Source organism: Paenibacillus vietnamensis, assembly GCF_020169515.1.
Lineage (GTDB): Bacteria > Bacillota > Bacilli > Paenibacillales > Paenibacillaceae > Pristimantibacillus > Pristimantibacillus vietnamensis.
On record NZ_JAHMHW010000006.1, the window covers coordinates 1 to 115,343 of the forward strand.

Annotated in this window: 110 protein-coding genes, 1 tRNA gene and 1 pseudogene (1 of these 112 running past the window's edge); 43 read left to right on the plus strand and 69 right to left on the minus strand. The window is 54.7% G+C overall.

The window, feature by feature from the left end:
- Positions 1–283 precede the first annotated feature (283 nt).
- Positions 284–493: a hypothetical protein gene (locus KP806_RS13890; protein WP_224724302.1), complete on the plus strand. Its 210-nt coding sequence runs from the start codon at positions 284–286 to the stop codon at positions 491–493.
- An 80-nt stretch (positions 494–573) separates the two neighbouring features.
- Here the strand turns inward: KP806_RS13890 and KP806_RS13895 are convergent, their stop codons facing one another.
- The 15 genes from KP806_RS13895 to KP806_RS13965 form a co-directional block, all read right to left on the minus strand.
- On the minus strand, positions 574–1,257 hold the full coding sequence (locus KP806_RS13895) for a serine/threonine-protein kinase (protein ID WP_224724303.1): 684 nt from the start codon (positions 1,255–1,257) through the stop codon (positions 574–576).
- A gap of 88 nt (positions 1,258–1,345) precedes the next feature.
- Entirely contained in the window at positions 1,346–1,669 is a 324-nt protein-coding gene (locus tag KP806_RS13900) for a DMT family transporter (RefSeq protein WP_224724304.1), read from the minus strand.
- Positions 1,670–1,671: 2 nt separating this feature from the next.
- Positions 1,672–2,046 carry a DMT family transporter gene (locus KP806_RS13905; protein ID WP_224724305.1) on the minus strand — a complete coding sequence of 125 codons (375 nt, stop codon included), beginning with the start codon at positions 2,044–2,046 and terminating at the stop codon, positions 1,672–1,674.
- Between the two features lie 6 nt (positions 2,047–2,052).
- Complete coding sequence (locus KP806_RS13910; protein ID WP_224724306.1) at positions 2,053–2,658, minus strand: TetR/AcrR family transcriptional regulator; 606 nt, start codon at positions 2,656–2,658, stop codon at positions 2,053–2,055.
- 149 nt (positions 2,659–2,807) lie between these two features.
- On the minus strand, positions 2,808–3,239 hold the full coding sequence (locus KP806_RS13915) for a hypothetical protein (protein WP_224724307.1): 432 nt from the start codon (positions 3,237–3,239) through the stop codon (positions 2,808–2,810).
- Positions 3,240–4,301, minus strand: a complete 1,062-nt coding sequence (gene hisC / locus KP806_RS13920; RefSeq protein WP_224724308.1) for a histidinol-phosphate transaminase — start codon at positions 4,299–4,301, stop codon at positions 3,240–3,242.
- Positions 4,302–4,328: 27 nt separating this feature from the next.
- Positions 4,329–4,766 carry a VanZ family protein gene (locus KP806_RS13925; protein ID WP_224724309.1) on the minus strand — a complete coding sequence of 146 codons (438 nt, stop codon included), beginning with the start codon at positions 4,764–4,766 and terminating at the stop codon, positions 4,329–4,331.
- Between the two features lie 4 nt (positions 4,767–4,770).
- Entirely contained in the window at positions 4,771–5,484 is a 714-nt protein-coding gene (locus KP806_RS13930) for a metallophosphoesterase (RefSeq protein ID WP_224724310.1), read from the minus strand.
- Complete coding sequence (locus KP806_RS13935; RefSeq protein WP_224724311.1) at positions 5,481–5,993, minus strand: GNAT family N-acetyltransferase; 513 nt, start codon at positions 5,991–5,993, stop codon at positions 5,481–5,483. Before KP806_RS13935 ends, KP806_RS13930 begins: the two co-directional genes overlap by 4 nt.
- Positions 5,994–6,465: 472 nt before the next feature.
- Positions 6,466–7,071 (minus strand): molybdenum cofactor guanylyltransferase, encoded by a 606-nt coding sequence (gene mobA / locus KP806_RS13940; RefSeq protein ID WP_224724312.1) that lies wholly within the window; start codon positions 7,069–7,071, stop codon positions 6,466–6,468.
- Between the two features lie 218 nt (positions 7,072–7,289).
- Positions 7,290–8,963 carry a glutamine--tRNA ligase/YqeY domain fusion protein gene (locus KP806_RS13945; protein WP_224724313.1) on the minus strand — a complete coding sequence of 558 codons (1,674 nt, stop codon included), beginning with the start codon at positions 8,961–8,963 and terminating at the stop codon, positions 7,290–7,292.
- Positions 8,964–9,204: 241 nt separating this feature from the next.
- On the minus strand, positions 9,205–9,855 hold the full coding sequence (locus tag KP806_RS13950) for a hypothetical protein (RefSeq protein ID WP_224724314.1): 651 nt from the start codon (positions 9,853–9,855) through the stop codon (positions 9,205–9,207).
- Positions 9,840–10,706, minus strand: coding sequence for an ATP-binding cassette domain-containing protein (locus KP806_RS13955; RefSeq protein WP_224724315.1), 867 nt, complete (start codon positions 10,704–10,706; stop codon positions 9,840–9,842). Before KP806_RS13955 ends, KP806_RS13950 begins: the two co-directional genes overlap by 16 nt.
- 20 nt (positions 10,707–10,726) lie before the next feature.
- Positions 10,727–12,295, minus strand: coding sequence for a hypothetical protein (locus KP806_RS13960; protein WP_224724316.1), 1,569 nt, complete (start codon positions 12,293–12,295; stop codon positions 10,727–10,729).
- A 103-nt stretch (positions 12,296–12,398) separates the two neighbouring features.
- On the minus strand, positions 12,399–12,785 hold the full coding sequence (locus tag KP806_RS13965; RefSeq protein ID WP_224724317.1) for a hypothetical protein: 387 nt from the start codon (positions 12,783–12,785) through the stop codon (positions 12,399–12,401).
- 301 nt (positions 12,786–13,086) lie between these two features.
- Here KP806_RS13965 and KP806_RS13970 point away from each other — a divergent pair, with 301 nt between their 5' ends.
- The 4 genes from KP806_RS13970 (at position 13,087) to KP806_RS13985 (ending at position 17,064) form a co-directional block, all read left to right on the plus strand.
- The gene (locus KP806_RS13970) at positions 13,087–13,929 is read left to right on the plus strand and encodes a polyprenyl synthetase family protein (RefSeq protein ID WP_397376405.1); all 843 of its coding nucleotides are present in this window, start codon (positions 13,087–13,089) and stop codon (positions 13,927–13,929) included.
- Positions 13,930–14,015: 86 nt separating this feature from the next.
- Positions 14,016–14,195 carry a hypothetical protein gene (locus tag KP806_RS13975; protein WP_224724319.1) on the plus strand — a complete coding sequence of 60 codons (180 nt, stop codon included), beginning with the start codon at positions 14,016–14,018 and terminating at the stop codon, positions 14,193–14,195.
- A 68-nt stretch (positions 14,196–14,263) separates the two neighbouring features.
- A complete protein-coding gene (locus tag KP806_RS13980; protein WP_224724320.1) occupies positions 14,264–16,405 on the plus strand; it encodes a sensor histidine kinase in 2,142 nt (713 codons plus the stop codon).
- On the plus strand, positions 16,402–17,064 hold the full coding sequence (locus KP806_RS13985; RefSeq protein WP_224724321.1) for a response regulator: 663 nt from the start codon (positions 16,402–16,404) through the stop codon (positions 17,062–17,064). The genes KP806_RS13980 and KP806_RS13985 overlap by 4 nt, the downstream gene beginning before the upstream one ends.
- Positions 17,065–17,091: 27 nt before the next feature.
- Here the strand turns inward: KP806_RS13985 and KP806_RS13990 are convergent, their stop codons facing one another.
- The 6 genes from KP806_RS13990 to KP806_RS14015 form a co-directional block, all read right to left on the minus strand.
- Complete coding sequence (locus tag KP806_RS13990; RefSeq protein WP_224724322.1) at positions 17,092–18,456, minus strand: sodium-dependent transporter; 1,365 nt, start codon at positions 18,454–18,456, stop codon at positions 17,092–17,094.
- A 1,192-nt stretch (positions 18,457–19,648) separates the two neighbouring features.
- Positions 19,649–20,194 (minus strand): glutathione peroxidase, encoded by a 546-nt coding sequence (locus KP806_RS13995; protein ID WP_224724323.1) that lies wholly within the window; start codon positions 20,192–20,194, stop codon positions 19,649–19,651.
- 274 nt (positions 20,195–20,468) lie between these two features.
- Positions 20,469–21,824 carry a DUF2252 domain-containing protein gene (locus KP806_RS14000; protein WP_224724324.1) on the minus strand — a complete coding sequence of 452 codons (1,356 nt, stop codon included), beginning with the start codon at positions 21,822–21,824 and terminating at the stop codon, positions 20,469–20,471.
- A 266-nt stretch (positions 21,825–22,090) separates the two neighbouring features.
- A complete protein-coding gene (locus KP806_RS14005) occupies positions 22,091–22,579 on the minus strand; it encodes a CcdC family protein (RefSeq protein ID WP_224724325.1) in 489 nt (162 codons plus the stop codon).
- Between the two features lie 137 nt (positions 22,580–22,716).
- The gene (locus tag KP806_RS14010; RefSeq protein WP_224724326.1) at positions 22,717–23,436 is read right to left on the minus strand and encodes a helix-turn-helix transcriptional regulator; all 720 of its coding nucleotides are present in this window, start codon (positions 23,434–23,436) and stop codon (positions 22,717–22,719) included.
- Positions 23,433–23,618 (minus strand): hypothetical protein, encoded by a 186-nt coding sequence (locus KP806_RS14015; protein ID WP_224724327.1) that lies wholly within the window; start codon positions 23,616–23,618, stop codon positions 23,433–23,435. Before KP806_RS14015 ends, KP806_RS14010 begins: the two co-directional genes overlap by 4 nt.
- Before the next feature lie 9 nt (positions 23,619–23,627).
- On the opposite strand from KP806_RS14015, the pseudogene KP806_RS14020 reads away from it, so the two are divergent.
- Positions 23,628–24,349 (plus strand): annotated as a pseudogene (locus KP806_RS14020) (extracellular solute-binding protein); the annotation flags it as partial.
- Between the two features lie 438 nt (positions 24,350–24,787).
- On the opposite strand, the gene KP806_RS14025 reads toward KP806_RS14020, so the two are convergent.
- The 5 genes from KP806_RS14025 to cls form a co-directional block, all read right to left on the minus strand.
- A complete protein-coding gene (locus KP806_RS14025; RefSeq protein ID WP_224724328.1) occupies positions 24,788–26,242 on the minus strand; it encodes a catalase in 1,455 nt (484 codons plus the stop codon).
- A gap of 487 nt (positions 26,243–26,729) precedes the next feature.
- Entirely contained in the window at positions 26,730–26,885 is a 156-nt protein-coding gene (locus tag KP806_RS14030; RefSeq protein WP_224724329.1) for a hypothetical protein, read from the minus strand.
- A 446-nt stretch (positions 26,886–27,331) separates the two neighbouring features.
- Complete coding sequence (locus KP806_RS14035) at positions 27,332–28,144, minus strand: winged helix-turn-helix transcriptional regulator (RefSeq protein ID WP_224724330.1); 813 nt, start codon at positions 28,142–28,144, stop codon at positions 27,332–27,334.
- Entirely contained in the window at positions 28,129–28,515 is a 387-nt protein-coding gene (locus tag KP806_RS14040; RefSeq protein WP_224724331.1) for a Fur family transcriptional regulator, read from the minus strand. The genes KP806_RS14035 and KP806_RS14040 overlap by 16 nt, the downstream gene beginning before the upstream one ends.
- A gap of 705 nt (positions 28,516–29,220) precedes the next feature.
- Positions 29,221–30,669 carry a cardiolipin synthase gene (cls, locus tag KP806_RS14045; RefSeq protein ID WP_224724332.1) on the minus strand — a complete coding sequence of 483 codons (1,449 nt, stop codon included), beginning with the start codon at positions 30,667–30,669 and terminating at the stop codon, positions 29,221–29,223.
- Between the two features lie 131 nt (positions 30,670–30,800).
- On the opposite strand from cls, the gene KP806_RS14050 reads away from it, so the two are divergent.
- Positions 30,801–32,117, plus strand: a complete 1,317-nt coding sequence (locus KP806_RS14050; protein WP_224724333.1) for a deoxyguanosinetriphosphate triphosphohydrolase family protein — start codon at positions 30,801–30,803, stop codon at positions 32,115–32,117.
- Positions 32,118–32,238: 121 nt separating this feature from the next.
- Complete coding sequence (locus tag KP806_RS14055) at positions 32,239–32,394, plus strand: DUF1540 domain-containing protein (protein ID WP_224724334.1); 156 nt, start codon at positions 32,239–32,241, stop codon at positions 32,392–32,394.
- An 86-nt stretch (positions 32,395–32,480) separates the two neighbouring features.
- On the opposite strand, the gene KP806_RS14060 is transcribed toward KP806_RS14055, so the two are convergent.
- Positions 32,481–33,398, minus strand: coding sequence for a M15 family metallopeptidase (locus tag KP806_RS14060; protein ID WP_224724335.1), 918 nt, complete (start codon positions 33,396–33,398; stop codon positions 32,481–32,483).
- A 342-nt stretch (positions 33,399–33,740) separates the two neighbouring features.
- Between KP806_RS14060 and KP806_RS14065 the strand changes: the two genes are divergently transcribed.
- Positions 33,741–35,612, plus strand: a complete 1,872-nt coding sequence (locus tag KP806_RS14065; protein ID WP_224724336.1) for an LTA synthase family protein — start codon at positions 33,741–33,743, stop codon at positions 35,610–35,612.
- Positions 35,613–35,781: 169 nt separating this feature from the next.
- Here the strand turns inward: KP806_RS14065 and bcp are convergent, their stop codons facing one another.
- The 6 genes from bcp to KP806_RS14095 form a co-directional block, all read right to left on the minus strand.
- A complete protein-coding gene (gene bcp, locus KP806_RS14070; protein WP_224724337.1) occupies positions 35,782–36,273 on the minus strand; it encodes a thioredoxin-dependent thiol peroxidase in 492 nt (163 codons plus the stop codon).
- A gap of 13 nt (positions 36,274–36,286) precedes the next feature.
- On the minus strand, positions 36,287–36,967 hold the full coding sequence (locus tag KP806_RS14075; RefSeq protein ID WP_224724338.1) for a VOC family protein: 681 nt from the start codon (positions 36,965–36,967) through the stop codon (positions 36,287–36,289).
- Positions 36,957–38,027, minus strand: coding sequence for an asparaginase (locus KP806_RS14080; protein ID WP_224724339.1), 1,071 nt, complete (start codon positions 38,025–38,027; stop codon positions 36,957–36,959). Before KP806_RS14080 ends, KP806_RS14075 begins: the two co-directional genes overlap by 11 nt.
- A 126-nt stretch (positions 38,028–38,153) precedes the next feature.
- Entirely contained in the window at positions 38,154–38,738 is a 585-nt protein-coding gene (locus KP806_RS14085) for a ferric reductase (protein ID WP_224724340.1), read from the minus strand.
- A gap of 2 nt (positions 38,739–38,740) precedes the next feature.
- Positions 38,741–39,685, minus strand: coding sequence for an FAD:protein FMN transferase (locus KP806_RS14090; RefSeq protein WP_224724341.1), 945 nt, complete (start codon positions 39,683–39,685; stop codon positions 38,741–38,743).
- A gap of 1 nt (position 39,686) precedes the next feature.
- Entirely contained in the window at positions 39,687–40,019 is a 333-nt protein-coding gene (locus tag KP806_RS14095) for a hypothetical protein (RefSeq protein WP_224724342.1), read from the minus strand.
- A 199-nt stretch (positions 40,020–40,218) separates the two neighbouring features.
- On the opposite strand from KP806_RS14095, the gene KP806_RS14100 reads away from it, so the two are divergent.
- From KP806_RS14100 to KP806_RS14125, 6 genes are read left to right on the plus strand one after another with little or no spacing between them, the layout of a single operon-like run.
- Entirely contained in the window at positions 40,219–40,806 is a 588-nt protein-coding gene (locus KP806_RS14100; RefSeq protein ID WP_224724343.1) for a PadR family transcriptional regulator, read from the plus strand.
- Positions 40,807–40,862: 56 nt separating this feature from the next.
- Entirely contained in the window at positions 40,863–41,135 is a 273-nt protein-coding gene (locus tag KP806_RS14105) for a spore gernimation protein GerQ (RefSeq protein WP_224724344.1), read from the plus strand.
- Positions 41,125–41,535, plus strand: coding sequence for a spore coat protein (locus KP806_RS14110; RefSeq protein WP_224724345.1), 411 nt, complete (start codon positions 41,125–41,127; stop codon positions 41,533–41,535). Before KP806_RS14105 ends, KP806_RS14110 begins: the two co-directional genes overlap by 11 nt.
- Complete coding sequence (locus KP806_RS14115) at positions 41,532–42,668, plus strand: zinc-dependent alcohol dehydrogenase (protein ID WP_224724346.1); 1,137 nt, start codon at positions 41,532–41,534, stop codon at positions 42,666–42,668. The genes KP806_RS14110 and KP806_RS14115 overlap by 4 nt, the downstream gene beginning before the upstream one ends.
- A gap of 33 nt (positions 42,669–42,701) precedes the next feature.
- Positions 42,702–42,911, plus strand: coding sequence for a hypothetical protein (locus tag KP806_RS14120; protein WP_224724347.1), 210 nt, complete (start codon positions 42,702–42,704; stop codon positions 42,909–42,911).
- Positions 42,908–43,207 carry a spore coat protein gene (locus KP806_RS14125; protein WP_224724348.1) on the plus strand — a complete coding sequence of 100 codons (300 nt, stop codon included), beginning with the start codon at positions 42,908–42,910 and terminating at the stop codon, positions 43,205–43,207. Before KP806_RS14120 ends, KP806_RS14125 begins: the two co-directional genes overlap by 4 nt.
- Before the next feature lie 91 nt (positions 43,208–43,298).
- On the opposite strand, the gene KP806_RS14130 is transcribed toward KP806_RS14125, so the two are convergent.
- Together KP806_RS14130 and KP806_RS14135 are read right to left on the minus strand one after the other, a co-directional pair.
- The gene (locus tag KP806_RS14130; protein ID WP_224724349.1) at positions 43,299–46,511 is read right to left on the minus strand and encodes an MMPL family transporter; all 3,213 of its coding nucleotides are present in this window, start codon (positions 46,509–46,511) and stop codon (positions 43,299–43,301) included.
- Positions 46,489–46,962, minus strand: a complete 474-nt coding sequence (locus KP806_RS14135) for a MarR family winged helix-turn-helix transcriptional regulator (RefSeq protein WP_224724350.1) — start codon at positions 46,960–46,962, stop codon at positions 46,489–46,491. Before KP806_RS14135 ends, KP806_RS14130 begins: the two co-directional genes overlap by 23 nt.
- 232 nt (positions 46,963–47,194) lie before the next feature.
- Here KP806_RS14135 and KP806_RS14140 point away from each other — a divergent pair, with 232 nt between their 5' ends.
- The gene (locus tag KP806_RS14140; protein WP_224724351.1) at positions 47,195–47,758 is read left to right on the plus strand and encodes an FAD-dependent oxidoreductase; all 564 of its coding nucleotides are present in this window, start codon (positions 47,195–47,197) and stop codon (positions 47,756–47,758) included.
- A gap of 291 nt (positions 47,759–48,049) precedes the next feature.
- On the opposite strand, the gene KP806_RS14145 is transcribed toward KP806_RS14140, so the two are convergent.
- The 3 genes from KP806_RS14145 to KP806_RS14155 form a co-directional block, all read right to left on the minus strand.
- Positions 48,050–48,931: a hypothetical protein gene (locus tag KP806_RS14145; RefSeq protein WP_224724352.1), complete on the minus strand. Its 882-nt coding sequence runs from the start codon at positions 48,929–48,931 to the stop codon at positions 48,050–48,052.
- A gap of 570 nt (positions 48,932–49,501) precedes the next feature.
- Entirely contained in the window at positions 49,502–51,523 is a 2,022-nt protein-coding gene (locus tag KP806_RS14150) for an ABC transporter ATP-binding protein (protein ID WP_224724353.1), read from the minus strand.
- Between the two features lie 18 nt (positions 51,524–51,541).
- Positions 51,542–53,287 carry an ABC transporter ATP-binding protein gene (locus KP806_RS14155; RefSeq protein WP_224724354.1) on the minus strand — a complete coding sequence of 582 codons (1,746 nt, stop codon included), beginning with the start codon at positions 53,285–53,287 and terminating at the stop codon, positions 51,542–51,544.
- Between the two features lie 538 nt (positions 53,288–53,825).
- On the opposite strand from KP806_RS14155, the gene hmpA reads away from it, so the two are divergent.
- Positions 53,826–55,061 carry an NO-inducible flavohemoprotein gene (hmpA, locus tag KP806_RS14160; protein ID WP_224724355.1) on the plus strand — a complete coding sequence of 412 codons (1,236 nt, stop codon included), beginning with the start codon at positions 53,826–53,828 and terminating at the stop codon, positions 55,059–55,061.
- 58 nt (positions 55,062–55,119) lie between these two features.
- Here hmpA and KP806_RS14165 read toward each other — a convergent pair whose 3' ends face one another.
- Entirely contained in the window at positions 55,120–56,094 is a 975-nt protein-coding gene (locus tag KP806_RS14165) for a formylglycine-generating enzyme family protein (RefSeq protein WP_224724356.1), read from the minus strand.
- 256 nt (positions 56,095–56,350) lie between these two features.
- On the opposite strand from KP806_RS14165, the gene KP806_RS14170 reads away from it, so the two are divergent.
- The 3 genes from KP806_RS14170 to KP806_RS14180 all read left to right on the plus strand — a co-directional run bounded on the left by KP806_RS14170 (position 56,351) and on the right by KP806_RS14180 (position 58,846).
- Positions 56,351–56,980 (plus strand): chromate transporter, encoded by a 630-nt coding sequence (locus tag KP806_RS14170; protein WP_224724357.1) that lies wholly within the window; start codon positions 56,351–56,353, stop codon positions 56,978–56,980.
- A gap of 14 nt (positions 56,981–56,994) precedes the next feature.
- Positions 56,995–57,528, plus strand: a complete 534-nt coding sequence (locus KP806_RS14175; RefSeq protein ID WP_224724358.1) for a chromate transporter — start codon at positions 56,995–56,997, stop codon at positions 57,526–57,528.
- Between the two features lie 109 nt (positions 57,529–57,637).
- Positions 57,638–58,846: an ROK family protein gene (locus tag KP806_RS14180; RefSeq protein WP_224724359.1), complete on the plus strand. Its 1,209-nt coding sequence runs from the start codon at positions 57,638–57,640 to the stop codon at positions 58,844–58,846.
- A gap of 15 nt (positions 58,847–58,861) precedes the next feature.
- Here the strand turns inward: KP806_RS14180 and KP806_RS14185 are convergent, their stop codons facing one another.
- Complete coding sequence (locus tag KP806_RS14185) at positions 58,862–59,377, minus strand: Crp/Fnr family transcriptional regulator (RefSeq protein WP_224724360.1); 516 nt, start codon at positions 59,375–59,377, stop codon at positions 58,862–58,864.
- A 194-nt stretch (positions 59,378–59,571) separates the two neighbouring features.
- Between KP806_RS14185 and KP806_RS14190 the strand changes: the two genes are divergently transcribed.
- Complete coding sequence (locus tag KP806_RS14190; protein WP_224724361.1) at positions 59,572–60,054, plus strand: HPP family protein; 483 nt, start codon at positions 59,572–59,574, stop codon at positions 60,052–60,054.
- Here the strand turns inward: KP806_RS14190 and KP806_RS14195 are convergent, their stop codons facing one another.
- The 4 genes from KP806_RS14195 to KP806_RS14210 all read right to left on the minus strand — a co-directional run bounded on the left by KP806_RS14195 (position 60,055) and on the right by KP806_RS14210 (position 66,343).
- Positions 60,055–62,361 (minus strand): ATP-dependent DNA helicase, encoded by a 2,307-nt coding sequence (locus KP806_RS14195; protein ID WP_263575716.1) that lies wholly within the window; start codon positions 62,359–62,361, stop codon positions 60,055–60,057.
- 394 nt (positions 62,362–62,755) lie between these two features.
- Positions 62,756–63,100 carry a hypothetical protein gene (locus KP806_RS14200; protein ID WP_224724362.1) on the minus strand — a complete coding sequence of 115 codons (345 nt, stop codon included), beginning with the start codon at positions 63,098–63,100 and terminating at the stop codon, positions 62,756–62,758.
- A 212-nt stretch (positions 63,101–63,312) separates the two neighbouring features.
- Positions 63,313–64,191: a PP2C family protein-serine/threonine phosphatase gene (locus KP806_RS14205; protein ID WP_224724363.1), complete on the minus strand. Its 879-nt coding sequence runs from the start codon at positions 64,189–64,191 to the stop codon at positions 63,313–63,315.
- Between the two features lie 847 nt (positions 64,192–65,038).
- The gene (locus KP806_RS14210) at positions 65,039–66,343 is read right to left on the minus strand and encodes an ABC transporter substrate-binding protein (protein WP_224724364.1); all 1,305 of its coding nucleotides are present in this window, start codon (positions 66,341–66,343) and stop codon (positions 65,039–65,041) included.
- Between the two features lie 221 nt (positions 66,344–66,564).
- On the opposite strand from KP806_RS14210, the gene KP806_RS14215 reads away from it, so the two are divergent.
- A complete protein-coding gene (locus tag KP806_RS14215; protein ID WP_224724365.1) occupies positions 66,565–68,442 on the plus strand; it encodes a cache domain-containing sensor histidine kinase in 1,878 nt (625 codons plus the stop codon).
- Positions 68,443–68,688: 246 nt separating this feature from the next.
- On the opposite strand, the gene KP806_RS14220 is transcribed toward KP806_RS14215, so the two are convergent.
- Together KP806_RS14220 and KP806_RS14225 are read right to left on the minus strand one after the other, a co-directional pair.
- On the minus strand, positions 68,689–68,916 hold the full coding sequence (locus KP806_RS14220) for a cold-shock protein (protein ID WP_224724366.1): 228 nt from the start codon (positions 68,914–68,916) through the stop codon (positions 68,689–68,691).
- A 222-nt stretch (positions 68,917–69,138) separates the two neighbouring features.
- Complete coding sequence (locus KP806_RS14225; protein ID WP_224724367.1) at positions 69,139–69,792, minus strand: hypothetical protein; 654 nt, start codon at positions 69,790–69,792, stop codon at positions 69,139–69,141.
- A 143-nt stretch (positions 69,793–69,935) separates the two neighbouring features.
- On the opposite strand from KP806_RS14225, the gene KP806_RS14230 reads away from it, so the two are divergent.
- The gene (locus tag KP806_RS14230) at positions 69,936–70,067 is read left to right on the plus strand and encodes a DUF4023 family protein (protein ID WP_224724560.1); all 132 of its coding nucleotides are present in this window, start codon (positions 69,936–69,938) and stop codon (positions 70,065–70,067) included.
- 170 nt (positions 70,068–70,237) lie between these two features.
- On the opposite strand, the gene KP806_RS14235 is transcribed toward KP806_RS14230, so the two are convergent.
- Positions 70,238–70,564: a hypothetical protein gene (locus KP806_RS14235; RefSeq protein ID WP_224724368.1), complete on the minus strand. Its 327-nt coding sequence runs from the start codon at positions 70,562–70,564 to the stop codon at positions 70,238–70,240.
- A 24-nt stretch (positions 70,565–70,588) separates the two neighbouring features.
- Positions 70,589–71,287: a pirin family protein gene (locus KP806_RS14240; protein ID WP_224724369.1), complete on the minus strand. Its 699-nt coding sequence runs from the start codon at positions 71,285–71,287 to the stop codon at positions 70,589–70,591.
- 390 nt (positions 71,288–71,677) lie between these two features.
- Here KP806_RS14240 and KP806_RS14245 point away from each other — a divergent pair, with 390 nt between their 5' ends.
- Together KP806_RS14245 and KP806_RS14250 are read left to right on the plus strand one after the other, a co-directional pair.
- Positions 71,678–72,991 carry a phytoene desaturase family protein gene (locus KP806_RS14245; protein ID WP_224724370.1) on the plus strand — a complete coding sequence of 438 codons (1,314 nt, stop codon included), beginning with the start codon at positions 71,678–71,680 and terminating at the stop codon, positions 72,989–72,991.
- Positions 72,981–73,934, plus strand: a complete 954-nt coding sequence (locus tag KP806_RS14250) for an RNA polymerase sigma-70 factor (protein WP_224724371.1) — start codon at positions 72,981–72,983, stop codon at positions 73,932–73,934. Before KP806_RS14245 ends, KP806_RS14250 begins: the two co-directional genes overlap by 11 nt.
- Here KP806_RS14250 and KP806_RS14255 read toward each other — a convergent pair.
- The 3 genes from KP806_RS14255 to ggt form a co-directional block, all read right to left on the minus strand.
- Positions 73,915–74,775 (minus strand): fumarylacetoacetate hydrolase family protein, encoded by an 861-nt coding sequence (locus KP806_RS14255; protein WP_224724372.1) that lies wholly within the window; start codon positions 74,773–74,775, stop codon positions 73,915–73,917. The genes KP806_RS14250 and KP806_RS14255 overlap by 20 nt on opposite strands.
- Positions 74,772–75,986, minus strand: a complete 1,215-nt coding sequence (locus KP806_RS14260; protein WP_224724373.1) for an amidase — start codon at positions 75,984–75,986, stop codon at positions 74,772–74,774. The genes KP806_RS14255 and KP806_RS14260 overlap by 4 nt, the downstream gene beginning before the upstream one ends.
- Positions 75,987–76,083: 97 nt before the next feature.
- Positions 76,084–77,664 (minus strand): gamma-glutamyltransferase, encoded by a 1,581-nt coding sequence (ggt, locus tag KP806_RS14265; protein WP_224724374.1) that lies wholly within the window; start codon positions 77,662–77,664, stop codon positions 76,084–76,086.
- Between the two features lie 219 nt (positions 77,665–77,883).
- On the opposite strand from ggt, the gene KP806_RS14270 reads away from it, so the two are divergent.
- From KP806_RS14270 to KP806_RS14280, 3 genes are read left to right on the plus strand one after another with little or no spacing between them, the layout of a single operon-like run.
- Complete coding sequence (locus KP806_RS14270; protein WP_224724375.1) at positions 77,884–78,366, plus strand: Lrp/AsnC family transcriptional regulator; 483 nt, start codon at positions 77,884–77,886, stop codon at positions 78,364–78,366.
- 3 nt (positions 78,367–78,369) lie between these two features.
- On the plus strand, positions 78,370–79,017 hold the full coding sequence (locus tag KP806_RS14275; RefSeq protein WP_318153631.1) for a chromate transporter: 648 nt from the start codon (positions 78,370–78,372) through the stop codon (positions 79,015–79,017).
- Complete coding sequence (locus tag KP806_RS14280) at positions 79,013–79,558, plus strand: chromate transporter (RefSeq protein ID WP_318153644.1); 546 nt, start codon at positions 79,013–79,015, stop codon at positions 79,556–79,558. The genes KP806_RS14275 and KP806_RS14280 overlap by 5 nt, the downstream gene beginning before the upstream one ends.
- A gap of 29 nt (positions 79,559–79,587) precedes the next feature.
- Here KP806_RS14280 and KP806_RS28005 read toward each other — a convergent pair whose 3' ends face one another.
- The 6 genes from KP806_RS28005 to yidC form a co-directional block, all read right to left on the minus strand.
- Positions 79,588–79,785, minus strand: a complete 198-nt coding sequence (locus tag KP806_RS28005; RefSeq protein ID WP_224724377.1) for a GNAT family N-acetyltransferase — start codon at positions 79,783–79,785, stop codon at positions 79,588–79,590.
- A 5-nt stretch (positions 79,786–79,790) separates the two neighbouring features.
- Complete coding sequence (locus tag KP806_RS14290; RefSeq protein WP_224724378.1) at positions 79,791–80,279, minus strand: NUDIX domain-containing protein; 489 nt, start codon at positions 80,277–80,279, stop codon at positions 79,791–79,793.
- Between the two features lie 37 nt (positions 80,280–80,316).
- Positions 80,317–80,817, minus strand: a complete 501-nt coding sequence (locus tag KP806_RS14295) for a DUF6933 domain-containing protein (protein WP_224724379.1) — start codon at positions 80,815–80,817, stop codon at positions 80,317–80,319.
- 273 nt (positions 80,818–81,090) lie between these two features.
- The gene (gene comI / locus KP806_RS14300; RefSeq protein WP_224724380.1) at positions 81,091–81,186 is read right to left on the minus strand and encodes a competence inhibitor ComI; all 96 of its coding nucleotides are present in this window, start codon (positions 81,184–81,186) and stop codon (positions 81,091–81,093) included.
- Between the two features lie 155 nt (positions 81,187–81,341).
- Complete coding sequence (locus KP806_RS14305; protein ID WP_224724381.1) at positions 81,342–82,163, minus strand: sugar phosphate isomerase/epimerase family protein; 822 nt, start codon at positions 82,161–82,163, stop codon at positions 81,342–81,344.
- Positions 82,164–82,279: 116 nt separating this feature from the next.
- Entirely contained in the window at positions 82,280–83,104 is an 825-nt protein-coding gene (gene yidC, locus KP806_RS14310; protein WP_224724382.1) for a membrane protein insertase YidC, read from the minus strand.
- A gap of 473 nt (positions 83,105–83,577) precedes the next feature.
- Between yidC and KP806_RS14315 the strand changes: the two genes are divergently transcribed.
- Together KP806_RS14315 and KP806_RS14320 are read left to right on the plus strand one after the other, a co-directional pair.
- Positions 83,578–85,041: an ABC transporter substrate-binding protein/permease gene (locus KP806_RS14315; RefSeq protein ID WP_224724383.1), complete on the plus strand. Its 1,464-nt coding sequence runs from the start codon at positions 83,578–83,580 to the stop codon at positions 85,039–85,041.
- Positions 85,034–85,756 carry an amino acid ABC transporter ATP-binding protein gene (locus tag KP806_RS14320; RefSeq protein ID WP_224724384.1) on the plus strand — a complete coding sequence of 241 codons (723 nt, stop codon included), beginning with the start codon at positions 85,034–85,036 and terminating at the stop codon, positions 85,754–85,756. The genes KP806_RS14315 and KP806_RS14320 overlap by 8 nt, the downstream gene beginning before the upstream one ends.
- Before the next feature lie 627 nt (positions 85,757–86,383).
- Here KP806_RS14320 and KP806_RS14325 read toward each other — a convergent pair.
- A tRNA-Pro gene (locus KP806_RS14325) sits at positions 86,384–86,457 on the minus strand.
- Between the two features lie 182 nt (positions 86,458–86,639).
- On the opposite strand from KP806_RS14325, the gene KP806_RS14330 reads away from it, so the two are divergent.
- The 4 genes from KP806_RS14330 (at position 86,640) to KP806_RS14345 (ending at position 89,693) form a co-directional block, all read left to right on the plus strand.
- Positions 86,640–87,947 carry an MFS transporter gene (locus tag KP806_RS14330; protein WP_224724385.1) on the plus strand — a complete coding sequence of 436 codons (1,308 nt, stop codon included), beginning with the start codon at positions 86,640–86,642 and terminating at the stop codon, positions 87,945–87,947.
- An 86-nt stretch (positions 87,948–88,033) separates the two neighbouring features.
- Positions 88,034–88,549, plus strand: a complete 516-nt coding sequence (locus KP806_RS14335; RefSeq protein ID WP_224724386.1) for a DinB family protein — start codon at positions 88,034–88,036, stop codon at positions 88,547–88,549.
- Complete coding sequence (locus KP806_RS14340; protein ID WP_224724387.1) at positions 88,546–88,968, plus strand: DUF1284 domain-containing protein; 423 nt, start codon at positions 88,546–88,548, stop codon at positions 88,966–88,968. Before KP806_RS14335 ends, KP806_RS14340 begins: the two co-directional genes overlap by 4 nt.
- 173 nt (positions 88,969–89,141) lie before the next feature.
- Positions 89,142–89,693: an NADPH-dependent FMN reductase gene (locus KP806_RS14345; protein ID WP_224724388.1), complete on the plus strand. Its 552-nt coding sequence runs from the start codon at positions 89,142–89,144 to the stop codon at positions 89,691–89,693.
- A gap of 17 nt (positions 89,694–89,710) precedes the next feature.
- Here the strand turns inward: KP806_RS14345 and KP806_RS14350 are convergent, their stop codons facing one another.
- The 3 genes from KP806_RS14350 to KP806_RS14360 form a co-directional block, all read right to left on the minus strand.
- Positions 89,711–91,753 carry an elongation factor G gene (locus tag KP806_RS14350; RefSeq protein ID WP_224724389.1) on the minus strand — a complete coding sequence of 681 codons (2,043 nt, stop codon included), beginning with the start codon at positions 91,751–91,753 and terminating at the stop codon, positions 89,711–89,713.
- 230 nt (positions 91,754–91,983) lie between these two features.
- Positions 91,984–93,381, minus strand: coding sequence for an MATE family efflux transporter (locus tag KP806_RS14355; RefSeq protein WP_224724390.1), 1,398 nt, complete (start codon positions 93,379–93,381; stop codon positions 91,984–91,986).
- Positions 93,382–93,588: 207 nt separating this feature from the next.
- Positions 93,589–93,810, minus strand: a complete 222-nt coding sequence (locus KP806_RS14360; RefSeq protein WP_224724391.1) for a hypothetical protein — start codon at positions 93,808–93,810, stop codon at positions 93,589–93,591.
- 292 nt (positions 93,811–94,102) lie between these two features.
- Here KP806_RS14360 and KP806_RS14365 point away from each other — a divergent pair, with 292 nt between their 5' ends.
- The 9 genes from KP806_RS14365 to KP806_RS14405 all read left to right on the plus strand — a co-directional run bounded on the left by KP806_RS14365 (position 94,103) and on the right by KP806_RS14405 (position 106,323).
- On the plus strand, positions 94,103–96,229 hold the full coding sequence (locus KP806_RS14365; RefSeq protein WP_224724392.1) for a multicopper oxidase family protein: 2,127 nt from the start codon (positions 94,103–94,105) through the stop codon (positions 96,227–96,229).
- 132 nt (positions 96,230–96,361) lie between these two features.
- Positions 96,362–96,865, plus strand: coding sequence for a hypothetical protein (locus tag KP806_RS14370; protein ID WP_224724393.1), 504 nt, complete (start codon positions 96,362–96,364; stop codon positions 96,863–96,865).
- A gap of 13 nt (positions 96,866–96,878) precedes the next feature.
- Entirely contained in the window at positions 96,879–97,361 is a 483-nt protein-coding gene (locus KP806_RS14375; RefSeq protein ID WP_224724394.1) for a hypothetical protein, read from the plus strand.
- 134 nt (positions 97,362–97,495) lie between these two features.
- Complete coding sequence (locus tag KP806_RS14380) at positions 97,496–99,781, plus strand: PAS domain S-box protein (RefSeq protein WP_224724395.1); 2,286 nt, start codon at positions 97,496–97,498, stop codon at positions 99,779–99,781.
- A 143-nt stretch (positions 99,782–99,924) separates the two neighbouring features.
- The gene (locus KP806_RS14385; protein ID WP_224724396.1) at positions 99,925–101,526 is read left to right on the plus strand and encodes a histidine kinase N-terminal 7TM domain-containing diguanylate cyclase; all 1,602 of its coding nucleotides are present in this window, start codon (positions 99,925–99,927) and stop codon (positions 101,524–101,526) included.
- A gap of 131 nt (positions 101,527–101,657) precedes the next feature.
- On the plus strand, positions 101,658–103,025 hold the full coding sequence (locus KP806_RS14390; RefSeq protein ID WP_318153632.1) for a TrkH family potassium uptake protein: 1,368 nt from the start codon (positions 101,658–101,660) through the stop codon (positions 103,023–103,025).
- Between the two features lie 78 nt (positions 103,026–103,103).
- Positions 103,104–103,811, plus strand: coding sequence for a futalosine hydrolase (locus tag KP806_RS14395; protein ID WP_224724563.1), 708 nt, complete (start codon positions 103,104–103,106; stop codon positions 103,809–103,811).
- A complete protein-coding gene (locus KP806_RS14400) occupies positions 103,808–104,656 on the plus strand; it encodes a 1,4-dihydroxy-6-naphthoate synthase (RefSeq protein ID WP_224724397.1) in 849 nt (282 codons plus the stop codon). The genes KP806_RS14395 and KP806_RS14400 overlap by 4 nt, the downstream gene beginning before the upstream one ends.
- A gap of 737 nt (positions 104,657–105,393) precedes the next feature.
- Positions 105,394–106,323, plus strand: a complete 930-nt coding sequence (locus tag KP806_RS14405; protein ID WP_224724398.1) for a transposase — start codon at positions 105,394–105,396, stop codon at positions 106,321–106,323.
- Positions 106,324–107,378: 1,055 nt separating this feature from the next.
- Here KP806_RS14405 and KP806_RS14410 read toward each other — a convergent pair.
- From KP806_RS14410 to KP806_RS14445, 8 genes are all read right to left on the minus strand, one after another.
- Positions 107,379–107,765, minus strand: coding sequence for an ArsR/SmtB family transcription factor (locus tag KP806_RS14410; protein WP_224724399.1), 387 nt, complete (start codon positions 107,763–107,765; stop codon positions 107,379–107,381).
- Positions 107,766–107,769: 4 nt separating this feature from the next.
- Positions 107,770–108,198 carry an SRPBCC family protein gene (locus tag KP806_RS14415; protein WP_224724400.1) on the minus strand — a complete coding sequence of 143 codons (429 nt, stop codon included), beginning with the start codon at positions 108,196–108,198 and terminating at the stop codon, positions 107,770–107,772.
- 261 nt (positions 108,199–108,459) lie between these two features.
- Entirely contained in the window at positions 108,460–109,743 is a 1,284-nt protein-coding gene (locus KP806_RS14420; protein ID WP_224724401.1) for an amidohydrolase family protein, read from the minus strand.
- 29 nt (positions 109,744–109,772) lie between these two features.
- On the minus strand, positions 109,773–110,489 hold the full coding sequence (locus tag KP806_RS14425; protein WP_224724402.1) for an ABC transporter ATP-binding protein: 717 nt from the start codon (positions 110,487–110,489) through the stop codon (positions 109,773–109,775).
- A complete protein-coding gene (locus KP806_RS14430) occupies positions 110,476–112,635 on the minus strand; it encodes a branched-chain amino acid ABC transporter ATP-binding protein/permease (protein ID WP_224724403.1) in 2,160 nt (719 codons plus the stop codon). Before KP806_RS14430 ends, KP806_RS14425 begins: the two co-directional genes overlap by 14 nt.
- Before the next feature lie 25 nt (positions 112,636–112,660).
- Complete coding sequence (locus KP806_RS14435; protein WP_224724404.1) at positions 112,661–113,542, minus strand: branched-chain amino acid ABC transporter permease; 882 nt, start codon at positions 113,540–113,542, stop codon at positions 112,661–112,663.
- A gap of 28 nt (positions 113,543–113,570) precedes the next feature.
- The gene (locus KP806_RS14440; protein WP_224724405.1) at positions 113,571–114,812 is read right to left on the minus strand and encodes an ABC transporter substrate-binding protein; all 1,242 of its coding nucleotides are present in this window, start codon (positions 114,810–114,812) and stop codon (positions 113,571–113,573) included.
- A 15-nt stretch (positions 114,813–114,827) separates the two neighbouring features.
- Positions 114,828–115,343, minus strand: the 3' portion of a protein-coding gene (locus tag KP806_RS14445) for an amidohydrolase family protein (protein WP_224724406.1). It continues 750 nt past the right edge of the window; only the last 516 of its 1,266 coding nucleotides appear in the window; its start codon lies off the right edge, out of view — the gene reads right to left on this strand; its stop codon occupies positions 114,828–114,830.

Genomic DNA, 115,343 nt, shown 5'->3' on the forward strand with positions numbered 1-115,343 from the left:
AAATAGTCTAATTTATTGTAGGGGAAGACTCCAGTTTAATTAGGGGGCTGTGGAGAAAGTGCATGCCGGCGCGTCAAGATGTACTTCATGTCAAGTTTCTGATGCAGTTTGTACAGCAGAGCAAAGTCCTTGATACGCTTACAAGTCGAAATGCAACCGTTGTCAAGCGGGACAACCGCCTTTTCTTGCACAAGCGGCGATTCAGTTGTCATCAGAATGCCCGTCTGCTGAATACATATATAGCGTACTTCTCGAATCCTGTTGTTTAAGGAGGTGAGTGAAAATGGCGCTATTTTGGAATCGTTGGGTTGCCGTTCGCACCGAGGGCGGCTCAAGGGCTGAGCTGATCGACCAACTACAGGCGCACTTTAAAGCTAGCGGCTTGAAAACCAAAATTACCATTGAGGGCAATTCCTTGAAACGGATTCATGTGCTGAAGAAGGACGCCGACCAGGCGAAGACTTTGCTGGAGGCATTTGACGAGGAGTACTAAGCACGTCAACCTGCGGATTGCCCAAGCAACGCGCAAAAAAAGCAGCGGTCCCTTGCGGGAGCCGCTGCTTTCTTGCTCATCTACGATGAAGACGATCTGCCGAGCACCGAGGAATGCCGCATCCACCGGTAACCCTTGCGGACGCCGTTCATGACCCACTCGGGCACCGGCACCGGCTTCTTCGACATGAACGGCATATAGATCCGGTTATACGCCTTCTTTAAATCGTCCCACATCGTACATGAATCGCCTTTCAAAAAATCCGATATATCCACGACAAGGCCGCGTCCGTCTTTGACCATTACGTTTTTGCCGTGCACGTCATGCGGATTCAAGCCTTGAGAACGGGCATAATCAAGGGCCTCGTCGATGTCGTCGATCACCTGCTTCGGGATCACATCTCCGTCAAGCACGCATTGATACAGCGTCTTGCCTTTGAGGCGTTTTAAGATCAAATAAGAATGACCGTTATACATTCCTGCAGAGTAGCAGGCCGAATAAGCGGAATGATGGCCAATTCGCCGGTAAACCTCGCATTCGTTTTCCCAGCCCTCGCGGCCTTCGGCATACACCTTCACCGCAACGTCCGGATAGTCGCCGTGGACGAATACGCCAGCGTAATTGCCCGCTCCAAGCAGCCTCCACCCTTCCGGCGTCGCCTCGACACGGACCGGGTCGCCATGGTTAATGCTTTCGATCGAAAGATCGTCCAGCAGCGATTGCTCCGTAAGCGATATAAGCTTGGATAGCTGTTTCTCGTCCATGCGCGCTTTGCGCTCCCCTCTTCCTGTCGACTAGTCTATTATCTTACATTTTAAGACCAGCCGGACCAAAAAGAAAGACCCTTCGCCGTCAGTGTCCGCCGCTGACGACCTTAAGTCCGATAACTCCCGCAATGATCATCGATAAAAACAGCATTTTCCGCCAGTCCCGCGACTCCCCGAACAACACCATGCCGAGTATGACGCTGCCGATGGAGCCGATGCCGGTCCATATGCCGTATGCCGTGCTGATCGGAATGTCCTGCAGAGACTTGGATAAAAAATAAAAGCTGACGAAGCCCGACGCAATCGCGCCAACCGTCCCCTTCCAGCGTTTAAAGCCGTCGGACAGCTTCATAAACGTGACGCCGCCGACCTCGCCCAGTCCCGAGATGATCAGGAATAACCAAGCCATGCTTATGCACCTGCCTTTTCTGCGGCTTTCGCGTCCTGCTCCGCTTCATCGGCCGGCTTCTCCTTGGATACCAGCTTCAAGCCGACGATGCCGCCTACCAATAATGTAATGAAGAACAGCCGCCAGAAATCCGCCGGTTCGTCCAAAATCAATATCCCGGCAATTACGGTGCCGACCGTCCCGATCCCCGTAAACATCGCATAAGCGACGCCGATTTCGATCGTACGCATCGCGCGGGCGAACAGCATGAAGCTGGCCGCCAGCAGAACGACCGTGACGATGCTCGGCACCAGCTGCGTGAAGCCCTCCGAATATTTAAGGCCAAACGTCCAGCCTACCTCCAAAAATCCGGCTAACAGCAAAAAAATCCACTGCATCTCTTCTCATTCCTCTCCCGCTGCCAATGTCCAAAGCTGCCATAACGACGCCCAGACCAATTGTTTTCTGTGATGAAACAGCCTTTCCTCATAAAGTTGATTTTCGACGAGCAAACCATCTACAAATGCGTAAAAAGCGGACAGCATCCGCTCTTCCTCCTGAGGGGAGAACAGCCCTTCCGCGGCACCCTGCTCCCATACCTTTCGAAGGCCATCCGTAAGCTCAAGCTCATACCGCAAAAAATCCTGCCGCAGCTGATCGCGCAAATGGCGCGGCGGCATCAGAATCGTCCGCTTCAGAAATGCCTGCCCCGTCGTCAAATGGCTGAGATCCGTGAAAAAATCAAACAACCGGCAAACCTGGTTCTTAACCGGCTCCTTCCGGATCGCATCCAGCAGGGCAAAATACTGCCCCCTCTCCTCGGCGATCACTTCTTCGATCAGCTGCAGAAACAGCTGCTCCTTCGATTTATAGTGAGCATAGATCGAGGGCGTCTTAATGCCCACCGCCTTGGCAATCTCGGATAGCGATACACCTTCGTAGCCCGATTCGGCGAACATCGTTACCGCTGCCTGCCGAATCCGCTCTGCCGTCGTAGGCTCTGCGCTCATGTCTGGGACCTCCGTTACCGTCCGCGGAACTATTGCCTAACGAACGTTAGTTAGTTAATTTACAGCTATTTTAGGACGAATACGCTGAAAAGTCAATACAAAAGGACCGTTCCCAGTGGCATCTGCCGATGAGAACGGTCCCTGAACGGTTATTCGATTTTAGCTTTTACCCGGCTCCAAACGGCCAGACATGCATTGACGAGCATGCCGAGGGCGATGCCCAGCAGCACGACCGTGATATGAATGACGAGGCAGTAGACCAGCAGCATTCCAAAATAGTCGTCTTCCCTAAGCGGCAGCAGCCGGTAAAGAGCGAATGCCAGCAGAACGCTGAACGGGATCCAGAACAGGAAAATAAACGCCGGAAAATACCAATGCCGGTTGCGGAACAGCGCGACGACCGGAGCCGCAAAAGCAATGATCATCAGGCCGCCGATCAGGCTGCTCCGTTCAACGATGCCGTTATAGAAGTAAGCCGAATACAGGAAGGCGTTGCCCGCCGCCGCATAGAGCAGGCTGAGCGTCACTACCCAGCGCATGGAGCGGCGGATTTGCTGCTGCTCCTTCGTATGCTCCGCCATTTAAGCCCCTGCGATTTCGCGCAGCGCCGCGGTGAATGCCTCCATTTCCTCGTCGGTGCCGATGCTGACGCGCAAATATTCGTCGATCCGCGGCTGGTCGAAGTAACGGACGAGCACCCCTTTGTCGCGAAGCTGCTGGAAGATGCTTTTGGCCGGAAGCTCAGGATGCGTAATAAACACAAAGTTGGCTTTCGAATCCGTCGCCCGGAAGCCAAGCTCCTGCACCTGCTTCGTCACGCGTTCGCGGGTCGCGATCACCTTGGCCGTCGTGTCCCGGAAGTAGGCGTCGTCCTCGAACGACGCGATGGCGCCGGCAAGCGCGAGGCGGTCCAGCGTGTACGAGTTAAACGAGTTTTTGATGCGGTTCAGTCCTTCGATCAGCTCCTCGCTGCCGAAGGCAAAGCCTACGCGCAGGCCTGCAAGAGAGCGGGATTTCGAAAGGGTCTGCACGACCAGCAGATTCGGATACTCCCGGATCAGTGAGATCGCCGATTCTCCCCCGAAATCGATATACGCTTCATCGATCACGACCGCCTGATCCGGATTGTTCTCCAGCAGCTGTCGAATGTCGGCAAGCGGAAGCAGCTGTGCCGTCGGCGCATTCGGATTCGGAATAATGACGCCGCCGTTATCCGGCCGGTACGCGTCCGCCTGTACGCGGAACTTCTCATCCAGCGGAATCAGCTCTGTCTGCAGGCCGTACAGCTTCGCATACACCTTATAGAAGCTGTAGGTAATGTCAGGGAACAGCAGCTTTTTTGCCGGATCGAAAAACGCCGCAAACGCGAAAGCGAGTATTTCGTCCGAGCCGTTGCCTACGAATACTTGTCCTGACGGAAGGCCGTAATAATCGGCCGCGGCCCGAACGAGCGCTTCGCAGGTCGGATCGGGATACAGGCGCAAATCGGCGTTCGCCGCGGCCTGAATCGCTTCGATCACCTTCGGGGAAGGCGGATACGGATTTTCGTTCGTATTCAGCTTAATGTACGTTTTGTCCTTCGGCTGCTCGCCGGGCACATACGGCACCAGTGAAGCCGTAAGCGGACTCCAAAATTTACTCAAGGATCATCTTCCTCTCCTGAACGGCAATTATTTGAGCAGAAACCTGAGAATCGCCAAGCCGAGCATGGCGCCTAATGTATTAAGTATAATGTCGTCGATGTCGAAGCTGCCGACCTTCGTCAGCATTTGGACAAGCTCCGCCGCCGCAATGATCAGAACCGTCGCTCCTGCAAGCGGGAGCAGCCTGGCGTATTTTTTGTCGAGCAGCGGCAGAAACAGGCCGATCGGGATAAATAATACGATATTGCCGAATAAATTGTTGAACCAGATATCGAAGTTAAAATGGTCATAATGCACGATATAACGTTTGATCGTGTCGAAAGGAACGAGGTTATAAGCGTAGCCCGTGCCGAAATAACGGTCGCGGTAAAACAGCAGCCAGCTCATAACCAGCGTATAGCCCAGCGCCATGAGCGCTAAAAGCAAATTGAACGGCAGGCTTTTGAAATAGGCCCTCTTGAACATGCAGCTATACTCTCCAAGGAACGGAGTACGTTTTAAAGCGGTCAGGACCCGTAATTTCCAGCCCGTTAAGCTGAAGGCCGGACGCGCAGCCGCCGTCGATGCCGATTTTCCCGTCGCCGAACCAGATGTCGGGTTTGCCGTGGATGTCGACCGTCTTCGTATGGCCGAAGACGACGGTCTTGTTCACCGATGTCGGCCTGCCGAGAAACGGGCCTTTAATATAAAGAAAATCGCGGCTCGGCTGCTCCCGCCAGTTCAAATAATTCGGGTTGATGCCGGCGTGCACATAGATGAAATGCTCATCCTCGTGATAATAAGGCAGCCTGTCCAAAAACGTTATATGGTGCGGATACCGCTCCGGAATGATTTCTTTGACCCGTTCGACCAGATGCTCGACCGTCCCTTGCTTGATGCCCGTATAGCTTTCCGCCGTCTGGCGCCCGCCGTGGCCGGTAAACTTCATCAGCGATTGCTCGCTTCGCTCCAGCACCACGTCGACCAGCCGCTCGTCGTGATTGCCCTGAATCGCGATAGCGCCGTCCCGCTCCACCAGGCCGATGACCTGCTCCACCACTTCCATGCTTCTCGGTCCGCGATCGACGAAATCGCCCAGCAGCAGCAGCTTGTCCTCGCCGGGCTTGTAGTCCATCAGCTCCAGCAAATCGTTAAATGGCGTATAACAGCCGTGAATATCGCTTATGACTAAGGTTCGCTTCATATACGCCTCCCCAAGATGATCAAATCTCTCTCTACACCGTCCAGCACCGCGACTTTCGGCAGATGCCCCCACTGCCCGAAACCGAACTTGCGCAGCAGCGCCAGGCTAGGCTCGTTATGGCCGAACACGAAGCCAAGCAGCGTATGGAGCCCGAGACGCGGCGCTTTCTCGATCGCCCTCTGCAGCAGGACCGAGCCGATCCCTTGCCCGCGGTATTCCTCGGCGATATAAATGCTGATTTCCGCGGTCGCATTATAGGCCGGCCTTCCGTAAAACGATTGAAAGCTGAACCAGGCGGCAATGTCGCCTCCCGCTTCCGTCCGCAGCACCCAAAGCGGCCGGAAATCCGCAGAGTGATCGTCGAACCAGGCTTGCTTGCTCTCCGTCGAAGCAGGCTCCAGATCGGCCGTCACCATCCTGCTTGCGACGGTAGAATTGTAGATCTCGACAATGCGAGCCAAGTCGTCCGGCACGGCATCCGTAATCAAGTAGTTTCTTCCGCTGTCCATGCCTGCCAGCACATCCTTTCCTGCAGCACTTGCTCTTGCTCTCTTTCAAGCTAATATTGCAATCATATCAAAAGTTCAGACGGAACGAAACACGGCATGGGCTTTTGCGGGCGGGCGTTAACTGGATTTCATGTATATAAATTGGCTAACTTGTCCGATTGGCATTAAATTACTATATTACATGTATCTATTTCGCTGCGTATCGGCGAATACTGGGCACAATTGGTCGAATTAGATACATGAAACGAAGTTATTTCACCGGAAAAACCGTATCTGTAATAAATATATACATCTAACACCTTCTCGGCATGCAACCGGTTATTCTCACAGTCCAGGGCTGCAGCATCGCAGTTGGGGTCGCACGGCGGGGCGGTTCACCTAAAAAGCCACTTTTAACCGTGATTAGCTTCTGCTGCAGACTCCGCCCGGACTGTCGTTCATCCGGCTTCGTGAGCGAAGCGGCCTGCAGCCCTTACGGCTCTTCCTTTTGTTTCGAAAAAGCCCGGTAATCATCCGGCGTATTCAGATTCGTGAAGGCGGTCGTGCGCCCGGCTTCATCCCTCGGCTCGACCGTTACGGTGCTGAGCCTGCCTAGCAGTCCCATGACACGGTAGTCCTGCGACTCGAGCGCACCGCGGACCGCTTCCGCAACTCGGGTATGGTAGAGAGCATGGAACGGCTGTCCCTCGCAGTGAATGACATCCGCTCCGCTGCCGATATGGGCGGCCAGCTGATCGAACAGAGCCGGCGACATGGCCGGCATATCGCAGGCGATGACGAAGACGTAGCCGGGCGGCGCCGCGGCAAGGCCCGCATGCAGCCCCGCGAGCGGTCCGCAGTCCGGATACCCGTCCGCGACAAAGGCCGCCCGCCCGGCCAGCTCGCCCATCGCTTTGCGGTATACGGACTCACGCTCCGGCGGGCCTACTGACACTGCCACCGCCGGCAGCCGCTCCAGCAGCTGGCCTGCGAGCCGGTAAACTAACGGCTTTCCTTCGATCGTCAACAACGCTTTGTCGGTACCCATGCGCGAGCTTTTCCCGCCCGCCAGAACGAGCCCCTGTACAATCGTCTCCATCGTCATTCCCCCTATTATTCGCAGAAAAGCCTGCCGCGTCCGAATGGCGCGGCAGGCTTTCTTCAAAATATAAGAATGTATAAATTTGAACTTATACATGACTTATATTTCATCGCGATGGCGAGCTATTACCATAAGCAGGCACAGAACCGAGCTGCGCAAAAGATGCAGCTAACGGTTCGTGCGTAGCGCCAGCCGTTTACGCTTGTGTTCGTCGTTTAAGCTTTCGACGGATCAAACGAGCTTTTCAGCGATACGATGCGGTTGAACGCAAGCTTGCCGGCCGTCGAATCCTTCGGATCGACATTGAAGTAGCCATGACGGAAAAACTGGAATTTGTCCCCGCCCGCCGCATCCTTCATGTTAGGCTCGACGAAGCCGCTCAGCACCTCGCGCGATTTCGGGTTGATGCACTCGAGGAACGGTTTGCCTTCCTCTTCTGCTTCGCTCGTAATCAAAGGCTCGAACAAACGGAAGTCCGCAGCCACAGCTTGCGACGCTTCCACCCAATGGATCGTGCCCTTCACCTTGCGCTCGTTAAAGCCGGAGCCGCTCTTCGTCTTCGGATCATAGGTGCAGTGCAACTCAATTACATTGCCGTCCGCATCCTTGATGACTTCTTGACAGGTAATAAAGTAAGCATGCTTGAGGCGAACTTCATTTCCCGGGAAAAGCCGGAAGTACTTATTGGGGGGATTTTCCATAAAATCGTCCTGCTCGATATAAATTTCGCGCGAAAACGGAATTTGGCGGGTGCCCATTTCTTCGTTCTCCGCATTGTTCTCGGCATCAAGCAGCTCCGTTTGCCCTTCCGGATAATTCGTGATCACGACCTTGAGCGGACGGAGCACCGCCATCGTGCGGAGCGCCTTCAGCTTCAAATCCTCACGAATAAAATGCTCCAAATTCCGCTCATCAACGAGGCTGTTGCTCTTCGCCACACCGATTTCGCGGCAGAACGCGCGCATCGCTTCCGGCGTATAGCCCTTGCGGCGAAGGCCGCTGATCGTCGGCATGCGCGGATCGTCCCAGCCGTCGACAACGCCTTCGTCCACCAGCTGCTTCAGCTTGCGCTTGCTCATGACCGTATTCGTCACGTTGAGGCGCGCGAATTCGTATTGACGCGGAGTCGCTTCCATCTCGCATTCTGCGACCGTCCAGTCGTACAGAGGACGATGATCCTCAAATTCCAGCGTACAGATCGAATGCGTGATACCTTCGATCGCATCGCTTAGCGGATGCGCGTAGTCATACATCGGATAGATGCACCAAGCGTCGCCTGTCCGGTGATGATGCGCATGCGAAATCCGGTACAGCACCGGGTCGCGAAGCGTAATGTTCGGCGATGCCATGTCGATCTTCGCGCGCAGCACGCGCTCGCCGTCCTTAAACTCGCCCGCGCGCATTCGCGCGAACAGGTCGAGGTTCTCCTCCACGCTGCGGTTCCGGTAAGGGCTCTCCTTGCCCGGCTCGGTCAAGGTGCCGCGGTATTCGCGCATTTGCTCGGCCGTCAAATCGCACACGTACGCTTTGCCCTTCTTAATCAGCAGCACCGCCCGGTTATACAGCTCCTCGAAGTAATCCGACGCGAACCGGAGCTCGTCCCAATCGAAGCCAAGCCAGCGAACGTCCTCCTTGATCGATTCTACGTACTCCGTATCTTCCTTCAGCGGATTCGTATCGTCAAACCGCAGGTTCGTTCTTCCCTTGAACTCGTCGGCCAGCTCGAAATTCAGACAGATCGACTTCGCGTGGCCGATATGCAAGTAGCCGTTCGGCTCCGGCGGAAATCGCGTGACAACCTCCTGCACATGGCCGCTCTTCAAATCTTCGACAACGATGTTTTTGATGAAATTCGAGGATGAGGACTTATTTTCGACTGTGTTCTCCACCTGCGACCACCCTTTCCCACGGAAATATTTATCCTATTATAATACACAAAATTCCTTGAAAATATAATACTTAGTATTCATTCGCAGGCGGAGAACGGGGTCGTGATCAAGCGGGGAAGAGGAGATCATGCTCATAGAATGCAAAACATGCAGCAGAGCGCTGCAATCGATGGCCGATGTCAGGTTTCTGCTGCATATTCTGCATGTCGGCTGGAACGCGTGTATAGAAGGAATCCGCGCGTTAATACGGAAGAAATTGAAGCTTCGTCCGGTATTTAATAACCGCAAAATTGACCGCAAGAAGGACGGCAGTTCCCGCCAGTTGCACCGCAATATATTCGTCAGGTCCTGTCAACGGACGGGGTCTGAACCACTGGAACAAGTAAAACGGACCTTGTCCCGTTCCGGTTGTGAACATGCCGAAAATCATGTAAATGAGCGCCAGCACCATTCCTATCGCCGCATTTTTCAGCAAATTAATCAACAGACAGGTCAAAGCAAATAAGGCGATAGCCGATACGAATAACGCACCGGCAGCAGAAAGCGAAGAGTCATTGGTCCAGGAATTTGGCACACAAGCAAGATAGGCAGCCGACAATAGGACCCCATAGAACGTAAACGACAGGACAGGCTGAACGACACCGAAGGAAAGCGGCGAGACGGGCAGCGAAACAAAAAGCTCCTTCTGATGCAAAGATCCCATCGGTCCATTAATAGCCGCTGCCGGAAAAACGACCGTCAAGGGGCCTAACATCGCAAGAAATTGAACGGAAGCAGCCGTATCATGGCTTCGCAGTCCGACGCTTATCAGACAAACCGCAATCGGCAATACCAGAAATAACGTTTGTGTTTTCATCAAGTACACGCCTAATGTCGTTAAGCCTTTAACCACGTCATGTACCCCTCTTCCAAAGTAGGCTCTGCCGGGACCGCTTCCGGGTAAGGCTTCTCGTCCGCCAGCATTCTCAGGCTGATCATCCCATCCGCTTCGGAAGAATGGACGATTTGAACATGTTTATGTTCTTTTAATTGATAGAACTGTTCGTTCGGTATTTTCATGGTCCAGACCTTGCTTGACGCCAGCTTGACCACCTCGGAAAGCGAGGGGAAATACTCAAGGAATCCTTGTTTGATCATGCATACCCGATCGCATGTCATCGAAACGTCTTCTGTAATATGAGTGGATAAAATAACGGTTCTCTGTTCGGCCAACCGGCGGAGCAGCCCCCGAAAACGAAACCGTTCTTCGGGATCCAGGCCTGCCGTCGGTTCGTCGACAAGCAGCAAATCAGGGTTGTGAATAATAGCTTGGGCGATACCAAGCCTTTGTTTCATGCCGCCCGAGAGACGGCGAATTCGCGTTGCAGCCCGATCCCCCAAATTCACTTCCCTTAATACTTGTTCTATTAGCTGCTTGCGGTCTTTTTTAGAGGATATACTTCTTAATACGGCGATATAATCCAAATACTCGTATGAAGTCAGTGCCGGAAATAACCCCACATGCTGAGGCAAATAGCCGATACGCTTTCGAGCTTCTTCCGCTTGCTTCGACCATGATATACCGTTCAAACGAATGCTTCCGGCAGTCGGTTCATATACGGTAGCCAATATGCGCAAAAATGTCGTTTTTCCCGCTCCGTTCGGACCGAGTAACCCAATGATTCCTTTGTCGATTGACAAATTGATCTCGTGCAGCACTTCGCGTTTGCCGAACTTTTTCGTAACGCCGGTTAATTCAAGCATAGCCGATTGCTCCTCCTACTCTACCTGTTGTTATTAAATAAATATTTCCGGATTTTATCCTCCAAAGATACCTTAATTGGCGTAATGAAGATTTGTTCCGGATTGGCGGAAAAGGCCGAGGCCGAGGAAACCACGTATACTTGCTCGGGTATTTTTACATCTGCGTTCAATTCCTTATTCAACCGGTTGATGACGCTCGTGACCGATTGCAGAGACTGATCCGCGGTTTCATCCGAATAATGAATGAGATGGACAATTGAATCGTGTTTTTCATAGATTGCATTAAGCAGCATAGGACCGTACGCTTCCCCGCTTAGAGTCCCGGCAAATGATGGATCTAAATTTGTAATCAGCCTGTCTGAGCCCGCGGAGCTAAGCTTGATTTCATAATGCTCCCTAGCAGCGGATCCCATCGGGTTCATCGCTTCATCCGGGTGCATCGGATACCACGGAAGCGTCGGCAGCAGCTCGAATGAGGAAGGATTCATGTCGCTATATGCGCTGGACCTTGTTTCCAGATGCAGAATGCCCTCACCCGACTCTTCTTGCGGCAGGGTGATGTTCACCCAATTTCCCGATCTCTCGTACGCAACTTGTTTCCCATTCCAGCGAAGGCTGTCGATTTGAATCACATTCCATAATGCGATCGAAAATTGATCAGCTTCCGTTTTCAAGGACACATCCGCACGATAAGAAAAGTCATGATCCTCGCCTGCATGGCGAATATCCATCTTGTACGACTCTATGACGTATTTGCCCGGCTCATACGGATCAGCCTCAAGCTCCATTGCTCTGCTAATATCCGATATCTCCTGATTCGGGAACAGGAAAGGAATTGCCCCGATACTCACAACAAGCAGAACTGCCAATACCTTCATCACTTTTATTTTTCGGATAACCCGAATGGCCAAAATATAGATTAAAGCGGCTGCCAGAACGGACATGATACGCTGCCATACGGCCCCGGAATTGACAATCATATGTTCCGTTGCAAAGAGATACCGCGTAAATTCAAAGTTTGTGTCGCTAATGGCCAGCCATGGCAATAGCTTTGCCGGGAGGATTTGTACAAAATGATTATAGGGACTTAACACGATCCATAATGCAGCCAGCACCACATAAGTCACTATAGACGGCCAAAGCGTAAATAACGAATAACCTATTATTAACGAAAGGAGGAACGGAACGAACCAGTTGCTAAAAGTATACAAAAAAATAATCGTCACCAGAGATTTCGACAATTCCGTATGATGATGGAATCTAAGTAATACTAGTAAACTGGCTAGAAATACGAGATACCATAAACCTGAATGCGAAACCCAATACAAAAACTTTAACCCATAATATCGAGCTCCATAGGGCAAGGAGGACAACAGCTCGGCCGTGTGATTCCTTGCTTCCAATCTTGCCTGCTCCGCGCCGTACATTAAAAACATAAGATTAAATGCCATAATAAAAAAGATCATGCCGGAAATATCCTGCCAGCTTTCAAGCAGGCGGAATGTCACAGCTATAAATAACATTTCCGCAGCTAAAAACATGACCCAGTATTGAGGCTGCATCCAAAACTGCTTCCACTCTTTTCTCATTTCATGACTCCTTGAGACGAAAAATTAGGGAGGAAGCCGTAACTTCCCTCCCCGCAATTACTTGAGAATGTGATATTCAATAAAAAAGGATCTATGTTCTAAATCAAGGCTTATAGTTCCACAGGTTTCCGCTTACTTTATCATCGTTGTCCCCTGTTGCTTTAATATAAAACAATGTTCCGGCGCCTTCAAGCCAGTAGTCTAGAGCTTTATATTTTACAGATTCAGACAAATCAATAGAATACTCCAGCGAGTCAGGCCATACAGAAATCACTTTATAAAGCGCAATTCGGCCGTTCTGTCCCTGATTAAGTGCGGCATCAATACGTCCGTACTGCCCCTGTCCATTAATGTTACCGCTGGTTGCGCTTGTCGTATTTACTTCTTTAATGACATACGTATGTTGATTCGCAGCATATGCACTGTAGCCAAATGAAAACAGTACTACCGCCGATAAAGATACAATTCCTGCTTTTAGTTTCGAATACACAGATCTTACCTCCAGTTTAATATCATCATAAATGTATTGGCGGCCGCCCTAAATTAATTTATCCTAATAAAAAATCTTTTTCACCGGACATTTTAGTATGGGGTCCTTAACCCTTTTTGGGGATTCCCTATAGAAAACTGATCTACAGTTACTTTCGTACTAGGTAAAAGGCTCTTCTATTATTTACATGGAGGTTAAAATATTGATAATTCAAACGAACCGATCAGGAAACACTTCAACCATTTTTAAAGAACTGGCAAGTATACTTAACTATCATTTCGGTAATTGTTCATATAACGTAATGATTCGAGATTTTTTGAGATACAAAAATGACTTTTCTAATATATGGTCTCAGCTCAGCCAGCTTACCCACCACATGCTGGGAGGGAAATCGCCGAACATTGCTTACGCAGCCGCCCAGACCGAGTTGATCATATTAAGTCTGGACATTATGGACGACCTGCAGGACCAGGACAACCTCGAGCCTCCATGGATGCAATGCGACACAGCCGTCGCCATGAATTGTGCGTCCAATCTGTTGGTAGCAGGACTGTCAGGCATCGGAGAAATGGCTATTCACCCAAAAATATTAAAATTGCTGTCCTCCGCTCATAATGGCCAGCATCAAGACTTGTCGAATCAGGTCACGAACGAAGAACAATATCTCTCCATGGTCTCAAGGAAATCGTCATCGCTCATCAATCTCGCAATGCAGATGGGATATCAGCTGCTCGATCATAAAGATCCTGTTACGGAAGAAAAGCTCGATAAGCTTGCCGACTGCATCGGGATAGCGGCGCAGCTTCAAAACGACTTAAAAGAGATCGCTACGCTGCACAGCCGAAATGATCTGGTCAATCGGAAGAAAACGCTCACCACCTTGTATTTGCTGGACTTATGCGAAAGCAAATTTCCCATTCTTAAGAGCTATTATGAAGGACTATGCAGTCTGGATGAGCTTGCCGGACAAGAATCGCAGCTCGCCGACTTTATTAGTCAATCAGGCGTTTTCGAATATACATACGCGCTTCAACGGCTTTACATGGTTCGGGCCAAGCAAATCTTTGAGTCACTACCGGCTGTTCAGCCTTGGTCGGACCGCTTCCTTGACTTCATCATCCATCCTTACCTTAACAAAATTTAGGGATTCCCCATTAAATATTAGGGCGTACTAAAACTGTAGTTTGATATAATGGAAATATTGTCTTTTACATATAGGGGGAACAGGAAATGTGGAGTAAACAGTTGAAGGAAGCAGCTATTCAATTGGCGAACTGTAAGGAAGCAGAGAAAAAAACTTCCATTCTACAGCAGCTCTTACCAGACCAACGCGCTGCTTTTCAGGTTGCTTACGCAGCTCCTGCTGCAGCCAATCGTATCACCAATGCGCCGCATGAATACTGGAGTTAGCACAACACAAAGAGCCTGACTTCACGGTCAGGTTCTTTTTATTCCTGCTTCGAAAGGACAATTATCCCATGAAGAAGTCAACATTTAGAAAGGTCATACCCTTCACTGTCTGTTTAATCCTTCTGCTCCTCCACTCTTGGGTCAGCTATATCACGTTTAACAACCCATACATAGGCGTCGGACTGTCGCAAAGCAAACCCGACACATGGTACATATCCGAGTTTTATAACGACGGTCTGGCCCGATCCGCAGGGTTAGCTTTAAATGATATATTGATTCAAGTTAATGGGGAACCGGCTCATAACCATCCGACCGTCTACAAATTCCATGAGCTTGAGCAAGCGCGAAACGTAGAAATTATGCGCGAAGGCATCTTGCACTGGGTTGAGTTTCAAAATCCGACAAGCGGGTCCTCCTCTCGGTATGTAACGGGTCTGATTGCTGAACTTTTGTTTTTTGGAATAGCCGCTGTTCTCGCGGTGAAAACAACGCAAACGCCGGCCGGCCGTTATTTAACAGCTGCCTTTACAACGATGGGAGTTGCTTTTATGTGTGCGGAAGCTTCCGCGCGCAGCGACATTCTTTCTATGATTATTATTCACGCGGCTATGTCGTTCGTTCCTTATTTATTCGCCCAGTTTCTCTATCATTTTCTCACGCAAAAAGGCTATAAGCTTTTCGCTTATCGCAAGCTGCGGAGCGGTATGATGATTCTGGCCGGATTAGCTTTGACAAGGCTTGTTTATTATACGAACTTCCCATTATATACGTACGGCGTTATTGACCGAACGATCGCTTTGCTTTGTTTTGCCGCGGGCAGCTGCATCGTATTTGTTTTATTATTTGCCGTTTACAGAAAGAACCGCCTGGAGTACTCTTTCTCGGCCTTAGTCGTAAAAATCGTCTTTCAGTCGTTTGCCGTATCTTTTATTCCATATTTGCTGTTAACCGTCATTCCTGATCTGCTAGGTGATTCGATCGTTCATTATTCGGAAGCGGATTGGTTTATTCTGTTATTTCCAATCTGTTGCATTTATTTTTCTGTAAAATATAAGCTGATGAAGCACCATTCCTTTTCTCTATCCTTTTTCAACCGAAACCACAGACAAGTCGTATCCTTTAATCGGCTTTTGGCGGAACACGGCCAGACGAGCACCATCAGCGAGTGGGAAAAGCATTTATTTCCCCGGTTCTGTACCTTATTCAATTGGGATGCTATCGCCATTCGCATAGCGGATCACGGAAAAATTAATTTTAACGCTTACGGTACGTTTGAAGAAGGAGAAGTTGAACAAGCCTTAGCGAATGGGCGGCGCGCAGAGTCACCTGTTCATGTGTATGTCATTCAGTCAAAGCTTGATTTTACAAGCCATTTGGTGATCAAAAAGTCCATTTCCCAAAAGCCTGTCGCCAAGGAGCTCCAGCTTTGCATCGATGTGCTGCTCGCATGGCTTGGCGTTACCTCGGAAAATATTTATTTATCGGAAAAGCTGTCTCAGCGGGTTGAAAGGCTCATATCAGAAACCGCAGCCGCTTCCGAGCATAAAGGCGATCATGCTTTATGGTTCAAGAAGACGCTCTACCAAATGCAGGAGAAGGAGCGCCGACGTATCGCCTCCGAGCTCCATGATACGGTTATGCAGGACATTTATTTTGCCAAGCAGCGAATTTCCGCCATTCGCAAAGACGCACCTGCGCCTTCCAATCTTGATTACAAGCTTGAGGAGCTCTCTGATTATATGGAAATCATCAATACAAATCTTAGAGACGCCAATTTCCAGCTCTATCCGCATTTGCTGAAGGAAGTCGGATTTACAGCCACCATTTCCAGCTTGATCGAAGATGAGCGGGCCCATGTCGAATTTCATTTATTTTTGCGAATCGAACATAAAGCAGATTGGGATCAACTCGATTCCGATACTCAGCATCATCTGTTCCGTATCCTGCAAGAGCTGCTGTCGAATGCCAGAAAACATGCCGGCGCCAATCAAGTGGAATTTCATTTTTACCGGAAAGATCGGCAATTCGTTATTGCTTACCGTGACGATGGGGCAGGCTTCGACATGCATATGGAGCATGAAGGAGCCGGTTTGCGCAATATTCATCATCGCATTTCCTGCTTGGAAGGATCGCTTTTCCTTGATACGGCTGTCCTGAAAGGGCTCGCGGTAACCATTCTATTTCCCGGGAAAGGCAGGTTATCTGCTTGAATAAAGAAATTAAAGTGGTGATTATCGACGATCATCCTACCATGGCGCTTGGCATCTCGCATATACTGGGAAACGAAGCCGGCATTTCCGTGCTTGGTATAGCATCCACCGGCATTGAGGGAATTGAGCTGGTTCAGAACACACATCCGACAGTCGTCATTCTGGATTTAAACTTACCGGATCTTAATGGCGTTCGGATCGCCGCCGCTATCAAAGAAAAGCACCCTGCCATTCACGTCATCATTCATACCGGCTTCGATTACACTCCTTATTTCAATCAATTAGTCGAAAGCGGCGTCAGCGGCATTTTGAATAAAAGCGCGGCTCCGGAAGACATTCTGGAAATGATCCGTGCCGCGGTACGAGGTTATACGATCCTGCCCCTGCCTGTATTCAGGCAAATTCAGCTTCAACGACCGGAGCATGCCAAGCATTATTGGGAAGCGGATCTTACACCGACAGAGCAAAAAATTTTGTCGATGGTCGCCGACAAACAAACGAACAGCAGAATTGCCGGCGTTATTCACATGAGCGAGAGCTCGGTTGAAAACTACTTAAAGAGGATTTACAGTAAGCTCGGGGTACGCTCCAAATCCGAAGCGATCGCCAAAATCGAGAACGACGACCGCTTTCAGAAGGTGGATGAGGATGCGGAGTGAAGAGGATTAGTCTAGGCTTGATTTTGGCTAAAAGCTGATCAGCCCCGCGGAATACAGGAAAACGAGCAGCACCAGCACCGGCGCAACGAACCGGATCATGAACATCCAGACGCGGAACCACCAGACGGTAAGGCCCGCCTCCTCCGCCGCTCCCTTCCAGGCATATCCGACGAACAGGGTGATGATGAGGCCGCTCAGCGGCAGCACGATGTTCGAGCAGATGAAATCGACCCAATCGAACAGCGATTTGCCGCCGAAGTTCAATCCTGATCCATCTCCGCCAAGCGACAGCGCCGAAGGGACGCCGATCAGGAAGCATGCCGCTGAGACGAGCACGACCGCAAACGGACGGCTCCAGCCGAGCACCTCCCTCACGAAAGCGACAGGTACCTCCAGCAGGGACACCGCCGAGGTCAGCGCCGCAAAGGCGAGCAGGACGAAGAACAGGCCGCCGAAGAAGGCGCCTAGCGGCATCGCGGAGAAAGCGGCCGGCAGAGCAACGAAGACAAGTCCCGGTCCCTGCGAAGCCTCCAGATCAAAGACAAATGTCGTAGGGAAAATAATAAGCCCCGCCAAAAAAGCGTAGAGCAAATCCCCGAGCCCGATCGCCAAGGTCGCGCCGCCGAGCGATTGCCGTTTATCCACGTAAGCGCCGTAGGTAATCATCGCCCCCATCCCAAGCGATAACGAGAAGAAGGCATGACCAAGCGCAACAAGAGCCGACTCCGCCGTCAGCTTGGAAAAGTCGGGCCTTAGGAAAAAGGCGACGCCCTCCCCGGCCCCTTCAAGCGTCAAAGCGCGGACAACCAGCACCAGCAGCAAAATGACGAGTCCCGGAATCAGAATTTTGTTAAACCGCTCGATACCTGCAGATACGCCAAGCATGATAATAAAGCCCGTCAGGAGCATCACGATAAACTGCCAGAAGACGGGCAGCCAGCTTCCGATAAAGTTCGTGAAGAGGCCCGTATAATCCCCGCTCTCGAACAGCTTCCCCGTAAAGGAAAGCACCGCATAATGCATCGTCCAGCCGGCCACCACCGCATAGAAAGACAGGATAACAAACGGCCCGAGGATCGTGATGAAACCAAGCCTTCCCCACAGCTTGCTCCCGCTCAGCCTGATCAGCGACGTAGACGGATTTCCCCGGCCGCCCCGGCCGACCGCAAGCTCAGCCAGCAGCACCGGAAGGCCGACCAGCAGCAGGCAGATGGTAAACAGCAGAAAAAAAGCCGCACCGCCATATAGTCCGGTAATGTAAGGGAATTTCCACATATTGCCGAGACCGACCGCACTTCCGATCGCCGCCAAAATAAAGCCGTATGATGAAAACCGCTCCTTCGATTGCTCTCCTCCGCCCTCCGATAAACCGGAAGGATGTTGTTCTTTCATCTAAGTCACCCTTTGCCCTGTGCTGTTAACGGTAAAATATACTTATCGGCGGATAGTATTTCCAGACGACTCTCCATCTATCCGCAATACCGCTCTTTTCGGATTATTGCATATTTCACCTATACCCATCGTACCGGAAGCCGAATCAAACGAAGTTCCAATTAGCTTCCAGACGGGAATCGGCATCTTATTGTTTTTGCATATATCAAACCAGTTTTATTATTTGTCCTATGGATTAATATAATAAATCTATATATAAAAATGCATATTTACACACAATATAAACCTCCACCAAAATCCGCTCCCTTTACATCTCACACTATAGCTGAAAACACAAAAAGACAGAACCGCCTTAGCGATTCTATCTTTTTTCAACCATGACATCTGTTCGAACATCGCTTTATCTTACAGCGAAAAAGGGGGAGAGCGGGACAGGAACCGATCCGAGGCGGCTTACAAACAAGAGCGGAGAGTTGTGTATGGCGCCTAACTATCCAGAGTCAGTGAATGCTGAGTGCAAATCGATGAAGACCAAACCGCATGGGATGGAGCTTACGCAACAAACGCCCCTGTTCGAAGCTCCATAACTGAGCAGACTTCATACAACTCTACAACTGCATAGTTGTCCGAGCAGCACAAAATCCCTCCCCCAGCGGCGCGGTTTTTCGGCTAGCGACATGAAATTCCGCCATCAGACGCCAGACTTCTCCTCAAATTGACGGAAAAAGCCATAAAATGGGCCGTTTTTCGCCGCGAAGCCCCATCTATTTCATTTTTAGGTGAGGGAGGATGGGATCATGCGTTCCCATTCCGTCATCCATTTCGGAGTTCAAATGCTACCCCGGAACAAACGTTCGCGATCTCATATCAATATTGAGGGCTCAGCCGCGGTGCAAAGAGCATTACGCCCCTTCTTCTACGGTCTAACTTTCAGTCCCCCATCCTAAACCTGCTTCGGCTTGTGCCTGATCTCCCTCCCCTATATTGGCTCCTTGATCCCCCGCCGGTGCAATTTTACAGCCAACGACATGACATCCCGCCACCAGCCGCCATTTTCACCCTCAAATTGACGGGAAAAGCCATAAAATGGGCCGTTTTTCGCCGCGAAGCCCCATCTATTTCATTTTTGGGTGAGGGAGTATGGGATCATGCGTTCCCATCGCGTCAACCGTTTCAGAGCTCTAATGCTCCATCAGAACAAACGTTCGAGGTCGGATTTGATCGACATAGGCTCGTCCGTTGATTCATAACGTTTTACGACCCTTCCGTCCCGGTCAATCAGAAACTTCGTGAAATTCCATTTGACTGAGTTGCCTTCGAGGAAATGCGGCAGCTTTTCCGAAAGGAAAGCATTTAGCATTTTCCCGCTCGGCTCGCTCGTGTCGAAGCCCTCGAACGGAGCTTCCTCCGTCAAATATTGAAACAGCGGATGGGCCGTCTCCCCGCGCACATCAGTTTTGGCGAATAACGGGAACGTGACTCCGTGATTCAATTGACAGAAGCTTTGCACATCCGAATTCGCGCCAGGCTCCTGCTCGCCGAACTGGTTGCTTGGGAAACCGAGAATTTCGAACCCTTGATCCTTATATTCCTCATACAGCTTCTGCAAATCCGCGTACTGCGGCGTGAAGCCGCATTTGCTCGCGGTATTCACCACAAGAAGCACCTTCCCCTTATATTGCTCCATCCCGGCGGCTTCCCCACGGATGGTTTCCAGCTCATACGAATAAATGCTCATTCCGATTTCCTCCCTATAGAAGTTCACAAAATTAAATTGTATACAATTTAAATCTATACATAAAGTAACATGCCCCCATCCGCTTGTCAACAAAAGGAGCCGCCGGACCAAGCGTAAACGGCTATTGCCGTCCTTTGGCGGCTATAGCTTACGTTTCGCGGTGAAATACAGGCCGTCAGTAGAGTGAAAATTATACTTTCGTATCTAAAAAAAGCCGGCCCTGCATCATCTCCAATGACAAAGGCTGGCCCACCGTCCATAAAAGATATAAAAGCTAAGAGTCCTGATGCTTCTTCCTGCCGGTCAGCCAATCCGTGAACAGCGCGTAATCGTTCTCCACCTGGTCTGCGTAAGAAATGGCCCACCCCGCAATCGAGGCACAGAACGCCTCCTCGTTGCTGCCCATCGCCTTCACAATTTCCTGCTCGCTGTGGTAAGCGAGAATGCCCTGCGCTACGTCGGCATCGGCCCGCGCGTGCATTTTGGCCGTCAGTTGGCCCATGCTCTCGGTAACGGACAGCAAATCGCCGGCCGTCTCCAGCTGCTCGAGCTTCAGCCGCTTCTTGTACGGCGAACGCTCCCGCACATAAAAATGCCGCTCGCCGATTGACAGCCAGCCGAGGTAAGGGTCTGCCTCGTGGTGCATCGCCCGCTGCGTCATCGTCACTCGCTTGCCCTGATGCTCGAATTGCCCCCAGAACGTTTCGTCGTAAGGCATGAAATAAGCCGGAACCGGCACCCGAACCTCCTTCACCTCGAGCACGATATCGTCTTCGCTCTGCACTTCTTCACCGGTCGCCCCCGCTTCAATCAGCACATAGTAGCGGTCGAGACCGATTGAAGCCGTGCCCGACCCGCGCTTCACCGCCACATCCTTAATCTCGAAATGGCTTAGCGCGTACGAATGCCCCTCCGGCAGACTTGCCAAATACTCCGGCCAAGCCGCCAGCAGCGCGGCCCGCTCCTCCTCCGTCGGCTCCACGATCTCGTCCGTATGCGCGAATGTCCGGTGCTCCTGCACAAGTGCGGTCACCTTCTCGAGAAAATGCTGCTCCTTCCGCTTATGCAGCTTTTTCAGCAGCTTTTTCACGGGCCCGCCAGCCTGCTCAACGTCCATGACATAAGTGCCCGGATCGTCCTTCCTCTTCGCGAAACGCTGGATTTGCTTGGAATAAGCCCGCAAAAAGGACTCGATCGCTTCCATCTGCTTGTACAAAGGCTGCTCCTTCAAGCGGCCTACAAGCGCAATGCTGACCGACATCCGCAGCAAATCGTACAAGTACGAGCCGAGATAACCCTCATCGAAATCGTTGACGTCGTAGACGAGCGTCCCCCGCTCATTGCGGAATGCCCCAAAATTTTCGAAGTGCAAATCCCCCTGGATCCAGGTCGGGCGGCCTGCAGGCGTATGGTACGCGAACCATTCGCGGGTTACGTCGAAATAAAACAAATAAGCGCTGCCGCGAAAAAAGGAAAACGGCGTCTCCGCCATTTTCAAATACTTTTCTTCCCGCCTGCCGCGCTCCAGCTGCATCATTTTTTGATCGAACTCTTGAAAAATCGCGGACAGCGTCCGCTTTCTAAGCTTGCTCCGGGTCAGCTTCACCCGCTCCGTCAGCTTCGATTCCATAAACGTCCCCCTCGTACATAGAAATAGCCGCTCGTGCTCCAATTAACTGGAATTGATGTCTATAAATCCGCCGTGGTATCGCTTATCCATAAATTAACTGGAAATCCCGCATATAAATCCTCGAAAATGGATGCTTACCGGAAAAACAACCGATTTAGATGGGTCCAATCCAGTTATTTCTACAAAATGATGCCTAGTCAAATAAATAAATGTATGAAATCCATCTAAACGCCATCTTAGCTCATAATCGAACGCATCCCGTCTCACTATTGCTGCGTTTCCGCCTTGCGCAGCCTAACGAAATCGCTCACCATCGCCAGCCTCCAGGGAAGAATCATGCCGAAGGCGACCAGGTAAAACACCGCGCCCGTCTGAGGGATCGACATATACTGCTCGACCACTTCATGCAGCGACAGCCTTATCGCGAACAAAACGACCATAATCAGGATGAACGCTTTCGAGCGCCTGACGTAAATGTCCGACTTTACCCTCTCAAGCCGGGTTGTGACCACAAGCGGGAAAGCAAAGAGCAGCAGGCCCGTCCCGAAGGCGCTGAACCCCCATCCCCATGGAATATGCGCAGCCGGGAACGCGAACATAATGAAGCCCGTTGCCATCCCGAGCGGGGGAATAATGATTTTGCGAAGGCTGGTCGGTTGTTTGCCCGCCCTCAGGCGCAGTATGATGAGCGCTGTAAAGGCAAGCAGCGATACGATAATCGAACCTGCCTGTATCGTTTCCGTAGAGAGCGGCAACTCGTCCTACCTCCGTTTCTCTGGTCTTAAGGCCTATAATTGTTATCATCGTACTGCAAAATAGCGCTTACTGCAAATCGAAAATTGCAGGTGCACCGCATCGCCTTGCGGCCGGACGGGCAGCAAGCTGCCGGGGTTTACTCCGTCATCTGCGTCCGGTAAACCTTCGGCGAAACGCCCTCCTGCTTCTTGAACACCTTGCTGAAATATTTCTCATCGTGAAAGCCGACCATTTCCGCGATTTTGGCGATGCGCAGATGAGGGTTCGCCATGAGCAGCTTCGCCTTCTCGATCCGAATGGAGGAAATATAGTCGGAAAAATTGACCCCGAGCTCCTGCTTGAATTTGCGGGACACATATTCGCGGCTGACAAAAAACCGTTTGGCGACGTCCTGCAGCGAAAGCTCCGATTGGTAATTTTGCTCGATAAAGCCGGCAATATCGCCCATCTTTGCCTTCTCCTGCGATTGCCTTGCCGGAACGGCGCGGGATAGCCGGAGCAGAAGCCGGTGCGTCCACTCCCTCCAGCTCTGCAGCGACAGTGTTCCCGCTTGAGAATATGGCGCTTCCTCCATCAGGTCGCCGTCGGACGGACCGCCGACCTCTTCTTCTGGCTGCGTAGGCGCTTCGTCTCGAAGCTTCTCCGCAAGCTGCAAAGCCGCATGACGGTAATCCTCCAGCATTTGCGGAGTGAGGCAGCCCGACTGCCGCGCAGCCTCCAGCCAGCGGCCCGACGCCGCCTCAAGCCGTTCCTCGTCCCCGCTCAGCACCGCTACCCGGCACTCCTCCTCCCATTCGGAGAACGAACCCCGTTTCCCCTGCTTCGTGTCCTGCAAGGAAAGGATCCAGCGGGTCATACCGTCAGCTGCGCCTGGCTGCCGTATACCATCCGCATTCTGGCCAGCACATTGCGCAGGCCGATCCGGGTTTCCGCTCCATACTGCGCCTGCTTCATAAATTCGTTCCCGCCGGCAGCCATGCCTGCTTCGGCTTCGGCTTCTGTCGCCGCCCGCGCCGCTCTGCGCGGTTTCTCCGGCAACGACCGGATCCTCCTGCAAACGCCTACCAGGAATGGTGGCTGCTCGGCAACCAAGGCATCAACCCGGCTTCGCGCAGCAGCCTGACGTTAATGCGTTTATCGCAGGCCTGAACGACGGCTCCGCCAAAATTACCGGCAACGAAAAGTTCGCCGAGTGGGCGAAGCTTTTGAAGCTGACCGTAGACTACGGCAACAAAAATCCGCTGACGACCGACTACAACACGCAGGTTGCGATGTTCGCGAACGGCGAAGCGGCGATGATGCAGGAAGGCAACTGGTCGCAGGTGCAAATCGACGGCAATAATCAGGACCTGAACCTTGGCGTGCTGCCGATGCCGCTCGGCGAGGATGCTGCCGCCAATGACAAGCTGAACGTAGGCATCCCTGCCAACCTGGTCATCAACAAGGAATCCGACGTGAAGGAAGAAGCAAAAACGTTCCTGAACTGGCTCGTAACATCCGATATCGGCAAAGAATACATCGTGAAAAAATTCAAATTCATCCCGGCCCTGTCGACCATCAAAGCGACTCTGGAGGATATGGGCGACATCGGTACGGAAATTTTCAACTACGTGCAGGAAGGCAAAGTGCTGGGCCTGCAATCGTCGAAATATCCGGACGGCGTAACGCAGGAATTCGCCAGCGTCATCCAGCAATATATCGCGGGCAAAACCGACGCCGACGCTTGGCAAACAGGCATGCAGGCGGCTTGGGATAAGCTGAAAAAATAAGTGTTGCAACAAGAAGAAGCGTCCTCCCCTCCTCTTTAGGAAGGGCGGACGCTTCTTTTGTTTGTGTGCTGCTGGAAACGTGACAGGCACGAAGAAGGCGTTGGGCTACGATAGCCATAGCGAGCAGCGATGAAATTGAGCTCTGCCGCTCTGCTCCATAACTGGATTTTGTGTATCTAATCCCGGCATTTTCGAAGGTTACGGCAGTATAACTGGAAAACTTACATTAAAAATCACCAGAACTTCAATATTTCTTAGACAAATGCCAATTTATATACGATCAATCCAGCTAATTTTGTCCCCCACAGTCCATCCGACAAAAATATCAACATAAACTCCAGCTACTTATATGACATTGTAGGAGGCCGCCAGTTGGCAGTGTGCAGTTACTGTGCCATAGCGCCTCCGACCTGCTCCGCTTACGACATACCGCTTCCGTTACCCATGCGCCATATATTGCCGGATATCGACACCGAGCGCATCCGACAGCTTCATTCCGAATTCCCGGTCGGCACGGAAGAAGTTGCAGATCGCCCGCAGTCTGATGCCGTCATTCGTTTGTTTCAGCTCGCTTACGATATTCGACACCAGGTTGTCGCGCTGCCGCTCCGGCAGCGAACGGTAGCGCTCGCCCGCCTGCGTAAAATCGTCGGTTTTATCGATGAGCTGCCGGCCTGCAGAACCCTGCAGAGGGACGAAGGAATCCGCATATTTCGGCGCTTCCTTCGGGCTTTCGGACGAGCTGTTCGGCTCGTAATTGACCGGCGACGGATCGGCCTGCATCGTCATCGCTCCGTCGCGCTGATGGTTTCGAACCGGCGCATACGGGCAGTTGACCGGGATGCTCAGGTAGTTCGCCCCGAGCCGGTAGCGCTGCGTATCCGGATAGGAGAAGAGGCGCCCTTGCAGCAGCTTGTCTTCCGATGGCTCGATGCCCGGCACCAAAGCGCTTGGCGAAAATGCCGCCTGCTCGACCTCCGCGAAATAGTTGACGGGATTGCGGTTCAGCGTCATCGTGCCGACCTTCTCGAGCGGATACATATCCTCCGGCCATACCTTGGTCGGATCGAGCGGGTCAAACGAGTAGCGGTCGACATGGCCGGCCGGCATGAGCTGAACGTACAGCTCCCATTCCGGGAAGCGGCCAAGCTCTATCGAATCGTACAAATCGCGTGTCGCATGATTGGCATCGCGTCCCTGCAGCTCCTGCGCTTCGGCTGCCGTTAAGCTGCGGACGCCCTGCTTCGACTTCCAGTGGTATTTGACGTAGGTTTGCTTACCGTCTGCATTGATCCATTTGAACGCATGCACGCCGAAGCCGTCCATTTCGCGGTATGTCGCCGGAATGCCGTCATCCGAGAACAGCCAGGTCAGCATATGCGTCGATTCCGGCGACAGCGTCATGAAATCCCAGTACCGTGCCGGGTCCTGAATATTTGTATGAGGAGCAGGCTTAAGGGAATGGACCATATCCGGAAATTTCATCGCATCTCGGATGAAGAAGACCGGCAGATGGTTGCCGACGATATCGTAGTTACCCTCCTGCGTATAGAACTTGACCGCGAAGCCGCGCGGGTCGCGCGCTGTCTCGGGCGAGCCTGTGCCGCCGATGACGGTCGAGAAACGGACGAGCACCGGAGTTTCCGTGTCAGCCTTCTGCAAAAAATGAGCTTTCGTATGCTCCGCCATGCCTCGCTCCGTCCGGAACACGCCGTGCGCTCCGGCCCCTCGCGCATGCACGACACGCTCGGGAATACGCTCCCGGTCGAAATGAGCCAGCTTCTCCAGCAGGTGGTAATCCTCAAGCAGCACGGGACCCCGCTGTCCCGCCGTCCTCGAGCTTTGATTATGGCCAACCGGCGCGCCTTGATTCGTCGTTAAAAAGGGATTCATGATCGTATGCACTCCTTTAAGAGGTGATTTAAGATTAAATATTTAGACTTGATCTAAATCCTTAGTTAATCTTATCGGAATGCGGCAGGCTTGTCATGAATGCATCGTGAACGGGTCGTGAATGTTTCATGAAGGGGGAGTGCATGTGAGGGGCATGCGCATGGTTCGGCAGCGAACCTGAGCTGACTATGTACTCCTACGCTTATGATCGTAGCTTGTCTGTACTCCATTTTCGGATGAAGTTTGGCAGCTAACGACACACTATCAGAGTTGTTTATGCCTTGCTGCACTTTCTGCAGCAGAACAGCCGGCATCTAAGTTACTCCTTCGCTCCACTGCAGTTTCTACAGCGGAATCGAGCTCTTTGGGGGTTTTGGGGTTACTTGTCGCCGATCTTCTGCAAAGGTGCTGGCTGGTCACTCAACACACTTCTCATGTTAGGCTTCTGCTGAATTAATGCAGCTGAACGGCCAACTATCCAAGTTACTCATTCGCTCCGCTGCAGTTTCAGCAGCAGGAATGAGCTCATTTGGGGATTTTGGGCGGCTTGTCGCCGATTCTGCTGCAAATGTACAGGCTGGGCATTCAACACACTTCTCATGGCAGGTTTCTGCTGCAATTTAGGCAGCAGAACAGCCAGCATCTAAGTTACTCCTTTTCTCCACTGCAGTTTCTACAGCGGAATCGAGCTCTTTTGGGGATTTGGGGTTACTTGTCGCCGATTCTGCTGCAAAGGTGCAGGCTGGTCACTCAACACACTATTCATGTTAGGCTTCTGCTGCAATTTATGCAGCAGAACAGCCAGCTATCTAAGTTACCCTTCGCTCCACTGTAGTTTCTACAGCGGAATCGAGCTCATTTCGGGGTTTTAGGCGACTTGTCGCCAATTCTGCTGCAAATGTGCAGGCTGGCACCTCAGCACACTTCTCATGGCAGGTTTCTGCTGCAGTTTCTGCAGCAGAACGTCCCACTCTCCAAGTTTCTACTGCAGTTTCTGCAGCAGAACGTCCCACTCTCCAAGTTTCTGCTGCCATTTATGCAGCAGAAACACAGGCCCCCGGTAATGCGAGCAGTTACGGCGCCGGCCGCTTACTCATCCCGGTCATCCGCGAGCCGGTAGCCGACGCCGCGCACGGTAACGATATATTTAGGCGCCACGGCGCTGTCCTTGAGCTTTTTGCGCAAACTTTTGATATGGGCATCCACCAGGTTGCTGCCTCCATAGAACTGCAGCCCCCATACCGTGTCGAGCAGCGATTCACGGGTAAGCACCGAGCCGTCCGACGTGATGAAATGCAGCAGCAGATCGTATTCGGTTTTTGTCAGGTCGATTCGCTTTCCGTCGCGGTCAACGGTCATTTTCCTCAGGTCGATCCGAATGTCCTTGAAAGACCGGACATCGCCGCCGGTTGTGCCCGAGGCTGAAGCAGGACGATTCGACAGCATGCGGTTAATGCGCTCCAGCGCCTCCTCGGGCTTCGCCGGCCAGACGAGCAGCTCGGCCGCGCCGAGCTCGGCGGCATTCCGGCTTTCGCCGGTGTCCGAATCCAGCAAAATCAGCACCGGAACGCCCTGACGCTCTGCCGACTTCAGCAGCTCCGCACCCGCCTGCAGCGTATTGCCGGCCTGGGCATGGACAACCGGTATCGCATCGTAGACCAGCAGCTCCGGCTGCAGACTTTGCAGCATGCCCTCGTTGTAATCGTGCAGCGAGAACACATCGAAGCATTCCGCCGATAAGGCGACCAGCAAGCTCTTCACCCGCTCGGGAAGCGGGCTGATAATCATAACGCGCTGAGTCAGCGAGCACAGCATGCCTTCCTTGCTCACGCTCTCTGCCGCCATCAAATCGCCATGGCCCGGCGCTCCCGCGTTCTCCATTGCCGTCATTTCGTCGCGCATGCTTCGCACACCCCCTCCAGCACTACTTGTACATGCTCAACCTTATATTTGGTCTCGGACGCGACGCTTTGCAGCCACTCTGCGGGAAGCTCGGTCAGCACCTCGTCCACCCGTCCGCATTTCGTGCACACGATATGCTGATGCTCCTCCGTGCGCGCATCGTAACGGCTGACCGCTTCTCCCAGCTTAAGCTCATGAATCAAGCCGGCGTCCGTTAAATACCGAAGCGAGTTATAGACCGTCCCGTAAGCGAAATTGAAGCCTTTTCCGCGAAGCCGCTCAATGACGTCCGCCGCCGTAGGGTGGTCATGCGATTGCTGCACAACCTCCAGAATCGCTTTACGCTGTATCGTTAAATTGATTTTATTCACGGCTCATCAATCCTTTAATTTATGACTTTAGACTAAGTATAAATATATACCGAAAATAGGTCAACTCCCGCTTTATCCGCGGAATGGAATGTCTTCCATCACGTTGCACAAGCGTAAACGGCTGAAGCTGCCACGAACCGTCAGCAGCGGCTTTGCTCAGCTCGGTTCTGTGCCTTCCTTTGGACGCTCAAGTCATTTTTACAGAAACTCAACATATAAATTCTTATCATATGAAAGGAATCATAAACCCGAATCATTCGACCTTATCGGCAGCAAAAAAGCTAAAACTATTAATTTATTTTAATATTCAGAATATTTACAAAATTTAAATAAAGGTGTATACTTAGCCTATACCAAACGAAAGGGGATAGCCCATTGGACCATGTTAGCGAAGCATGTCCGAGGAACTCGGAAAGGAGTGCCATTTAGATCATACGGGCGTGCGGGGACCACAAATCGATGACAGGCGAGGACAGTCGGATAACAGGTACTTATGGAAGGAAGGGATTTGGAGCAAATCTAATCAAGTATGTGATCGAGGTCAATTAGCTTGGTCGGTATCGAAACGGTTTGTAACAAATCGAAAGGATCGTAGAGAAGTGCAAGTAGCGGAATGGAGCGTTTGAATAAATTGAATAGCTGTGAATCTGGAACGTGAAAGGCTTCTGGTTATCGTGGATAAGCAGAAGCCTTTCTTACGTCTGTCTACAGGATCGGACTCAGCAGCCTCGAGATCGACTCCTTGATCCGGTTTGACAGCGGCCGGCCCGCATACATAGAAGCGGTCAGCTGCATGCTGTATTCGGAATCCTTCTCGAATATCCGTTGCAGCTTCTGCGCCGTCTGCGTATCATAAATAAACGCATTCATCTCGAAGTTTAATTTAAAACTGCGAATATCGAGATTGGCCGTCCCGACCGAAGCGATTTTGCCGTCGATGACAAGCGCTTTGGCATGAAGGAAGCCCTTCTTGTACAAATAGATGGTGACGCCGCCGGACAGCAGCTCGCCCAGGTAGGAATGAGTCGCCCAATATACGAAAAAATGATCCGGCTTGCTCGGCAGCATGATGCGAACGTCTACGCCGGACAGAGAAGCGATCTTAAGCGCCGTCATCAGGCTTTCGTCCGGGACGAAATACGGCGTTTGCAGACAGATCGTTTCTTTGGCGGCATAGATCATTTTGATATACGCGTCTTTGATTTGCTGGTATTCCGTATCCGGCCCGCTCGCGACTAGCTGCATGCCGATCGAGCCGATATCGTCGCCGAGGACCGGGAAATAATACTCGTTCAGCACGATTTGACCCGAGGCCGCCAAATTCCAATCCATAAGAAACTGCGCCTGCATTTGCAGCACGGCATTGCCCCTGACCTTCAGATGCGTATCCCGCCATTCTCCGAAATGCTCGTTCAGCCCCAAATACTCGTCTCCGATATTAAAGCCGCCGATATAGCCGATCTGACCGTCGATGATCACGAGCTTGCGGTGATTGCGGTAATTAATCTTTAAATTAAGATATGGAATTCGCGACGGAAAAAAAGCCGCTTCCTTGCCGCCGGCAGCCCTCAGCTCCTCGAAATAACGCCGGGGGAGGCTTGAGCTTCCGATATGATCGTACAAAAACTTGACCTCGACCCCTTCGGCGGCTTTGGCCGCAAGCGCCTTAACCAGCCTTCTGCCCAGCTCATCGTCGCGGACGATATAGTAAACAAGATGAATATGATGCGTAGCCCGCGCAATATCCGCCAGCAGAGAGTCGAACTTCTCGTTACCCTCGGTAAAAATCTGAACGGCGTTATTGCTCGTATACACCGCATAGCTGGACTTCAAATTCATATAGATCATATCCTGGTATTGCTCGACGGCAGGATCCTTGAACGTTAACTCGCGCTCCCTCAGCTGCCGTTTCTGCCGCTCGACGGTATGCTCGATAATGCGCTGGCTGTCGCCAAGCAGCTTATACAGCTTTCTCTTGCGCATCTTCTGGCCCAGGATCAGGTAAAGCACGAAGCCGATAATGGGAATGAAGAACAGGACCATCACCCAAGCCCATGTCGTGCTCGCGTTCCGCCGCTCGAGAAAGATGACGGTAATCGCCAAAAAAATGTTAAGAAGCGTAATCAGTGCGTAGGCATTTTGCATTATGACCATTCGAATATAGCACCTCATGTCAGATGTCAAGCTAATGCGATCATACTCCATGGGCGAAGTATGTTCAAGCCTGAAAATATGCTACAATTTCTAAAAACAGAAACCGCTGGAGTGGCAATGGAGGAACCAAGATGGACATACGAAAATTGCGGCTGGATGAGAAGACGCTCGGCACGTTCAGCGAGGAACGCGACGAATACGAGCGCGATTACGCCAGGCTTATCCAATCCCCCGCCTTCCGGCGCCTGCAGGGCAAGTCTCAAGTATTCGGCGCCGGCTCGGGCGATTATTATAGAACGAGATTGACGCATTCGCTCGAGGTTTCCCAAATTGCCCGCGAGGTGGCCCGCAGGCTCGGGAAGCAATATCCTTTTCTCGAGCGGAAGGAGCATCCCGGCCTGATCCTGGATCCGGCCGTCGTGGAAATTGCAGCGCTCGCCCATGACCTCGGGCATCCACCGTTCGGCCACAAAGGCGAAGAGGTGCTTAACCGCGTGCTGATGGAGGAATACGGCATTCCTTATGAGGGCAACGCGCAAAACTTCCGTATTCTAATGTTTTTGGAGAAACGCGCCGGCAGCGGCAGCGGCCTCGATCTGACGGCGGCCGTGCTGCTTGCCGTTAACAAATACCCGTTCGGCTTGAACGAACCGGGCCGCCTCAAGGGATTGTACACGAGCGAATGGAGCGAAATCGAGCAGCTGCGCCGCTCCTGGGGCATTCCGATCGGCTGCTCCACACTGGAAGCGCAGCTGATGGACCTGTGCGATGACATCGCCTACTCCACCCACGATATCGAAGACGGCATTCGCGCCGGCAAAATCCAGATGAACCGCACCTTCTTCGAGGATGCGAGGCTGGTCAACCATCTCGTACAGGAAATTGTCGACGACAAGGGAAACACCGGCATCGGCTGGGGCGAGGTAAATATCCCGGCGATGGTAAGGCGTGTGCTCGCTTCTTATTTGGAGCAGTGGGAGGCGCTGTACGTCAGCTGCGACCGCGAGCCTTCGCGCACGAGGCGGGAGATGAAGGCGCGGTGGGTAAGCATCTTCGCGGGCAAGGTGGGCATTATCGACGACCCGCAAAGAGGCTGGAAAAAGGTCACGTTCGTCAACGGCGGCAAGCAGGATATCGACATGCTGCGGACGATGGAAATATTGAAGAAGCTCGCGTGGGTGACCCTGATCAAAGACTTCCGCGTGCAGCGCCTGCAGATGCGCAGCGAGATTATGATCCGCCGGCTGTGGGACAGCTTTAAGGTGCCCGAGTACGGACGCCTTATTATCCCTCCGGACTGGATCGAGAACTACGAGCAGCACAAGGTCAAATGGAGCTGGCCGCGGTTCGTGGCCGACTACATTTCCGGCATGACCGACGCTTACGCGGAGAAAGTTTACGCCGAGCTGTACGCCAGCAAGTCGGGCTCGATTTACGAGATGGATTGAACATACAGAAGGACGGCTGCCGTATTCCGGCTGACGTCCTTTTTTTTGATTCGGACGGCCGCACTTACGGGTATAAATCGATATATCGTTTGTCCATCCTATAGGGGAGGAGGTGACCACCATGGCCAAAGATGTATTGTGTGAAGTTAATTCGTGCAAGTATTGGGCGGCAGGCAACCACTGCGCGGCCTCTTCCATTTATGTAGTCAACAACCGCAGCAAACAAGCAAGCAACTCCGAAGAAACGGATTGCAAAACGTTCGAACCAAAGGTTTAAAGAACGGCTTCAGCAATAGAAAACGGCGCAAGCGCATGGAACGGTCTACCGCAGTCCCCCTATCCGCTTGCGCCGCTTCTGTTGCCTTAGTTGGTCACCGGAACGGCATTATAATACTCTTCCAGCGATTCTCCGCTCGCCGCCATCTCTGCTGCCACATCGCCGCCCACGTACCTCAGATGCCAGGGCTCGTATTGGTAGCCCGTAATTTCTTCTTTTCCTTTCAAATACCGGATAATAAATCCGTACTCATGCGCATGCCCGGCCAGCCACAGCGCCTCCGGCGTACCCGCAAAACAATCGTCGGCCGCACATTTCCCGTCTCCTCCGGTAACGTCGATCGCCAGCCCCGTCTCGTGTTCGCTCGTTCCGGGATAAGCGCTGTATGTTCTTGCCTTCTCCAGGCCGTCCCGCTTCACGTAACGCTCAAACAGCGTCTTTTGCGTGCTGTGCGACCGGTAGGCGGATACCCCCGCGAGGGCAACGCCGTCTTTCTCCGCACCCGCGAACATCCGCTCCAGCGCCTCAGCCGCCTCTTTCCTCATCATGCGCTTCTCCGCCTTTTCCGAGAAAATAAATGGCACCTCGGGATAAACGAGGTCGGACGGATTATAGTCCTCAGGCAGCTTATTTTGCTTGTTCACCAGCACCGAAATGCTCTCCGGCTGCGCGACGACCGCCATGCCGTCCTCGGCTTGTCCGGCCTGTCCGCCTCCGGCGCTGCCCGGCGATTCGCCTTTACTGTCCCCCGTATCCGGGCTTGGAGACGCTGAAGCCCCTGCCTCTCCCTGCCCGCTACCCACGGTCTCGTCGCCATCAGAGGAATCCGCTTCTCCGCTTGCGGTACCGCCCTGCGCCTCTCCGCCGCCTGCTGCTTCCAGCCCGGCGCCGCTCTGCTTCGGCGGCAGCCACGCGAATTCCTTCGCCTGCAGCAGATTGTAACCAAGTACAAGCGCCGCGCATACGATAACAAACAACAGCAGCCTTGTTTTTCTTTTTGTCATGAGAAGCCTCCGTTATCTTATTCCTACATAATCACATGTGAATATAGTGAATGACATGTAATGTTTCTTCACAGCTACCTAATAGACTACTAAATCCCCCGCAATGTTTCAATGCCGCCGCCCGGGGTTTATGTAATTTACAAAAAGTCTGATTATTCTTTGTATTTCTACGCTTTTTCCCGGCTTTCCGCTGGACATGGAGGTGCCTTTTGCCTTTTGACACGGCCCTGCATTTAGGAGCATAATGGATATGACTTTACAGTACGTATATAATATATTACTCGAGGCGGGCTGGCTGGCTCTATGAGACAGCCTGTTTTTGCTTGAAAGGTAGGCGGTTATATGACATCACTAATTCCAAAACGACTGCTTAGCACTCGTCCCATCTTATTTTTCTCGTTTATCATGCTGCTGAAAAGCTACCTGGCCTGGATGGTCATTTTCGAGGATGGGTTTTCCTGGACCACGATCTTGAAAGAAATTCCGTTTGTTCTTATCGTTTATTGTTTAATAGAATGGTTCGCATCGAAGCGCAAGCTGCTTTACTATTTAATCGCGAATCTGGTGATGACGCTCATCCTGTTCGCGGTCATCATGTATTACAAGTATTACGGCGTTATCGTCACTTACCTCGCGCTCGAGCAGGTGAATCAGGTAACGGCGGTCAAGAACAGCGTTTTCTCGCTGATGGATCCGTATTACCTGGCTATTTTCACCGATATTATCGTCATGGCCGTCATTCTGTTCCGTCCGAAGAAAGCTCTGAATTGGAAAAAGGAAAGCTCGAAGAAAGAGAACAGAAGGCTTGTCGTCTCGCTGCTGACCGTATCGATCGCGATTTGCCTGTTTAACATTTTGCCTAACCGCGCAAGCATGAACGAAATCGTCAAAGCCGAGCAAATGGGCATTCTTAATTACGAAGCTTACATGATTTTCTCGAAGAAGGAAGTCGAGTACGTCGATCAGAACCAGATTACGCAAGACAAAATCGATTCCGTCAAAAAGCTCGAGCAGCCGGCTGCCCCTGAGCTGAAAGGCGCTGCCGAAGGCAAAAATCTCATCATCCTGCAAATGGAGTCGTTCCAGAACTTCCTCGTCAATCTGAAGATTGACGGGCAGGAGATTACGCCAAACCTGAATAAGCTTGTGAACGAAAACTATTATTTCAAGCATTTTTACCAGCAGGTCGGCCAAGGCAACACGTCGGACGCCGAATTCGTTGTCAATACGTCGTTCTACATCCCGCCGCGCGGCGCGGCTACGATGACCTACGCCGACAAAGAGCTGCCGAGCCTTCCGAAGCTGATGCAGTCGCACGGCTACGATACGGCTACCTTCCACACGAACGTGGTGGAGTTCTGGAACCGCGGCGAGCTGTACAAGGCGCTTGGCTTTGACCGTTATTACGACCAGAAGTTTTTCGGAACCGAGGATACGGTATTTTTCGGCTCCTCCGACGAGCATCTCTACGCCAAAACGGCGGAAGAGCTTGAGCGGATGAACAAGGCCGGCAAGCCGTTTTATTCCCATATCATTTCGATGACGGCGCATCATCCGTTCACGATCCCAGCGGAGAAGTACAAAATGAAGCTTCCCGAGCGTTATGAGAACACGTTCGTCGGAGATTATATCCGCGCCCAAAATTATGCCGACTACGCTCTTGGATTGTTCATCGACGATTTGAAAAAGCGCGGCATTTGGGATGACACCCTGCTCGTCCTGTACGGCGATCACCTCGGCCTGCCGATCTACTCGCTGGACCGCGACGACAAAGAGCTTATGGCCGAAATTTACGGCCGCGAATACGGCTACACGGATATGATCAACATTCCGCTGGTAGTTGCATCGCCCGGCATCACCGAACCGAAGGTATTCGATCAAATCGGCGGTCAGGTAGACGTCCTGCCGACGATCGCGAACCTGTTCGGCTTCTCCCTGGACGATCATATTCACTTCGGCCAGGATTTGTTCAACCAGCATTACAACGTGCTGCCGCAGCGTTATTATTTGCCGACCGGCTCGTTCTTAAGCAGCAAAGAGCTGTTCATGTCGGGCAGCGGCTTCGAGGACGGCAAACACTACTCCCTGGCGGGAGACGGAGTGACGGAGCAGGAAGCGACAGAGGACGAATACCAGCGCGCGCTGGAGCTGCTCAATCTGTCCGACAGCTACGTCAGCCAGCTGCCAAGCTGGAAGGAAGAGAAAGCCGAATAACAGCAGCTATCCGCAAGCGTAATCGTCTGACGCCGTCCTTTGGAGGCTCAGCATACGTTTCGCGGTGAATGATAAGTCAATTTACAATCGTGAAACTTATTAATTCTTATCATTCAAAAAAAGAGCCCCGGCCGTTCGATTCGACAACGGCCGGGGCTCTTCTATTATTTTATTCGCTTCGGCCGCCTTTGACCGCTTCCAGCACTTCCTTCACATGACCGTCCACGTTCACGCTCCGCCATTCCTTCACAAGCGTTCCGGACTCGTCGATCAGAAACGTAGAGCGCTCGATGCCCATGAACGACTCTCCGTCGCGGCTTCTCAGCTTCCACACGCCGAATAGTTCCGATACCGTATGCTCCGTATCCGACAAGAGCAGAAACGGCAGCTCATGCGCATTCACGAACTGCTCGTGCGAAGCCAGATCGTCCGGGCTTACGCCGAGCACCTCCGTGTTATGAAGGCCGAACTCGCCGCTAAAATCGCGGAAATCGCAGGACTCCGCCGTGCAGCCCGGCGTCATGTCCCGGGGGTAAAAGTACAAAACAACTTTTTTCCCCGCGTAGTCCGCCAGCTCGACCTGCTGCCCGTTCGAGGCCAGCAGCTTGAAATTGGGCACCTTGTCTCCTGCTTGCAATTGCTCCAGCTCCCTCTGTTCCATCGTCCATTCTCCTCTACTTGTTAATTTCGACTACTAAGCCGCGGCTGTCTTCATAAACACGCATTTCCCCAATGCCCCTAACGGCCGCCTCGAACGGAAAGCTTTCCGCCGTTTTGTCCGTGAAATGCCACCGCCGGCCGGGGGAGACGAGAATGAACAGCCCTTCGTCGTCGCCGACGGGATTAAAGCTGTCGCTGCGCGATTTGTAGGTCATGACTCCCAGCTCCTCGAGACGGTCGGTTGCCTCCGGCACATCCTTCGTAGGCACGCCGATTTCGCTGACACCTAATAAATCCAGCTGAGGATCAAAGGGGCGATCGACGGCGTTCCCCATCGTATGGCGGGCAATCAGCTCCAATATATTACCCGCCGGATCCTCGAAGTAAACAGAATGCGAGTTCCAGGACTCGCTGAAGGAAATGTCCTTGCCCGCCTCTACACCGATCGAAGTTTTCGCTTCGATCCAGGCTTTTGCCTCCGGCAGCTTATTCTCGGGGACGGTGAAGGCAAAATGGTAATAATGGCCTTCGCGCGCCGCGCTTTCCGTCTCATTGAAAGTAATCTCGCTCCAGCCTACCTTGACCGTAAAACTTTCTTCCTCCGAGCGCACGACCGGCAAACCGAGCAGCTCCTCGTAGAAAGAACGGATCGTCTTCAGGCTGGCTGTCTGAAATTTCGCTTTTTCAATCCGCATGCCGCACCTCGTTACGCTCGAAGTAGACCGACGTCCCGGTCATGAAGGCTTCGGCCTCCGCACGATCGGAATAAAAGCCGTACGCCAGCATCAGCTTGGTGACGGCCGCCTCCATCGACATGTTCTCGAGGATGACGGCCCCGGCCTCGATCAGGCGGAGCGAAGAGGCATACAGAGCGGCGGACCGGTCCTTGATCGGGCAGATATAGACGTCAATATCCAACGCCCGGCAGTCCGCTATGAACTGCGGCAAGGAATAGGGCCCCTTCCGGATTGCGCTTGCCGTTCCCGAATGGTGAAGATCGTGCAGCACCGCCTTCGGGCGCCGTTCGGAGAAATCGTAATACGAATAGTTGAGTCCCGGATACGGCTTGATATAGACGATGCCGTCCTCGAGCTTGAGGGTGCCCGGCTCCCACTCCAGTCCCGCCTTCGATGCGCTACGCAGCGACTCGGGCATCGGATTATGCGGGTGGTCATGCCACTGGAAGCGGCCCTGCTCCATTCTGCCGTACGTGATGCCGTACGGACTTCCGAACTGGTCGGTGAACGATACGGCCTGCGTGATCCTGGTCCCTATGTAAACGTGCGGACTACCTTTGTCGTCCTCATAAACGGCAAATACGCCGGGCAGACAGGCATCCGCTATAAAATCGATGGAGCAGGAAAAATTGCGCAGGCCGTTGCTCCGCTCATCCTCCAGCGGATAGTTGCTTGCCGTCAGCACGACCGGAAGCTTGGCGTCCGCAAACAAATAGCCGAGCAGCGCGGCGCTGTAGGCCAGCGTATCGGAGCCGTGCGTCACGACGATGCCGTCGTACGCGCTGTGATCGGCTTCCCGGATCGCCGTCGCAAGCGCAATCCAGTCGTCCGGCGTCAAATTTTCGCTTAGCAAATTGAGCGGCTGAACGGCTGTCAGCGTAACGTCACTCCTATGTAATCCGCTGTTGTTGTAGGCATCGATCAGTGCATAGGAGCCCGACGCATGGACATCGATCCCTTCCCCCGACCTGCGGCTCCCGATCGTGCCTCCGGTAAAGATGACAAGCAGCTGCAACACTTCCCGCCGCCTCCCTTCTGACTGCTTTTATATACAGGATTCCCCGCCTTGCCGGGTTGATACCGCGCAGCGGCTATTCCAATTGTACGCCTGCATACCGCAGTGTGTATAGGGGGTGGCTGGCCGTTACAAGGACCTTGCCCGTTTTGACGTCTGCAATCTTCCTCCATGGGGTCCTGCCTTGCGCACCAGCCCTCTCCCGCAGGCAAGCAGCAGCGTAACCGCAAGCGTTGCGCCATACATATATTTGATAGCAGGAAGCCCGGAATCCGTTCCGCCAAAAAAGCCGTGGACAAGCGCCAACAAAAAAATCGGATAAGACAGCAAATGAATGGACAGCCACAGCTTCCTCGAAAGCAGCTGCCGGAAATCCGACGTGAACAGCAGCAGAAGCATGCCATACAGGGACAACGTGCCTATTCCGAATAAAAACGGATGATTTTCTGAGGTGAACGGAATGAGCACCTCCTGCCATGTAAACGGGGTATACGTATCGATCAGCAAAATTGCCGCATGTGCCAAAGCCAGCACCGTTCCTCCGTTCGTCAGCCGCAAATGAAATTTATATACCGTCGCTTTCATAGCCCCCTTTACAAACGGATATCCGTAAAGCATGCCGAGAGCCATCCCGCCGAAGAGCAGCAGGTAGGACGCAATACCGAATATTCTGGCGAGCTGCCAGGTCGGCAGTCCGATCAGCCAATCTGTCATCGCTATCCCTCCTTGTCTTTCCCGAGGGTCCGGGGCTCGTGCACATGCAGCCGGCGGTCCTCCGTATAAATGAATGCTTTATACTCCGGAGCCTGCCCGGTCAGCAGCTTGCGCCCCTCATCCAGTCCGGCTATGCTGACTGCCTTGGCCCATACCTCGCAAGCCGTCACCTCCGGCCCGGACACGGTGCACTGCACGACGCCGCTCTCGCTCGAACGGCCCGACCTCGGATCGATAATATGGTGGAAGGCGCCAGCCGGGCCGCTCCAGCGTCTTCCCAGCGTGCTCGAGGTGGCCGCGCCTCCTTGGCGAAGGTATATTGCCGCGTCGCTGGAAGCCGGCTCCCACGGGTTCTGGATGGCAAGCTCGGCTTCGCCGCCGTCAGGACGGTCATCCCATACGGCGGCGTCTCCTCCGGCGTTGATCAGCCCGGTCTGGATGCCCTGCTTGCGCAGCCAGCCGGAGAGCAGCTTCACCGACCAGCCTTTGGCGATGCCGCCAAGGTCAAGCTGCGCCCCGCTTCTCAGCTTGACCGCTTTCATCCCCGCAGCCAGCTCCAGAAGCGGCTCGTCCGTGTCCGTTCCGGCCGCTGGCAGCTCTTTTGCCGCAAATGACCCGGCATGCTCAAAGGAACGGTCATAGCCAGCCGCATGCATCGCGCGAAGCACATTCATATCGAACAATCCGCCTGTCAGGCGCCTGTATCGTTCCGCTTCCTCCAGCAGCGCGTACAGCAGGCCGGAGACGAGCAGCCAGCTTCCCGCCGAGCGGTTCAGCAGGCTGAGCTCGCTGTCCTCGCGGAACCTGCTGAACTTCCGCTCCATGTCCTCGAACCAGCTTTTGACGAGCTGAGCATATTTGCCGCCATCCGTCCCTGTTTCATGCAGCAAAACGGCTTCAATCCGCGTATTCATCGCTTGAAAGCGAACGGTCGTCCGATCAGCCATGCTACGATCTCCCCGTCTGCGAGCTCATGCCGTTCCGGCCGCTGCCTGAGCTGCGGTTCTGCTCCGGAGCCGTCGACCAGCCGCCCCCGCCTTGACCGCCGCCGGTACCCTCCATAGTCACCGGCCGGCGCTGCTGCCTGGACCATTCCTCCACCAGAGCGTCTTCGTCCTCCGTTTGCTGCAGAACCGTCCCTTCCAGGTCGCCGTCGCCGCCTGTTTTAAGCAAATGAGCCTGCTGGAACGCTTCGGTCGACTGCACCGTGCTGAGCACGAGGAACACGGCGGCAGCGCCGCATGCGCCAAGCTGCCATTTGAACGCTTTTGATTGCTTCAATTTACCCTTCACCCGCCTCGTCCAAATAATCGTTTCCTCTTTAAAACGAAGTATAAACAACAAAGCTGAATCCATCGTTAAGTGAAACTGAAAGAAAACTGATAGTCGCTGCGCCGGACAGAACGGTAACATACGAATGATAATCTGCCAACATGTGAATAGTAATAATAATCATTTTCAATAAGGGAAGTGAGCATCGATGAGAGCTGTCCAAAACGAAGCGCCGGCAAACGGGAGATTAAGCGAAGAACGAAACGGCGGCAAGCATAATAAAAGGAACGTCGGCAGAGGAGGCGTCAAGACCGCCTTACTGAAGCTGCTGGCGGACGGGCCGATGCACGGCTATCAAATGATGAAAGCGATCGAGGAGCAGTCCGGCGGCCTATATATGCCGAGCGCAGGCTCCGTCTACCCGACGCTGCAAATGCTGGAGGAGCAAGGCTTCATAACGGTCAAGCAGGAAGTCCGCGGCAAGAAAACATATGCGATCACCCCGCAGGGCCTCTCAGCCACGGCCCAGCTCCCCTGCCGAGCCGACTTCGGCAGAGCCCGCACATTCGGCAGCACGGCTTCCGGAAGCGGCGGAGCAAAAAAGGAGCATGACGAACGGTTCCGCCGCAAGCTGGGACTATCCGTCGAAGGCTACGGCCTTCTTCGGCTCGTAACGCGCGCCGAGCAGGAGGCTTCGGCTAGCAAGGAGCAGGCGGCAAAGCTGCAGCGTCTTCTTCACGAGCAGCAAATGCAGCTTTGCGAGTTTTTGGCCGAGCCGCCTTCGGAATTGGAATAACGTGGCCCTACATGGACAACCTAATCTCTGCCCAATCAATCCGGAGGTGGTATGTCATGACGCATCGGCAGCAGACCCTTGCGGCCCATGAGGCGCTGGAGCTCCACGAAGCGCTGAATTTTAAAACGCTGTGCCTGGCCAAGTCCAAGCTCATGCAAGGCCTGGTATTCGACCAGGAGCTGAAAGCCTTGATGGAGAAGGACGTGCAGCAATCCATACAGGCCATTACAAGGCTGCAGGCCGTATACGCGAAAGCCTCTTTCGGGACTCCTATCGGCGAATACCGGCCTGAGCCGATTTTGAAAGGAGGCGGCCATCATGACGCTTAGCCAAGCGGATCCGGTCAAAATGGACTACGTCGATCCAGCCAACTCGCTCAATATGCCGGAGATGGCGGATATGACCTTTGCAATGGATTTCTTGAGCCGCGCCAAGGAAGGGGTCAGAAGCACGGCCGCCGCATTGACCGAGACGGTATCCCCCGAAGCCCGGGCGCTTTTGCGCGATCAGCTCCGCCAAGGGATTGCTCTTCATCAGGAAATTTCGGAGCTCATGATCCGCAAGAAATGGTTCCATCCCTATGAGCTGCCGGAACAATATCGCCTGGATCTGCTCTCGGCCGGGCAAACGCTGGAGATCGGCAAGCTTAATTTGTTCCCTGGCGATACGAGCCGCAAAGGCATGTTCGACCGGACGCCGGACGAGCATAAGGGAGGCAGCATGGCATGAAGGCCGTTACCTATCAAGGACTTAAAAATATCGCCGTCAAGGAGGTTCCGGATCCGGCGATTCAAAAAGCCGACGACGCGATCATAAGGCTGACGACAACCGCGATTTGCGGCTCGGACCTTCACCTGCTCCACGGGATGATCCCGAATTTGCAGGAGGATTATATTATCGGGCACGAGCCGATGGGCGTCGTCGAAGAAGTCGGTCCGGGCGTGACGAAGCTGAAAAAGGGCGACCGCGTGGTCATTCCATTCAATATCGCCTGCGGCGAATGCTTTTATTGCAAAAACCAGCTGGAAAGCCAGTGCGATCATTCGAACGATAACGGCGATATGGGCGGGTATTTCGGATATTCCGGCACGACCGGCGGGCATCCGGGCGGACAGGCGGAATATTTGCGAGTTCCCTTTGCGAACTTCACCCATTTCAAGCTTCCGGAGAGCTGCGAGCATCCCGACGAAAAGCTGTGCCTGATCGCCGACGCGATGCCGACCGCTTACTGGAGCGTAGATAATGCCGGCGTGAAGCCGGGAGATACGGTCATCGTCATCGGCTGCGGGCCGGTCGGCCTGCTGGCGCAGAAATTCGCCTGGTTCAAGGGCGCAGGACGGGTCATTGCGGCCGACTATCTCGACTATCGCCTGCAGCATGCCAAGAAAACGAATCATGTTGAGACCGTCAATGTCGAATCGATCGAGAATGCCGGCAATTACCTGAAGGAAATCACCAAAGGCGGAGCCGACGTCGTCATCGACTGCTCGGGCATGAGCGGCAAGATGTCGCCATTGGAATCGCTGGCGGCCGGGCTCAAGCTGCACGGCGGCGCGATGGGCGGCCTCGTCATCGCTTCACAGGCCGTACGCAAGGGCGGCACGATCCAGATAACCGGCGTTTACGGCGGCCGTTATAATGCCTTCCCGCTCGGCGACATTTTTCAAAGGAACGTGAATATCCGGACGGGCCAAGCTCCCGTCGTTCACTACATGCCGTATATGTATGAGCTGATCGATACGGGCAAGGTAGACCCGGGAGACGTCATTACGCATGTCATCCCGCTCAGCGAGGCCAAGCACGGCTACGAAATTTTCGATACGAGACAGGATAATTGCATCAAAGTCGTACTTAAGCCGTAACGGCAATTCGGAATAATCGGAGGGATACCTGACATGAGTTATGCCCTGCACGAAACGCTTGAGGTTCACGAGCTGGCCGCCTTTAAAACGGTAAGCTTGACCAAATCCAAAACGATGAAGGCGCTAGTCTCGGACCCTGCTCTAAAAGCCATTTTGCAGCGTGACGTCGAGGTTTCGACCCGTCAGCTCCAGGAGCTCGGCGACATTTTGTCGGCGGCTGCGGAACGGGGGATCAAGGCATGAACACGATCATCGAGCATTTGACCGGCATGCATACGATGACCGATCAGATCATCGCGTCGGACTTTCTGATATCCGTAAAGAGCGGCGTCCGGAACTATGCGATGGCCGTTACGGAGGCCGGCTCTCCGGAGATCAAAGCCGTGCTTTCCGCCCAATTGGAAGAAATAATCGACCTGCACGAGCAAATCATGGCGTACATGATCGGCCGCGGCTGGTATCATCCGTGGAACGTCGACGAGCAGCTCCGTCTGGACCTGCAAAATATCGAGACCGCCCTTAAAGTTCCGACGCTTTAGCCTTCCGTTCGGACAATTTTCCCCAAAAAAAGGTTACCCGCAGCACCCTCATGGGCTTTGTGCTGCAGGTAACCTTTTTTGAGCTTAAGCCTTATAACGAAGAATCATGCGATACCTGATGACTGCGTCCGCCTCTCGAAAGGTCGGAATCCGTATCATAGCCGGCGGATGACCCGCGGTCCATGAACGGCCACCAGTTGGCGGCCCCGAAGGTGCGTACCATTACCGGTATGAATAGCGGCAGCATTAACAGAGCGTAAATGAACAAACCGCACAGCACGATCGTAGCAATTTGGAGAAGCGACATGACGCCCGAAGGCAGCATGGCCGCAAACGTGCCCCCCAGAATGACCGCGGCCGACATGATGACCGTGCCCATGTTTTTCATCGCTTCCAGAATGCCCTGCTGCGGCGGCAGATGGCGGTACTCTTTGAAGCGGTCCATCAGGAAGATGCTGTAATCGATGCCGAGCGCGACCAGCATAACGAAACCGAAGAACGGCACCGCCCAGCTGATGCCCGAAACGCCAAGCACTCTGACGAATATGACCTCGGCGACCGCCAGCGAGGTATAGAAGGTTACGAGCAGCGAAGCCACCATGTACAGCGGCATCACGAAGGAACGGAACAACACAATTAAAATGATCGAAATCCCGATCAGCATCAGCACGACCGTCCGCGAATAATCGGCTTCCGATATGTTGCTGAGGTCGTTGTTCATGCTGGTCACGCCGCCGACGGCTACCTGCGCCCCGCTGTAAGGCGTGCCTTGGACGGCGCGCTCCACCGCGGCCTCCAGTTCGCCGATTTTCGCCATCGTTTCCTGCGAGTAAGGATTGCCGCTAAACACGACATCGAACTTTGCCGTCCGGCGATCCTCGGACATATACACGTTAAGGGCGGACTGGAAGTCATCGTTGGCGATCGCTTCCTCCGGAATGTACCAGCCCGTCATTTGTTTATCGGGCGATCCGGACAGGCCGCTCAAATAGTCGCCAGCCGACGCCAGACCGTCCGTCACCTGAGCAAGGCCGTTAACGCTCTCGTCCAGCCCGCCGGTCAGCTCGCCGAGCCGGGCGTTCAAGTCAGCGAAGCCCGCCTGCAGCGCCTCCTGCCCGCTCGCCAGCTCGCCGAGTCCCGTCGTAACGCCCGGCAGCTTCGAGACGATTTGCCCCTGCCCCGCAGCAGCCTCGGCAATCCCTTTCTGCAGCTCTGCGATGCCGACGGCCAATTTGTCGAGGCCGGCCGCCAGCGCGGTCTGTCCTTCCGACGCCTGCCGGAAGCCGGCGTTCGCCTGCGCCATGCCGGCGGATACGCCGGACAGCTGACCGTTAAGCTGCTTCATTTGCGCGCCCAGGCTTTCCGCCCCTTGCTGCAGGCCGGCCAGCGCACTTAGCGCTTCCTGGAACGCTTCGTCGTTTTGCAGCTCCGGATGGCTCTCCTGCAGCCCGCTCAAATCGCGCTCCACGCCGCCGAGTCCCTCGGCGAGCTTCGCCTGCTCCGCAGCAACGGCCTCGTAAGCGCCCGTCAATTGGCCGAGACCGCCGCCCAGCTGACCGTAGCTGTTCAGCAGCTCCCGGCTTGCGGCTGCCAGCTGTTCCGCGCTCGCCTGCGCCTGCTTAAGTCCGCTGCCAAGCTCACCCGCGCCCGCCGAGCCGTCCTTCAGCCCTTGCTGGATCGCCTTCAGCCCCGCGCCAAGCTGCTCGATGCCGGTCTTCAGCTCATTCGTCCCCGCCACGAGCTTGCCGGCGCCATCGGCCGCTTCACCCAGCTTCGGCGCGTTCGCGCTTAGCGCATTGCTCGCTTCGGAAAGGCCGTCGCCGATTTTGCCCAGTCCCTCGCCGCTCTGTCCAAGCCCGTCTTCGAGGGCGACAACCTGATCGGAGACAAGAAACTCCTCCATCACATCGCCTGTCGGACGTGTAGCGCTGCGGACGGCTTTGACGCCCTCCGTTTTCGCCAGCTCGCGGCTGACCTGCTCCAGAGCCGCCAGCCCTTCCGGCGTGTCCATCGGCTGATCCGCCTTCACGACCACCGTCGTCGGCAGCGAATCGCCGGGGCCGAAGCTGTCCGAGATCAGATTAAACGCCTTGACCGAATCGTATTTGTCCCCGATCTCATCGAGCGAGTTGAACGATATCGTACCTTTGTAAGCGGTCAGAAACGGCACGATCAAAACCGCCAAAATGAGGAGCGCCCAGAGCGGACGCTTCAGGGAAAACTTGCCGACGGCGCCCCAAAGGCCGCTCGGCTTATGCTCGAGCGAGCCCTTCGACGGCCAGAATAGCGCTTTCCCAAGCACCATCATGAAGAACGGCACGATCGTGTACAAAGCGACGAGCAGCACCGCTACCCCGACCGCGACCGCAACCGCCGAGCGGTACAGCATAAAGGTGGAGAAGCCGATCGAAGCGAAGCCGACGAGCACCGCGAGGCCGGAGAAAAGCACCGTTTTGCCCGCCGTCCGGTACGTATGGATAATAGCCTCCGCTTTGTCGCCGCGGTGGGCGAGCTCCTCCTTGAAGCGGCTGATGAGCAAAATGCAATAATCCGTCCCGATCCCGAACAAAACGGCGACCAGGAAAATTTGCGTGAAATTGGACAGCGGAAAATCCATATATTCGACCAGATAAGCGATGATCGATTGGGATACCAGATAAGTGAAGCCGACTGCAACCAGCGGCACAAGCGGCGCAACCGCCGACCGGAACACCAGGAACAAAATGACGAGAATGAAGCCCAGCGTAATGAACTCCGTCTTCTTCAGCCCTTCCTGCGAGCTTTGCACGACATCCTCGGATATGAGCCAGTTGCCCGTGTAGTAATGCTCCACCCCTACCTCCGAGATAGCGTCATACAGGCCGTCGCGCAGCTCGGTCAGAGCCATATCGCCTGCCTCTACGTTTACCAGAGTAAGAACGGTGCTCCTATCCTCGGACACCATTTGCTTCTCCAGCTCTTTGGCGTCGAAGTGGCTCGTGACGGCCAGAACGCCGATAGACTCTCCCGCGCTCTTCAGCTTGTCGATGCCGCCCTTCACCTCGGCCATATCGGCTTCCGACAAGCCGCCTTCTTTGTGGAATACCAGCACGGTTGCCATGCCGCTGCTCGCGCCTGCCTCCTCTCCCGCGCCGATCGCTTCTTCCAGCTCGGAGGCGATCGTCGAGGAATAGCCGTCCGGCACGTTAACCTGCCCTTTCGTACGGACGAGCTCCTCCATGTTCGGCGCGCTTAGCATCAGCCCCGCCGCGGCTGCTACCCATAACGCCAGAACGAGCCATCTAAGCTTCAGTATTGCTTTCATTCCCCTGCTCCTCTCCATTCATCATGCGGGCCGCCAGCTTCTCGTAGGTTTCGATGAAGCGCAACGCTTCCGGCTCGTCAAATTGCGTAATGTACTTTGCCAGCAGCTCCTGAATTTTCTCTTCCATCATTTCGCACATCCGGACCCCTTCGCCGGTCAGCGACAAGTACGTCACTCGACGGTCCCTGTCGTCCGGAAACCTTTGAATGAGGCTTTTATCGAATAATCGCGTGATGATCGCGGTGATGGAGCTTTTGCCGACGCAGAAAATGTCCGCCAATTCCGATGAGGTGCACTTCTCCTTCAAACGCAAATAACGCAGCGTCGAGAATTGGTCAATGGTCAGCTGATCCGGCATCATCTCGCGGATCATGGCATTCAGCCGGCGGTGAATGATAAAGTCGGCGGCTTCGTAGCGGTCGATGATTTGTTTCAGAAGTGATCGTTCCATGCTGTCGTTCCCCTTTTCCATGCGAGTGAAGCACTCAAAATTAATTCTACTGTCGAATAGTTCGATAATAGAACTATATCAAAGCAGATTCTTTCCTGCAACGTCTGCAAATTCGAACAATACGTGAACGGACCGGCACAGGCAGGCTTAATGAAACCGTTTGCTTTTTGAAGGGGACATTCCCTATACTAGAAATGAAATCCTTATTCCTAATCGACTGGAGGCAGGAAGCATGTACGACATCGCTATTATCGGAGCAGGCCCGGCTGGAGCAAGCGCGGCTATTTTCGCGGCAAAGGCGGGCAAAAAGACGATCGTGTTCGAGAACAACAAGGGAATGACGAGGCGCGCCTGGTTCGAGAACCATTACGGTATTGAACAGATGGGCGGCCCGGAGCTTGTGGATACGGGAAAACGGCAGGCCGAGAAATTCGGGGCGGAGATCAAGGAAGCAACGGTGCAGAACATAACGGAGTCGGAGGGCGGACTCCTGCTAGAAACCGACGGCGGAAGCTTCCAGGCGAAGTATGTCCTGTTCGCGACCGGAGCGTCCGTCGACCTTGCCGAGCGTATCGGGCTGGCTACGAGGCCGGGCACCGAGCCGCGCATCAAGACGGTCATCGACGCAGATGCCGCAGGCAAAACGAGCCAAGCCGGCATATGGGCGGCAGGCACGGTGGCAGGCGTCAGCGTCCACTCCATTATTACGGCGGGCGACGGGGCGAAAGCGGCCATCAACATCATCAGCGAGATGAACGGCGAGCGTTATGTCGACCATGATGTGCTGAAGGCCTAGCACAAGCGTAAACGGCCGTTTCCGTCCTGACGGCAAAAGCTCGTTTCGCGATGAAAGATAAGACATTTATACGCTCAAACTTATAAATTCTTATCTTTTAAAATAAAGAGAGTGCTCGCCGGTTTCTCCGGAAGCACTCTCTTCTATGTTGTGGAGACGTACGGCGGAATGGCCGTACCGGCCGCGAAAAAACCCTGTTCGGCGGCTCCGTCTGCTTGACTGCCCCGGGCTTTTCCGTCTTCGAGGTATAGGGCCGAACCTTTAATTGCTTCAGTTATGACAGTTTACCGCTTAGCCTTCAACCGTTGCCGCCGAGTCGGCCGTATCGGACGCCGCAGCATCCTGTTCGGCTGCCGGACGCTCGCCGCGCGGACCTTTCCCGCCTCCGCCGCGGACCGACAGTTCGCCGTTCACCAGGTCGGTCGCCCGCCGGGCGGCCTTCTCCAGCTTCGCATCATACTGCTCCTGCGTGATTTTTCCGGCGGTCAGCTCTTCGCTCAGCTTCTCTTTTGTCTCGCTCACAATCGCATCGATAACCGTCTGCAACGCCACTCCTTTGGCCGAGGCCGTATTGGCGATTGTTTTCCCTGCCTCCAGCTCCGCCTTCAGCTCGCCCGCCGTTATGCCGAGCGCTTCCGCGGCCGCAATGAGGTTTTTGCCGATAAACCCGCCGCCGAAGCCTCCTTTACCGCCGCCCAGCTTGCCGAAGCCTTGCGAGTCAAGCAGCTTTTCCGCAATCGTCGCCGCATCCGGCTTTGCCGCCTGCTTGTCCGCTTCTGTGTCCGCCTGCGCGTCGGCAGGCGCTTCCGCCTCCGCGGCCTCCAGCCATTCCACCAGCTTCGCTTTCAGCTCCTCGCGCGTTTTTCCCTGCTCAGCAGCCAGCTCAGCCAGTGTCAACGTCTCCAGCTTCGTGCGAAGCGTCTCTTCATCGAGTCCCAAATATTCCGTCAGCTGATCCCCGATCTGGCCGAAGCCGTGACCGAAACCGCCGCGTTTGCCGCCGCGGTCTCCTTTGAACGTGCCGGCATCAGCAGCCGTACTTTGCGTGCTTGCCTCGCTTTGACTATCGGCTGCCGCCGCCGCGCTTACATATTGGCCCGCCAGCAGGCCTGCGCCTCCAAGCGTTAAGGTCAGGGCAATCGCTCCAGCCGTGATGGCTTTTGACTTCTTCATGTTATTCCGCCTTCCGTATTAGGGTGTGGTTGGTACATTACACATCCTACCCGCCTAAACTTAACTGACCCTTATACCAGGCTGAATGTTGGCTGAATGTTCCAGACGAGTGGATCAGGCGGGAGATTTTCCATGGCAGCCTCAATGTAGGAGAATCCGTCGAAGCAATGATGGAGGATTTCCGTCACGGATCTGAATAAGTGGAAATCACATATATAAATCTCCAATCAAACGCCTTTTGTACGAAATAACTAGAAAACATACATGTAAAGTGCATAAAAAGCCCAAACTTCAGCGGAATCGCCGATTTATATACATGAAATACAGTTAATTCTGTTCAAATCGGATCATATAGAAAAATAAATTCATGCAATCCAGCTATTCACTATTCATATACGACGCTCCCGCAACTCCCAACTCCATTCCAATCCATCCTATACAAAATCCAAACTATTGGCCTAAACCGCAAACAACCCTCCTCCATCCTCGCTTGGCAAAGCAAAAAGAGGCGACCCATGCCCTTCCGGACGGGATCGCCTCTTTCGCGTTTCTGTCTGCCCCTGCGCCGGGCTAAGCCGGCAGAGCCGACCCCAGCTGCAGCTGGTACATCGCATAATATTTGCCGCGCTGCTCCATCAGCTCGTCGTGGCTGCCGCGCTCTACGATGACGCCGCGGTCCAGCACCAGAATCTGGTCCGCGCTCCGGATCGTCGACAAGCGGTGCGCGATCACAAACGTCGTACGGCCCTTCTTCAACACGTCGAGCGCCGCCTGGATGACCGCCTCCGTCTCCGTATCGATGCTGGCCGTCGCCTCGTCCAGAATAAGGATCGCCGGATCATAGGCCAGCGCCCTTGCGAACGAGATCAGCTGCCGCTGGCCGGCGGACAGGGTGCTGCCCTTCTCGATAACCGGAGCGTCGATACCGCCCGGCAGCTGGCTGAACATGTCGTACGCGCCGACGTCGCGCAGCGCCTGCTCGATCCGCTCCCGGCTGATCGCCGGATTGTCCAGGCTGACGTTCGACGCGATGGTGCCCGTGAACAGGAACGGATCCTGCAGCACGATGCCCATATGCTGGCGCAAATGCTGCTTCGGCAGTTCTCTTACGTTAGCTCCGTCCACGACGATGCGGCCTTCGTCCGTATCGTAGAACCGGAACAGCAGGTTCAGTATCGAGCTTTTTCCGGAGCCGGTATGGCCGACCAGCGCAACCGTCTCCCCTTGGCGCGCATGGAAAGAAATATGCTTCAGCACGTATTCGTCTTTTTTGTAAGCGAACGAGACGTCCTCGAACTTCACATCGCCTTTGTAGCGCTCCATCGAGCCGGGAACAACGTCGATCCCCTCTTCGTCCATCAGCTTGAAGACGCGCTCCGCCGACACTCTCGCCGTCTCCAGATTGGACAGCTGGTTCACGATGCCGACGATCGGCGCAAACATCCGGTTCATGTAATCGACGAAAGCGTAAAGCACCCCGACAGACACGGCCGCCCCGAGCGCTTCGCCCCAGAACAGCCAGATGACGATCAGGAACAGCACGTTCCGGACGACATTGACCAAATTATGCGACGTGATGGAGTTCAGGCTGAGCAGCTTGTTCTGGTACTTGTAGTAATATTCGTTCAGCTCCTCGAACTCCCTCGTCGTTTCCTTCTGACGGCGGAACGCCTGAATGATCGTCATTCCCTGGATCGACTCGTTGATCATCCCGTTAATCTCGCTCAGCTTGGAGCGGATGATCCGGTTATACCGGGCCGCAAAACGCCGGTACACAATGATCCACACGATCAGAATCGGCACGAGCGGCAGGGCGATGAGCGCAAGCCGGTAATCCAGCAGAAACAGGGCTCCGTAAATCGCCGCCATATAAATAATGCCCGTAAAAAAGTTCGCCAGCACCGCAACATACAGCTCGCGGATCGCTTCCGTGTCGTTCGTGATCCGCGAGACGACCTGGCCGGCGGACAAATTATCGTAATACTGAACCGGCAGCCGCTGCGTATGCGCGAAGATGTCCGTGCGCATTTTGCGCACGATGCGATTGGCCGACGTCTGCAGCATGAGCCGCTGGCCGTACGTGAACGCCGCCACAAGCAGCAGGAAGCCGAAATACATTACAGCCAGCCTCAGCAGCGCCGGAAATTCAGGCTTGTAGAAGGAATACAGCTCCCCTTTCGTCAGCCTTGCTACCGGATAGGCGGCCGTCTCCCCCGTCTCCTTGCCGGTCACGTTCAGCGTCCCGCCGACGACTTCTCTCTTCCCGGATCCATCCGTCAGCGGACCGTCCAGGAAATAAAAGTCCCGGCCGACCTGCAGCACTCGGACCTCCTTGCCCTTCCGCTCTCCGGTGTCAAAGTGGTCCTCCCGCTTATACCATTTCTCCTTATAAAAAACCGCGTAAGGCTGTTCCGCCTCTACCTCGTGCCATTTTTTCTCGATGCCGAGAATATTCTGATCGATCATCCGCTTCGCGATCAGCGGACCTGCGAGCTCCGCGCAGACGGCCAGCACCAGCAGCGCCAGCGCAAGGATAATCGGTTTTTTATAAAGCATGGCGTATTGAAACAATCTTTTTCCCGTTGTACCCATTGTTCTTAACGCCCCCAATTACGTTTCAATAATAGCCTCAAGCTGCTGGCGGTCATACTGCTCCCGGTACCAGCCGCCCTTCTGCAGCAGCTGCTCATGCGTGCCTTCCTGCACGATCCGCCCTTCGTCCAGCACGATAATCCAGTCCGCATGCTGCACAGCCGACAGACGGTGCGTCGTGATGAGCGTCGTCTTGCCGGCGCGCTCCGTGCGGATGCCTTCGATGATCTCCGCCTCCGTCTTGCCGTCAACCGCCGACAGCGCATCGTCCATCAGCAAAATGTCCGGGTCGGCGATCAGCGCCCGCGCGATGCTGACCCGCTGTTTCTGGCCGCCGGACAGCGCGACGCCGCGCTCGCCGACAAGCGTCTCCAGCCCGTCAGGCAGAAACTGAATATCTTTGGCAAACGAAGCGCGTTCGAGCGCCCGCTGCAAATCCTCGTCGCTTCCGCCCTTTAACCCGAAGAAAATATTTTCGCGGATCGTCTTTGAGAACAGCACCGGCTGCTGCGGCACGTAGCCGAGCCAGCCGAGCCAGTCACCGATCTTCAGGCTGCCGAGCGGCACGCCGGACACGCGGATATCTCCGCCGCCGAGCGGGTATTCCCTCAGCAGCTGCTTCAGCAGCGTCGTTTTGCCGCTTCCGGTGCGTCCCACGATGCCGAGCGTCTGCCCCTGGCTCAAGCGGAAGGAGACGCCCACCAGATTATCTGTCTGCGAGGAAGGATAACGGAACGTCACGTTCCGGAACTCCAGCGTTGACGGCTCTCCGATCCGGGCGGGCTCCTTCGCGTCCGGCACGTCCGGCTTGTAGCCGAGCGTTTCGCTGACCCGGTCGAGCGAAGCGTTGCCGCGCTGCATAATGTTGATCAGCTCGCCGATCGCGAACATCGGCCAGATGAGCATGCCGAGGAACACGTTGAAGGAAACGAGCTCGCCCAGCGTAATTTCGTTGTGAAACACGAGATAACCTCCGTAACAAAGGCCGATCAGATAGCTCAGCCCGACGAGCACCTTCATCGTCGGCTCGAACAGCGCGTCGATGCGGGCGACGGCGATGTTTTTGCCGAGCACCTCGCTTGTTTTGGCGCCGAACCGCGCCTCGCTCGCTTCCTCCTGTACGAACGCCCGGATGACCCGCACGCCCGACACCGATTCCAGCACCTGGTCGTTCAGCTCGCCGAAGGCGTCCTGCGCATCCGTGAACCGCTCGTGAATTTTTTTGCCGTAATGTTTCATGGCCAGCGCCATCAGCGGCAGTGGCAGCAGCGCCGCAAACGTCAGCTTCACGCTGATCAGGCCGGCCATTACGATCAGGATCGTCACCATGAACAGGGTGGAGTCGATCAGCGTCAGGATGCCGAACCCCGCCGTCGTCGCGACCGCACCCAAATCGTTCGTCGAGCGCGCCATCAGGTCGCCCGTCCGGTTCCGCTCGTAGAACGTCGGCGTCATCCGCAGAAAGTGCCCCATCAGGCTCGAGCGGAGCAGCTTCTCCAGCACGAACGCCCCGCCGAACAGCTTGTAATGCCATACGTAAGTGATCAGGTAGCCGACGACCGTCAGCCCGATCCAGAAATACGCCACCCGGTGAAATTCCGCGTCCCCCAGCTGATCCTGATGAATGCCGTCTATCGTATAGCCGATCAGCCAAGGCGGAATGACATCGATAAAGCCAGTCAAGATCAGCAGCGTAATCGCCAGCGTGTACCGCCTCCAATTCGATTTGAAAAACCAGCTTAATTTTTTAAGTACACTAAACATGCTTCTCTACCACACCTTCCGGTATCCATCCTTGCCTCATTTTTCCCAAAAAAAGAAGCGCGCCGCCGTAACGACACGCTTCTTCATATCAGGCAGCCTGCCTTCCGCGGGCGGAAAGCGGCACCTGGACATAGAAAAGGCGCATGATTACGGACACGTAACCAATGCGCCTCTGATAGTCGGGATTACCCTGAATCAAAGTGAAATGACGCGCGGATGGATTACGTTATTCATGTTCAAACGATTTGTCGTAACGACAGTCAAGTTAAAGGTAAAATGGTTTCTCATGGAACGTAATCCTCCTTTTCATAAAATTCTAATTGTCACTTTACCATCGGCCGAAAATGCTGTCAATACCTGAATTTGAAAACTTTTCTTTTACAATTCATCCCTGAATACCTTGAATAAGGAATGGCTAAGCCCTTCCAAATGTCACAATTCGTTGCTCTTTGCTGTGATTGAAATCACATATTCTGCCGCATCGCAAGTCTATACTAGGCTTATCAAGTTAAACCAAGCAAATGACGGAGGGGTTACCATGCTAAGCGAAAAAACGATAGCTGTCATCAAGTCCACCGTGCCCGTACTGGAAGTTCACGGCGTAACGATAACGAAACGGTTTTATGAGCTGTTATTTACCAATCATCCGGAGCTTCTGAACATCTTCAACCACGCCAACCAGAAGCAGGGCCGGCAGCAGACGGCGCTGGCGAATGCAGTATACGCGGCGGCGCTCCATATCGACAATTTGGCGGCCATCATACCGGCGGTGAAGCAGATCGCCCATAAGCACCGCAGCCTCGGCGTGCTGCCCGAGCATTATCCTGTCGTAGGCAAATATTTGCTGGCCGCCATCAAAGACGTGCTCGGCGATGCCGCGACGGACGAAATTTTGCAGGCCTGGGCCGATGCTTACGGCGTCATCGCCGATGCTTTCATCGGGGTGGAGGCCGGCATGTACGACCAGGCCGCGAAGCAGACCGGCGGCTGGGACGGCTTCCGCAGCTTCCGCCTGGAGCGCAAGATGAAAGAGAGCAGCGTGATTACTTCGTTCTACCTGGAGCCGGAGGACGGAGGTCCGATCGCGGCATTCGAGCCGGGACAATACGTGAGCGTCAAGCTGCAAATCGAAGGCGAAACTTATACCCAGATCCGGCAGTACAGCCTTTCGGATGCTCCCGGCAAGCCGTATTACCGGATTTCGGTCAAGCGCGAGGATGCGCATGGGGACCATCCGGACGGCAAAATATCCACTTTTTTGCATGACAGCTTCGAAGAAGGCGGCACGCTGCTGCTCTCCGCGCCTGCAGGCGATTTTGTTCTCGACCAGAGCGATGAACGGCCGGTCGTGCTGCTAAGCGGCGGTGTCGGCATCACTCCGATGCTCAGCATGCTGAACGTGCTGGCAGAGAAACACCCGAACCGGAAGGTCACCTTTATCCATGCAACCGAGAACGGCGAGACGCATGCCTTCCGGCAATATGTAAATAAGCTGACCGAACGCTCCCCGCAGCTGGACGTGTATTACTGCTACCGGCAGCCGACCGCTGAGGACCGGGCGCAAAGCCGGTTCCACAAGGAAGGGTATGTCGACCTGCCTTGGCTGAAAAGCGTGATCGCAGATTCGGGCGCTCACTATTACTTCTGCGGCCCGGTACCGTTCATGCGCGCCGTGAACAGCGCTTTGCAGGAATGGGGCATTCCAGAATCCGATATCCGGTTTGAGTTTTTTGGCCCGATGGCCAGCCTTGCTCCGGCGGAACAAACGGTTTAAAGGTAAATAAGGAAGACGCCAGTCCGATTCTCTCGGCTGGCGTCTTTTTGCTTTCTCGTTATTGCCCCGTAATATCAGCCGCTACGCGGAACCCGCAGTTGCCCGTCGAGCTGTCCGGCGTGTTGCCGCTTCTGGCCGCCACCCGGTACCGGTTGCAGTAAGAGCGGTGGCACAGGTACGAGCCGCCGCGCATGGAGCGCCGGTCCGTCTGCTTTGTAAAGCGGGGGTTGTCCATCGGCGTTTGACGGTGATAGTTTGGGCTGAACCAATCGGCGCACCATTCCCACACATTGCCGGACATGTTGTACAAGCCGTAGCCGTTCGGTTCGTAGGCGTTCACCGGAGCCGTGCCGACATAGCCGTCGCTGGCGTTGTTTTTCACCGGGAACTTCCCCTGCCAAATGTTGCACATATGCTTTCCATCCGGCTTCAACAGGTCTCCCCATGGATAGGTTTTGCCCTCCAGACCGCCTCTCGCCGCATATTCCCATTCCGCCTCCGTCGGCAGGCGCGTGCCCGACCAGGCGCAGTAGGCCGCCGCGTCATTCCACGAAATATGCACGACCGGATGGTCGAGCCTCCCGTCAATGGCGGAATCGGGGCCTTCCGGCTTCGCCCAGTAAGCTCCTTCTACGACTAACCACCAAGGCACCTGCTGCGGAACGTTCTCCACGCGCGCCCGCGTTTCCTCCGAAGCGAGCAGATGGAAGACGTATGACCAGCCGAATCGTTCGGCCTCCGTCATATACCCTGTACTGTCGGCAAAAGCTTTAAACTCCGCATTTGTGACTGCATAAGGCGACAAGAGGAACGAGTCGAGCCGCACCTCCCGCACCGGCCCTTCCCCGTCGGCCGGAAACCCTTCGGGCGTATCCGTTCCCATCCGGAACACGCCGCCTTCAATCCGGACAAAAGAGCGTGCCGGCTCCCTGGCTTCCCCCTTCGCCGGGGCGGCAGTCTGCTGCGGACGCGCCGCTTCTCCGGATCCAGCTTGATCTCTGCGGGCCGCACAGCATGATTTTATCGGTTCCATATCTGGTTGTTCCTCCCCCGGCGCAAGCCGTCATTTATTTTGTTCCTTTATTTTAGAATCAAACCGGATGATTTGCAAAGTCTTTTATCCATTTTGGAATTAAGTAGGCTGATATAAGGAGATTTCATTTGTTTCCAATCAATATCCAACACAAAAATTGCCTATTTTATAATGTTTCGCAAAAGTTTATTTCATTTTGGAATAAAGTTGTTATAATAGAACTATACATGAACCCCACGAGGGAGGCATATTTGTTATGAAGGAATCGCGTGCGGCTCTATTGCTCCGTTTGTTCTGGACTTTTTTCAAAATCGGCCCCTCCACGTTCGGCGGGGGCTACGCCATGATTCCGGCCATTGAGCGCGAAGTGGCGGAAAAACGCAAGTGGCTGGATGCGCAGGAGATGAGCGACATGTTGTCCGTGGCAGGCTCCGCGCCCGGCGGCGTCGGCGTCAACGCTTCCGCCTTCATCGGCTACCGTCTGGCAGGAGTCGCCGGTGCGGTTGCCGCCGTACTGGGGATCGCGCTCCCCACGTTTCTGATCGTGCTCGGCCTCGGCCTCGTATACCGGCTGATGGACGGAAATCCGAAGGTGGAAGCCGCCTTGCTGGGCATCCAAGGTGCCATTTTGGCTCTTATTCTCGTCTCCGCCTACAAGATGGCCAAAGCTTCCTTATTCGATAAAACAACAACCGCAATCTTTATCTTTTCGCTGACGCTGATGACGATTACGTCCTTTAATCCGGTTTTCGCCATTGCCGCAGGCCTAGCCGCCGGGATCGTCTGCATCGGCATCAAGACGCTGTTGGGCCGCCGGATCAGCACGGAGAAGCAGCGAACCTCTCATACGCCTGGCAGCTCTTATTATCTGGAGTATTACATCTAGTCAGGAGGCTTCCTATGCTGTGGAACCTGTTCCTCTTCTTCTTGAAAATAGGCTTTCTCTCCTTCGGCGGCGGCTACGCGGTCATTCCGATGATCCGATACGGGCTCATTTCTCGGGGCTGGATCGATGAAGCCGCGTTTCAGGAGGCCGTCTCCTTATCCGGCATGGCTCCGGGGCCCATTGCGACGAACAGCGCTACCTTGATCGGCTACCGGATCGCGGGATGGGCAGGCGCCGCAGCCGCAACGGCCGGCATCATTCTCCCGTCGCTGCTGATCATCATTTGTATTGCGCTGTTCTTCTACAAGCTGCGCCATAACAAATGGGTAAAAGCTTCCCTGTACGGCCTTCGGCCGATCGTGACCGCACTCATCCTCATCTCCGCCCTCCACTACGCTTTCCCGATTGGCTTCGGCGCGGCCTTCCACTGGCAAACGGCGGCCATGCTGCTGATTTGCGCAGCCTCGGTGGTGTCGCTGCTTAAATATAAGCATCATCCCCTGCTCGTCATCGCCGCTGCGGGCATTGCCGGCATCGTTCTTTTCTGACCGGCAATCCCCGCTAACCATGCTCTCTACGCTGGTGAATTGCTGTAAGTTGCGCTATAATAGTCTCGATTATAACCTAGTAGTTTACTTGGATAATTGGAGACAAAACGTGGATATACAACCGAAAAGACCGATTCCTTCAACAAAAAAAACGGTATATGAGCGCATTGCCGACCAAGGCACCGTCTCCAAGGCGGAGCTTCTTGCGTCCTATTCGCTGACGAGCAGCACGCTTACGCGCTTGCTGGATGAGATGGTGGCCGAAGGGCTGCTGGTCGTGTCCGGGCTCGGCCGTTCCAGCGGCGGACGCCGCCCGATTCTGTACGAGATCAACGCCGACTACGGCTATTTCTTCGGGCTGGAGCTTTCCAGACGTTATTCCGCATTAGGCTTCTTCGACTGCAAAATGAATCCCAAGTCGTTTACGCGCTGGCGCATGGACGAGGCGATGACGCCCGGGCAGCTGGTCGGCCACGCCGCGGCTGTCATCCGCTCCATTCTCGCCGACCACCGCCTCGAGCCGCAGCAGGTGCTGGGCATCGGCGTCGGCGCGGTCGGACCGCTCGACCGTGCTTCAGGCACGATACTGAGGCCGCTTAATTTCCCCGCTCCCGGCTGGACGGACGTCCCGATCTGCGGCATGCTGACGGAGAAGACCGGCCTTCCGTCTATGCTTGAGAACGGCGCCAACGCCGCGCTGATCGGCGAGCAGTGGTCGCTGCGCGGCGAGGAAATGCCGCAGCATATGCTGTACGTCCATGCCGGCGTCGGCCTCCGGTCCTCGATGATGTCCTACGGGCAAATCGTGCACGGCTCGGTCGACATGGAAGGCTCCATCGGCCAGATGATCATTCAGACCGACGGCCCGCGCCTGCACGATTACGGCAATTACGGAGCTCTCGAGGCGTATGTATCGGTGCAGGCGCTGGAGAAAAAGGCCCGCTCGGACGCCAAGCTGGGGCGCGGCGATCTGCTGCAAATCAATCCGGCGTCAACGGTGGACGGCATCAGCTACGATACGCTGCTGCAGGCGCTGTCCAAGGGAAGCGGCTACGCCGAAGAGCTGTTCGTCGAATCCGCTCGTTATTTCGGCATCGGCCTCGCCAACCTGATCAACGTGTTCCATCCGGAAAAAATTATTTTGGGCGGAGCCCTCGTTAACTCCTGCGAGCCTTTCTACCAGACGGCGATCGAAATCGCACGGAAAAATACGTACTACGATCCGGTCTACCGGCCGGACTTCTCCAAGGGAGAGCTGCGCGAGGATGCCGTCGCGACCGGTGCGGCGCTGATTGTGCGAAAGAGCTTAACCTACTGACAGAACCGCCGCCCGCTATCGGCGTCCTTCCGCCTGCCGCGCCCCCCGCAGCAGGCGGTTTACCGTTTCGCGGCGCAGGCCGATCAGCTGGCCGATCTCGTCCTGCGTCAGGATGTCGGTCAGCGCGGCCGGCGAAATATAGGTGTCGAACCACTGCTGCAGCTTCCGCAGCTTATCGGCCGGAGACACCTCCGTCAGCTGATCGATCCGCTGCTGCATCATCCGCAGCTTTGTCTGCAGAAGCAGCGCGATTTCTAGGCTTTTCTCCGCGTTCCCCGCAAGCTCCGCATACCATTCCTGCGCCGGCACCTTCTCCACCTCGCAGGTTACGAGCGCTACGGCCGTGCCGTGATTGGGCATCGGCGTGATCAGCGAATGATGCGGAATCCGCTCACCCGGCACGATAATGTTCACCAGAAACGAATGTCCGTCCTCGTGGACGCGGACGATTTTGAGCAGCCCGCTTTTCAAGTGGAACAGCCCGCTGATTTCCCCTTGATGAAATAACGTTTCCCCTTTATGCAGCAGCATATCCCCTTCTCCTCTCTTTGTGTTTTTGATTCCTGCCGCTTGCACGGACAGCATGCAGAGCCGCCCGCTTTTCGCGGAATTCCGACAATTCCCTTCAATTCCAGCATTGACGGATTGATGGACCGGGAGTAAAATGTTACATGCGCAGTAAGGTATAGCGCCGAATTCCGCCAGAAAGAAGGTTCCCCGCAAGCATGCGTATCAAGACCTTTGCCATCTGCATCTATATCATCCTGATCTATTGGATTTCCCTTCATATCCCGCACATGAAGTCCTTATTTTTCCCGACGCTTGGAGCATTCAGCCTGCTGTTCGTCTCTCGTTCGTTCGAGAAAGCGGAAGTGAGAAAAATCGCCCTGGGAGCCGTAACGGCCTCCGTCATCGGTTCTCTGTTCGCCTACTGGAATCCGGGTGTTGTTTCCCTGCTCCTTACGCTGCTCATCGTCATCGGACTGATCAATAAATTCAAGTGGAATGCGCCGCCGATTCTTGCCGTGTCGCTTATTCCTTTCTTCACACAGCCGGACTTGGCATGGATCATTCCATTGTCGGTGTTCCTTTCCCTCGGAGGACTGCTGCTCACCTTATCGGTTGCGGCTTATGTAGACGGCAAAATCGACAACATGCCCTTTGTTCCGAAAAGAAACGTCAAAGCCGAATCCGACACTGCCGCTTAGTCAGCCTTTCCATTCTTCAGGCAGCAAGCGCCGGTAATGGGGCTGCAAATAACGGTCGTCGATCAGCACCAGCGTGCCCCTGTCGTTCTCCGAGCGGATGAGGCGGCCGCCCGCCTGCAGCACCTTGTTCATGCCGGGATAGACGTACGCGTAATCGTAGCCGCTTTTGCCTTGCCCGTTGAAATAGTCCTTCAGCATATCCCGTTCCACCCCGATCTGGGGCAGCCCGACGCCCACCACAATCACACCGATCAGCCGGTCCCCGGCAAGGTCCACCCCCTCCGAGAACACCCCGCCCATGACGGCGAAGCCAACTAACGTTCTTCCTGTACCGGCCTGAAAAGCCGCCAAAAACCGGTCCCGTTCCTCCTCCGCCATATCCGGCGTTTGAAGCAGCACGTCCACCTTCTCTTTTGCGCCATCGCCTTCCGGCTCTAATCCTTCAAGCAGCTCCATAAACGTCTCATAAACCGCATTCATATAAGCGTACGAGGGAAAAAAGACGAAGTAATTGCCCGGGCGCTCGGCCGTAAGGCTGAGAATCCGCTTCGCAATCGGAAGCTTCGACTCGTCCCGGTCCCTGTACCGCGTGGACAGCGGCTGAATAACGACGTCAAGCTGCTCGCGCGAGAACGGGGACGGCACCGTCAGCGTGTAATCGTCCTCACCGGCACCCAGCATGTCCATGTAGTAGGTGATAGGGGACAGGGTCGCGGAAAAGTAAACATGCGAGCGATATCCCTTACCTGCTTGCCGCAGCAGATCGGAAGGGTCGAGGCAGAACAGCTTCACCCTTACGTCGTTTTTCGACAGCTCCGTGAAGGAAACGTAACGCTCATCGAACAGCTTGGCCGTCCGCACGAAATTTTGCGCGGCAAAATACGCGTCCAGCAGCAGGCTCCCCCCGCTTCCCGATGCCAACGCCTGCTCGGCCGCCTGCACGAACGCCTCCGTCAGCGCAACAAGCTCCATCGGCAGCTCCCGCTCCGCCAAATGCGAAGCCCCGTCGCTTCTTTTGCGCAGCGCGATAAAATAATCGTTGACCTCCTTCGCCGCCCGCCGGCAGCCCTCATGCTCCCCCTTAAGCTCCCTCTGAAGCGCCAGAAACGGCGACTTCGCCAGCTCCGCCGAGAACATGTCGCGCGCCCGGTCTACGAGGTTATGAGCTTCGTCCACGAGCAGCGCCGTCTTTTTCTTTTGCTCCGCATACTGGCGCTTGAACGAAATCCGCGGATCAAAAATATAATTATAATCGCAAATGACTGCATCGGCGGCATAGGCAACATCCAGCGAAAACTCGAACGGGCATACTTGATGCTTGCGGGCGTAGGCTTCAATAACCACTCTCGTCATGATTGTCTCATTCCCGAGGAGGTCCATTACCGCGCCGTTAATGCGGTCGTAGTAGCCGTCGGCGAAGGGGCAGTGCTCCTTTTCGCAGCGCACTTCCTCGCTGAAGCAGATTTTCTCCTTCGCCGTGAGCGTGACCGCATGCAGCCTCAGCCCCTTGGACTGCATCAGCAGCAGCGCCTCCTCGGCTGCGGCCCTCGTCGTCGTCCGCGCCGTCAAGTAATAAATGCGCTGCAGCATGCCGGCGCCCATCGCTTTGATCGCAGGAAACGTCGTGGACACCGTCTTGCCGATGCCGGTCGGCGCCTTGGCGAACAGCCGGACGCCTTCCTCGACCGATTTGTACACCGCGCCGGCGAGCTTCCGCTGCCCCGGGCGGTACGCTTCGAACGGAAAGCCCAGCTCCCGGATGCTCTCGTCCCTGGCCTGCGCATGCTCGAGCTTCAGCCGGGCGTAAGGGGCGTATCGGGCCGTTACCTCATGAACGAACCGCTCCAGCTCATCGAAGCCCAGCTCGCGCACGAACCGCCGCTCCTCCTCCGTCTCCGTCTGGACGTACGTCAGCTGCACGCGCATCGCGGGCAGCTCCTGCTCCCTCGCATACATATAGGCGTAAAAAATCGCCTGTGCCCAGTGCACCTCGCGGCCGTCGCCTTCTATGGCGTCCAGATCGCCGCCTGTCGATTTGATTTCGTCCACCGTCGGGAACGGCTCGGTGGACAGCAGCCCGTCGCAGCGCCCGTCCACGGCAAAAAGCAGATCATCCGACCGGATGTCTGCCTTGACGTACACTTCCTTGCGGTCGTCAGCCCCGTACGAGCGCTGAACCCTCTGATGCGTTTTCGTCCCTTCGTGCATCGTATCGATCGCATTCAGCCGGACGTCGATGCTGCCGCTCAGAAACACATATTCCACCAAGTGCCTCACCGATATTTCTACCGTATCCCCGATCTGCATCACGATTCATCTCCGCTCCCATGAAGAACATTTGTTCCATCATTGTACCACAAGCGGACGGGTTATGAGAGGCGGGGCGGAATCGGGCAATGGCGTTAAATGGATTTTATGTATCTAAATTCGCAGGAGAGCCGCCTTATCACGCAATTAATGGATTTTATACATTTATTTCAGGGAAAATAGTCACTTCCGTCCAAAATCGCTCATTTATATACGACAAATCCATTTATTTCAACAGGTAATCACATATCGCGCAAAATAAGACCATCTAATACAGTTATGGGACAGATACAGCCATGCACAAATACGGTTTATATCAAAAGGCACGGAGCCCCTGCTCCGTGCCTGTCTCAAGCCTAATGCCAGCTGCTCCATCGTCTATTCCTGTCCGCCATCACCAGGGCTCTGATTCCGTTTCCTCCTCCGGATGTTTCCCGACGCCGTTTAACAGATCCGTTCCGTGGAACTCCTCTTCAGGAGCGGCTGCGTCCACCTCGCTGTTCGCAGAAAGATCGTCGGCATCGGGAACGTCCTCGAGCTCCCCTTCCGCCCAGCCTTCATTGCGAAGCCGGGTTTCCTCCGCGTCTGCAGAAGGATACTTCTCCAGCAGCAGATCATCCGCCTCCTGCACCGCGCCTTCTGCCGTTTCTTCCGTAAATAAACCGAATTTCGGATCAATGTCTTTCTCCGTTGCCAGACTGCGGATTTCCCGCTTTTCATTTTCGAATTCGTTTGCCATAGTCTTTGCCTCCCCTTGCGTATATGCCTCTACCCTATATTACCCAACAACCGTGCCGGTCTAACCAATCCGGTCATGCGGCACCCGATCCGGACCGGGCCGCGGCCGAGCGTTTCCCTGCAAGGGCTTGTCCTCACGAAAAGAACAAACAGCCGCCGCCATCCTTCTGGACGGGGCAGCCGCTAGGCTGCTGCCGGTACATACTCCGGCCGTTATTCATATGCCAAAATCGCAACGGTGGCGTTGTCCTGATGCTTCCTGCCAATGCTAATGACATGCTCGACCAGGAATTCCGCCGCAAGCTGCGGCTCCAGGCGGACCGCCTCCTTCAGCAGCGGCTCGGACAGCTCTTCGTATAAGCCGTCGCTGCACAGCAGCACCCAATCTCCCGGCTGCAAAAGCAAAGGCTCCTTATTCGCCTCCAGCTCCTCCAGCTCCGGCAGGCCGAGATAACTCGTCAGAAGATGGCGGTCGGGATGAGACATCGCTTCCTCGAAGGTTATTTCCCCGGCCTGCACCCGCTCGAACAGACGATTCGCGTACACATGGTCCTTCGTCAGCCGATGCAGCTCGCCTTCGCGAAGCAGATAGATACGGCTGTCACCCGCCGAAACATAATACAGCTCGTTGCCTTTTACGACGGCGGCGACGAGCGTCGTCCCGACCTTCCATTCCAAGCCGCTGCGCCCGGCCATCCGGAACACCTCGCCGGTAGCCGCCTGAATCGCCCGCTCCAATGCCGCCGGGACAGTCTCCTTGGCGTGCCTGCCCTCATATTCGCGGATCATCGCTTCCACCGCGAGCAGCCCGGCCTCCCTGCCCATTTCGAAGCCGCCCATGCCGTCCGCGAGAACGGCCAGCGCTCCGCAGCATGCAGCCGACTCCGGGTCGTCCATGGCAGAGAAGCCATAGGCGTCCTGCTGCTCCTCCCGCTCCCCGATATGCTGGGCGGCCCCGGTCAAAACATACGGCCAATCTCCGCCGGCCCGCTGCCCGGCTCCCTGCGTACTGTCGGCACGGCCCGCCCCGACTGCCGTCACCAATACCGCTACCAAAGCACAAACGGCGATGACTCCCCAAAGGATGACCATTCCTCCCACCCCCCATTTTACCGTGACGCATGCCTAATCTATTCATACCTATGGGAGGCGGAAGGAAGTTATGCCTTGGGAGCCGCGGCTTCTTCCTTTATGGCTGCCTGCCGCATGTCATCAGGCCGAGCGTCATTAGGATGAGCGTCATTAGGCTGAGGCGTCATTAGGCTGAGCGTCATTAGGCCGAGTATCATTAGGCTGAGCGTCATTAGGCCGAGTATCATTAGGCCGCGCATCCATAAATGGATTTTGTGTAGTTATTTTTTGGTTTAACGAAGCTCCCTGAGAAATAAATGGATTCCATGTATTTAAATTGGCCATTTCGTCGAAAAGCCGCGATTTCGCTTAATTTATATACGTCGAATACAGTTATTCCCGCCGAATGGGACTGAACGCTCGAATTAGATACATGAAATCCAATTATTTCAATTGGCGGGGGGTTGCGGCGGCAATTGGCGGGGGGCTGCAGCGGCAATTGGCGCGGGCTGCGACGGCGGATGATTGGTAGATTACAGTTCGCGGACGACCGGGACATTACAGCAGCGGGTTAATCAGCCCATGTCAAAAACAAACGTCTTAGCAGCCTACCCCCTTAGAGCGCCGTGGATCTGAGCAGCCGGGCTAAAGTAAATATTGAGATCTGAGCGATCCGGGTCATTGCAGCAGCGCCACGGGCGACAACACCCAATACAACAACAAAACCCCCGCCAATGGCAGAGGGCTTTGTTGGGGAGCAGAAGCTTCCTTAGGGGATGATGAAACGACTTCGAGTTTAATAGGTCAGGACCTTCGGGGCTATTATTTCACGCACCATCCTCGAAGTATTGCCAAGTAACTCTTAGTATTACTTTTTCACAATATCCTGTACCGCTTTATCCAGCTTCTCGAGCAGCTGATCGCCAGTAATTTGTTTACCGAGGTATTCCTGCATCGCCGAGCCCCATTGCTGCGTAATGCCGTCCGGGAAGCGGTCCCAGTGCCAGCCCTTCACCTGCTCCGGATTAGAGCCCGCGAAGGCTGCGAAGTCGCCGCCGATTTTGCCGACAGCTTCGGCGTTGGACGGGATCGAAGTCAGCGCCGGCACAAATTTGAAGTCGGTGGAAATAAACCGTTTGCCCGTCTCCGAAGTGACCATCCAGTTCAGGAACGCTTTCGCTTCCTCCGCATGCACCGACTTGTTGTTGACGATCCAGTTATTCGGCACGCCGGTAAATACGTTAGGCTTCCCTTGAAGCGGCACCGGCATCATGCCGAGGTTCAGGTCCGGATTCACCTCGTCGACCATGCCCTGAATCCAGTTGCCGTGCTGGATGATTGCATATTTGCCCGCCGCGAACTCCGCTACCTGTGTGCTGTAGTCCGTCGTGAGCGCGTTATCCTGCCCGTTCGCGAACATGATGTCCACGAGACGCAGCCATTCCTTCATAAGCGGATCATCCTTCAGCTTCACCTTGCCGGCCTTCACATCCTCGATAAAAGCGGCCGGATCCGCCTGGTTCGCGAAAGCGATATTCAGCGTATGGATGCCCATCGACCACCACTCGCTCGTCAGCGCGAACGGGATGATGCCCGCGTCCTTCAGCTTTTTGGCCGCCGCCTCCAGCTCATCCAGCGTTTGCGGAAGCTCGGTGATGCCGGCTTCGGCGAACAGATCTTTATTGTAAGTAAAACCGTAGGCTTCCAAATTCATCGGCATGCCGAGCAGCTTGCCGTCGCGCGTAATTTGCGCCTTGGACGCCTCCACCAGATCCTTGGCCCAAGCCTCGCCGCTCAGATCGGTCGCCCGGTCCACATAAGGATCAAAGCCCGCCCAGCCGCTGGAATTGAAAATTTCCGGCTCCTCGCCGGCCGCCAGCTCCGCCTTCAGCAGCGCGCTGTAATCCTCGCCGCCGCCATGCGTCTCGATATCGACCTTCACGCCGGTTTCTTTCTCATATTCTTCGGCCATCTTGTTCAGCGCATCGGCGATTTCCACTTTGAACTGGAACACCTTGATCGTGACATCCTTCTTCGGAGCGTCCGTCGCCTCCGTTCCGCCCGTATTGTCCGGAGCGTTCGTGGCGCCGCCGTTCGAGTTGGCGTTTCCGCAGCCGCTCGCCAGTCCCGCCAGCATGGCGGCTGTCAGCATAAGCACAGGTATCTTTTTCATCTAATGACCTCCCGCAAATTAATGTCGAGCCCACTATTGCAACGCTTACATCGCCATTATAATTGTGCAACGGCAGAGCACAACACCGAAGATATTGCGCACCTAGGTGTAAAATGTTGATATTCTTCGGCCCGTCATGCTGTGTGTATTGACCTTGCCGTCCGCCATCGGTTAAGGTGTAGGCAGCAAAGATCCGTTCGGAAGGCAGGCGAGCGCAGACGATGAATGCAGGAAAGCCGTTTAATACGATCCGGAAAAAGCTGATGCTGCTGCTGCTGGCGGCGACGATTTTGCCGATTGCCACGTCGATGCTGATCTCCTACAACGCGACGACCAAATCCATCACCGAAGAGGCCATTGCGAGGAACAACCGGCTGCTATCGCTCGGTAAAACGAATATTTTGAATTACATGAACAATATCAATCAAAAATCTTTGGCGGTCTATAACGCAATGAACGTCCCCCGCTCCCTGTACTACATTCTGGAGCATAACATGGAGGACGAGGTGTTTCCGAACGACATCACCGACGTGATCCGCAACCGGAATCTGCTGAAGGACCATCTGTACAACATTTATCAAAGCGTCAGTGAATTCCATAAGGTCCGTCTGTATGTCGTAAAGCAAAACGCGACCTATCTGCTCTGGAACGACGATATTAAGGTTGGACGAAATTTAGCCGGAGCGCCGAAAACGACGAAGAAAGCGTACATCGAAGCATCGCATCCGAGCCATAACTACGGCCTCGTCGACTTGAAATCGGACGCCGGCGAGGAGCTGGTCTTCACGCTGCACCGTCCGATCTTCCGCGCGCCGAGCGAGGAGCTGCTGGCCGAGCTGTCCATCGACGTCAGGCTCCAGGTGCTGGAGGACCTGAACCGCCAGCTGTACGACTACGGGATGGAGAGCTTCTATATTACGGACGCCGGCGGGCAGATCGTGCTCTCCTCGCAGGCCGAAGAAATCGGCACCCGGGCGGAGCACGGCTGGCTGGACAAGGTGTATGCCTCGGGCGCGGACAGCGGCCATTTCGATTACAGCGGCGAATCGTTTGACGGGATGATATTTTACGACCGGATCAAGACGCCTTATATGGACTGGTACCTGATCAAGCAAACGCCGTACCGCCATCTGTACAGCGCCGCCGACCGCGTCGCAAAAATCAACGCTTTGGTCGGCATCGGCTTCCTGGCCGTCGTCGTGCTTGCGACCCTGTATATTTCCATCCGGTTCACGAAGCCGCTGCTCCGACTCATCGGCTATGTGAACAAGATCGAAACGGGCAATTTGAACGTCTCCATCGACATCCAGAGCAACGACGAGATCGGTCTGCTGGCGCGTCGCTTCCGCTCCATGATGCAGACGATCAACCATCTCATCCTGAAGGAATACCGGCTCGAAATCGCCAACAAGACCAATGAGCTGAAAGCGCTGCAGGCTCAGGTCAATCCGCATTTTCTGTATAACGCGCTGCAGTCGATCGGCACCGTCTCGCTGCAGCACGGCGATCTGAAGGCCTATTCGCTCATAACGTCCCTCGGCAAAATGATGCGTTACAACATGAACACGGGCGATTCTGTCGTCGAGCTGAGCCGCGAGCTGAGCTACGCCGAGGCTTATCTCGACCTGCAAAAGCAGCGCTTTGACGCGTCCCTGCAGGTGACGATGCAAATTGACGAAGCGGCCAAAAGCATTCTCGTGCCGAAAATGATCCTCCAGCCGCTCATCGAAAACTTTTTTAAGCACGGCTTCGCTCAAGTGCCCGGCTCGCCTTCCGAGCTGCTGATTGCATGCTCTTTGGACGAGACGGCCGGGCTGCTGAAAGTTTCCGTGCAGGATAACGGCAGCGGCATTTCCGCAGTCAGGCTCGAGGAGCTGCGGCACCGGCTTGAGAGGGCGGACCCGGTTCACGGAGGCCTCAACGGGCAGGAGCCGGGGGGCATCGGCCTGCCAAACGTGCTCTCGAGGCTGAGGCTCCACTTTGATCCCGCGGCTTCGATGGAGCTGCGGCGCTTGCAGCCGCAGGGCTTCTCGGTTACGCTCCGCATTCCGCTGGCGCAGCTGCCGGAGCCGCCGGAGCGTTCAGAGCCTGCCGGCTGACCGCGGCAAAAGCTCGCATCGCGTATAAATTGAAAAAAAGCCGGGTTCACGCGTGAGGCGTGACTCGGCTTTCTTCGAAATATAAGGAAGTATAAATTTCGCTTATACTGGACTTATATTTCATCGCGAAACGTATGCTGCGCCTCCGAAGGACGGCACAGAACCGAGCTGCGCAAAGTTACAGCTAACGGTTCGTGCGTAGCAACAGTCGTTTACGCTTGGTTATCTTTAGGCGGCATAGGCCGATTACATCATCGTCGCGCTTTTCTTCTGCGACTTCATATCGTTGTTATTCACCAGCATGGGCAGCATTTTCTCGCCGCTGACCATCGGGGAATTGCATATCAGGCAGGTTGGCGTTTGCTCGAATGCGAAGTTGTCCCTCATCCAGCTGTTGCAGCCTTCCGACTCGCACAGCCATACCTTCGTGTTTTCTACCGGAATTTCCTCAAGCGGTTTTTTACGATTGTACATGGTCAGCCTCCTTTGGATGGAATACAAGCGGAGCATAATGCTCTTCATGCTCCGCTTGTATTTTAAAAAAGGAAAAACTGCCTCGAGCTCCAAGAAGTCTAGGCAGTTAATGTTTATGAACAGCTGTGTTGGGTTTCGGGTTTCCTCTTTTGCAATGCTTTTATTGTATCATATTTCATCCAGCAAAGGCAAATTTCTGGCAGACCGGCATCCGCAGCCTCCCTATTCCTTGCAGTAGCAGGCAAACAGCTGCTCCACCGGCTTGAAATACAAATGGCCGTCCGGCCACGGCTGAAAATGCAGATCCATCCGGGAGTCGCTCCAGTTCTCCGGCGTGCCCTTCGTAGTCAGCTTGCCCGGAAGCGCCGGCGGCTCGACGACGGCCGGGAACTCCTGGTAGCCGAACAGCAGATTTTCATGCATGGCGATAATTTCGTATTTTGGACCGTGAAACGCCTGTTCCTCCTGCAGCTGGTAATGGTAATAAATGTAGCTGGCAGCCATCTCCGGCTTCAAATGCGCGACCCTGCCGACCCGCCGCTCGACCGGCTCCTTGCGCAGCCAATGCTCATAATCGGCCGGCTCGTTAAAATGAAAAACGTCGATCATCGGAATCCACTTCCGCTTCTCCGCATGCCCCGGCCAATCCTCCAAATACGGGGCCAGCCCCGGCAGCAGCTCCTCCGGCTCCAGCAGCCTGTTCACACATTCGGCATACACGAACACATTGCGCTCCCACCGGAAGCAGCCGGCCGTCATCACTTCTCCGCGATCCATGAGCCCCTGCACGGTCCGTTCCTGCTCCAGCTTTGCCGCTTCCGCTCCTTGCTCCTCGCTCCCCGCTTTGAACTGCGCTCTTGCGATTAATCTGAACATGCTGTTGTCTCCCCTTTTTTCAAATCAGATAATTCTATTATAGAGCATTTGGGAAACAAAGGGATGGGAGCTAATTTCGGAAAAATTGGATAATCTAATGAGGTGGTCACACAGCGCATCAACCGGAGAGGAGGGCGGACGATCTGGAGAGCACAAGCGAATTTGTACAAAAGATCAAAAAAATTCAGTACAATGCCATGCTGAACAAAAGGCGGAATGGCAACGGCAACCCGGCCGAGCGCATGGCGAATAAGCAGCACAGCACAAACAAATAAAGGATTTGTTCCACGCAAGCGTAAACGGCTGACGCTACGCACGAACCGTTAGCTGCATCTTTGCGCAGCTCGGTTCTGTGCCGTCTTTTGGCGGCACAAGCTCGTTTCGGATGAAAAGGCGCCCGGAAGTCTATGCTTCCGGACGCCTTTTGCCGCGTGATGATGCCTGTCTAGGTTGAATATTCGTGCGGATAGTATTCGATGCAAGATGATGCGGCTATCGTGAGACGGCCCTGTTCCTTGTCATAACGGACGGATCCGTTTTCTACGTAATACCAGGTTTTAAGCGTCGGCTTATCCTCGTATTCCTGGAACATAAACACATTCAGCTCGTCCTTGAGTGCAAGAATCTCCTCTACGATATCGCTGTGCGGCACGTCTATCGTGAACAGCCAGCCTTCCCCTTGCGATGAAACCTCGTACTTTATATCGTGCTTACTCGAATCAATGAATGACCGCCCGCCAACCGCGTGCTTGATCAGAAATGTCTGCTTCACTTTAGGGCCTCCTCCTGCTCCGGGTTACGGAAGATCGATCAGCATAAAAAACACGGACTCGGCCGCTTCCAGCTCCAGCGCGCCCACCTGCTCGATCTGCGCCGTATCGCCCTCCGACAACGCTTGTCCAAGCACGTTCAGCCGGCCTTCGATGACATACAAATACAGCTTGCGGCCCTCAGCCGTCTCGTAAGGCAGCTGCTTGCCCTGCTCCAGCTTGCTCAGATAGATTGTCATGTTCTGGCCGATCCATGCCACCTGCTCCGATGCGTTGTCCGAGACTACCGGAAGCAGCGCATTGTTCAGCTTATCCGTATCGTACCGGGAGGCTTCGTAAGACGGGGTAACGCCGCGCTCCTTCGGCATGAACCAAAGCTGGAGCAGACGGAGCTCTTCGTCCTCGGAAGCGTTAAACTCCGTGTGGATGACGCCGCTGCCGGCCGACATGCGCTGCACCTCGCCGAACGAGGAAACGACGGAATTGCCCAAGTTGTCCTCATGCCTGATTTTCCCGTTCAGCACGATCGACACGATTTCCATATCGCTGTGCGGATGGGCGCCGAACCCTCGTCCCGGATCCACAAAATCGTCATTGCAGACGCGCAAAACGCCGAAGCCGGTCCGGTTCGGATCGTAATATTGGCCAAAGGAGAAGCTCGGCCTGCTTCTCAGCCAGCCCAAGTCCACCGAATGCCGCTCTGCGGCCGGAAATACGTTGATCATCCTTTCGCCTCCCTAATGATTGCCATATCGATAAATCATTTAACTGCAATTGATGCCTTAATATTTCAAGAAATGAAAGCATGTAAGAAAAATAACGGGATTTGATGCAGCAAAATCGAGCAGCCTGCTCTAAATCGACCATTTTTATGAATTTATATGTACTCAATCCAGTAATTTCGCCAAAAAGCGGTACTCCACCGGATTTAAATACATGAAATCCATTTATTTCGCCAAACCACAGTCCACACACGCTACTCAGCAAGACAACCCAATCCACTTACTTATTTATAGCAGGTTTTCAAAGCTGCGGCAAGCGGCTGTCACAGATCGGCATGCTGCTCCGTCTCATCAGTATAACGTACTTTATGTACGAAAAAGGAGATGGGCAGCATGCAAACCTATGATGCGGTAGTGATAGGCGGAGGAATAGCGGGGCTGGTGTCGGCAATCGAGCTGGCGAAGGCGGATAAGAGGGTTATTTTGCTGGAAAAGACCGGGAAGGCGGGTGGACGCGGAGGCTCCGTCATCACCAAAGGAGCCGTCTTTAATCTCGGAGGCCACGCCCTGTTCAAGGAAGGAGAAGCGTTTGCCGCCTTTCGGGAGTATGGCTTGCGGCTGAAGGGAGGATCGCCCAAAACGGACGGAAAGGCGATTTGGAGAGGAGGCATCGCGCCGCTGCCCGGTACGGCGCTGGGGCTGCTCGCCTCGCCGCTGCTCGGCTGGAGAGGGAAGGCACAGCTCGGAAGGCTTTTGGTGGGTTTGCAAGCCGTCCGTACGCAGGAGCTTGGGCATGTTACCCTGCGGGAATGGGCCGAGAGGACGATCCACGATCCGATGGCGCGCCATATCGTTTACGCTCTCCTGCGCACCTCCACCTACTGCAAGGAAATCGACTTCCAGCTGGCCGGGCCCGCAATTCGGCAGCTTCAGCGGGTTTTGCGCGGCGGCGTCCTGTATGTGGACGGCGGCTGGCAGTCGATCGTCACGCAGCTGCAGGAGAAGGCCGAGCGGCTGGGCGTGACCGTATCGGTCGGAACGAAGGCAGCGGAAATCCTTCGGCTGAACGGTGCGGCAGCGGGTGTCCGGCTCGCCGACGGCCAGACACTCAGTGCCGCAGGCGTCATCGCGGCGGTGCCCCCGGCCGAGCTGGTCAAGCTGCTCCCGGGAGCGGAAATTGCCGCCCTTCGGCGCTGGCGGGACGAAGCAAGGCCGATCGCCTCGGCTTGTCTCGACTTATGCCTGAAAAGGCTGCCGGTGCCGGACCGCCATTTTGCCATCGGCCTGGATCAGCCCGTCTTCTTCACGAATCATTCCAGAGTCTCGAAGCTGAGCGATAATGGTACAATAGTGGTGCACTTAATCAAATATAATGATCTCGGCGGCGGTCACCCCAAAGAAGACGAACGGCTGCTGGAGCGGACGATGGAGCTGCTTCATCCGGGCTGGCGGGACGCGGAAGTCGCGCGCCGGTATCTCCCCTCCATTACGGTGGCGTACGACTATGCGCATACCGGCCGCTCCGGCCCTCCCGTCGGTCCCGATGTACCGGGCTTACGCGGGCTCTGTGTCGCGGGAGATTGGGCCGGCCATGACGAACTTCTGGCCGATGCGTCCGCAGCCAGCGCCAAACGGGCTGCAGCAGCCCTGCTTCTCCAGGCTCGCACCGCCCAAACGAAGGGAAGAGACATCTATCATGTCGTATAACGCGTTGCAGGATGAGTGGTATTCCGCCTATAGGGCGCTTTTGTTCTCGCTTGCTTACCGGATGCTCGGAAGCGTCATGGATGCCGAGGATATCGTACAGGATGCTTTTGTTTCCCTTCACGCTGCGGACCCGGAAGCCATCCGGCATCCGAAAGCTTTTTTGTGCAAAACCGTAACGAACCGCTGTCTCGACCTTCTCCGCTCCGCACGCCGCAGACGCGAGGTGTACACCGGACCTTGGCTGCCTGAGCCGATCGTAAGCGGAATTGGCGGCGATGCCGGCTCCGACCCTATGGAGCGGTATTTGCAACAGGAAACGATGTCGACCGCATACGTTCTGCTGCTCCAGCAGCTGTCGGCCTCGGAAAGGGCCGTTTATCTGCTCCGCGAGGCGCTGCAGTACGATTACGGAGACATCGCGGACATCGTCGGCAAAAGCGCTGCAAACTGCCGCCAAATCTATGTTCGCGCGAAACGAAGCATGCAGCTTGCCGGCGCGGAGCGGGAGGAGCCTGCAGACGGCGGTGCCAGCTGCGCGGCGGACGGCAAGCTCGGCCGGATCGTCTCGCAGTTCACGGCCGCGCTCGCAAGCGGCGACATGCCGAAGGTGCTCGCGCTTCTGGCAGAGGGCGCCGTGCTGTATTCCGACGGCGGGGGCAAAGTAAAAGCGGCCTTGCGCCCTATTAAGGGCGCAGACCGCATATCGGCATTTTTATTCGGGATTTTGGCTAAGCTCCCGGAAGGGTACTCCTTTGCTCCGGCGACCGTAAACGGCGAGGCCGGCGTTATTGCTTACCAGCATGGGACGGTCATGCAGGTCGTCTCCTTCCGCCAGCAGGACGGGCGGATCGACGCCGTCTATCTGGTCAGCAATCCCGATAAGCTAGGGCATCTTGCAGCAGACAGGCCGCAAAGCGGCGGGCTTAATTCCGAACCGGATTAAGCAGCGGCTCAAAGCCGCCGATCCGGCACTCTATCGTATCGCCGCCGCGAATGACGGCCGATCCCGGGGTGCCGGTCAAAATAATGTCGCCCGGAAGCAGCGTCATGACCTGCGAATGGAAGGCAACCGCGGAATACGGGCGGAATCTCATATAGAACGTTGTGTTCCGGTGAGCGGTTCTCCCGTTAAGGGCGGTTTCGACGCAAAAGGCGAGCGGATCCGGAAATTCGTCTTTTGTAATGAACTGCGGGCCGAAGCTGAAAAACGTATCGAAGCTTTTTGCCCTCGTCAAAAACCGCGGATGGCGGGCATGAATATCCGCCGCAGTTACGTCGATCGCCGTCGTATAACCGGCAATGACGTCGTAAACGTCCTCTTCGGCGATGTTTTTGCAGTGCTTGCCGATAATGATGCCGAGCTCCGCCTCGGCCGTAATCGTGCCCGCCCCTTGCGGGAGCCGGATCGCTTCGCCGGGACCGATAATCGTCGTATCCGGCTTCATGAAGCTGACCGGCTCCTCATCCGGGTCCACCGCCGCCAGCTCCGGCTCATCCTTCACGTAGTTCATGCCGATGCCCCATATTTTGCGCGGCTGGCGGTAGAGCGGGCCGTACTTCGCCTCCGGATAGGGGATGGCGTCAAGCTCCTTCAGCTTTCCCGCACCCTCCGCGTTGTACCACTCCGTCAACGGCTCCAGCTCGCCGAGCCGGATCAACTCGAACAGCTCCGTGCTCCACACCGTGCCTGCGGCCGCATTCACCGTCCCGAGCGGCACAAGACCGCCGGAAGCCGCGATTGCCGCCTGCTCCCTGCCGTTCACCACGATCGTCGACAGCTTCATCGTCCTTCGCTCCCCTTTGCGTTCATTTGTCCGATCGGTTCATCCGCTGCGTTCGCCGCCCACTCCAGCAGCCTGAGGTCCTGGCCGGGGCCTGCAATGAAGGAAATGCCGATCGGGCAGCCCTGCCCGCCGGGAACCGGAATCGTCAATTGCGGCAAACCGGCCAGTCCCGCCGCGCAGCTCAATTGAAGCGCATGTACCCGGCGCCGTTCTACATCCTCTCCCGACAAGCCAAGCAGAGGAGCGATTCCCGGCACAGTAGGCATGGCCATCACGGTGTCGGTGCCGAGCAGCCCAAGAAGCCTTCCGCGTACCTCCTCGCGCTTGGCATACGAAGCGCCGTGCTGCTCCGGCTTCAGCGTCGACGCCCAGGCAAACCGCTCCGCAATGCCCGGTCCGAAGGACGGCCGCTCCCGCTTCACCCAGTCTCCATGCTCGCGCCAAACTTCGATCGCTTGAATGTGCCGGAAGGCGTCCATCCATGCGGGCAGCCCTTCCGGCGCAAGCACCGTTGTCTCATGGTTTTCGGCCAATGACTGCAACAAGGGGATATACCGCGACAAGGCGACCTTCGAGTGAGCGTCCGGCAGCGCCCAGAGGTCCTCCGCGAACATGATGCGCCCGAAGGTCCCTCGCTTCTGTCCGTCCTGCTTCTCAAGCAGCACACGGCCAACCTCCAGCACCGTCTGTATGTCACGAGCCATCCACCCGACAGTGTCGAAGCTTGGAGCGAGCGGAATAAGGCCCGCCGTACTTACCGCGCCGTGCGTCGGGCGGATGCCGTAAAGGCCGCAATACGCAGCCGGAACGCGGACCGAGCCGCCCGTGTCGGTGCCGATCGCAAAATCGGCCGACCCCGCGGCGACAGCCGACGCCGAGCCGCTCGACGAGCCGCCGGGTATGCGTCCCGGAGCCTGCGGGTTCGGCGGCGTGCCGTAATGCGCGTTTTCCCCGTTGATGCTGTACATCAGCTCATCCGTTATCGTCGTGCCTTCAAGCCTCGCGCCTGCGGCAAGCAGCCGTTCGATGACGGCCGCATGCCGTGCGGCCGGCCCGTGCGTCCGCAGCCAGTCCGGGTTGCCTGCAGAAGAGACATAACCGGCAATATCGAATACGTCTTTGACCGCAAACGTTTTGCCGCTCAGGCTGCCCGCTTTCGTCGGCTCCAGGACGATATGTTTATTCGCATATGCATGTTCCCGTTGCTCCATGTTCACCTTTCCCTCCACCTTTTTCAGTCCGTCTGCTTCCGGCTGCCGGCCTCTGCCCGCCAGGTTCGGACGGACAGCACCAAAGCGCCATCCCGGCCTACCAGCCGATAGCCGCCCCGTCGCAGCGCGGATCCGAGCCGCCCTGCACAAAGCCCTGCTCGTCGCGCAAAATAGCATGGGCATGCCCCATAATGCCGTCGAAATCCTTTACCTTACGTACGGCATGCCCCGCGGCGGCCAGCGATTCCAGGACGGCGGCGGGCACGCGGCCCTCGACCTTCAGCTCCTGCGTCGGCTCGCCCCACGTGCGCCCCCACACCCAGCGGGGCTCGTTAATCGCCTGCTGGGGGTCCATGCCGTAATCGACCATGCGTGTAAAAATCGCCGTCTGCGTCTGCGGCTGCCCCTCGCCGCCCTGCGTGCCGTAAAGCACGGCGGGCTTGCCGTCCCGGCAGGCCATCGCGGGCATCAGCGTATGGAACGTCCGCTTTGACGGCTTCAGGCAATTGACATGCTTCGGATCCAGCGAGAAGAAGGAGCCTCTGTTTTGCAGCAGGATGCCGGTATTTCCGGCCACGACGCCGGAGCCGAATTCGAAGTAAAGGCTTTGGATGAAGGAGACGGAATTGCCTTCGGCATCCGTAACGGCCGCATAAGCCGTATCGCTGCCAAGCGGCTCCGATTGCAGGCTTGCAGCCCGGTTCAGCTCGATCTTGGCCGCCAGCCCGGCGGCATAACCTTTGTCCAGCAGCCGCTCCAGCGGCACCTCCGTAAAGGCCGGATCGGACAAATACCGGTTCCGGTCGCGGAAGCTGAGCTTCAGCGCCTCCACGCAAAGCTGGTAATACTCATGCGAGCCGTGCTCGATCGAGCCCAGATCGAACTGCTCCAGAATATGCAGCGCCATGATGCCGGAGAAGCCCTGCGAGTTCGGCGGCATTTGGTGGAGCGTATAGCCCCGGTAGGAGCCTTCGAGCGGCGTGACCCAATCTCCGCGGTGATTCGCAAAATCATCCGCCGTCAGCAAGCCGCCGCTGCGTCCGAGAAAACCGGCCATTTCCATCGCCGTCTCCCCCTTGTAAAATTCATCCCGCCCATGCTCGGCCAGCCTCCGCAGTGTCTTTGCGAGCGCCGCCTGTTTGAAACGCACGCCGGGCTTCGCCGCCCGGCCCCCTGGCAAATAAATAGCCGCCGTCTCCGGCGTACGGGCAAGCACCGCTTCGTTGTGGACCGTGTTGGCGTACTGGTCCTTTGACATCGGGAACCCGTTCTCCGCGTAATCGATTGCCGGAGCCAGCACCTGCCCCCACGTCAGCCTCCCGTATTCGCGGTGTACGGCATCCCAGCCGTCGACCATGCCGGGCACGGTCACAATGCTGCCGATCCCGCGGTTCGGAATGGCCGCCTGACCCGCGTAAGCGCCGATATCCGCCTCGCAGCCGGAGCGGCCGCTCGCGTTGTAGCCGCGCACCTTGCCCTCCGAATGGTGATAGCCAAGCCAGAAGGAATCTCCGCCGAGACTGGTCATATGAGGATAAACAACGGCCAGGCAGGCGCTGACGGCAACCGCCGCGTCGAACGCGTTCCCGCCCTGCTCCAGCATTCTGGCGCCTGCCGCCGTCGCCAAATAATGCGGGCTGACGACCATCGCTTTTGTTCCGATAACGGATTGGTTCACCGCGATCACTCCTATATTGCAAAATGATAGATAAGTTCACATGTTGATATGTATTAAAATAACACCGTTCCGCCTTCCCGGCAACTGAAACGTAATCATTTTTGTTTTTTTATATTGAAAACGAATGAATTCCTGTTTATATTTATACATATGGTAATTGAATACGGATATTACAGTACATTTTGAAATCAACAGAGTAGAGAAAGGAGCTGCTTCCGCATGCAATCCAAAGCATCAGATGAAGCTGCCGCAATAGAAATTGACGATATCGACCGCCAAATCATTGCGGAGCTTAATAGAAATGGAAGAATCTCTTACACGGACCTCGCGAAGGAAATCGGCCTTTCCCGCGTAGCCGTCCAATCCCGGATCAACGCGCTAATGGATGCAGGAGTCATCGAACGGTTTACGGCCGTTATCAATCCGGAGAAAATCGGCATTCACGTCTCGGCCTTTTTTAACGTGGAGGTTGAGCCGAAGCATCTGCATGCCGTTGCCGACCAGCTCTCAACGGAGCCTTACGTGACCAGCCTCTATCACATGACCGGTCCCAGCAAGCTGCATATGCACGGCCTGTTCCGCAACAATCAGGAGATGGAGCAGTTTTTGAAGGAGAAGCTTTATACGCTGCCCGGCATTATGAGCGTCGACTGCCAGGTGCTGATCAACCGCTACAAGAGCCGCATGGGAATGAGGCTTTAAGCTATGGCGGTTGCATGGATGAAGAGCAAGTATCTCCAGCTGGCGTGGGCAATGATGAAGACGGGAATCATCGGCTATGGCGGGGGCCCCTCCGTTATTCCGCTGATCCGGTACGAGGCGGTTACGAACTACAAATGGATGGAGGATGAAGAGTTCGGCGAAATTTTGGCGCTTTCAAATGCGCTGCCGGGGCCGATCGCAACCAAGATTGCCGCTTATCTCGGCTATCGGGAGAAAGGCATGCTCGGCGCCGTCGTGTCGGTGCTCGCACATATACTCCCTTCGGGCATCGCGATGATTCTGCTGCTCAGCTTCGTGCAATTTTTGAGCGGCGCCGCATTTATACAAGGGATGATCGGTGCGGTCATTCCGGTCATTTCGGTCATGCTCGGCATGATGGCCTATGAATTTGGCGAAAGAGCCGTGAAAGGGCTGGGCATTTATGCCGGCATCGCCTTTTTTGCGCTGGCGTTCGGGCTGCTTCAGGGCATCCGCCTGCATCCCGCCATCGTCATTTTATTATTCCTTGGATATGGTGCGTTACATCTAAGAACGGTCGCGGCGCTGAAGCGGCGCAAGGAGAGAAAACATCGGAAGCGCCTGCAGCGGGCGAATGAGAAAGGGGGCGGCATCACGCGTGGCATGGATTGAATGGTTTAACCTGATCATCGGCTTTTTTATCGCAAATGCGCTCGGCTACGGCGGCGGCCCCGCCTCCATTCCGCTGATGTACCGCGAAATCGTGACGAACCACGGGTGGACGACGCCGAGCGAGTTCTCGAACATTTTGGCTCTCGGCAACGCGCTTCCGGGCCCGATCGCCACAAAAATTGCGGCATTCGTCGGCTACGACACCGGCGGCTGGGTCGGCTCCGTGCTGGCATTGGCGGCTACGATCGTTCCGTCGGCGGCTGCGCTTATCCTTCTGCTCAAGGTGCTCCAGCGCCACCGCCAATCGTCCGTCGTTAAAGGAATGACGCTTCTCGTGCAGCCGGTGATCGCCGTCATGATGCTGCTGCTCACCTGGCAGATGGGCGAAAGCTCCATCGAATCGATCGGCATCGTCCAATCGCTCATTATCGCGGCCGTCGCCTTCTGGGCGATGCAAATCCGCAAAATCCATCCGGCCATCGTCATCGTCGCCGCTTTCGCTTACGGCGGATTGGTCATCCCACATTTGAATGTGATGTAAGGATAAAGACACCTTTTGGGGTGTCTTTTTTAGTCCGCTAAAGTTCTTTTGTTTTCATTCACTTGAGAGGAGCTGTATATTGCCTTTATGCCTTTTTTCTTTAGATGCCCTACAATAAACTGCAATAGCCCTTTACCACCACCTTTGCCTCTGTAATCCGGGTGAACCATTATAAGTCCAATATATGGGTATTTTGACCGCAATAATTTTCCGATCAGATGAGGCATACGTTTCAATCCTTTCTTTCGAACACTTGTCTTTCCAGTTGATGATCTTCTATTAACTCTATATTTTTCTTGTTTTCCACATAGGTCCGGATCTCTTTCTTGATGTTAGGAAATAGCACAATGGAATCTAATTCTTGTAGTGGTATCCACTTTACTGCAGATTGATGAGGATCGGGTTTCGAAGGTAATTGTGGAATAGAATTTTCTTTTAATTTGCATTCAAATATAAGACTTAACGAATGAGGATCATGATTGCTGTATTCTCCGGACTGTTTGTGTGGAGCCATTTCATAGATCAAAGCTAGTGGTCCGACTGTTACTTCAGCTGTCGTTTCTTCAAATACCTCTCTAACGACACCCTCTTTAATCGTCTCACCAGGTTCTAATCCTCCGCCGGGAAGATTATAATGAATTCCATTTTCGCTATATTCCACGAGAAGAACACAATCGTTCTGTATGATTAAGCCTGTACATCTTATTCTGACATGTGGCATGAGCTAGTCCTTCTTTCTTTAGTTATTTATAATTCCTTTAATTTCCCTCCATCTGGTAGTTCTTACGGTCTTTGATTGCTTCTCTGAAAACATTAATGGGTTCGTAGTAGTCAATTGGTTTATGAATTAATCTGTTCAACCACTTCAATCGCTGGATATTGTCATTAAAATTATCTTCTAAAAAAAACGTAACTTCATTCATCGTCCCTAATACACTTCTGCTGTTGGTTTTTGATATGACGATTTCCGACCCAAACTCTAAATAGGCATTGATTTCATTCTCTTTGAAGCCTTCGTGGAGTAAATATTCCCTGAGTGTCACTAAAAATTTATCTTTCAGCCGCTCTAACTGACCAGTCCGTATACCATCAATAATTACAGATAATCTGGTTAAATCATTTACGAACACGATGTGTTTGCGTTTGTTTAAGTTATAGATATTTACATGCCAGCTAAAAAGCGAGGGAAAATTATTGATTTCAATTGGGGTTGCTTTCATGTCTTTCAATAAATTTTTAGTAAGTCTTAAAATAATCAATATTCTCTTCCTTTCTCGTACTGGATTTAAGCGTACGCTACGAGTCGTTCATCCGCTCAACCATCTTTATAATCAACCTCAGAACCAAATCGCTTGGATATAATTCATTTAAGAAGCTTTTCGGGTTCACTTCTTTTTCCAGTTATGTTATCATAAATTATAAAGAAGCCGAGTGCGGTAACACTCGGCCCAACAATTGGCTTGGATGGGTTTATCCCTTCTAGAGTCTAGACGAATAAGAACCCACCTGGGCGCTAACCTTAGGGTGGGTTCTTACTTTCTCTTGTTGTTTGAATTGATGTATGTTAGAAGTGCAAGGATAAACGATCCAAATAGAAACATGATCATTATTGCATCTTTAACTTCCATGGCCTCACCTCCTTTCGAAGGGAAACCATGCCCACCCAAGATTCAATTGTCTTTCCCTATTGTACCATCATCTACCAACGATATGAAGAACAATTGTTCGATGTTTTAAAGAAAAAGCAGCAGATCCGCCCGGACCCGCTGCTTTTTTCGTCGATTTATACCCGTCCCCGAATCCCCTCGATATACGCTTTCGACTGCGCCATCTGATTCTCCCGAGCTTCCTCCATAATGATGTTCACATGAGGCTTGTACTGATTAAGAAGCTTCATGTACAGCTCATAATTCATCGTACCGAAGCCGGCCGGGGCGACGCCGAGGGAGCCGTCTTCCAGCAGCATGCGGTCCTTGGCATGGGCCGCGATGATGCGGCTGCCGAGCAGATCGAACGCTTCCTCGATCACATCGTTCTGCCGCGCAAAATTTTCCGCCGTCATCAGGTTGCCCGGGTCGATCACGACGCCGATATTCGACGAAGGAACCTCCTCCAGCATCCTTGCCAGCTCTGGAGCAGTTCCGACCAGATGGCCGCCCGCCGCCTCCAGCCCGACAAATACGCCCCACTTCTCGGCTTCCTCCGCCAGCTCCGCAAGCGTTGCCTTCATCGTAGTCCAATCGCTGTCCGTATAGCCGCCTTCAATCCGGCCGGTCTCGAACGCAACCATTGGGGCGCCGAAAAACCGGGCATACCGCAAAAGCTCCTTGAACCGCTCAACGTTTACGCGCCGCTGCTCCTCGTTCCTGTCGACCATATTCAAATAACAGCCGAGTACGGAAATCGAGACGCCGTGCTTGTCGAATTCCTCTCCAATTGCGCTTGCCAGTCCTGGGCTCAAACGGCCCGGTCTGCCGAAATCGATATCGCTGACCGCTTTCCACAGGGCAAGCTGCATATGCGTGAAACCGGCGGCTGCCAACTTAGGTGCAAGCTCCTTGTAAGGTACGCTTCCGAATAAATGGGCTAATACGCCAACTGACATGAGACCTTCTCCTTCAAGCGTAAACGCCTGCAGCCAGCCTTAGGCGGCAGAGTCCGTTTCGCGATGAATTTTAAGTTAATGAATAGCTGTGAAGCATATAAATCCTTAAAATTTTGTTATACGCCGCCCTCCAGCGCGACCTCCGCCTTCGGAGCGTACATTTTTTTGGCTAAATACGATTGCGCAATCATGAACAAGCCGCCCGTCACCCAATAGAGCGAGATCGCAGCCGGCGCCGACAAAGCGAACACACCCATCATTACCGGGGACAAATATCCCATAAACGCGAGCTGCTTCTGCTGCGCCGGATCAGATCCGGGCTGTGCCGTTTGAGATACCTTGAATTGGACAAAATAAACCAACGCCGCCAAGATCGGCAATGCGATATCCGGCGAGCCGAGCTTAAACCAGAGGAACGAATGATCCGCCAGCTCCGGCGTCAGCTTGATCGCCGAGTAAAGGCCCATCAGGATCGGCATCTGAAGCAGCATCGGCAGGCAGCCGACGGCCAGCGGGTTGACCTGGTGCTTCTGGTACAGCTGCATGGTCTCCTGCTGGAGCTTCTGCTTGGACTCCGGATCCGTCTTTCCTTTGTACTTCTCCTGCAGCTGCTTCAGCTCAGGCTGAAGCACTGCCATTTTTTGCTTCATCCGGTGCTGTGAACGATACTGGCGCATCATTAACGGCAGCAGCAGCAGCCTGATGATCAAAGTAATGCCGATAATCGCCAGCCCGTAGCTGCCGCTAAATGAATCGGCCAAATACTGAAGCACCGCCGACAACGGGTAAATCACATAGTGGTTGAAAATACCCGGAGTATCGCTGTCAATCGTACCGCTGGCCGTGCCGCAGCCGCTGATCAGCAGCAGGCCGGCCGTCATTGCGCCGATCAATAAGGAACGGCTGTATTTAAGGGAAGGGAACACATTGTTTTTTCGCATCGAAATCCTCCTCGTTTGTTTGAACATGCGATCACAAACGAGGCGCTGCAGTTTGAAATATCGTCATCGGGCGATTCCTTCCGCTTCACCTTCCGGACCAGCCAGTGGCGGAGCGGTATGACGCGCAGAAGCACTAACGGCAGTGGCGCGAACGCCGGCGCGACGGCACGGCTTCGTTCCACGTACCAGCTAGCTTCTGAATTGAGGTGCGAAGCATACGAATACGCCAGTGTATAAAGCAAACTAATCGATATAAAGTACGGAATAAGCTCGTGCAGCTCCAGCTCGAACAATGAGTTCACCTCCCTTCATGATGTCCCTAAGCAAAAATAGATTTGATGGCACATGGATATTATAACAATAATTGAAAAACTTGCTTGAAAAACGTTAGCTTCGGTTATTTACAAATAAGCGGCTCTAATCTTATACTTTCTAAGTTGTTCAGTAAAACATCTTAGAAGAAAGAGGACATCATGACCAGAAAAAAGCTTAACACCCTTTTCGTTGCACTCGTCGCTTTCCTGCTTCTGTTTCTGATGACCGGTCCTGCCGGACAAGCTTCCGCTGCCCAGGCCGAGCCGAAAAAGAAGCTGGTGATGGGCACCTCGCCAGATTACCCGCCATACGAAAGCGTAGATGCAAAAAATAACGGCGAAATCGTAGGCATGGACATCGATATAGCCAAGTATATCACCAGCCAGCTGGGATATGAACTGGAAATCGCGAGCATGGATTTCAATGGGTTGATTGCCGCCCTTCAAACCGGCCGCGTCGACTTTGTCATGTCCGCAATGTCCGCTACGGACGAACGACGTCAGAACGTTGATTTTTCCGATTACTATTACGCAGCCCGGAACACGATCGTTTCTAAAAAATCGGCACCGTTCGAAACGCTCGAATCCCTTTCCGGCAAGCTGGTAGGAACGCAGCTCGGCTCTACCCAGGATTTGTTCGCCGAAACGATTGAAGGCGCTCAGCTGAAGAAGCTGAACAAAATTCCGGATCTCATACAGGAGCTCAACTCGGGCCGGATCGACGCCGCTATCGTGGAAGACGCAGTCGCGGTCGAAATGACGAACGCGAATCCCGACCTTGCGATGAATTTTTTGCCGGCGGATTTAGAGGAGAATGGCTACGCCATCGCGTTTCCGAAGCAGTCGGAGCTCGTCGCCTCCTTTAACGGCGTGCTATCCGACATGAAAGAGGAAGGCAAGCTCGACGAAATCTCACGTAAATGGTTTCCTGAGCCGGAGAAGCCGGCCGATAAGCTGCTAGGTATTAATATCGATTTCAGCGTGCTGAAGGGGTATATTCCCTATATCCTGAAAGGCGTTTACGTGACGCTGCTGTTCACCCTCGTTTCCGCGCTGTTCGGTCTCGTATGGGGTACCGTTTTGTCATTGTTCAAAATATCCGGCATCAAGCCGCTCGAATGGTTCGCCACCGCCTATACTTCGGTATTCCGCGGCACGCCGCTGCTCGTTCAGCTTACGCTGATCTATTACGCCACTCCGCAGCTGACCGGCTACGACATTCCGGCGTTAATGGCGGCAGGTTTGGCGTTTGGCCTCAACTCCGCGGCCTATTTGTCCGAAACGATCCGCGGCGGCATAATGGCCGTCGACAAAGGGCAAAGGGAAGCGGCGATCGCACTCGGCGTGCCATACCGCAAAATGATGGTCCGCATCATTTTCCCGCAGGCTTTGCGCAATATTTTGCCCGCTCTCGTCAACGAATGCGTCGCTTTGCTGAAGGAATCGTCGCTCGTGTCCGTTATCGGCGTCGCCGATCTGATGCGCCGTGCGGACGTGGTGCGCTCCAACGAATTCAGGGCGTTGGAGGCGCTGCTGTTCATTGCCGCCATCTATTACGTGCTGGTGCTCATTCTGACTACATTTGCCCGCATGCTTGAAAGGAGGCTTCGCCGCAGTGATTAACGTGACCGGCTTAACGAAGACCTTTGGAAAAAACCAGGTGCTGAAAGGCATCACAACCACCGTGGAAAAAGGGGAGGTCGTCGCGCTGATCGGGCCGTCCGGCTCAGGCAAGTCTACCTTTCTCCGCTGCTTGAACATGCTCGAGACTCCTACGACGGGCACGATTACGATCGACGGCATCGCCATCACCGACCCGAAAACCGATATCGCACGCGTTCGCCAGCGAATCGGCATGGTTTTCCAGCATTTTCACCTGTTCCCGCACATGACCGTGCTGGACAATATTACGTTCGCGCCGATCGAAGTGAAGGGTCTGAAGCCGGAAGCAGCTCGCGTTAAGGCTCGGGAGCTGCTCGCGCGCGTCGGCTTGTCCGACAAAGCGGACAGCTATCCGTCCCGACTGTCCGGCGGCCAAAAGCAGCGGGTGGCGATTGCCCGCAGCCTGGCGATGGAGCCTGACATCATGCTGTTCGACGAGCCGACCTCGGCGCTTGATCCGGAGATGGTCAAGGAGGTTTTAAACGTCATCCGCAGCCTTGCCGACAGCGGCATGACGATGCTGATCGTGACCCACGAGATGAAATTCGCCCGCGAGGCCGCAGATACGATTTACTTCCTCGACGACGGCAAGCTCGTTGAGCGCACGAAGCCGGAGCAATTTTTCACAAGCCCCCAAAGCGAGCGCGCCGCCCGCTTCCTGGAGCAAGTATTATAAGGTAATACAAAGCTACACCTGCGTTGAGGCAGGTGTGGCTTTTTTTACGCTGGTGATCCCAAACTCCCTCTCTAACTTAACTACGAACGACAGCGAACTTTTAATCTGTTCTGTTCACCAAACATACTCTGCATCCCTTTCCCAATAAAACACCTGATCCCCTTAGACGGTATCCCTTTTCTTCAACCTTGCTCCACTCTCCCCTTAGCTCAGGATAAAGCCAATTTTCGTTTCCTGAGCTGTGGGGAGAGTGCCTAAAAGTAGAAATACCCCTGTTACCACCGCTCTCCGGCTAATCGCGGATCCATCGAATTTCTACCTTTTCCATATATCTCGCGTCCCTGGCCTTTCCTTTTCTCTGCATCTTCTCATTCGTTGACTAGAATTCTCTCCTTTCGCGGTATCCCTTTTCATCGACCTTTGTCCACTATCCCCTCAGCTCAGGACAAAAGCTGATTTTCGTTTCCTGAACTGAGGGGAGAGCGTACAAAAGAGCAAGCTGAGGGGAAGGACAGTGGACAGTATTATCTAACACACGACGATTTATGATCTGGTGCCTTCCCAAAAAACAAACAACCATCTCCGCCGCATCATGCGTGTGAAGATGGTTGTTTGTTCGTTGCGTAATCGGAGTAACTGGATTCGAACCAGCGACCTCACCCACCCCAAGGGTGCGCGCTACCAGGCTGCGCCATACCCCGACGATTGCAAGAGAGCGCTCTCATGCGCTGTATATTAGAATTATACTACCCATCCCAAATGCTGACAATATAAAAGAGACTGACTCGTGAATGGATAGATAAAGATTTTGTTCTTTGCACCCTCGAGCGTGCATTTCATATACAATAAGAGCATTCGGTTCATTTTTCGGGAGGCCAAGCTTATGGAATCATTGTCAAGGGAAGAAAAAAGCTGGATGCTGTACGATTGGGGGCATTCGGCCTACTCAATCATCATTTCGACGGCTGTCTTCCCGCTCTTCTACAAAGCAGCTGCAGAGAGTGCGGGGGTCAGCGGAGCGCATTCCACTGCTTATTTAGGGTACACAATCGCAATATCCACGTTTATTCTTGCGCTGCTTGGTCCTATCTTGGGCACGATTGCGGATTATCAAGGGTTCAAAAAAGCGTTTTTTGCGGGGTTCAGTTTCCTTGGCATCGTCGCGACGGCACTGTTGACGTTTATTCCGAACGGCGAATGGCAGCTTCTGCTCGTGTGCTACACATTTATAGCGATCGGGTCGGCGGGCTCAAACGTCTTCTACGACGCGTTTTTGGTCGACGTGACCGAAGAGGGGCGGATGAATAAAGTGTCCGCACGCGGCTTCGCGCTCGGGTATATCGGCAGCACGATTCCGTTCATCATCAGTATCGCTCTTATTCTTCTGTCGCAGCAGGATGTACTGCCGTTGTCCGTTACGGCGGCAAGCCAGATCGCATTTATGATTACAGCCGTATGGTGGGGTGTCTTCACGCTGCCCATGCTGAAAAATGTCCGGCAGCGCCATTACATACCGCGCGAGCCGCGCATCGTCGCCAGCAGCTTTAAACGGCTGGCCGGCACGTTTAAGGAAATCAAACGGCATCGCTCGATTTTCCTCTTTTTGCTGGCGTATTTCTTCTATATCGATGGTGTCGGCACGATCATTACGATGTCGACCGCCTACGGGACGGATCTTGGCATCGAATCGACGGACCTGCTCATCATCCTGTTCGTCACCCAAGTCGTCGCGGCGCCGTTTGCTGTCATTTACGGGCGTCTTGCGGATCGTTTCTCTGGCAAAACGATGCTGTACGTCGGCATTTGCGTGTATATCGTCGTATGCGTCTATGCGTATTTCATGAAGTCGGCGTTCGACTTCTGGGTGCTGGCGATGCTGGTTGCCACGTCACAGGGCGGCATCCAGGCGCTGAGCCGCGCTTACTTCGCAAAAATGGTTCCAAAGCAAAGCGCGAACCGGTTTTTTGGGTTTTATAATATTTTTGACAAGTTTGCCTCGGTACTGGGTCCTCTGCTCGTCGGACTGACCGCACAGCTAACGGGCCAAACAAGCATGGGTGTGTTCAGTCTCGTCATCCTGTTCCTGATCGGCATCGCCATCCTGGCGCGTGTACCGGAGCAGCAAAGCTTGCAGGCGGGGCCGCCGAATGCTGACGGTTCCAGCCAAAAGGCGGCTGGCGGGTTGGGCTAAGCAATCGGGTGGTGCCAGTAAAACAAACCTTACAGCTTACCCGCGATATGCTATACTTTTGCATACTAAAAAGGAGGCGCTTGATTATGACAAATCGACCTCTCAAAGAGGAATACAATCCGTATTACGAGCAATATATCCGCTTGGTCCGCGAAGAAGACATCATAGAAGTATTGGCGGATGCGCAGGAAAGTACGGATGCCCTGCTCGCCGAGCTGACGGAGGAACAAGGGAATTACCGGTACGCGGATGGCAAATGGAGCCTGAAGGAGGTTATCGGCCATGTCGCGGACGGCGAACGGATTATGAGCTACCGGCTGCTGCGCGCATCGCGAGGCGATAAGACTCCTCTGGCCGGATTCGACCAGGACGAGTTCATGACAAGCGCACCGTTCGCTTCCTGGACGATGGAGCAGATTCGGGAGGAATACGTATCGGTCCGCCGGGCGACGCTTTCCCTGCTGCGGGGACTGACGGAGGATGCATGGACAAGATCCGGCATTGCGAACGGGAGCAATGTTTCGGCGAGGGCGCTCGCCTATATTATCGCCGGGCATGAGCTTCATCACCTGCGGATCATAAAGGAGCGTTACTTGCGATGACGGTCCGTCTGCGCGGGCATCATCTGCTTTGCTTGCTCGGCTACCGGGGGATGGGCTATTCCGACGAGTTTTGTGTAAATATGACGAGCATTTATGAAACGCTCCGGACTGCGCCCGATACCGAGATCGAGATCATTACTGGGCCGGACGACATATGCCGGGCCTATCCCGCAGATAAACCCGGCCACTGCGAGGGCACCGTCTACGATCTGGACGGCAAGGTGCTGGCACAGCTTGGTCTTGCCCCGGGCTTTCGGGGAAGCTGGCGCGCCGTGTGCAGCCAAGTCGCCGGGAAGGTTGCTCCCACGGACATCGCGCTTCTGTGCACGACCTGCCCATGGGAGAAATACGGCGTCTGCCGCGAAGGCGTCCGCTTGATCGCGTCAGGCAAACCTTTGCCGGCGATTAAGAAGAAATAAGCAGGGCTTTTCGTTTTTCTCCTACTAAAGTCGTAGAGCATTCAGCCGAAGGTTGAGTGCTTTTTTTCATGAAAATCATGCTAATTGAGGACGTCAAGAGGATTAAGGGATGTTACGATAAAGTCTAGCAACCGATAAAGAGATAGAAGACTCGAGCAGGAAGGATGACCAAAATGAATATACTGATCGTTACCGGAAGCAACCGCAAAGACGCGACGAGCACCCGGCTCGCCGCTTATGTAGGACAAATCATCTCCCAAAAGGGGCATAACGCGGAGCTCTTCGACTTATACGAGAAGCCGCTTCCGTTCTACTCTCCGGAAGGGGTAAATCAGGACCATGACTCCATCCGGCAGCTGAAACAGGCCGCTAAACAGGCCGATGCCATCGCGCTCGCTTCGCCGGAGTATCACGGCAGCATTTCGGGCTTGCTCAAAAATGCGCTCGACTACCTTGGCCAGGAGCATTTTCACGGCAAGGCCGTCCTGTCGATGAGCTCCGCCGGCGGGGCGGTCGGCACCAGCTCCCTTCAGCAGCTGCAGGCGATGGTCCGCAACCTGCACGGCATCAACTCGCCGGAGTGGATCTCCGTCGGAGGAGCGCAGCGCCAGTTGCTGACTGAGGGCCTGGGCACTCAAGAAGGCGACGGACAGATATTGTATGACCGCATCCACCGCGTCACGGGAAGCTTTCTCGAGCTGGCCGCCCTGCTCGCGAAGCGGTAACGCCAGGGCGCTTACCGCTAATTGCCCGTAAGCGCCCTGCGGACGGACAAAATGTATTTGGACTGGTCGAGCGGATTAACGCCCCTGCGCGTCCGTTCGGCCTGTACGTCGGGCGGGCATTCCCGGTAGCCGGCGAAAAAGGTGCTCAGCACGCCTCTGCCCTTCGTCAGCGACCCGAATCTAGCCGGGAATTCGAGCGAGGTGGCTACCGGCAGCGTGCCCTCGATTTCCATTCGTTCGCCGCGTACGACCGGCGAATCGAACTCGCCGCGCATCTGCACCAGCTCGTTCATCACCTTTCCGCCGGACTCCTCCGGCACGGACAGCCGGAACGACAGCATCGGCTCAAGCAGCTTTACGCCGGTCCGCAAGAGGCCGTCCATGATGCCCATCGGTGTCGCTACGGCAAAATCGAGCGGGTGCGTATGCCACACGTGATGCTCGCCTTCGAGCAGCGTCACCTTGAGGTCCGTAACCTCCCAGCCGAACAGCCCCTGCTGCAGCGCCTCCGGCACGCGTCTGGCTACCTCGTTCTGGTAGCTGTCCAGCAGCCGCTCGGAGCGGGCGACCGAGCGGTAGCTCAAGCCGCTGCCGCGCTCGGCCGGCTCGATGAGGAACCGGAGAATCGCCCAGCACGGCTTCGGCATCGTATACGCAATGAAGCCTTCGCCCGCCTGCGCAGGCGTTTCCTTGTAAATGACGGACGGCTGGCCGAAATCGGCCGTCAAACCATAGCGGCTGTTCAGAACGTGCGTCAGCACCTCGATCTGAATCGGCCCCATCACCTTCAGATGCAGCTCCCGCTGCTCCTGAAGCCACTGCAGATCGAGCAGCGGATCCTCGTCCGCCAGCTCCTGCAGCGCCGCCACGACGGCCGGGTACTCGGCCTCGCTCGCCCAGCGCACCTGCACCGTCAGCAGCGGTACGGCCAGCCGCGTCTCGCCGGGAACCAGATCGGCGCAGCCGACAATGTCGCCGATGCGCGCCTGGTTCCAGCCGCAGACGGCGGCGATGTCGCCGGCGGCCAGCACGCCGACGTCCTCGGCTTTCTGGCCGTCGATTTTGCGGATCTGCGTCACCTTTTCCCAGGTCCCCTGCGTTACATTGAGTACGGAGTCGCGGTTGCGGATCACGCCGCCGTACAAGCGGACATAAGCGACCCGCCCCATAGCCGGGTCGCGCTCTATGCGGAAGACGACGCCCGATACGGGACCGGCGTCTTCCGCGGCCGGCGGCGGCAGCAGCATGACCATCGCATGCATGAGCGGCGCGACGCCGAGCCCTTTGTTCGATGCGCCGAACAAAACGGGAAAAAGCTCCCCGCCGCGCGTCAGCTCCGGCAGCAGGCGGTCAAGCTCTTCCTTCGGCAGCGAGCCCGCCTCCAAATACTGCAGCAGCAGCGCTTCATCCCGCTCTGCTACAGTTTCCTCAAGCAGCTGCAGGTAATCCGCTGCCTCCAACAAAGCCGCTGCGCCGTCGCTTCCGGCCGCGCCCGCTTCCGCCAGCTCGCCGCCTCCGTCCGCAGCAAGCAGGCTCACCGGACCGGCAAAAGCGTCCTCCACGCCGGCAGGAGCTTGTACCGGCACCGCCAGCGGGGAAAGCAGCCTGCGGATCTGCTTTAACACCCCCAGCGGGTCGGCGCCGATCCGGTCTATTTTGTTCACGTACAGCAGCGTCGGAATTTGCCGCTCCCGCAAAGCGTGCCAGATGAACTCCGTCTGCGCCTGCACGCCCTCCACCGCCGATACGACGAGCACTGCGCCGTCCATGACGCGCAGCGACCGCTCCACCTCGGACAAGAAATCGACGTGCCCCGGCGTGTCCACGAGATTGACCGTCACGCCCTCCCACGCGAAGCGTGCAGCCGCTGCCCGAACCGAAATGCCGCGCGAGCGCTCCACTTCCAGAAAATCGGTCTGCGCCGTGCCTGCATCGACGCTGCCGAGCGACCGGATCCGCCCGCTGTGGTACAGAATACGTTCCGTCGTCGTCGTCTTCCCGGCATCTACGTGTGCGAAAATGCCAATATTGCGTATATGTTGTGCCGAATGCCGTTCCATTAACCGGATCTCCCCTTGCTTGCCTTATCTTCCTCTATCCTAACTCTGAAAGCGCTTTGCGGCAAGCAAGCGTAAACGGCTATCGCCGTCCCTTGGCGGCAATAGCTACGTTTCGCGATGAGATATAGGCATCAGTATAGGAGTGAAACTTATACTTTCCTATATCTCAACAAAAAAGCCGCTCAAGCAGTCCGCGAATTACGCGTTTGCTTGAGCGGCTCCGCCCCGCATCAGGAATTCGCGGCTGCCGCGTTAGGCTCGCGCCCGACCAGCGCGTGCTTCTCCCAGGCCCGGCTGCGCCAGCGGAAAAACATAATGAACGCCCGCAGCCACTCGTCCGCCGCAATCGCCAGCCAAATGCCCGCAAGGCCCAGCTCCAGCTGGAACACAAAGAAATACCCGAGCGGCAGGCTCATCGCCACCATCGTGAACATGCCGATCCATAGCGGGTACTTGGCGTCGCCGCTGGCGCGCAGGGAGTTTACGAGCACGATGTTGATCGTCCGCCCCGTCTCCAGCACGATGCTCAGCAGCAGCACGTTGACGCCGAGGCGAATAATTTCCTCGTCATCCGTGAACAGCCACATGAGCGGCTCCCGGAAGACGATCACAAGCACAACGGCAACGAGCGTAACTGCGCTTGCCCAGCGGACGCTTTTCCATACCCGGTAATAAGCGGCCGTCTGCTCGCCGGCTCCGACCAGCCTGCCGACGATGATCGACGTCCCCATCCCGATCGCGAAGGCGAACAGATACGTGAACATCGAAATGTTGTTCGCGTAGTTTTTGGCGGCCAGCGCCGCTTCCCCCAAATACGTAGCGTAGTAGAGGAACACGATTTGACAGGACTGGTACATGACCTGCTCGAGGGCCGACGGAATGCCGATTTTTAATATTTTCGAGATATATTCCTTAGAAAGAGAAAGGTAATAGCGGAACTCGATCCTGACGGACATCATCCGGTACAGCAGCACAAAAAACACGATAATGGCCAGCAGCCTGCTGAATACCGACGAGATCGCCGCCCCCTGCACGCCCAGCTCCGGAAAGCCGAAATTGCCGAAAATAAGCAGATAGTTTCCGATAATATGAACGATATTCATGCCCAGGGATACGAGCATCGCCTGCTTTGTAAAGCCGTGGACGCGGATGATCGCAGCTACCGAATTAATAATCGCCTGCAGAAAAATCATTCCGCCTACGATCGAGAGATAGCTCTTCGCATGCTCGAGAATTTCGCCTTGCAAGTTCAAGGTCTGCAGCAGCTGGCCTCCGAAAAAGACAAACGACAGGCTGATCAGCAAGCCGACGATAAGATTGAGCGTGACCGCCAGTGCGGATATTTTTGCCGCTTCGATCAGCTTTCTCGAGCCGATGTATTGCGCGACAACAATCGATGCCCCGTTGCCGATCACCTCCAGCAGCAGGATCGCGATATGCAAATACTGGTTGGCCGCTCCGACGCCGGATACCGCGTTATCCGATATCGCGCTCAGCATCAGCGTGTCGGCGATACCCATACACATAAACAAAAAGATTTCCAAAAAAATCGGCCATGTCAGGAAAAACAGGTTAAGCCCTTTTTGATCCTTCTCGAGGGGCCCGTTCCCGGCCGCTGCCGTTGTCATGATGTCACCTTCTCCTATTGTCAAAAGTAAAGCAAAAGGTATCGTAGCACATCCCGGCGCCCATTGCACGACAAAATGTTGGGAGATTCAGTTAAGCGCATACATCGATTTTCATCGGTCGAAACATGAAAAAAAGGCTGCAAATCGGATTCGTCGAAACGTCCCGAACGCAGCCCTTTGGTTTATAGTTGAAAATGATAAAAATCATTATTGCTCTTCATCCGCTTCTTCGGCGTCTTCTTCGTCCGCCTGCTCTTCGTCCTCGTCTTCCTCGGCCTCATCCTCGATCGCCGCCGCAGCATCCTCCGCCTCTTCCGCATCGGCCGCTACAGCTTGGATTTGTACCAATTCTTCTGCTGGAGCCTCTTCCGAAATGAGTTCTACGGCTTCTTCCGCACCTTCACGAACTACCTCATCTTCATGGCTCATCTTTATCACCTCCTTCATCTTTATACTCTTATTGTAGCGCTTTCACAGCGGCAAACAAGAGGTGTAAAATGTCGCCTTGTAGGAACCTTTTCCGCTTTATGGCGCATTCGTGCCCGTTCGGGAAAGTTCGAGCTCCCCCCGCCAGAGGTCTAGGCCGGCGCTCGGTCCTTTGGCGGTTTTTCCAACCTGCGGAACTAGATAAGATTAGTAACGACTTGGTACCGGTTTAACGGTTTACCGGCTTAAAGAGATAAACCGCGATTTTGACACGAAAAGGAGGGCTATCCCCCGTATGAATGCAATTCTTATGAATGCCGAGCTTGCGGCGATTATGATTTATATTCTGTTTTCCTTTATTGCCGCGGGAAAAGCATCCAAGCTGATCTACTTCGGGACGGAGAAGCAGCTTTACCGCAGGACGCGCAAGCTTCGCTTCTGGTCCGTCTTCCTGACCCTGGCGGCAGCCGCCATCGCAGCTGCCGATCTAGCGCTCGCCGCGGCCGCGCATCCGCTGCTGTGGATGGACCGGCTGCTGCTTCGCACGCCGCTGGCCGTTATCCCCGTTGCCCTGATCTGGGGCAACGCCTACCCAAGGCTGCGCCGCCTGCTGCAGCGCACAGCCGGCCAAACGGAGGCCGCGCCCGACACCGCCCGGCGGCGGCTGGCAGCAGAGCCGGCGTTCGTCTTTCCGTTCCGGCTCGCTGCGCTTTCCTCGATTGCATTGTTCTACTTTGCATTCGTACCGCCTGTGCCGCTGCGCTGGACGGCCGTTACGCTGCCGCTTACCGGCCTTCTTCTTGCCGCCTCGCTCGCATGGATGGCGCTCTCCCGCCGCAGCCAGCTCGCCGCGGAAGCGCCGCTTGCGGGCAGCCCGTGGCTGCGCAGGCTGAGAAGCGCAGGCGTGCTTCTCGCCATTCTGGCCGTCAGCAGCGTCCCGTTTCTGACGGCCATGCAGGCCAGCCGGCTGGAGGGCCGGCTGAGCATGATGTCCGGCAGGCCCGATTACGGCCGGACCGCCTCGGGCGCGCCTGCGGCGCAGGCCGGGCTTGCGCTTCCCGGCCATAACCATGCGGCGGCGGCGCAGCCGGCTTCCGCCGCCGGCGGCCAAAGCGCAGCCGTCCCCGTAACGGAGCTTACGGGGCCGCGCAGCGGCAAGCCGGACCGCGAGTTCACGCTGACCGCACAAAAGCAGACCGTCACCCTGGCTTCCGGAAAGCAGGTGGACGCATGGACCTACAACGGGCAAGCACCGGGCCCCGAGCTCCGTATGAAGGAAGGCGAGCTGATCGAAATTAAGCTCGAGAACAAGGATATTGAGGTCGGCGTCACCCTGCACTGGCACGGCCTGGACGTCCCGAACGCGGAGGACGGCGTTGCAGGCGCCACCCAGGATGCGGTTATGCCGGGCGAGACGCATACGTACCGCTTCGTTGCCGATCAGGTCGGCACGTTCTGGTATCATTCGCACCAGCATTCCAAAACCGCCGTCCAAAAAGGACTCTTCGGCGTCCTTATCGTAGAGCCGTCTGAGGCAGCTGTACAGCCGTTCGAGGACATCACGGTCATCACCCATGTCTGGGCAGGGGCGGGCTTTGCCATCGGCTCGAATGACACGGTGCAGCGCAAGGCGATTGCACCGGGCACGCCCGTGAAGCTGCGGCTGATCAATACCGACGATTGGGTTCGGCAATCGTACGTGCTGACAGGCGTCCCCTTTAAAGTAACGGCGATCGACGGAGTCGACCTGAACGGACCGTCCGAGCTCGAGAACCAAAGCCTGGAATTAATAACCGGCGGCCGGTACGACATCGCCTTCGTCATGCCTGACCATCCGGTGTACCTGAAGGTGGGGAACGGAAAAGAGCTCGGCTTGCTGATGAGCGCCGACGGCAGCGGCGATGTGCCGAAGCCGGAGACGACAAGCGTCTTCGACCCCACGCATTACGGAATGCCCGCCGACACCCCCTTCGGCGGGGACAGTGAATTCGATCGCGAATTCACAATGGTACTGGACAACCGGTTTGCCTTTTACAATGGCCGTTTTGCCGCTTACGATACGATCAATGGGGAGGTATTCCCCAATACGCCGATGTTCGTCGTCAAGGAAGGCGAGCTCGTCAAAACCTTGATCGTCAACCGCGGAGCCGTGGAGCATCCCATGCATTTGCACGGACATCATATGCTGGTGCTGTCCCGTAACGGAGAAGCGGTTACCGGCAGCCCTTGGTGGTCGGATACGCTTGACGTAGCGCCCGGCGAATATTACGAGGTCGCCTTTCTGGCCGACAACCCCGGCGTCTGGATGGATCACTGCCATAATCTTCAGCACGCGTCTGCAGGCATGACGATGCACTTGATGTACGAAGGCGTAACGTCGCCTTTCGAGGTGGGAACCGCGACGCCTAACCATCCTGAATAAATCTATGTGGAAGAAGCGGAACTGGACTTTAGTCCAGCCCGCTTTTTTACCTTCAGCATGAGGACAAAGTTTTTGCGGGTGTGCTATGCTGGGTGCAGCTAATCAAATCCGGATAGGAGTGTTACAATAACCATGAATATGAGAACGATAAGCGGGATCGTCCTGCTGCTGTTCGGCGCCGTTTTATTTCTGAATCAGGGAGAAACGTTCGGTCCCGGCAAAATTTTCGCCTACTTCTGGCCGTCGTTATTCGTCATTCCGCTCGGCCTGTTCTTCCACTGGATGTACTTTGTCATGATCGGCCGCAAGGGCGTCGGCCTTCTGATTCCCGGAGGCGTCCTGTTCACGGTCGGCATCGTCTGCCAGATCGCAATGCTCTTCGGCAATTGGGAATACATGTGGCCCGGCTTCATCCTTGCTCCTGCCGTCGGCTTGTTCGAATTTTACTGGTTCGGCAAACGCAACAAATGGCTGCTGATTCCGATCAACATTCTGACCGTTCTTTCCCTGCTGTTCTTCGCGGTGTTCTCCATCGGCTCCGTTTACAACAAGTTTTTGGTTAGCCAGCCTTTTATCGCGATTCTGTTCGTTGTGGCAGGGGCCATCATTCTGCTTATGAAGAAAAAAGACATCTAGGAGGACTTAACCGATGTTAACCTTTGAACAAAAGCTCGCGGTTATCGAAGCTTTCCCGGAGCTGCAGCGCAAGGATGTATCGCTCGGCCGGGTAAACTTCCATTATGAAGACAGCGCCCACGACAAAAAAACCGTCGTCCAGCATCTGCACCGGAACGGCAACGGCTACGTATACGCCGGCTTGCTGGACGGGATCGAGACCGATGAGAAAGGCCTCGTTAATATACGCGACTACAGCGAGAACGAGCTGCGGGAGCTGATCTCGCAAGCGATCGGAGCCCTGTCGGTGCCACCGCCCGAGAAGGAGGCGAGCCCGAAGAAAAAACGCAAGCCGCCGCAGGAAAAGCGCTGGGTCGGACCAAACGGTGACGTGCTCACGCTTCTGTTCGAGGAAGACTTATGGTACCTGTACGCAGGCCTGAATCTGGAATCGGCCTTTGAAACTTACGAAGAGGCCGAGCAGTATTTGGAGGAAGAAGAGTTCAAACGGGCCTGACCCGGATATAGCTCCAGCAAATATTAGGAAGAAGCCGGACGACGGCTTCTTCTTTTTTATGTCATATCAAACAGGAATTTGTCACCCGATGTCTAATTCTAGTTAGTGCACCAAAGATAACAGGGGGAATTTAATTGTCGATCAAAGCAAAGCTGTCCTTCTCCATCTCGATGATCGTTGCCGTAATCCTTGCACTAAGCATCATCATCTATTATTTTTCGGCAAAAACCGAGTTGCAGAACAGGCTCGAGGAGCAGGTCGATTTTATCGCTAAGCAGATCGGCTATAACATAGAATCTTCGGAAAGCGCCGTGGAATTCATGGAAAAGACGATAGAAGAGAAGCTCCGCATCGCTTCCATATCCGCCCAAATGATGCTCGATCCCGATATTAACAAGGTCACGAATGAAGAGCTTGTCGAGATTAGCGCCAAGCTCGGCGTCGACAATATTACGCTGTGGCAAAGAGAAGGCGATGACGTCATTGCCCGCAAATCCTCGGACCCGGAAGAGCTCAATATCAGCTCCAAAACCTGGGATTACTGGCATACGGCTTTTCTTCAGCTGTTTGAGAATCACAACGTAACGATTGAAAAGGGGCGAAAGCTGGAAAACTTTTGGTCCGGACCGTTTAATTTTGCGGCGACCGACCCTACGCAGGTTCGAAAGTGGGGCAATTATTACGACGGAACGACCAATTACATGATCAATCCTTACGTAAGCGCCGAATCTCTCCGGGAATTCGATGTCACGGACGGAACCGATGCGCTCATTTCGAAAATTTTGGCCAATCAGGAAGGGGTTCTGGAAATTACGGGCTTCGATCCTGAATTTTTCGGAGAAAAGCCGATCGTCAAGATTAGAAAAGGCATTCCGGTCCATAACCTGGATGTCCGGGATATCCCATTCGGAACTTATACCTACAAGGATGATGAAAACGACTCTTACCATATTCAGAAAGCGATTGCCGGCAAAGATGCGATAAGCGTCAAAAGCTCTATTAAAGGGAAAGAGCTGCTCAAAACGTTTATTCCGATCTTTTTGGACAAAACCTATGTCATCTGCATCACATTCGATTCCTCCGTCATCGAGGAGCCTCTCAACAAGCAGCTTTTGCTGCAAACGGCCATCTCGTTCTGCCTGATCTTGGCGACGATGCTTTTCAGTTATTTTATTGCGGACTTTATGCTGCGCGGCTTGAACCAGATTTTCCGCAAGGTGAATGCGATCGCCGAAGGCAATTTCGGGGAAACCATAACGATCCGCAGCAAGGACGAGCTCGGCCTGCTCGCTTCACGCGTAGATACGATGGGCCACAACCTTCACAGCTACACGAATCAGCTCAAGGACGCGGCGGCGGAGCTGCGGAGCACGAAGCAATATTTGGAGTCCTTCGTCAACCAAACGTCGGATGCGATACATGTCGCGGATCTGGACGGCCGGATCACCCAGGTCAACAGAGCGTTCGAGAAAATGTACGGCTGGACGGGAGAGGAAATCGTCGGAAAGCCGCTGGAAAATATACCGCTCGAGCATGCCGGCTCTCATCGCGAGCTCAAGGCTACGGTCCTGAGCGGCGGATCGGTGACCGATTTTGAGACGGTACGGATCACGAAGTCGGGCAGCCCTATCGACATCAGCATCACGATTTCGCCGATCCGGGATGAAGCCGGCGCTATTATCGCCATAGCCTCCATTTCCCGCAACATTACCTCCCGCAAGCAGACGGAGGAAATGATCAGGCGTTCGGAGAAGCTGTCGGTCGTTGGCCAAATTGCAGCCGGTGTAGCGCATGAAGTCCGCAACCCGCTTACGACGCTGCGCGGCTTCGTTCAGCTTCAGAAGCAGAAGGGCTCCTTGCCCCCGTCGCATTTGGACATTATGCTGAACGAGCTGGATCAGATTAATATGATCGTAAGCGAGTTTCTTGTTTTCGCCAAGCCGCAGGCAAGCCGGTACCAGTCGATTAAACCGGAGAACCTGGTTGGCGATACGATGCTCCTTCTTGACTCGGAAGCGAAGATGAGCAACGTCCAGCTTAGAATGACCGCGGAGAAAGAGCTGCCGCTTATCATCGGCGAAGCGAACCAGCTGAAGCAGGTGTTCGTCAACGTCATCAAAAACGGCATGGAGGCTATGCCGGGCGGCGGCGAGCTGTCCATCGATATCGCCCGCCATGGCGATGGAATGATCGTCCTGCGCTTCAAGGATCAGGGCTGCGGCATAGCGGCTGAGGATCTTCATCGGCTTGGCGAGCCGTTCTTCACGAAGAAGGACAGCGGCAACGGCCTCGGCCTGATGGTCAGCCAGCAAATCATTGCCGGCCATAAGGGCAGCATCGTTTTCCGCAGCGAGCTTGGCAAAGGCACCTGCGTCGAAATATCGCTGCCGGTTTCGCTGCCGAATGCGAATGCGGTCTGAAGCGCCGATTTTTGAAGATATTATTTTGATGAAATCCGCGGCGCTGTGATAAAATGTTTCCGTAGCCGGCCGGATTGGAAAATGCCGGCCGATTCGTTCATACATGATTAACCATACCGCTAGTTTTGGAGCCGTTTATGCCGATGACCTTTGATTCTCCGCTATCGCAATACATTATCTTTGTCATAATTTCCGGCATTCTTAGTGTGCTGCTCGCTATTTACGCCTTTAACAACAAATCGAATTTTTCTGGCATGAGAGCTTTGATGTGGTCCACACTGCTTTCGGCCGTTTATACTTTTGGATTCGCCTTTGAGCTGGCTAGCGATACCGTTCCTGAAATCAAATTCTGGATTAACATTGAATATATAGGAATGCCGTTTATAGCTCCGATTAACTTGCTCCTTATTATGCATTATGTCGGAATGGACAAATTTACCACCGGCAAAAAAGCCTGGGGGTTGTTTGTCGTCCCCGCCATTACGTTTCTCATGGTTGTCACGAACGACTATCATGGACTTTTTTACGAGTCGCTTTACCTGCGTTCGAACAGCGCAAGTCCCGTCGTAGACGTCGTTCCCGGATTATGGTACTACGTGCATGGCAGCTATACGTCGGGGACGATGTTCGCCTGTTTGTTTTTATTGTTCAGTCATGGGCGGAAAACAAAATCGATTTACCGCAAGCAGATGGTCACGATGGCTCTCAGCATCCTTATCCCTCTGGCGGGGGCGTTGTCCTACGTGCTCGGGTTGACGCCGCTCGGCATAGACCCCGTTCCGATGCTGCTCGGAATTACGTCGGCATTGTATGTTTACGCCATCTTTTCGGCAGGGCTCTTGACGGTTTCCCCAATCGCGCGCGAGCATATCTTTGAAAGCATGCGCGACGGTGTTCTTGTGCTAAACCTGTCCAATCAGATTATGGACTTCAACAGCGCCGCGGCGCAAATCATTCCATCGCTTACGCCGCTCGCCATAGGCAAGAAGCTGGAGGACGTATGGAAACGGGGGGCGGAATCCGGCGCCTTCTCCTTTGGGCTTGACCAAGAGCACGACGTACAGCACGAGCAGGAGCTGAAGTGGGTGCGGGGCAAAGAAACGTTTTATTACCGGATCCGCGCCTCGAATTTATTGAAGCCGAACGGCCAGCTGGCGGGGAGGACAATCGTCATGATCGATGTAACCGAGCATACGCTGCTTCAGCACAAGCTGCGCCACTTGGCCGAAATTGACGGACTCACGTCCATCTATAACCGCACGACGTTTATGGAGAAAAGCCGGGAGTTGTTAAACGCATCTCACCGGCAGCGGCAGCCGTTGTCGTTTATTTTGTTCGACGTGGACCATTTCAAGCAAATCAATGACCGCTACGGGCATAGCGTAGGCGATTTCGCCCTGCAGCACATTGTGAATATATGCAAGCAGGGTCTCCCTACTAAAGCGCTGCTCGGCCGCTACGGCGGAGAAGAATTCGCGGTCTGCCTGCCGGAGACGGAGCTTGCCGAGGCCGGACAAATTGCAGAGCGGCTGCGCAAGGAAATCGCGTCCACCCCAATGTACAGCTCGGCGAAGGCGATCTCCATTACTGCGAGCTTCGGACTGACTCAAGCGAGAACGCCCGACGTTCTGCTGGAGATGCTGCTCCGCGAAGCGGACGTAGCCCTTTACCGTTCCAAGCACGGCGGCCGCAACATGGTGACGATGATGGACCTTGAACAAGTACATGCAATCGAGACGAAATAATCATACTATCAAGCATAAACGGCTGTGGTCGTCCTTTGGCGGCAATAGCTCGTTTCGCGTAGAATTATAAGTCAGGGTATAAGCTCAAACTTATACTTTCATATATTTTAAAAATTGGAGGTGCCGATGCCGTGTTGAAGTTGGAAACCTTGCGCAAGAAGCTGCGGTTCAGGCCTTCACCTCCGCAGGTTATGCTGTTCGGCTTTTTGTTTATCATTTTGGCAGGTGCGCAGCTGCTGTCCCGACCCATTTCGATTGCCGAGGGTACTAGCATTCCTTACATTGATGCTCTGTTTATGTCGGTCAGCGCAACCTGCGTGACGGGTCTTACCGTCTTAAGCACCGGCATCCATTTCTCCATCTTCGGACAAGTTGTCCTCATCCTGCTGGCCCAAATCGGAGGGTTAGGCTTCATGACGATGGCAACTCTATTTGCGCTTCTCTTCCGGAAGCGCATTTCGTTCCGGGAGAGGCTCGTGCTCCAGGAATCGCTGAATTACAGCTCTACAGAGGGAATCGTCCGCATGATCCGCAAGGTTCTTTTGTACGCATTGGTCATTGAACTTGCGGGAGCAGTGCTGTTAAGCGGCTACTTTATGCTTGAAATGCCGGTAGGGCAGGCTCTGTATTTCGGAGTTTTCCACAGCATTTCGTTTTTCAACAATGCAGGCTTCGATTTGTTCGCCCAGTTTCCAGACAGGGACGGCAGCCTCATCCATTACGTTGAGGATCCCTTTATCAATATCGTCTGCATGCTGCTTATTTTCTTCGGCGGGATCGGATTTATCGTCATTTCCGAGCTGATTACGTATCCCAAGCATCGGAAGTTCAGCCTACATAGCAAGGTGGTTCTATCCGTTACGAGCCTATTGATCGTTTTCGGCGCAGTCGTTTTCATTGCTCTGGAGCTTTCCAACCCGGACACCCTGCAGCAGCTGTCGGGCGGCGGCAAATTGCTTGGAGCCCTGTTTCAGTCGGTAACGGCGCGGTCAGCCGGACTCAGTACGATCGATCCGGGCATGCTGCGTGAAGTCACTCAGTTTTTTTTAGTCATTCTAATGTTTATCGGCGCCGGCCCCGGGTCGACGGGCGGAGGAATCCGGGTAACGACCTTTGCGATCCTGATAGGAGCGATGATTGCCATGGTTCGCGGCAGAGACGATGTCATTTTGTTCCGCTACCGAATTGCCAAACGCCAAATCCATCAGGCCATTATGTTCACGATGATCGCTTTTTTCATCATTTGCACCGGGACGATGATGCTTTCGATTACCGAGACCGGGGACTTTCTTACCATACTGTTCGAGGCGACATCCGCTTATTGTACCGTTGGCATGTCCGCTGGACTCACCTCGCATATTTCGGATGCCGGCAAGATTATCCTTATGACGCTCATGTTTGTCGGCCGCTTAGGTCCGGTTACATTGGCGTTCGCACTGAACACGCATTCGAGAAAAGAGCTTTACCGCTTCCCGGAAGGAAAGATTACGATCGGCTAAAAAATTGCGGTGCGTTCGCAAGGAATGTTACGATTAGCAGAGCATATTTAGATTTGCTTAAAGGAGAATGCATGCTTGATGAACGCAACATCCAACTATAATGCCGATAAGGAAAAATACGGGACGCGCAAGCAGCGCATTTTGATCGTAACTGCCGTGGAGGCGGAAAAAGAAGCCGTTCTTCGCGGCCTGCAAGATGGAGAAACGCCGGTAACTGTCATTGCTGCGGGAGCAGGCGTTTCCGCTGCGGCCGCCGGTACTGCGGCTGCGCTTGCGCAGGAGCCAGAGGCGTACCGTCTCGTTATAAGCGCCGGTATAGGCGGCGGTTTTCCCGGACGGGCGGAGATCGGTACGCTCGTCCTTGCCGACAGCATCGAAGCCGCTGACCTCGGAGCCGAAACGCCGGACAACGGCTTTATCGGCATTGACGAGCTGGGCTTCGGAACGTCCGAAGCCGCGGTCAGTGAAACTTGGACAGCACGGGTATTCGAAGCGATTCGCACCGCCGGACTGCCAGTAAGCCGCGGGGCGGTGCTGACCGTAACGACCGCTACCGGCAGCGCAGAGACAACCGCCAAGCTTGTCGCCCGTGTTCCGGGCGCAGCCGCGGAAGGCATGGAAGGACACGGGGTCGCCACAGCCGCGGCTTTGTTCGATGTTCCGGTCATTGAGCTTAGAGCCATTTCCAACGCCGTCGGCCCCCGCGACCGCGCGTCCTGGCGGATCGGCGAAGCTCTCGCCGCTTTGGAAGCGGCTAGTAAAGCCATTCGGGAGGTTATCTTATGAATATTGCTTATTCCCCTTGTCCAAACGATACATTTGTATTTCATGCTTGGGCTCACGGTCTGATTCCCGATGCTCCCAAGCTTTCCGTCACTTATGCGGATATCGATATCACGAACAACTGGGCCGCAAACGCGGAGGGACCGGAAATTATGAAAATTTCATATGCCGCACTTCCATGGGTTTTTTCCGACTATAAGCTGCTGCCGTGCGGAGGCGCTCTCGGCAGAGGCTGCGGACCGCTTGTTCTAGTAAACGGAGGCGACACAGAGGAAGCTGGCATCCCGGAGCCTTCCATGCTTTCAGGGAAACGGGTAGCCGTCCCCAGCGAGCGGTCGACTGCTTACCTTTTGTTCAGACTTTGGGCTGCCCGTAATGTGCCGGGCGGCGTAGGCGAAATCGTCATCATGCCTTTCCACGAAATCATGCCTGCCGTACGGAATGGCAGTATTGATGCCGGTTTGGTCATTCATGAAGCGCGCTTCACCTATCCGTCTTACGGGCTGAAAATGCTGGTCGATCTCGGCAGCTGGTGGGAGGCCGATACAGGTCTGCCGATTCCGCTCGGGGCGATCATTGCCCGCCGTTCACTCGACACAGAAGCGATAACCGGCTGGATCCGTGCTTCCGTCGAATACGCATGGAAGCATCCGCAAGCCTCGCAAAGTTATGTCATGCAGCATGCTCAGGAGCTTTCCCCTGACGTAGCACAGTCACATATTGACTTATACGTCAATGAGTTCACGGCCAATCTCGGCGAAGACGGCTACGCCGCTATTGAAGCTCTTCTCGGCCGCGCCGCTGATGAGGGTCTAGTCCCTTCGTTCGACCCCGCGCTTCTCCGGTAGCACAAAATCCCAGGCTCGCCTTTCTGCAGCTTCTCAGCAGACTGGCGGGCCTTTTTACAAATCGGTGGCCATTCTCTTGCTAACCTGCGTCATGCCTTTTGTATAGTACTCCACTTTCCCTCTGAGAAGCACGTGCCGTTTCGCTACTCGAATCGTCTTCCTCTCCTCTATGACTGTCCGAACCAGCAGCTATAAGGCTTTTTATCTTCTTTTATCCTCTATCCCCTCAGCTCAGAATCGCAACTTCCTCTTTTTCTCAGCCCGTTCGTGTTCGGTTCACCTGACATCCTCCCTCTTTATTCTCTTTACTAAAAGTCTCTTAGCTTTGTATCTTGCCTTCCCTCTTGCTCAGCCTGTCCGATCCGGCTGCTATATGGCTTTTTATCTTCTTTTATCCACTATCCCTTCAGCTCAGAATCGCAACTTCCTCTTTTTCTCAGCCCGTTCGTGTTCGGTTCACCTGACATCCTCCCTCTTTATTCTCTTTACTAAAAGTCTCATAGCTTTGTATCTTGCCTTCCCTCTCTGCTCAGCCTGTCCGATCCAGCATCTATCAGGCTTTTTATCTTCTTTTATCCACTATCCCTTCAGCTCAGAATCGAGTTTCTTCAAGTTGTTTTCCCTCAGCATTACAACAGATCCTCAAAAATACCCATTGATTTCCTCCAAAAAAGCTGTTATGATCAAAAAAAATAGGAACACACGTTCGTAATTCGTTGGAAGAGGTGGGCACTGAAATGAACGAATATCATGCTCTTCTAACTCTATATAATAATGAGCTGAATTGTGTCCCTATCCTCTATCGAATGAAATGGCCTTCCGGGTTTATCTGCCCCCGTTGCGGTCATACTTCTCATTACACGGTAAGCACAAGACGACTGCCGATCTATGAATGCCGCAGCTGCAGGCATCAAGCCTCGTTAACTACCGGCAGTGTGATGGAGAAGAGCAGAACCCCTATACATAAATGGCTAATTGCGATGCATATTATCGCCGCCTCAGACGAAGGCATCAACGCAGTCCGGCTGTCGGAGCTTATTAAAGTTACTTACAAAACGGCTTGGTCGATAATGAACAAAATACGTCTTGCAATATCGGATTCCGACCGAGCTATCCTCCTTACCGGACGAATTGAAGCGAAGCAGGAAGTATTCATGAAGCAGCCCCATCCTACTCATGATGCCCTTTTGAAAGAACGCGCCGCCATCGTAGCTCAAGCTCACACAAAGCATTCAGTAAAGCCATATATGAAGATAAAAATCATAAAGAGCGAGCAGCGTTCCCGCAGCAAATTGAACAGGCAGGCAGAAAACGAATTTCTGGAGGAGCATGTAAGCAGTGAGCATACATCGCTGGAGATCAACCGAAAACATGTGAATCCGCCAGGTGACCTTGCCTTATTGCCTGCTATGGCGAAAACTGCTTTTCAGTGGCTGAACGATACGTTTCATGGACTGTCCGAATCTCGTGCTCAGTTGTACCTAGATGAATTCTGCTTCCGGTATAACCACGCCGGAAATACAACTTGCAGCCCGCTCGAATCTTTACTTCGGCTGTGCATCTCCTTCTCAGCTGTCTATCAAAATAGGCAACAAAGAAAAAATGAAGGCTTTCCAAGATGGAATCGTGATGGCAGACGACTAGCTTCTAATTCAAATAATCATTAATATGCACAAACTTCGTTTTAGAAAATTTTACGTTTTGTTGTTGCAAGCCTTCAAGTTCATTGTTGTTGACTACCCTCACATGCAAGCCAACTATGCGTAGAGTGCAGTGTGCCGCTTAAAGGTGAATTGAGTATTGTAAGCTATATATGTTCGTGGACCATTTTATCGCAGGTACTATAAAGTATAGATGTCATTAGTCTTGGACCATGCAGACCATAGACACTGTGGCCCTGAAGGCTCTGGACAGCAGAGGCTGTGGAGCGTCGTGTGGCTATTAGGGCTGTGGGCAGCAGATGCTTGGGAGCATTGTGGTGTAGCTATGAGGACTCTAAGCCGCGGGGCTGTATAGCTGTACGGTTGTGGGGTTGTGGGGCTGTATGGGTGTATGGCTGTATGGGTGTATGGGTGTATGGGTGTATGGGTGTATGGATGTATGGCTGTATGGGTGTATGGCTGTACGGCTGTACGGCTGTACGGCTGTATGGGTGTGCGGCTTTACGGCTGTGCGCCTGTGCTGGTGTATGGCGGCTGTGCGGCTGTATAGCTGTGGGGTTGTAAGGCCGTGCGGCTGTGGAGTATTGGTGTTGTGGAAGTTGCTGAATTCTGATAACACCTCTTGTGTACCTTAATCATTTTAGAATATCAAGTTGGACTTATAAGGGAACTATGTCCCACTGCAAGCACATGCGTCAATCCTGAGCCGATGGGATAGTGGAGCAAAGAAAAATAAAAGGTATACATACAGACCAGCTGCGCGACTTGCGAGGACTAATAGCGCATTTAGCACATTTAGGCATTTAGCGCATTTAGCGCATTTAGCGCATTTAGCGCATTTAGCGAATTGAATTTGAGAGCTTCGCTTCCTAAAACTGTTGTGTGTTTAACGCTTTCAAATCCAAATGTTCTTTCAAAACTTCCAAACCCAAATCTTCGCCGATGTTCCAAATTCAAATGTGTGTTTCAATGCTTCCAAATTCAAATGAGCGTTCAATATTTCCAAATATAAATGCGCAAGCAGCCCTGATAATGAGGCCGCTTGCGCGCTGCGTAAAGCTTTATTCGGTTTCTTTTCGGGCCCTCTCGGTTAAGGAGAGGGGGCCTAAAGTTTGGGAGCTTGAAGCATCGTCCTGTTCCACATAACGTTTGAGGGCTGAAAGCTTGTTTTCCCAGAAGCGCTCGTAATAAGCGAGCCATCGCTTGAGCTCCTTCAGCGGTTCCGGATCAAGGCGATATCTGGTTTCGCGGCCGACTTTGCGGTCCTTGACCAGCCCTGCGTCTGCAAGTACCCGTAAATGCTTGGAAACCGCCGTACGTGTCATCGTAAAATGACCGCTTATGACGTTGACGGGGAGCTCCTGATCGCCGAGCAGCTGCAGCAGTCTGCGCCGCGTCGGATCGGCAATCGCTTGGAACACGTCATGTTTCTGGATGGGGTCGGACATGATTTCAGGCCTCTACTTGGCTCTTAAGCTTCTGAACAAGCCCCGTCCAGCCATGATCCATCCGATCGCGCACGACCGCATGCGGCTGACCAAACTCCGTCACCATATCCTCGTACCATCCGGAGTGAATAAGGGTAAACTGCGTATGCCCGCCAAGTTCCTTCAGCTCGAACGTCAGTGTCCAATCCTTGCCCCAAGTGAAGGAAAGGCGGTTTGGAGGGTCGATAACGGTAACCTTGCACGGAGAATGACCAAACGGCCCCGCATCCAAATGGAACTCGAAGCCCACTTCGGGTTGAAAATCATTTGGCATGAACCATGCCGCAATTCCCTCTGAGGTTGCAACCGCACTCCATACCTTTTGAATCGAAGCGTTTAAGGTAAGCGTCTGACGAATATCGGGCAACGTGCTTGTTTTGTGTTCATTTGACATTTTGTAACCTCCAAAAAATGAAGTAGAATATGATTTTGAATTAATGAAACCTTTTGGTTTCCTTTTGATATTTTAGGACACTATTTGGTTTCATGTCAATCCCCATTACTTTCCTACCGGACTAGCTTGCTCATCTCCCTTTTGAATATTCAAACGGAGAATGAAAGAAGCACTCCCGTTGTGCAACGGAAGTGCCGTTATGCAACGGAAGTGCCATTGTGCAACAGAAATGCTTCTTGGTGATTGATTAGAATTAGCCGTTTAAACTGATGAATGAAGCTTGGTGTAGACGGAGGATTCTGCTGTCGTGTACCAATTACCGCCTACCAGTCTGCTTCCGGAAAATACCGCTTCGCGCGGAGGAGCGGAGGCGATTGCGTGCTGGGCATTTTGGGCGTTGACCAGCATAAAGCTGGCGCGGTCGCCTTCCTTTGGAGCAAGCGCAGCGGCCGAAATGAGCGGATACGACTGCAGCAATGCTTCGTCAACGATCCAGCCGAATTTTTCGGCCAGCTTCGAGCCTCTCGCCAGCAAATCACCATTGCCGAAAGGACTCCAAGAGTCCAAGATGTTATCCGATCCCACATGAACGTGCACACCCTCGGCAATCAGCTGGTCGACGCGCGGCATCGGGCGGTCAAGCGGCACACTCGTGATAATTGCTACCTCCGCGGCTTTCAGCTGCTGTGCCAGCTCTCGCGATTCCGGCTCCGATACCTGCCCCAGGCAATAGGCGTGGCTAACCGCGGTACGTCCGCCTTTGCCGGCAACCGAGGTCAAATCAGCGAAACGGCTGATCGTGTAAAGGCCCAGATGACCGGGATCATGCAAATGCAGATCGACTCCGGCGTCGAATTCGGCGCTGAGCTCGAACATCGTCTCAAGGCTCCGGTCAACCTGGCGGTCCAAGCCTGCCGGATCCACACCGCCTACAAACTCCGCACCGGCGCGCATCGCCTCCTTCATCACTCCTATGGAATCGGCTCGCAGCAGTCCTTGCTGCGGGAAGGCTACGATTTCGATATCCATGACGCCGCGGTATTCTTCGCGGACCTGCAGAACCTGCTCCAGATGCGAGATGCCGATCTCCGGATCAACGTCGACATGCGTCCGAATTTTCGTCGTCCCATGGCTAAGCAGCAAATCAATTAGCCTGCGGGCACGCTCGGCGATTGATGTCGGCAGCGCTCCCAGCATTTGCTTCTCAAATGCCAATTGCACAGGCAGCGTAACGAACGGCTGCAGCGGCTTCCAGGGTTCACCGAGAAAATGTTTGTCCAGATGGACATGCATATCTGCATTTGACGGCAAATAAAGCAATCCTGCAGCGTCGATGACATCGTACCGGGCATCCTGAACAGTGCTATTGGAGATGCTGCCGTTTGCACTTGCACCTGCCTTCTGAGTTGAGCCGATTGGCTTACCCGGATCCGGAGCGGTGCCGCCGATTGACGTCAGACGTTCGATCATCCCATTTTGGTTATTCAACGTAATGTCGTAAAGGCTATCCCCTATGCGGACGCTCTTTAATAAAGTTTTTTCCACAACCAGTCACCCTCTGCTTTATTCTTTAGTTAATGTGTGCCCAAATAAGCTTTGATCATCCGCTCGTCATTTAACAGATCTGCGGACCGCCCGTGCAGCGCGACTCTGCCGTTATCGATGACGTAACCGCGGCTTGCAATCGAGAGTGCTTTATGCGCCATTTGCTCAACCAGCAAAATGGACGTCCCCTCTTTGGCCAAAGCCCCGATCGTCTCAAATATTTCGTTCACGATAATCGGAGCAAGCCCCAGCGACGGCTCGTCGAGAAGGAGCAGCTTCGGCTTGCTGATCATGGCTCTAGACAAGACAAGCATCTGCTGTTCACCGCCGCTCAGCGTAAAGGCAAGTTGAGATCGCCGTTCATGCAGACGCGGGAAGCGTTCGAATACGAGCTCCAGCTCTTTTTCGAATTGCAATTTCGAGAAGGAACCGATTTTCTTCTTTAGTCCCATTCGTAAGTTTTCTACTACGCTAAGCGTCCCGAACACCTCGCGCCCTTCCGGTACGAGCGAAATGCCCAGATTTGAGGTTTTGCTCGCGGGCAGATTCGTAATCGCTCTTCCGGCAAATTCAACAGTCCCCGAATGTGGACGCACCAGTCCCAGTATCGACTGCAGCAGCGTCGTTTTGCCTGCTCCGTTCGACCCGATGACCGCCACGATTTCGCCTTCCTTCAGGTCGAAATCGATCCCTTTCAGCGCATGAACAGCGCCATAGCGGACATGCAATCCGTTAACGTTCAGCACTTGCAGCCACCTCCTCCGCACCCAAATACGCCTGGATAACGCGCGGGTCGTTCAGCATCTGCTCCGGACGGCCGGTTCCGATTACCCTGCCGAAATCGAGAACGGTAACCGTGTCCGAAACCCGCTGGACAAAATCCATATGATGCTCGATTAAAACGATCGTCAGTCCGTTTTGCGCCAGCTTGCGAAGCAGCTGCTCCAACTGCCCGATCTCGGCCGCCGTCATGCCGGCAGCAGGCTCGTCGAGGAGCAGAAGGCTAGGTGCTGTAGCCAAAGCCCGGGCGATCTCGACCATCCGCTGATGGCCATACGGGAGCTGGCTTGCCGGCATATGCCGATCACCTACATAGCCGATAAAATCCAGCAAATCACGGGCCCGTTCCTCCATGACCCGCTCCGCGCGCCGCTGCTTCGGCATGCGTAGCAGCGATTGCGCAAAACCGCAGCGATGCCGGCGCGTCATACCGGTCATGACATTTTCGAGCACGGACAGCTCCTTAAACAGCCTCGAATGCTGAAACGTCCTGGCAATTCCGCGCACGGATACGGAGGAGAGCGATCGCGGAATAAACGGCTTGCCATGCAGCTCGAACGTGCCTTGATCCGCTCCGTACAGGCCGGAAATAACGTTCAGAAGCGTCGTTTTGCCCGCGCCGTTCGGACCGACAAGCGAGTGGATCGAACCGGAGGCGACCGCCATGCTCACATCCTTCAAGGCATGCAGGCCGCCGAAATGCTTATTGATCCCTTCCAGCACAAGCAGATTGGCTGCATCCAAGCTCTCCGAGGCTGCGGAAGCCACCGGCTCCCGCTCCGGCATGCTTTCTTTCCGGGGTGCGGAAACAGCTGAGACTGCAGGCAGCGCTGTCGCGACAACTGAAATCAAGGCTGTATGCTCGGAGCCTGAGCCGACGGAAGCAGCTGCAGACACGGACAATACTGTGCCAGAGAAGGCTGCGGTCGTTGCTCCTGCTCCTGCGGAGGCAGCTGCATGCACGGGCAAAGCTGTGCCGGTGAAGTCGGCTGTCGTTGCTCCTGCTCCTGCGGAGGCAGCTGCCAAAACCGGCAGGCCAAATCCGGAAGAGACGGTTGAAGCCGCGGCTTCAGAGAAGGAGCCGGATTCTGAAGAGACTGCTGAAGCTGCAGTTTCGGAGAAGGGGCCGGATCCGGCGGCTGTGACGGATTTGCCAAACTTGCTCCTCAGGAAATCGCCGACGGTGCCGACGATCCCTTTGGGCAGAAAATACAGCACCGCAAACATAATGGCACCGTAAAGCGCCATCCGCAGCTTCTCCATCTCCAGCAGCTCCGGAAGGAATACAATGATCGTCGCGCCGACGACCGGCCCCAGCACTCTGCCCGCACCTCCCAAAATAACGATCAGGACAAGCTGGACGGAGGTCTGGAAGTGATACGTATCCGGACTGATAAAACTGTTCGTATGCGCATATAACGCACCGGATAGCCCTGCCAGCACGGAACTGACCGCAAAGCCCGCATATTGTGCCGCGAACTTCCGGATGCCTAGCGATGCGGCGGCAATTTCATTTTCCTTCGTGGCGATCATTGCCCTGCCCCACGCCGAACGCCGCAAATTGCGAACCAGCAGCAGAGCCGCTACGGAAATGACCAGAACAAGAAGATACATGCTTTTAAGATCAAAGGTATAGGCGCACGCCTGCGGCTTCGGAATGCCTGATATGCCCAGAGGACCGCCCGTAAACGAATCCCAGCGGATCAGCACTTCGTGAATGACGACACCAAAAGCGATTGTGATCATCGACAAGTACACGCCGCCCGCACGGATAGTCGGAATGGCGATCAGGCTCCCGATCACAAGCGATACCGCCATACCGATCAAGGCAACCGTCCAGAAGGACATGCCGTATTTTGTGCTAAGAAAAGACGACATGTAGGCCCCGACAGCCATCAGTCCGGCATGGCCGATCGACACGATGCCGCAATACCCGATCAGCAGGTTCATTCCCGTGCATGTAATGACGAAAATGCCGATCATAAACATCAAATTCAAATAATACGTATCGACCAGCCAGGGTCCTGCGGCAAGCAGCGCTACGGCAGCGGCAGCGGCAACAGAAGCTGCAAGTCCCCGGTAGCCCGAGCTTTTTTGCAAAAATGAGTTCATCCGATTACGCCTCCTGTCTGCGGGCTTACACCTTTATGGCCGTTTTCCGGGCGTTGAACAGCCCCGTCGGCTTCCAATAAAGCACAAGTATAACCATGCCGTACACGAACATTTCTCTAAACGCGGTGGAGACGTACTGACCGATGACCGCCTCGGCCACGCCGAGAAGAAGCCCGGCGGCAACGATGCCCTTCGGATTGTTTACGCCCGCCAAAATCGCGACGGATATCGCTTTTAGGCCGAGCGGCAGGCCGATATCGACGGAAACCGCATAGTTGGTCGACATAAGCGCCCCGCCGATGCCTGCCAGCAGCCCGCTGAGCACGTAAGCGACCGCTACGATTTTGTTGCTGCTGACGCCCATAATTTCCACCGCCGTGCGGTTGTCGGCCGTCGCCCGCAGCCATAAGCCCCAGTGCGACTTTTTGTAAAACAGAATCAAAATTGCCAGCAGCACGCCGACGACCGGTAGGAAAATAAACTCCTTCCAATAGATTCCCGCCCCGAAAATCCGAAGCATCCCCTCTCCGACAGGGGACGGCGTTACGCCCTCGTCCGGACCGTTAAAGTAAAGCGCGACATCCTGAATAATAATGCCGACTGCGATTGTGCTGAGCACCCATTCGATCGAATTCGGGCCTTTGTCGAACTTGCGGATCGCCAGCCGCTCTATGCCAAGGTTTAACAGTCCCACGAGCAGAGCGGCGACGGCGAACGAAACGAGGAAGGGCAGGTGTGCCAGCTCGGCAAAGCCGAACATGAGCACCCCGCCCAGCATGACCAATTGGCCCTGCGACATGTTGAGCGTTCCGTTCACGACATAAGTCAGACTGTAGCCTAATGCGATCAGGGCGTATAGACAACCAACCGACAGCCCGCTGATCACCAGCTGCAGAACAAGCGACATGTCCATCCCTCTTTTCCGTTAGGTTGTCTTATTGCTTATCGGATACGACCAGCTTGCCGTCCTTCCAGACGCACATGAGATAGGAGTTCACGTCAACCGCATCATGATTTTCCGGGGTAAAAGCCTGCTCCCACTCTTTAATGACGCCGTTGTACGAGCCGAGGTTCGTCTCCAGCGTAGTCCGGATCGCCTCGCGGTCCTTCGCCAGATCTCCCGTCAGGCCTGCTTTTTCAATGGCCTGGAACAGAAGCATGGCACCGTCATAGCCCTGTGCGGCGGAAGCGAACGTCGTCGGGATATGGCCGAATTTTTTCGTAAAGTCGTCCAGAAATTTTTTAGCCGGCTCGCGGGTCTGGTCTACGTTAAAATTCGCTGTTTGTATGGCGTATACGCCGTCCGCCAGCTCCTTGCCCACTTCCTGTATGCCTTTGTTCGCCGTGCCGTTCTCGCCGACGACCGGCACCTTCCAGCCCAGCTTATCCATGGCCTGAAGTACATAGCCGTTCGCAGCTCCCTGGCCGAACAAATATACGACCTCTGCGCCGGACTCCTTCGCGCGGTTAACCTGCGCCGTCATATCTTTATCCTTGGCATTGTCGAATGTCTCGACCGCAGTCGGCTTCAAGCCTTCCGCCTCAAGCACCTTCGTCATCGCCGCGGCCGCGCCTTTGCCGTAGCCGCCGTTTTCGTGCAAAATGGCTATTTTCGTCGTGTTGAAATGCTCCTTAATGAACTTGAGCGCGTACTGCGCGGTAATATTCGCGTTCATGCGCACCCCGAACGTCCACGGCATGCCGGACTCCACCGATGCGGGCACATTGGACGTCGCCACCATAAACGCAAATTTCTCCTCCATAATGACCGGCGATTGCGCCAGCATGACCGTGCTGTGGAAACCGCCGATCGCCGCCAGCACCTTCTCCTTCTGGCTGAAATCGCGGATAATGCTGATGCCGCGCGTCGGGTTCTGCTCCGTGTCACGGACGACCAGCTCAACCAAACGCCCGTCGATGCCGCCCTTCGCGTTTACCTGGTCGACGGCTACCTGCACGCCCTGATACAAATTCACCGAGTTCATCGCATTATCGCCCGTCGCCTCCGTAGACATTCCGATCAGAATCGGCTCCTTGCCCGCCTCACCCGAACCCGAAGCGGCGGAAGCATCCGCCGGAGCGCCCTCCTTCCCGCCTGCTCCGCATGCGGATAACACCCAGATCATCGCCATAACCAGCATTCCCAGTATCCATCTTTTTCCCGCTGCCCGTTTCATTCCCGAACCACTCCTCTATATGGATTTGATTAACGCTTTCTGCTCGCTTAACACGCTTTCGACCCTCGTCTCCGCCGTTTTGACTCCGCGCTTCCACACGGTCCGCTGCTCCGGCTTGCCAAGCAGAATGGCCCGTTCCGACGAGGCCGGAAACAGCACCATATCCGCTGAAGCTCCAAGCTTCAGCCCGTAGTCGCCAATGCCCAGTGCCTGCGCCGCGCCGTGCGTCAGCATTCTGATGACCTTTCCGGAGTCCGCTGCGCTGCCCATATAAGCCGTGACCGCCAGCAGCCATGCCGTTTCCAGCGGATCGGCTTTGCCGAATGGCGTAAACGGATTGCGGACATTGTTGACGCCGATTACGACGTTGACGCCCTTCTCCTGCAGCAGCCCGACGGGTGTCAGTCCGCGGCAGCGGCTGACGCCGTCACCCCGGCCATTGATGAACAGATCGGTTGCCGGCAAGGTCATAATGTGAATGCCCGCCCGGCCGATCAGCCCGGCCAACGCTTCCGCCCGCCCCTGCTCCAT

Bases quoted from the DNA above. Each gene is read 5' to 3' on its own strand.
- KP806_RS13890 (WP_224724302.1), top strand. From the start codon at position 284: ATGGCGCTATTTTGGAATCGTTGGGTTGCCGTTCGCACCGAGGGCGGC.
- KP806_RS13895 (WP_224724303.1), bottom strand. From the start codon at position 1,257: ATGGACGAGAAACAGCTATCCAAGCTTATATCGCTTACGGAGCAATCG.
- KP806_RS13900 (WP_224724304.1), bottom strand. From the start codon at position 1,669: ATGGCTTGGTTATTCCTGATCATCTCGGGACTGGGCGAGGTCGGCGGC.
- KP806_RS13905 (WP_224724305.1), bottom strand. From the start codon at position 2,046: ATGCAGTGGATTTTTTTGCTGTTAGCCGGATTTTTGGAGGTAGGCTGG.
- KP806_RS13910 (WP_224724306.1), bottom strand. From the start codon at position 2,658: ATGAGCGCAGAGCCTACGACGGCAGAGCGGATTCGGCAGGCAGCGGTA.
- KP806_RS13915 (WP_224724307.1), bottom strand. From the start codon at position 3,239: ATGGCGGAGCATACGAAGGAGCAGCAGCAAATCCGCCGCTCCATGCGC.
- KP806_RS13925 (WP_224724309.1), bottom strand. From the start codon at position 4,766: ATGTTCAAGAGGGCCTATTTCAAAAGCCTGCCGTTCAATTTGCTTTTA.
- KP806_RS13930 (WP_224724310.1), bottom strand. From the start codon at position 5,484: ATGAAGCGAACCTTAGTCATAAGCGATATTCACGGCTGTTATACGCCA.
- KP806_RS13935 (WP_224724311.1), bottom strand. From the start codon at position 5,993: ATGGACAGCGGAAGAAACTACTTGATTACGGATGCCGTGCCGGACGAC.
- mobA (WP_224724312.1), bottom strand. From the start codon at position 7,071: ATGGAGACGATTGTACAGGGGCTCGTTCTGGCGGGCGGGAAAAGCTCG.
- KP806_RS13955 (WP_224724315.1), bottom strand. From the start codon at position 10,706: ATGCTTGAATTAACCGGCGTTACGAAAAAGTTCGGCAAACGCGAAGTG.
- KP806_RS13960 (WP_224724316.1), bottom strand. From the start codon at position 12,295: ATGAGAAAAGAGTGGAAGCAGTTTTGGATGCAGCCTCAATACTGGGTC.
- KP806_RS13970 (WP_397376405.1), top strand. From the start codon at position 13,087: ATGATTCGAGATTTTTTGAGATACAAAAATGACTTTTCTAATATATGG.
- KP806_RS13975 (WP_224724319.1), top strand. From the start codon at position 14,016: ATGTGGAGTAAACAGTTGAAGGAAGCAGCTATTCAATTGGCGAACTGT.
- KP806_RS13980 (WP_224724320.1), top strand. From the start codon at position 14,264: ATGAAGAAGTCAACATTTAGAAAGGTCATACCCTTCACTGTCTGTTTA.
- KP806_RS13990 (WP_224724322.1), bottom strand. From the start codon at position 18,456: ATGAAAGAACAACATCCTTCCGGTTTATCGGAGGGCGGAGGAGAGCAA.
- KP806_RS13995 (WP_224724323.1), bottom strand. From the start codon at position 20,194: ATGAGCATTTATTCGTATGAGCTGGAAACCATCCGTGGGGAAGCCGCC.
- KP806_RS14000 (WP_224724324.1), bottom strand. From the start codon at position 21,824: ATGGAATCGAAGCTGACGGAGCGGGTGAAGCTGACCCGGAGCAAGCTT.
- KP806_RS14010 (WP_224724326.1), bottom strand. From the start codon at position 23,436: ATGACCCGCTGGATCCTTTCCTTGCAGGACACGAAGCAGGGGAAACGG.
- KP806_RS14025 (WP_224724328.1), bottom strand. From the start codon at position 26,242: ATGAATCCCTTTTTAACGACGAATCAAGGCGCGCCGGTTGGCCATAAT.
- KP806_RS14030 (WP_224724329.1), bottom strand. From the start codon at position 26,885: ATGCTGGCTGTTCTGCTGCCTAAATTGCAGCAGAAACCTGCCATGAGA.
- KP806_RS14035 (WP_224724330.1), bottom strand. From the start codon at position 28,144: ATGCGCGACGAAATGACGGCAATGGAGAACGCGGGAGCGCCGGGCCAT.
- cls (WP_224724332.1), bottom strand. From the start codon at position 30,669: ATGGTCATAATGCAAAATGCCTACGCACTGATTACGCTTCTTAACATT.
- KP806_RS14050 (WP_224724333.1), top strand. From the start codon at position 30,801: ATGGACATACGAAAATTGCGGCTGGATGAGAAGACGCTCGGCACGTTC.
- KP806_RS14055 (WP_224724334.1), top strand. From the start codon at position 32,239: ATGGCCAAAGATGTATTGTGTGAAGTTAATTCGTGCAAGTATTGGGCG.
- KP806_RS14060 (WP_224724335.1), bottom strand. From the start codon at position 33,398: ATGACAAAAAGAAAAACAAGGCTGCTGTTGTTTGTTATCGTATGCGCG.
- KP806_RS14065 (WP_224724336.1), top strand. From the start codon at position 33,741: ATGACATCACTAATTCCAAAACGACTGCTTAGCACTCGTCCCATCTTA.
- bcp (WP_224724337.1), bottom strand. From the start codon at position 36,273: ATGGAACAGAGGGAGCTGGAGCAATTGCAAGCAGGAGACAAGGTGCCC.
- KP806_RS14075 (WP_224724338.1), bottom strand. From the start codon at position 36,967: ATGCGGATTGAAAAAGCGAAATTTCAGACAGCCAGCCTGAAGACGATC.
- KP806_RS14085 (WP_224724340.1), bottom strand. From the start codon at position 38,738: ATGACAGATTGGCTGATCGGACTGCCGACCTGGCAGCTCGCCAGAATA.
- KP806_RS14090 (WP_224724341.1), bottom strand. From the start codon at position 39,685: ATGGCTGATCGGACGACCGTTCGCTTTCAAGCGATGAATACGCGGATT.
- KP806_RS14100 (WP_224724343.1), top strand. From the start codon at position 40,219: ATGAGAGCTGTCCAAAACGAAGCGCCGGCAAACGGGAGATTAAGCGAA.
- KP806_RS14105 (WP_224724344.1), top strand. From the start codon at position 40,863: ATGACGCATCGGCAGCAGACCCTTGCGGCCCATGAGGCGCTGGAGCTC.
- KP806_RS14110 (WP_224724345.1), top strand. From the start codon at position 41,125: ATGACGCTTAGCCAAGCGGATCCGGTCAAAATGGACTACGTCGATCCA.
- KP806_RS14115 (WP_224724346.1), top strand. From the start codon at position 41,532: ATGAAGGCCGTTACCTATCAAGGACTTAAAAATATCGCCGTCAAGGAG.
- KP806_RS14120 (WP_224724347.1), top strand. From the start codon at position 42,702: ATGAGTTATGCCCTGCACGAAACGCTTGAGGTTCACGAGCTGGCCGCC.
- KP806_RS14125 (WP_224724348.1), top strand. From the start codon at position 42,908: ATGAACACGATCATCGAGCATTTGACCGGCATGCATACGATGACCGAT.
- KP806_RS14130 (WP_224724349.1), bottom strand. From the start codon at position 46,511: ATGAAAGCAATACTGAAGCTTAGATGGCTCGTTCTGGCGTTATGGGTA.
- KP806_RS14135 (WP_224724350.1), bottom strand. From the start codon at position 46,962: ATGGAACGATCACTTCTGAAACAAATCATCGACCGCTACGAAGCCGCC.
- KP806_RS14140 (WP_224724351.1), top strand. From the start codon at position 47,195: ATGTACGACATCGCTATTATCGGAGCAGGCCCGGCTGGAGCAAGCGCG.
- KP806_RS14145 (WP_224724352.1), bottom strand. From the start codon at position 48,931: ATGAAGAAGTCAAAAGCCATCACGGCTGGAGCGATTGCCCTGACCTTA.
- KP806_RS14150 (WP_224724353.1), bottom strand. From the start codon at position 51,523: ATGGGTACAACGGGAAAAAGATTGTTTCAATACGCCATGCTTTATAAA.
- KP806_RS14155 (WP_224724354.1), bottom strand. From the start codon at position 53,287: ATGTTTAGTGTACTTAAAAAATTAAGCTGGTTTTTCAAATCGAATTGG.
- hmpA (WP_224724355.1), top strand. From the start codon at position 53,826: ATGCTAAGCGAAAAAACGATAGCTGTCATCAAGTCCACCGTGCCCGTA.
- KP806_RS14165 (WP_224724356.1), bottom strand. From the start codon at position 56,094: ATGGAACCGATAAAATCATGCTGTGCGGCCCGCAGAGATCAAGCTGGA.
- KP806_RS14170 (WP_224724357.1), top strand. From the start codon at position 56,351: ATGAAGGAATCGCGTGCGGCTCTATTGCTCCGTTTGTTCTGGACTTTT.
- KP806_RS14175 (WP_224724358.1), top strand. From the start codon at position 56,995: ATGCTGTGGAACCTGTTCCTCTTCTTCTTGAAAATAGGCTTTCTCTCC.
- KP806_RS14185 (WP_224724360.1), bottom strand. From the start codon at position 59,377: ATGCTGCTGCATAAAGGGGAAACGTTATTTCATCAAGGGGAAATCAGC.
- KP806_RS14190 (WP_224724361.1), top strand. From the start codon at position 59,572: ATGCGTATCAAGACCTTTGCCATCTGCATCTATATCATCCTGATCTAT.
- KP806_RS14195 (WP_263575716.1), bottom strand. From the start codon at position 62,361: ATGCAGATCGGGGATACGGTAGAAATATCGGTGAGGCACTTGGTGGAA.
- KP806_RS14200 (WP_224724362.1), bottom strand. From the start codon at position 63,100: ATGGCAAACGAATTCGAAAATGAAAAGCGGGAAATCCGCAGTCTGGCA.
- KP806_RS14205 (WP_224724363.1), bottom strand. From the start codon at position 64,191: ATGGTCATCCTTTGGGGAGTCATCGCCGTTTGTGCTTTGGTAGCGGTA.
- KP806_RS14210 (WP_224724364.1), bottom strand. From the start codon at position 66,343: ATGAAAAAGATACCTGTGCTTATGCTGACAGCCGCCATGCTGGCGGGA.
- KP806_RS14215 (WP_224724365.1), top strand. From the start codon at position 66,565: ATGAATGCAGGAAAGCCGTTTAATACGATCCGGAAAAAGCTGATGCTG.
- KP806_RS14220 (WP_224724366.1), bottom strand. From the start codon at position 68,916: ATGTACAATCGTAAAAAACCGCTTGAGGAAATTCCGGTAGAAAACACG.
- KP806_RS14225 (WP_224724367.1), bottom strand. From the start codon at position 69,792: ATGTTCAGATTAATCGCAAGAGCGCAGTTCAAAGCGGGGAGCGAGGAG.
- KP806_RS14240 (WP_224724369.1), bottom strand. From the start codon at position 71,287: ATGATCAACGTATTTCCGGCCGCAGAGCGGCATTCGGTGGACTTGGGC.
- KP806_RS14245 (WP_224724370.1), top strand. From the start codon at position 71,678: ATGCAAACCTATGATGCGGTAGTGATAGGCGGAGGAATAGCGGGGCTG.
- KP806_RS14250 (WP_224724371.1), top strand. From the start codon at position 72,981: ATGTCGTATAACGCGTTGCAGGATGAGTGGTATTCCGCCTATAGGGCG.
- KP806_RS14255 (WP_224724372.1), bottom strand. From the start codon at position 74,775: ATGAAGCTGTCGACGATCGTGGTGAACGGCAGGGAGCAGGCGGCAATC.
- KP806_RS14260 (WP_224724373.1), bottom strand. From the start codon at position 75,986: ATGGAGCAACGGGAACATGCATATGCGAATAAACATATCGTCCTGGAG.
- KP806_RS14270 (WP_224724375.1), top strand. From the start codon at position 77,884: ATGCAATCCAAAGCATCAGATGAAGCTGCCGCAATAGAAATTGACGAT.
- KP806_RS14275 (WP_318153631.1), top strand. From the start codon at position 78,370: ATGGCGGTTGCATGGATGAAGAGCAAGTATCTCCAGCTGGCGTGGGCA.
- KP806_RS28005 (WP_224724377.1), bottom strand. From the start codon at position 79,785: ATGCCTCATCTGATCGGAAAATTATTGCGGTCAAAATACCCATATATT.
- KP806_RS14290 (WP_224724378.1), bottom strand. From the start codon at position 80,279: ATGCCACATGTCAGAATAAGATGTACAGGCTTAATCATACAGAACGAT.
- comI (WP_224724380.1), bottom strand. From the start codon at position 81,186: ATGGAAGTTAAAGATGCAATAATGATCATGTTTCTATTTGGATCGTTT.
- KP806_RS14305 (WP_224724381.1), bottom strand. From the start codon at position 82,163: ATGTCAGTTGGCGTATTAGCCCATTTATTCGGAAGCGTACCTTACAAG.
- yidC (WP_224724382.1), bottom strand. From the start codon at position 83,104: ATGCGAAAAAACAATGTGTTCCCTTCCCTTAAATACAGCCGTTCCTTA.
- KP806_RS14315 (WP_224724383.1), top strand. From the start codon at position 83,578: ATGACCAGAAAAAAGCTTAACACCCTTTTCGTTGCACTCGTCGCTTTC.
- KP806_RS14330 (WP_224724385.1), top strand. From the start codon at position 86,640: ATGGAATCATTGTCAAGGGAAGAAAAAAGCTGGATGCTGTACGATTGG.
- KP806_RS14335 (WP_224724386.1), top strand. From the start codon at position 88,034: ATGACAAATCGACCTCTCAAAGAGGAATACAATCCGTATTACGAGCAA.
- KP806_RS14340 (WP_224724387.1), top strand. From the start codon at position 88,546: ATGACGGTCCGTCTGCGCGGGCATCATCTGCTTTGCTTGCTCGGCTAC.
- KP806_RS14345 (WP_224724388.1), top strand. From the start codon at position 89,142: ATGAATATACTGATCGTTACCGGAAGCAACCGCAAAGACGCGACGAGC.
- KP806_RS14350 (WP_224724389.1), bottom strand. From the start codon at position 91,753: ATGGAACGGCATTCGGCACAACATATACGCAATATTGGCATTTTCGCA.
- KP806_RS14355 (WP_224724390.1), bottom strand. From the start codon at position 93,381: ATGACAACGGCAGCGGCCGGGAACGGGCCCCTCGAGAAGGATCAAAAA.
- KP806_RS14360 (WP_224724391.1), bottom strand. From the start codon at position 93,810: ATGAGCCATGAAGATGAGGTAGTTCGTGAAGGTGCGGAAGAAGCCGTA.
- KP806_RS14365 (WP_224724392.1), top strand. From the start codon at position 94,103: ATGAATGCAATTCTTATGAATGCCGAGCTTGCGGCGATTATGATTTAT.
- KP806_RS14370 (WP_224724393.1), top strand. From the start codon at position 96,362: ATGAATATGAGAACGATAAGCGGGATCGTCCTGCTGCTGTTCGGCGCC.
- KP806_RS14375 (WP_224724394.1), top strand. From the start codon at position 96,879: ATGTTAACCTTTGAACAAAAGCTCGCGGTTATCGAAGCTTTCCCGGAG.
- KP806_RS14385 (WP_224724396.1), top strand. From the start codon at position 99,925: ATGACCTTTGATTCTCCGCTATCGCAATACATTATCTTTGTCATAATT.
- KP806_RS14395 (WP_224724563.1), top strand. From the start codon at position 103,104: ATGAACGCAACATCCAACTATAATGCCGATAAGGAAAAATACGGGACG.
- KP806_RS14400 (WP_224724397.1), top strand. From the start codon at position 103,808: ATGAATATTGCTTATTCCCCTTGTCCAAACGATACATTTGTATTTCAT.
- KP806_RS14405 (WP_224724398.1), top strand. From the start codon at position 105,394: ATGAACGAATATCATGCTCTTCTAACTCTATATAATAATGAGCTGAAT.
- KP806_RS14410 (WP_224724399.1), bottom strand. From the start codon at position 107,765: ATGTCCGACCCCATCCAGAAACATGACGTGTTCCAAGCGATTGCCGAT.
- KP806_RS14415 (WP_224724400.1), bottom strand. From the start codon at position 108,198: ATGTCAAATGAACACAAAACAAGCACGTTGCCCGATATTCGTCAGACG.
- KP806_RS14430 (WP_224724403.1), bottom strand. From the start codon at position 112,635: ATGAACTCATTTTTGCAAAAAAGCTCGGGCTACCGGGGACTTGCAGCT.
- KP806_RS14435 (WP_224724404.1), bottom strand. From the start codon at position 113,542: ATGTCGCTTGTTCTGCAGCTGGTGATCAGCGGGCTGTCGGTTGGTTGT.
- KP806_RS14440 (WP_224724405.1), bottom strand. From the start codon at position 114,812: ATGAAACGGGCAGCGGGAAAAAGATGGATACTGGGAATGCTGGTTATG.